At 44.9% G+C, this 114,732-nt stretch carries 120 protein-coding genes, 1 other RNA gene, 2 pseudogenes and 3 riboswitches (2 of these 126 only partly in view); of the genes and pseudogenes, 36 read left to right on the top strand and 87 right to left on the bottom strand.

What is annotated here, in order from left to right; translation table 11 throughout:
• From sufC to NZD81_RS15625, 15 genes are all read right to left on the bottom strand, one after another.
• Positions 1–659 carry the 5' portion of a Fe-S cluster assembly ATPase SufC gene (sufC, locus tag NZD81_RS15695; RefSeq protein WP_282373421.1) on the bottom strand. The gene continues 127 nt to the left of window position 1, outside the view, so 659 of the gene's 786 nt are visible here — the first part of the coding sequence; it begins with the start codon at positions 657–659; the stop codon falls past the left edge of the window.
• A 192-nt stretch (positions 660–851) separates the two neighbouring features.
• Positions 852–989, bottom strand: coding sequence for a YuzK family famiily protein (locus NZD81_RS15690; protein WP_014665305.1), 138 nt, complete (start codon positions 987–989; stop codon positions 852–854).
• Between the two features lie 193 nt (positions 990–1,182).
• Complete coding sequence (locus NZD81_RS15685) at positions 1,183–1,560, bottom strand: carboxymuconolactone decarboxylase family protein (protein ID WP_014477920.1); 378 nt, start codon at positions 1,558–1,560, stop codon at positions 1,183–1,185.
• An 84-nt stretch (positions 1,561–1,644) separates the two neighbouring features.
• Entirely contained in the window at positions 1,645–2,469 is an 825-nt protein-coding gene (gene metQ, locus NZD81_RS15680) for a methionine ABC transporter substrate-binding lipoprotein MetQ (RefSeq protein WP_014665307.1), read from the bottom strand.
• Positions 2,470–2,482: 13 nt separating this feature from the next.
• The gene (gene metP / locus NZD81_RS15675) at positions 2,483–3,151 is read right to left on the bottom strand and encodes a methionine ABC transporter permease MetP (protein ID WP_003228593.1); all 669 of its coding nucleotides are present in this window, start codon (positions 3,149–3,151) and stop codon (positions 2,483–2,485) included.
• A complete protein-coding gene (gene metN, locus NZD81_RS15670) occupies positions 3,144–4,169 on the bottom strand; it encodes a methionine ABC transporter ATP-binding protein MetN (protein WP_003242531.1) in 1,026 nt (341 codons plus the stop codon). Before metN ends, metP begins: the two co-directional genes overlap by 8 nt.
• Before the next feature lie 105 nt (positions 4,170–4,274).
• Positions 4,275–4,381: riboswitch (SAM riboswitch) on the bottom strand.
• Positions 4,382–4,495: 114 nt separating this feature from the next.
• Complete coding sequence (locus NZD81_RS15665) at positions 4,496–4,840, bottom strand: SCP2 sterol-binding domain-containing protein (RefSeq protein ID WP_014665309.1); 345 nt, start codon at positions 4,838–4,840, stop codon at positions 4,496–4,498.
• 106 nt (positions 4,841–4,946) lie between these two features.
• Positions 4,947–5,267 carry a thioredoxin family protein gene (locus NZD81_RS15660; protein ID WP_040081889.1) on the bottom strand — a complete coding sequence of 107 codons (321 nt, stop codon included), beginning with the start codon at positions 5,265–5,267 and terminating at the stop codon, positions 4,947–4,949.
• Position 5,268: 1 nt separating this feature from the next.
• Positions 5,269–5,631 (bottom strand): toprim domain-containing protein, encoded by a 363-nt coding sequence (locus NZD81_RS15655; protein ID WP_041521423.1) that lies wholly within the window; start codon positions 5,629–5,631, stop codon positions 5,269–5,271.
• A gap of 72 nt (positions 5,632–5,703) precedes the next feature.
• The gene (locus NZD81_RS15650; protein ID WP_003228581.1) at positions 5,704–5,940 is read right to left on the bottom strand and encodes a YusG family protein; all 237 of its coding nucleotides are present in this window, start codon (positions 5,938–5,940) and stop codon (positions 5,704–5,706) included.
• Between the two features lie 55 nt (positions 5,941–5,995).
• Positions 5,996–6,379, bottom strand: a complete 384-nt coding sequence (gcvH, locus tag NZD81_RS15645; RefSeq protein ID WP_282373432.1) for a glycine cleavage system protein GcvH — start codon at positions 6,377–6,379, stop codon at positions 5,996–5,998.
• 66 nt (positions 6,380–6,445) lie between these two features.
• The gene (locus tag NZD81_RS15640) at positions 6,446–6,802 is read right to left on the bottom strand and encodes an arsenate reductase family protein (RefSeq protein WP_003222779.1); all 357 of its coding nucleotides are present in this window, start codon (positions 6,800–6,802) and stop codon (positions 6,446–6,448) included.
• 110 nt (positions 6,803–6,912) lie between these two features.
• A complete protein-coding gene (gene fadE, locus NZD81_RS15635; protein ID WP_148343165.1) occupies positions 6,913–8,697 on the bottom strand; it encodes an acyl-CoA dehydrogenase FadE in 1,785 nt (594 codons plus the stop codon).
• Between the two features lie 14 nt (positions 8,698–8,711).
• The gene (locus NZD81_RS15630; RefSeq protein WP_014665314.1) at positions 8,712–9,887 is read right to left on the bottom strand and encodes an acetyl-CoA C-acetyltransferase; all 1,176 of its coding nucleotides are present in this window, start codon (positions 9,885–9,887) and stop codon (positions 8,712–8,714) included.
• A gap of 10 nt (positions 9,888–9,897) precedes the next feature.
• Positions 9,898–12,267, bottom strand: a complete 2,370-nt coding sequence (locus NZD81_RS15625; protein ID WP_289860957.1) for a 3-hydroxyacyl-CoA dehydrogenase/enoyl-CoA hydratase family protein — start codon at positions 12,265–12,267, stop codon at positions 9,898–9,900.
• Between the two features lie 174 nt (positions 12,268–12,441).
• On the opposite strand from NZD81_RS15625, the gene NZD81_RS15620 reads away from it, so the two are divergent.
• Positions 12,442–12,588 (top strand): YuzL family protein, encoded by a 147-nt coding sequence (locus tag NZD81_RS15620; protein ID WP_003240817.1) that lies wholly within the window; start codon positions 12,442–12,444, stop codon positions 12,586–12,588.
• A gap of 24 nt (positions 12,589–12,612) precedes the next feature.
• Here NZD81_RS15620 and NZD81_RS15615 read toward each other — a convergent pair whose 3' ends face one another.
• On the bottom strand, positions 12,613–13,521 hold the full coding sequence (locus NZD81_RS15615; protein ID WP_134975141.1) for a proline dehydrogenase family protein: 909 nt from the start codon (positions 13,519–13,521) through the stop codon (positions 12,613–12,615).
• Between the two features lie 94 nt (positions 13,522–13,615).
• Between NZD81_RS15615 and NZD81_RS15610 the strand changes: the two genes are divergently transcribed.
• The 4 genes from NZD81_RS15610 to mdtP all read left to right on the top strand — a co-directional run bounded on the left by NZD81_RS15610 (position 13,616) and on the right by mdtP (position 16,454).
• A complete protein-coding gene (locus tag NZD81_RS15610) occupies positions 13,616–13,861 on the top strand; it encodes a hypothetical protein (RefSeq protein ID WP_003228567.1) in 246 nt (81 codons plus the stop codon).
• Between the two features lie 12 nt (positions 13,862–13,873).
• Positions 13,874–14,206 (top strand): spore coat protein, encoded by a 333-nt coding sequence (locus NZD81_RS15605; protein ID WP_134975140.1) that lies wholly within the window; start codon positions 13,874–13,876, stop codon positions 14,204–14,206.
• Between the two features lie 158 nt (positions 14,207–14,364).
• Positions 14,365–14,835, top strand: a complete 471-nt coding sequence (mdtR, locus tag NZD81_RS15600; RefSeq protein ID WP_014665318.1) for a MarR family transcriptional regulator MdtR — start codon at positions 14,365–14,367, stop codon at positions 14,833–14,835.
• Positions 14,832–16,454 (top strand): multidrug efflux MFS transporter MdtP, encoded by a 1,623-nt coding sequence (mdtP, locus tag NZD81_RS15595; protein WP_282373438.1) that lies wholly within the window; start codon positions 14,832–14,834, stop codon positions 16,452–16,454. Before mdtR ends, mdtP begins: the two co-directional genes overlap by 4 nt.
• A gap of 36 nt (positions 16,455–16,490) precedes the next feature.
• Here the strand turns inward: mdtP and NZD81_RS15590 are convergent, their stop codons facing one another.
• Entirely contained in the window at positions 16,491–16,874 is a 384-nt protein-coding gene (locus NZD81_RS15590; protein ID WP_103030977.1) for a tautomerase family protein, read from the bottom strand.
• A gap of 18 nt (positions 16,875–16,892) precedes the next feature.
• Positions 16,893–17,633: an SDR family NAD(P)-dependent oxidoreductase gene (locus NZD81_RS15585; protein ID WP_040081880.1), complete on the bottom strand. Its 741-nt coding sequence runs from the start codon at positions 17,631–17,633 to the stop codon at positions 16,893–16,895.
• A 133-nt stretch (positions 17,634–17,766) separates the two neighbouring features.
• On the opposite strand from NZD81_RS15585, the gene NZD81_RS15580 reads away from it, so the two are divergent.
• Positions 17,767–18,654 carry a LysR family transcriptional regulator gene (locus tag NZD81_RS15580; protein WP_134975136.1) on the top strand — a complete coding sequence of 296 codons (888 nt, stop codon included), beginning with the start codon at positions 17,767–17,769 and terminating at the stop codon, positions 18,652–18,654.
• A gap of 19 nt (positions 18,655–18,673) precedes the next feature.
• On the opposite strand, the gene NZD81_RS15575 is transcribed toward NZD81_RS15580, so the two are convergent.
• From NZD81_RS15575 to NZD81_RS15560, 4 genes are all read right to left on the bottom strand, one after another.
• Positions 18,674–18,961, bottom strand: coding sequence for a YusU family protein (locus NZD81_RS15575; RefSeq protein ID WP_282373447.1), 288 nt, complete (start codon positions 18,959–18,961; stop codon positions 18,674–18,676).
• Between the two features lie 25 nt (positions 18,962–18,986).
• A complete protein-coding gene (locus NZD81_RS15570) occupies positions 18,987–19,814 on the bottom strand; it encodes an ABC transporter ATP-binding protein (protein WP_079288351.1) in 828 nt (275 codons plus the stop codon).
• A 217-nt stretch (positions 19,815–20,031) separates the two neighbouring features.
• A complete protein-coding gene (locus NZD81_RS15565; RefSeq protein WP_282373453.1) occupies positions 20,032–20,469 on the bottom strand; it encodes a YusW family protein in 438 nt (145 codons plus the stop codon).
• Between the two features lie 109 nt (positions 20,470–20,578).
• A complete protein-coding gene (locus NZD81_RS15560) occupies positions 20,579–22,375 on the bottom strand; it encodes a M3 family oligoendopeptidase (RefSeq protein WP_282373455.1) in 1,797 nt (598 codons plus the stop codon).
• 133 nt (positions 22,376–22,508) lie between these two features.
• On the opposite strand from NZD81_RS15560, the gene NZD81_RS15555 reads away from it, so the two are divergent.
• Both NZD81_RS15555 and mrgA read left to right on the top strand, forming a co-directional pair.
• Positions 22,509–23,351 (top strand): oxidoreductase, encoded by an 843-nt coding sequence (locus NZD81_RS15555; RefSeq protein ID WP_282373457.1) that lies wholly within the window; start codon positions 22,509–22,511, stop codon positions 23,349–23,351.
• An 89-nt stretch (positions 23,352–23,440) separates the two neighbouring features.
• Positions 23,441–23,902, top strand: coding sequence for a metalloregulation DNA-binding stress protein MgrA (mrgA, locus tag NZD81_RS15550; protein WP_014665328.1), 462 nt, complete (start codon positions 23,441–23,443; stop codon positions 23,900–23,902).
• A gap of 44 nt (positions 23,903–23,946) precedes the next feature.
• Here the strand turns inward: mrgA and htrB are convergent, their stop codons facing one another.
• Complete coding sequence (htrB, locus tag NZD81_RS15545) at positions 23,947–25,323, bottom strand: serine protease Do-like protein HtrB (RefSeq protein ID WP_040081867.1); 1,377 nt, start codon at positions 25,321–25,323, stop codon at positions 23,947–23,949.
• Between the two features lie 277 nt (positions 25,324–25,600).
• Between htrB and cssR the strand changes: the two genes are divergently transcribed.
• Positions 25,601–26,278 (top strand): two-component system response regulator CssR, encoded by a 678-nt coding sequence (gene cssR / locus NZD81_RS15540; protein ID WP_040081865.1) that lies wholly within the window; start codon positions 25,601–25,603, stop codon positions 26,276–26,278.
• On the top strand, positions 26,275–27,630 hold the full coding sequence (gene cssS, locus NZD81_RS15535) for a two-component system sensor histidine kinase CssS (RefSeq protein WP_069838758.1): 1,356 nt from the start codon (positions 26,275–26,277) through the stop codon (positions 27,628–27,630). The genes cssR and cssS overlap by 4 nt, the downstream gene beginning before the upstream one ends.
• 27 nt (positions 27,631–27,657) lie before the next feature.
• Here cssS and spxO read toward each other — a convergent pair whose 3' ends face one another.
• Positions 27,658–27,822 carry an anti-adapter protein SpxO gene (gene spxO / locus NZD81_RS15530; RefSeq protein ID WP_003221681.1) on the bottom strand — a complete coding sequence of 55 codons (165 nt, stop codon included), beginning with the start codon at positions 27,820–27,822 and terminating at the stop codon, positions 27,658–27,660.
• A 167-nt stretch (positions 27,823–27,989) separates the two neighbouring features.
• Between spxO and NZD81_RS15525 the strand changes: the two genes are divergently transcribed.
• Positions 27,990–28,865, top strand: coding sequence for a TetR/AcrR family transcriptional regulator (locus NZD81_RS15525; protein WP_227099374.1), 876 nt, complete (start codon positions 27,990–27,992; stop codon positions 28,863–28,865).
• A gap of 40 nt (positions 28,866–28,905) precedes the next feature.
• On the opposite strand, the gene fumC is transcribed toward NZD81_RS15525, so the two are convergent.
• Together fumC and NZD81_RS15515 are read right to left on the bottom strand one after the other, a co-directional pair.
• Positions 28,906–30,294 (bottom strand): class II fumarate hydratase, encoded by a 1,389-nt coding sequence (gene fumC, locus NZD81_RS15520; protein ID WP_014665333.1) that lies wholly within the window; start codon positions 30,292–30,294, stop codon positions 28,906–28,908.
• 66 nt (positions 30,295–30,360) lie between these two features.
• A complete protein-coding gene (locus NZD81_RS15515) occupies positions 30,361–30,546 on the bottom strand; it encodes a YvzF family protein (RefSeq protein ID WP_003244599.1) in 186 nt (61 codons plus the stop codon).
• Positions 30,547–30,663: 117 nt separating this feature from the next.
• Between NZD81_RS15515 and gerAA the strand changes: the two genes are divergently transcribed.
• From gerAA to gerAC, 3 genes are read left to right on the top strand one after another with little or no spacing between them, the layout of a single operon-like run.
• Positions 30,664–32,112 (top strand): spore germination receptor protein GerAA, encoded by a 1,449-nt coding sequence (gerAA, locus tag NZD81_RS15510; RefSeq protein ID WP_014665334.1) that lies wholly within the window; start codon positions 30,664–30,666, stop codon positions 32,110–32,112.
• Positions 32,081–33,178 carry a spore germination receptor protein GerAB gene (gene gerAB / locus NZD81_RS15505; RefSeq protein WP_282373465.1) on the top strand — a complete coding sequence of 366 codons (1,098 nt, stop codon included), beginning with the start codon at positions 32,081–32,083 and terminating at the stop codon, positions 33,176–33,178. Before gerAA ends, gerAB begins: the two co-directional genes overlap by 32 nt.
• Positions 33,175–34,296: a spore germination receptor protein GerAC gene (gene gerAC / locus NZD81_RS15500; protein WP_014665336.1), complete on the top strand. Its 1,122-nt coding sequence runs from the start codon at positions 33,175–33,177 to the stop codon at positions 34,294–34,296. The genes gerAB and gerAC overlap by 4 nt, the downstream gene beginning before the upstream one ends.
• A gap of 7 nt (positions 34,297–34,303) precedes the next feature.
• Here gerAC and liaR read toward each other — a convergent pair whose 3' ends face one another.
• The 11 genes from liaR to NZD81_RS15445 all read right to left on the bottom strand — a co-directional run bounded on the left by liaR (position 34,304) and on the right by NZD81_RS15445 (position 44,318).
• Entirely contained in the window at positions 34,304–34,939 is a 636-nt protein-coding gene (liaR, locus tag NZD81_RS15495) for a two-component system response regulator LiaR (RefSeq protein WP_282373466.1), read from the bottom strand.
• A complete protein-coding gene (gene liaS / locus NZD81_RS15490; RefSeq protein ID WP_282373468.1) occupies positions 34,917–35,999 on the bottom strand; it encodes a two-component system sensor histidine kinase LiaS in 1,083 nt (360 codons plus the stop codon). The genes liaR and liaS overlap by 23 nt, the downstream gene beginning before the upstream one ends.
• Positions 35,996–36,721: a LiaRS two-component regulatory system accessory protein LiaF gene (gene liaF, locus NZD81_RS15485; protein ID WP_134975130.1), complete on the bottom strand. Its 726-nt coding sequence runs from the start codon at positions 36,719–36,721 to the stop codon at positions 35,996–35,998. Before liaF ends, liaS begins: the two co-directional genes overlap by 4 nt.
• Positions 36,722–36,754: 33 nt before the next feature.
• Positions 36,755–37,627, bottom strand: a complete 873-nt coding sequence (liaG, locus tag NZD81_RS15480) for a LiaG family protein (protein WP_069150291.1) — start codon at positions 37,625–37,627, stop codon at positions 36,755–36,757.
• A 100-nt stretch (positions 37,628–37,727) separates the two neighbouring features.
• Entirely contained in the window at positions 37,728–38,405 is a 678-nt protein-coding gene (liaH, locus tag NZD81_RS15475) for a stress responsive protein LiaH (RefSeq protein ID WP_282373470.1), read from the bottom strand.
• A gap of 26 nt (positions 38,406–38,431) precedes the next feature.
• Positions 38,432–38,812, bottom strand: a complete 381-nt coding sequence (gene liaI / locus NZD81_RS15470; protein WP_227099366.1) for a cell envelope stress-induced membrane anchor protein LiaI — start codon at positions 38,810–38,812, stop codon at positions 38,432–38,434.
• A gap of 161 nt (positions 38,813–38,973) precedes the next feature.
• On the bottom strand, positions 38,974–40,242 hold the full coding sequence (locus NZD81_RS15465; RefSeq protein WP_014665343.1) for an MFS transporter: 1,269 nt from the start codon (positions 40,240–40,242) through the stop codon (positions 38,974–38,976).
• Between the two features lie 168 nt (positions 40,243–40,410).
• Positions 40,411–40,998, bottom strand: coding sequence for a cob(I)yrinic acid a,c-diamide adenosyltransferase (locus tag NZD81_RS15460; protein WP_282373474.1), 588 nt, complete (start codon positions 40,996–40,998; stop codon positions 40,411–40,413).
• A 23-nt stretch (positions 40,999–41,021) separates the two neighbouring features.
• Positions 41,022–42,350, bottom strand: a complete 1,329-nt coding sequence (locus tag NZD81_RS15455; protein WP_282374355.1) for an ABC transporter ATP-binding protein — start codon at positions 42,348–42,350, stop codon at positions 41,022–41,024.
• Positions 42,350–43,411 carry a FecCD family ABC transporter permease gene (locus NZD81_RS15450; RefSeq protein WP_148343172.1) on the bottom strand — a complete coding sequence of 354 codons (1,062 nt, stop codon included), beginning with the start codon at positions 43,409–43,411 and terminating at the stop codon, positions 42,350–42,352. Before NZD81_RS15450 ends, NZD81_RS15455 begins: the two co-directional genes overlap by 1 nt.
• On the bottom strand, positions 43,374–44,318 hold the full coding sequence (locus NZD81_RS15445) for an ABC transporter substrate-binding protein (protein WP_148343173.1): 945 nt from the start codon (positions 44,316–44,318) through the stop codon (positions 43,374–43,376). The genes NZD81_RS15450 and NZD81_RS15445 overlap by 38 nt, the downstream gene beginning before the upstream one ends.
• A gap of 106 nt (positions 44,319–44,424) precedes the next feature.
• Positions 44,425–44,564: riboswitch (cobalamin riboswitch) on the bottom strand.
• 152 nt (positions 44,565–44,716) lie between these two features.
• Between NZD81_RS15445 and NZD81_RS15440 the strand changes: the two genes are divergently transcribed.
• Positions 44,717–45,508: an SDR family NAD(P)-dependent oxidoreductase gene (locus NZD81_RS15440; protein ID WP_069150297.1), complete on the top strand. Its 792-nt coding sequence runs from the start codon at positions 44,717–44,719 to the stop codon at positions 45,506–45,508.
• Between the two features lie 37 nt (positions 45,509–45,545).
• On the opposite strand, the gene NZD81_RS15435 is transcribed toward NZD81_RS15440, so the two are convergent.
• The 5 genes from NZD81_RS15435 to sigO form a co-directional block, all read right to left on the bottom strand.
• Entirely contained in the window at positions 45,546–46,424 is an 879-nt protein-coding gene (locus NZD81_RS15435; protein ID WP_282373479.1) for an SMP-30/gluconolactonase/LRE family protein, read from the bottom strand.
• A 71-nt stretch (positions 46,425–46,495) separates the two neighbouring features.
• Positions 46,496–48,238, bottom strand: a complete 1,743-nt coding sequence (gene yvrG, locus NZD81_RS15430) for a two-component system sensor histidine kinase YvrG (protein ID WP_206869121.1) — start codon at positions 48,236–48,238, stop codon at positions 46,496–46,498.
• Complete coding sequence (gene yvrH, locus NZD81_RS15425; protein ID WP_003243545.1) at positions 48,235–48,948, bottom strand: two-component system response regulator YvrH; 714 nt, start codon at positions 48,946–48,948, stop codon at positions 48,235–48,237. Before yvrH ends, yvrG begins: the two co-directional genes overlap by 4 nt.
• A 151-nt stretch (positions 48,949–49,099) precedes the next feature.
• The gene (gene rsoA / locus NZD81_RS15420) at positions 49,100–49,339 is read right to left on the bottom strand and encodes a sigma-O factor regulator RsoA (protein WP_014665355.1); all 240 of its coding nucleotides are present in this window, start codon (positions 49,337–49,339) and stop codon (positions 49,100–49,102) included.
• Positions 49,340–49,342: 3 nt separating this feature from the next.
• Positions 49,343–49,873 (bottom strand): RNA polymerase sigma factor SigO, encoded by a 531-nt coding sequence (gene sigO / locus NZD81_RS15415; protein ID WP_003228469.1) that lies wholly within the window; start codon positions 49,871–49,873, stop codon positions 49,343–49,345.
• A 201-nt stretch (positions 49,874–50,074) separates the two neighbouring features.
• On the opposite strand from sigO, the gene NZD81_RS15410 reads away from it, so the two are divergent.
• The 3 genes from NZD81_RS15410 to NZD81_RS15400 all read left to right on the top strand — a co-directional run bounded on the left by NZD81_RS15410 (position 50,075) and on the right by NZD81_RS15400 (position 51,976).
• Complete coding sequence (locus NZD81_RS15410; protein WP_003244090.1) at positions 50,075–50,227, top strand: YvrJ family protein; 153 nt, start codon at positions 50,075–50,077, stop codon at positions 50,225–50,227.
• Positions 50,228–50,347: 120 nt separating this feature from the next.
• A complete protein-coding gene (gene oxdC / locus NZD81_RS15405) occupies positions 50,348–51,505 on the top strand; it encodes an oxalate decarboxylase (RefSeq protein ID WP_069150299.1) in 1,158 nt (385 codons plus the stop codon).
• Between the two features lie 60 nt (positions 51,506–51,565).
• Positions 51,566–51,976 carry a regulatory YrvL family protein gene (locus NZD81_RS15400; RefSeq protein WP_289860955.1) on the top strand — a complete coding sequence of 137 codons (411 nt, stop codon included), beginning with the start codon at positions 51,566–51,568 and terminating at the stop codon, positions 51,974–51,976.
• Between the two features lie 33 nt (positions 51,977–52,009).
• Here NZD81_RS15400 and NZD81_RS15395 read toward each other — a convergent pair whose 3' ends face one another.
• The 6 genes from NZD81_RS15395 to NZD81_RS15370 form a co-directional block, all read right to left on the bottom strand.
• Positions 52,010–53,236 (bottom strand): ABC transporter permease, encoded by a 1,227-nt coding sequence (locus NZD81_RS15395; protein WP_040081838.1) that lies wholly within the window; start codon positions 53,234–53,236, stop codon positions 52,010–52,012.
• A complete protein-coding gene (locus NZD81_RS15390; RefSeq protein WP_014480848.1) occupies positions 53,229–53,918 on the bottom strand; it encodes an ABC transporter ATP-binding protein in 690 nt (229 codons plus the stop codon). The genes NZD81_RS15395 and NZD81_RS15390 overlap by 8 nt, the downstream gene beginning before the upstream one ends.
• Positions 53,902–55,095 carry an efflux RND transporter periplasmic adaptor subunit gene (locus NZD81_RS15385; RefSeq protein ID WP_069150301.1) on the bottom strand — a complete coding sequence of 398 codons (1,194 nt, stop codon included), beginning with the start codon at positions 55,093–55,095 and terminating at the stop codon, positions 53,902–53,904. The genes NZD81_RS15390 and NZD81_RS15385 overlap by 17 nt, the downstream gene beginning before the upstream one ends.
• 170 nt (positions 55,096–55,265) lie before the next feature.
• Positions 55,266–56,075 carry an ABC transporter ATP-binding protein gene (locus NZD81_RS15380; protein WP_069150302.1) on the bottom strand — a complete coding sequence of 270 codons (810 nt, stop codon included), beginning with the start codon at positions 56,073–56,075 and terminating at the stop codon, positions 55,266–55,268.
• Positions 56,076–56,089: 14 nt separating this feature from the next.
• On the bottom strand, positions 56,090–57,100 hold the full coding sequence (locus NZD81_RS15375; protein WP_069150303.1) for a FecCD family ABC transporter permease: 1,011 nt from the start codon (positions 57,098–57,100) through the stop codon (positions 56,090–56,092).
• Complete coding sequence (locus tag NZD81_RS15370) at positions 57,100–58,146, bottom strand: FecCD family ABC transporter permease (protein WP_069150795.1); 1,047 nt, start codon at positions 58,144–58,146, stop codon at positions 57,100–57,102. The genes NZD81_RS15375 and NZD81_RS15370 overlap by 1 nt, the downstream gene beginning before the upstream one ends.
• 206 nt (positions 58,147–58,352) lie before the next feature.
• Here NZD81_RS15370 and NZD81_RS15365 point away from each other — a divergent pair, with 206 nt between their 5' ends.
• Together NZD81_RS15365 and NZD81_RS15360 are read left to right on the top strand one after the other, a co-directional pair.
• Complete coding sequence (locus tag NZD81_RS15365) at positions 58,353–59,300, top strand: iron-hydroxamate ABC transporter substrate-binding protein (protein WP_147772525.1); 948 nt, start codon at positions 58,353–58,355, stop codon at positions 59,298–59,300.
• A gap of 52 nt (positions 59,301–59,352) precedes the next feature.
• Positions 59,353–59,625 (top strand): hypothetical protein, encoded by a 273-nt coding sequence (locus NZD81_RS15360; protein ID WP_282373487.1) that lies wholly within the window; start codon positions 59,353–59,355, stop codon positions 59,623–59,625.
• 38 nt (positions 59,626–59,663) lie between these two features.
• Here the strand turns inward: NZD81_RS15360 and NZD81_RS15355 are convergent, their stop codons facing one another.
• Together NZD81_RS15355 and sspJ are read right to left on the bottom strand one after the other, a co-directional pair.
• Positions 59,664–61,073 (bottom strand): amino acid permease, encoded by a 1,410-nt coding sequence (locus tag NZD81_RS15355; protein WP_069150306.1) that lies wholly within the window; start codon positions 61,071–61,073, stop codon positions 59,664–59,666.
• 103 nt (positions 61,074–61,176) lie between these two features.
• Positions 61,177–61,356: riboswitch (Lysine riboswitch) on the bottom strand.
• A 116-nt stretch (positions 61,357–61,472) separates the two neighbouring features.
• Positions 61,473–61,613: a small acid-soluble spore protein SspJ gene (gene sspJ, locus NZD81_RS15350; RefSeq protein ID WP_014665368.1), complete on the bottom strand. Its 141-nt coding sequence runs from the start codon at positions 61,611–61,613 to the stop codon at positions 61,473–61,475.
• Between the two features lie 165 nt (positions 61,614–61,778).
• On the opposite strand from sspJ, the gene NZD81_RS15345 reads away from it, so the two are divergent.
• Entirely contained in the window at positions 61,779–62,261 is a 483-nt protein-coding gene (locus NZD81_RS15345) for a metal-dependent hydrolase (RefSeq protein WP_014665369.1), read from the top strand.
• A gap of 99 nt (positions 62,262–62,360) precedes the next feature.
• Entirely contained in the window at positions 62,361–64,214 is a 1,854-nt protein-coding gene (locus tag NZD81_RS15340) for an LTA synthase family protein (protein ID WP_282373493.1), read from the top strand.
• Positions 64,215–64,243: 29 nt separating this feature from the next.
• Here the strand turns inward: NZD81_RS15340 and NZD81_RS15335 are convergent, their stop codons facing one another.
• Entirely contained in the window at positions 64,244–65,170 is a 927-nt protein-coding gene (locus tag NZD81_RS15335) for a substrate-binding domain-containing protein (protein ID WP_282374356.1), read from the bottom strand.
• A gap of 110 nt (positions 65,171–65,280) precedes the next feature.
• On the opposite strand from NZD81_RS15335, the gene modA reads away from it, so the two are divergent.
• Positions 65,281–66,063 carry a molybdate ABC transporter substrate-binding protein gene (gene modA, locus NZD81_RS15330; protein ID WP_282373494.1) on the top strand — a complete coding sequence of 261 codons (783 nt, stop codon included), beginning with the start codon at positions 65,281–65,283 and terminating at the stop codon, positions 66,061–66,063.
• On the top strand, positions 66,035–66,727 hold the full coding sequence (gene modB / locus NZD81_RS15325; protein WP_134975116.1) for a molybdate ABC transporter permease subunit: 693 nt from the start codon (positions 66,035–66,037) through the stop codon (positions 66,725–66,727). Before modA ends, modB begins: the two co-directional genes overlap by 29 nt.
• A gap of 30 nt (positions 66,728–66,757) precedes the next feature.
• Here the strand turns inward: modB and pgoN are convergent, their stop codons facing one another.
• Complete coding sequence (gene pgoN / locus NZD81_RS15320) at positions 66,758–67,588, bottom strand: glyoxal/methylglyoxal reductase (RefSeq protein ID WP_040081825.1); 831 nt, start codon at positions 67,586–67,588, stop codon at positions 66,758–66,760.
• Between the two features lie 222 nt (positions 67,589–67,810).
• On the opposite strand from pgoN, the gene yvgO reads away from it, so the two are divergent.
• Positions 67,811–68,296 carry a stress response protein YvgO gene (yvgO, locus tag NZD81_RS15315; protein WP_014665375.1) on the top strand — a complete coding sequence of 162 codons (486 nt, stop codon included), beginning with the start codon at positions 67,811–67,813 and terminating at the stop codon, positions 68,294–68,296.
• A 46-nt stretch (positions 68,297–68,342) separates the two neighbouring features.
• On the opposite strand, the gene NZD81_RS15310 is transcribed toward yvgO, so the two are convergent.
• The 11 genes from NZD81_RS15310 to csoR all read right to left on the bottom strand — a co-directional run bounded on the left by NZD81_RS15310 (position 68,343) and on the right by csoR (position 84,194).
• On the bottom strand, positions 68,343–70,355 hold the full coding sequence (locus NZD81_RS15310) for a Na+/H+ antiporter (RefSeq protein ID WP_014665376.1): 2,013 nt from the start codon (positions 70,353–70,355) through the stop codon (positions 68,343–68,345).
• 243 nt (positions 70,356–70,598) lie between these two features.
• Positions 70,599–72,314 (bottom strand): assimilatory sulfite reductase (NADPH) hemoprotein subunit, encoded by a 1,716-nt coding sequence (gene cysI, locus NZD81_RS15305; protein ID WP_289860952.1) that lies wholly within the window; start codon positions 72,312–72,314, stop codon positions 70,599–70,601.
• A 25-nt stretch (positions 72,315–72,339) separates the two neighbouring features.
• Positions 72,340–74,157: an assimilatory sulfite reductase (NADPH) flavoprotein subunit gene (locus tag NZD81_RS15300; RefSeq protein WP_282373502.1), complete on the bottom strand. Its 1,818-nt coding sequence runs from the start codon at positions 74,155–74,157 to the stop codon at positions 72,340–72,342.
• Positions 74,158–74,327: 170 nt separating this feature from the next.
• Positions 74,328–76,652 carry a DNA helicase IV gene (gene helD / locus NZD81_RS15295; protein ID WP_172640878.1) on the bottom strand — a complete coding sequence of 775 codons (2,325 nt, stop codon included), beginning with the start codon at positions 76,650–76,652 and terminating at the stop codon, positions 74,328–74,330.
• A gap of 192 nt (positions 76,653–76,844) precedes the next feature.
• Positions 76,845–77,453, bottom strand: coding sequence for a trimeric intracellular cation channel family protein (locus NZD81_RS15290; protein WP_014665381.1), 609 nt, complete (start codon positions 77,451–77,453; stop codon positions 76,845–76,847).
• Positions 77,454–77,637: 184 nt separating this feature from the next.
• Positions 77,638–78,054 (bottom strand): disulfide oxidoreductase, encoded by a 417-nt coding sequence (locus NZD81_RS15285; protein WP_014665382.1) that lies wholly within the window; start codon positions 78,052–78,054, stop codon positions 77,638–77,640.
• 4 nt (positions 78,055–78,058) lie between these two features.
• A complete protein-coding gene (gene bdbD, locus NZD81_RS15280; RefSeq protein ID WP_282373505.1) occupies positions 78,059–78,727 on the bottom strand; it encodes a disulfide bond formation protein BdbD in 669 nt (222 codons plus the stop codon).
• Between the two features lie 119 nt (positions 78,728–78,846).
• Entirely contained in the window at positions 78,847–80,955 is a 2,109-nt protein-coding gene (locus tag NZD81_RS15275) for a heavy metal translocating P-type ATPase (RefSeq protein ID WP_282373506.1), read from the bottom strand.
• A 158-nt stretch (positions 80,956–81,113) separates the two neighbouring features.
• Positions 81,114–83,522, bottom strand: coding sequence for a copper-exporting P-type ATPase CopA (gene copA, locus NZD81_RS15270; RefSeq protein WP_282373508.1), 2,409 nt, complete (start codon positions 83,520–83,522; stop codon positions 81,114–81,116).
• A gap of 83 nt (positions 83,523–83,605) precedes the next feature.
• On the bottom strand, positions 83,606–83,815 hold the full coding sequence (gene copZ / locus NZD81_RS15265; RefSeq protein ID WP_040081817.1) for a copper chaperone CopZ: 210 nt from the start codon (positions 83,813–83,815) through the stop codon (positions 83,606–83,608).
• 73 nt (positions 83,816–83,888) lie between these two features.
• The gene (gene csoR / locus NZD81_RS15260; RefSeq protein WP_003228404.1) at positions 83,889–84,194 is read right to left on the bottom strand and encodes a copper-sensing transcriptional repressor CsoR; all 306 of its coding nucleotides are present in this window, start codon (positions 84,192–84,194) and stop codon (positions 83,889–83,891) included.
• Positions 84,195–84,321: 127 nt separating this feature from the next.
• Here csoR and NZD81_RS15255 point away from each other — a divergent pair.
• Positions 84,322–85,399: pseudogene (locus NZD81_RS15255) on the top strand (oxidoreductase).
• Positions 85,400–85,434: 35 nt separating this feature from the next.
• Here NZD81_RS15255 and azoRB read toward each other — a convergent pair.
• From azoRB to secG, 11 genes are all read right to left on the bottom strand, one after another.
• Positions 85,435–86,070, bottom strand: coding sequence for an FMN-dependent NADH-azoreductase AzoRB (azoRB, locus tag NZD81_RS15250; RefSeq protein ID WP_069838727.1), 636 nt, complete (start codon positions 86,068–86,070; stop codon positions 85,435–85,437).
• Between the two features lie 159 nt (positions 86,071–86,229).
• A complete protein-coding gene (locus NZD81_RS15245; RefSeq protein WP_289860951.1) occupies positions 86,230–88,125 on the bottom strand; it encodes an FUSC family protein in 1,896 nt (631 codons plus the stop codon).
• A 173-nt stretch (positions 88,126–88,298) separates the two neighbouring features.
• A complete protein-coding gene (locus tag NZD81_RS15240; RefSeq protein ID WP_040081811.1) occupies positions 88,299–88,700 on the bottom strand; it encodes a YvaD family protein in 402 nt (133 codons plus the stop codon).
• Positions 88,697–89,056, bottom strand: a complete 360-nt coding sequence (locus NZD81_RS15235; RefSeq protein ID WP_014665391.1) for a DMT family transporter — start codon at positions 89,054–89,056, stop codon at positions 88,697–88,699. Before NZD81_RS15235 ends, NZD81_RS15240 begins: the two co-directional genes overlap by 4 nt.
• Positions 89,053–89,625, bottom strand: coding sequence for a TetR/AcrR family transcriptional regulator (locus NZD81_RS15230; protein WP_069150321.1), 573 nt, complete (start codon positions 89,623–89,625; stop codon positions 89,053–89,055). The genes NZD81_RS15235 and NZD81_RS15230 overlap by 4 nt, the downstream gene beginning before the upstream one ends.
• A 110-nt stretch (positions 89,626–89,735) precedes the next feature.
• Positions 89,736–90,530 (bottom strand): SDR family NAD(P)-dependent oxidoreductase, encoded by a 795-nt coding sequence (locus NZD81_RS15225; RefSeq protein WP_014665393.1) that lies wholly within the window; start codon positions 90,528–90,530, stop codon positions 89,736–89,738.
• Positions 90,531–90,712: 182 nt separating this feature from the next.
• Positions 90,713–91,075, bottom strand: a transfer-messenger RNA (tmRNA) gene (gene ssrA / locus NZD81_RS15220).
• A 176-nt stretch (positions 91,076–91,251) separates the two neighbouring features.
• Positions 91,252–91,722 carry an SsrA-binding protein gene (gene smpB, locus NZD81_RS15215; protein ID WP_003220025.1) on the bottom strand — a complete coding sequence of 157 codons (471 nt, stop codon included), beginning with the start codon at positions 91,720–91,722 and terminating at the stop codon, positions 91,252–91,254.
• Positions 91,723–91,866: 144 nt separating this feature from the next.
• Positions 91,867–94,206, bottom strand: a complete 2,340-nt coding sequence (gene rnr, locus NZD81_RS15210; protein WP_014665394.1) for a ribonuclease R — start codon at positions 94,204–94,206, stop codon at positions 91,867–91,869.
• Between the two features lie 18 nt (positions 94,207–94,224).
• On the bottom strand, positions 94,225–94,965 hold the full coding sequence (locus NZD81_RS15205; protein WP_003242610.1) for an alpha/beta hydrolase: 741 nt from the start codon (positions 94,963–94,965) through the stop codon (positions 94,225–94,227).
• A 131-nt stretch (positions 94,966–95,096) separates the two neighbouring features.
• Positions 95,097–95,327, bottom strand: coding sequence for a preprotein translocase subunit SecG (gene secG, locus NZD81_RS15200; RefSeq protein WP_003220028.1), 231 nt, complete (start codon positions 95,325–95,327; stop codon positions 95,097–95,099).
• 148 nt (positions 95,328–95,475) lie between these two features.
• On the opposite strand from secG, the gene NZD81_RS15195 reads away from it, so the two are divergent.
• Entirely contained in the window at positions 95,476–96,249 is a 774-nt protein-coding gene (locus NZD81_RS15195; RefSeq protein WP_103031009.1) for an alpha/beta fold hydrolase, read from the top strand.
• Positions 96,250–96,282: 33 nt separating this feature from the next.
• On the opposite strand, the gene NZD81_RS15190 is transcribed toward NZD81_RS15195, so the two are convergent.
• The gene (locus NZD81_RS15190) at positions 96,283–96,516 is read right to left on the bottom strand and encodes a helix-turn-helix domain-containing protein (RefSeq protein WP_009968172.1); all 234 of its coding nucleotides are present in this window, start codon (positions 96,514–96,516) and stop codon (positions 96,283–96,285) included.
• Positions 96,517–96,668: 152 nt separating this feature from the next.
• On the opposite strand from NZD81_RS15190, the gene rghR reads away from it, so the two are divergent.
• The 4 genes from rghR to NZD81_RS15170 all read left to right on the top strand — a co-directional run bounded on the left by rghR (position 96,669) and on the right by NZD81_RS15170 (position 99,777).
• Positions 96,669–97,076, top strand: a complete 408-nt coding sequence (rghR, locus tag NZD81_RS15185; RefSeq protein ID WP_014665397.1) for a transcriptional repressor RghR — start codon at positions 96,669–96,671, stop codon at positions 97,074–97,076.
• 29 nt (positions 97,077–97,105) lie between these two features.
• A complete protein-coding gene (locus tag NZD81_RS15180; protein WP_282373521.1) occupies positions 97,106–97,525 on the top strand; it encodes a helix-turn-helix domain-containing protein in 420 nt (139 codons plus the stop codon).
• 91 nt (positions 97,526–97,616) lie between these two features.
• A complete protein-coding gene (gene catR / locus NZD81_RS15175; protein ID WP_003242888.1) occupies positions 97,617–97,943 on the top strand; it encodes a catDE operon transcriptional regulator CatR in 327 nt (108 codons plus the stop codon).
• A gap of 133 nt (positions 97,944–98,076) precedes the next feature.
• A complete protein-coding gene (locus NZD81_RS15170; RefSeq protein ID WP_282373532.1) occupies positions 98,077–99,777 on the top strand; it encodes a methyl-accepting chemotaxis protein in 1,701 nt (566 codons plus the stop codon).
• A 39-nt stretch (positions 99,778–99,816) separates the two neighbouring features.
• Here the strand turns inward: NZD81_RS15170 and opuBD are convergent, their stop codons facing one another.
• From opuBD to opuBA, 4 genes are read right to left on the bottom strand one after another with little or no spacing between them, the layout of a single operon-like run.
• Positions 99,817–100,497: a choline ABC transporter permease OpuBD gene (opuBD, locus tag NZD81_RS15165; protein WP_014665400.1), complete on the bottom strand. Its 681-nt coding sequence runs from the start codon at positions 100,495–100,497 to the stop codon at positions 99,817–99,819.
• Positions 100,498–100,513: 16 nt separating this feature from the next.
• Complete coding sequence (gene opuBC, locus NZD81_RS15160; protein ID WP_282373533.1) at positions 100,514–101,434, bottom strand: choline ABC transporter substrate-binding lipoprotein OpuBC; 921 nt, start codon at positions 101,432–101,434, stop codon at positions 100,514–100,516.
• 11 nt (positions 101,435–101,445) lie between these two features.
• Positions 101,446–102,099, bottom strand: a complete 654-nt coding sequence (gene opuBB, locus NZD81_RS15155) for a choline ABC transporter permease OpuBB (RefSeq protein ID WP_282373534.1) — start codon at positions 102,097–102,099, stop codon at positions 101,446–101,448.
• 14 nt (positions 102,100–102,113) lie between these two features.
• Positions 102,114–103,259 carry a choline ABC transporter ATP-binding protein OpuBA gene (opuBA, locus tag NZD81_RS15150; RefSeq protein ID WP_014665403.1) on the bottom strand — a complete coding sequence of 382 codons (1,146 nt, stop codon included), beginning with the start codon at positions 103,257–103,259 and terminating at the stop codon, positions 102,114–102,116.
• 283 nt (positions 103,260–103,542) lie between these two features.
• Here opuBA and NZD81_RS15145 point away from each other — a divergent pair, with 283 nt between their 5' ends.
• Positions 103,543–104,076 carry a GbsR/MarR family transcriptional regulator gene (locus NZD81_RS15145; protein ID WP_014665404.1) on the top strand — a complete coding sequence of 178 codons (534 nt, stop codon included), beginning with the start codon at positions 103,543–103,545 and terminating at the stop codon, positions 104,074–104,076.
• Positions 104,077–104,107: 31 nt separating this feature from the next.
• Here NZD81_RS15145 and opuCD read toward each other — a convergent pair whose 3' ends face one another.
• Genes opuCD through opuCA form a run of 4 tightly spaced genes read right to left on the bottom strand, consistent with a single transcriptional unit; the run spans position 104,108 to position 107,549 of the window.
• Positions 104,108–104,782 carry a glycine betaine/carnitine/choline/choline sulfate ABC transporter permease OpuCD gene (gene opuCD / locus NZD81_RS15140; protein ID WP_014665405.1) on the bottom strand — a complete coding sequence of 225 codons (675 nt, stop codon included), beginning with the start codon at positions 104,780–104,782 and terminating at the stop codon, positions 104,108–104,110.
• A 17-nt stretch (positions 104,783–104,799) separates the two neighbouring features.
• Positions 104,800–105,717, bottom strand: coding sequence for an osmoprotectant ABC transporter substrate-binding lipoprotein OpuCC (gene opuCC / locus NZD81_RS15135; protein WP_071582318.1), 918 nt, complete (start codon positions 105,715–105,717; stop codon positions 104,800–104,802).
• A 13-nt stretch (positions 105,718–105,730) separates the two neighbouring features.
• Positions 105,731–106,384, bottom strand: a complete 654-nt coding sequence (gene opuCB, locus NZD81_RS15130; protein ID WP_003228349.1) for a glycine betaine/carnitine/choline/choline sulfate ABC transporter permease OpuCB — start codon at positions 106,382–106,384, stop codon at positions 105,731–105,733.
• A 22-nt stretch (positions 106,385–106,406) separates the two neighbouring features.
• Positions 106,407–107,549, bottom strand: a complete 1,143-nt coding sequence (opuCA, locus tag NZD81_RS15125; protein WP_003243370.1) for an osmoprotectant ABC transporter ATP-binding protein OpuCA — start codon at positions 107,547–107,549, stop codon at positions 106,407–106,409.
• 263 nt (positions 107,550–107,812) lie between these two features.
• Between opuCA and opcR the strand changes: the two genes are divergently transcribed.
• Positions 107,813–108,370 (top strand): opuC operon transcriptional regulator OpcR, encoded by a 558-nt coding sequence (gene opcR / locus NZD81_RS15120; protein ID WP_014665408.1) that lies wholly within the window; start codon positions 107,813–107,815, stop codon positions 108,368–108,370.
• A gap of 18 nt (positions 108,371–108,388) precedes the next feature.
• On the opposite strand, the gene NZD81_RS15115 is transcribed toward opcR, so the two are convergent.
• A complete protein-coding gene (locus NZD81_RS15115; RefSeq protein WP_282373537.1) occupies positions 108,389–109,024 on the bottom strand; it encodes an NAAT family transporter in 636 nt (211 codons plus the stop codon).
• A 96-nt stretch (positions 109,025–109,120) separates the two neighbouring features.
• Here NZD81_RS15115 and NZD81_RS21220 point away from each other — a divergent pair.
• Positions 109,121–109,510 (top strand): annotated as a pseudogene (locus NZD81_RS21220) (YvbH-like oligomerization domain-containing protein); the annotation flags it as partial.
• A gap of 132 nt (positions 109,511–109,642) precedes the next feature.
• Positions 109,643–110,341: a zinc ribbon domain-containing protein gene (locus NZD81_RS15105; RefSeq protein ID WP_282373539.1), complete on the top strand. Its 699-nt coding sequence runs from the start codon at positions 109,643–109,645 to the stop codon at positions 110,339–110,341.
• A 35-nt stretch (positions 110,342–110,376) separates the two neighbouring features.
• Here NZD81_RS15105 and NZD81_RS15100 read toward each other — a convergent pair whose 3' ends face one another.
• The gene (locus NZD81_RS15100) at positions 110,377–112,194 is read right to left on the bottom strand and encodes a zinc ribbon domain-containing protein (RefSeq protein ID WP_282373541.1); all 1,818 of its coding nucleotides are present in this window, start codon (positions 112,192–112,194) and stop codon (positions 110,377–110,379) included.
• A gap of 126 nt (positions 112,195–112,320) precedes the next feature.
• On the opposite strand from NZD81_RS15100, the gene NZD81_RS15095 reads away from it, so the two are divergent.
• Complete coding sequence (locus NZD81_RS15095) at positions 112,321–112,785, top strand: GNAT family N-acetyltransferase (RefSeq protein WP_040081791.1); 465 nt, start codon at positions 112,321–112,323, stop codon at positions 112,783–112,785.
• Positions 112,786–113,112: 327 nt separating this feature from the next.
• Here the strand turns inward: NZD81_RS15095 and eno are convergent, their stop codons facing one another.
• Positions 113,113–114,405, bottom strand: coding sequence for a phosphopyruvate hydratase (eno, locus tag NZD81_RS15090; RefSeq protein WP_003151625.1), 1,293 nt, complete (start codon positions 114,403–114,405; stop codon positions 113,113–113,115).
• Positions 114,406–114,434: 29 nt separating this feature from the next.
• A protein-coding gene (gpmI, locus tag NZD81_RS15085; RefSeq protein ID WP_040081790.1) for a 2,3-bisphosphoglycerate-independent phosphoglycerate mutase crosses the window boundary here: on the bottom strand, positions 114,435–114,732 show its end. Its footprint extends 1,238 nt past the window's final position; the window shows 298 of its 1,536 coding nt (coding positions 1,239–1,536); the start codon falls outside the window, past its right edge — the gene reads right to left on this strand; it ends in the stop codon at positions 114,435–114,437.

Genomic DNA, 114,732 nt, shown 5'->3' with positions numbered 1-114,732 from the left:
ACGTGAACAACATCCGGAGTGATGTAGTTTAACAGGCGCTGATAGTGAGTGATCATCAGGCAGCCGAAGTTTTCGCTGCGCATTCTGTTGATCCCTTTAGATACAACTTTCAAAGCGTCAATATCAAGACCTGAGTCAATTTCATCAAGGATGGCGATTTTCGGTTCAATCATCATTAATTGAAGAATTTCGTTGCGTTTTTTCTCCCCGCCTGAGAAGCCTTCGTTAAGATAGCGCTGAGCCATTTCAGGGTCCATTTCAAGGAACTCCATGTTTTCGTCCATTTTGCGGATGAATTTCATAAGAGAAATTTCATCGCCTTCTTCTCTGCGCGCGTTGATTGCTGAGCGAAGGAAGTCGGCATTTGTCACACCGCTGATTTCACTTGGGTACTGCATCGCAAGGAATAAGCCTGCCTGCGCACGCTCGTCCACTTCCATCTCCAGTACATCTTTGCCGTCAAGCGTGATGCTGCCTTTTGTTACTTCATATTTAGGATGCCCCATAATAGCAGCTGATAAAGTGGATTTACCAGTTCCGTTCGGGCCCATTACTGCGTGGAATTCTCCACCTTTTATTTCAAGGTTTACACCCTTTAAGATCTCTTTCCCTTCGATTTCAACGTGAAGATCTTTGATCGTTAATGTTGAAGCAGCCATATCTATACCTCCAAAATATATAATCATTATTCTCATTTTATTCTCATTCTAATTTTATAACAAATGAAAAGTAAATACAACTTTTTATCGTGCCTCGCACATTCCTCAAGTTTAACAAAGATCAGCACTTTATTAAAGCGATTGAAAAAGAAAAAGAGTGGATTCCCACCCTTTTTTAAAAGATTGATTTTCTCAATAAGCTCCTGCAGAAATACGCTTGCTTTTTTGATAATCAAGCTCTCTCTGCCGCTCTACTTTCATTCTTGTTTCCAGCCGGCGTCCGTATTCCTCGTATCCAATTCCGTGTGACAGCTGCATCGCTTTTTCCATTTCTGACGTATAATCGAGGTTCAGTCTGTCCTGGCTGCTGCAAATAATGAATCAATCCCTTCATATATTTGCTTTCTATTGTATCAGTGCTGCGTTTGATGCCGCAAAAAGGATATGGCTTGAAATAGCGGCAGATGAGACGAAAGCATCCATTCAGAACAAATGAGAATGGTTTTTCGAAATATTCCTTCTCTTAATGCGTGGTGTTTCCGAATTCCTCAATGCACTGCTGGACAACTGTCACGCCTTGACTGAAGGCCGCGCCGCCTCCAAATGCCGCTGCCACACTGACGGCTTCGAGAATGTTTTCTTCTGTCGCTCCCTGATCAAGACAGCCTTTTGTATGATAGATCATGCAATATTCGTCCTGAGCATTGATGGCGATTCCGAGGGCGATCAGCTGTTTTTCTCTTTCAGTCAGAGAATTCCCGGCAAAGCACTGTTCAGTAAACTCGTTAAATTTCCTTCCCATCAGCGGCATCTTTTGTTCAAATGTGCCTAAACCATGTTTATATTGTTTTAGCGCGTCCTGCATGCTTCCTCTGTCTTGATTCAAAGAAAATCCCTCCATCTGTTTAACATTCCTTTTTATTATGAGCAGCTTTTAGGAAAATACGCGAAAAAACCCCGGATTTCTCATCCGGGGGTTTCAGACTTATTCAGATACAGGAAGCACAGCTCCGTCGTATTTTTTCTCGATGAAGTCTTTGATCTTTTTAGAGTGAAGAACTTCCATCAGCGCTTTGATTTTTGCAGAATCTTCTTCGCCTTTTCTCACTGCGACGATGTTAGCATATGGGTTGTTTTTCGTTGATTCTACTTCAATTGCATCTTTTTTAGGATTTAATTTATTTTGGATCGCATAGTTTACATTGATGAAGACCGCGTCTCCTTCTTTGTTTTCATATGCTTTTGCCGTTAATTCAGGCGCTACTTTTTTGAATTCAAGGTTTTTCGGGTTTTTCTTAATGTCTTTCAATGTTGCGTCAACGGTTTCCACTTTAGAATCAAGAGTGATTAATCCAGCGTTTTCAAGCATTGCAAGCATACGGCCTTGTTCAGCAACGTTGTTTGTCAGGATGATTGTCGCACCGTCTGGAAGGTCTTTCAGTGATTTGTATGTTTTAGAGTAAATACCAAATGGCTCTAAGTGAACAGCGCCGGCATTCACAAGTTTGTAATCTGTGTTTTCTTTCATTTCTTGCTCAAGGTAAGGAATGTGCTGGAAGTAGTTCGCGTCCACTTCTTTATCAGCTAAAGCTTTATTGTACATTTTGTAATCACTAAGCACTTTCACTTTCAGCGTATAGCCTTTTTCTTTCAGCAATGGTTCAGCTTCTTTTAAAATTTCCGCATGCGGTGTTTTCGTTGCCGCAACGACAATTTCTTTCTTGCCGGATTCAGCGCCGTTATTCGAACCGCAGGCAGCCATAACTCCTGCAAATACAAGCAGTAATGCACCTAAAAATAGCTTTTTCAATGTAAATCCTCCCTTATCGTTTGTCTATAATATTTGTTATTAAATCACCGATGATTTGAATAATAAATACGATGATTAAAATAAACACAGTAGCAACGAAGGTAACATCAGCGTTATTAGACTGATATCCTTCTACGTACGCAAGGTTTCCAAGGCCTCCTGAACCAATGGCTCCGGCAATTGCCGTTGAGCCGATCAAAGCGATGGCTGTAACCGTAATGCCAGAAATAAGAGCCGGCATTGATTCCGGAATCAGCACTTTGAAAATGATCGTAGACGTTTTCGCGCCCATTGATTTAGCGGCTTCAATCACACCTTTATCCACCTCACGCAGCGCGATTTCAACAAGGCGCGCGTAAAACGGTGCCGAGCCGATGACCAGCGCCGGCAATGCGGCGTTTGGCCCTAAGATCGTGCCGACTAAAAACTTCGTAAACCCTAATAGTAAAATAATTAAAATAAGGAACGGAATCGATCTGAATATGTTAACAACGGCAGCAATCACAGAGTTGACCGCTTTATTCTGCCAGAGGCTTCCTTTGCTCGTCAGAAAGAGCAGCAAGCCGAGGATGACCCCGATGACAAAAGCAAACAGTAAAGAAATCAGCGTCATATAAAGTGTTTCATATGTCGCGTTCCATAATTCAGTTAAATCGACGTTCGGGAAGTATTTTTCAAACATTCGTGATCACCTCTGCTTTCACCTGTTTGTCATTAATGAACCGGATCACGTTTTGCACTTCTTCCTCGTCTCCGTCAATGTGGATGAACAGTGAACCGTAAGCTCCATCCTTCGTCTGCGAAATTTTCCCTTGCAGAATATTGACGCTGACATTGAAGTTTCTGATCATCTCTGTAATCAGAGGCTGTTCAGCTGACTCACCGACAAATGTGAGCTGAACCATTTTTCCTGATGCTGTATCATCAAGAAGGTGCTGAAGCGTTTCTTTCGTTTCTTCTGGCTCTGTCACCTGTTGAACAAATCGTTTTGTCATTTGTTCCTTTGGATTTTTGAAGACGTCGAGAACCTCGCCTTCTTCGACCACCTTACCGTTTTCCATGACGGCGACTCTGTTGCAGATTTTGCGGATGACATGCATTTCGTGCGTAATCAGCACAATCGTCAAACCGAGTCTTTCATTAATATCGGACAATAGATCCAGAATTGAATCTGTCGTTTGCGGATCTAATGCTGATGTCGCTTCGTCACAAAGGAGAACCTTCGGATTGTTTGCAAGCGCTCTGGCAATTCCGACACGCTGCTTCTGACCGCCGCTCAGCTGGGACGGATATGATTTTTCTTTTCCTTCTAAACCTACCAGTTTAATCAGTTCATTGGCGCGCTTGATCCGCTCGCTCTTTTTCACCCCGGCAATTTCTAAAGGAAACATGATATTATCTCTGACAGTCCGCGACCAAAGCAAATTGAAATGCTGGAAAATCATACTGATCTCATGGCGTGCTTTTCTTAAACCGCGTCCATTTACTTCATTAATCTTTGTTCCCGCCACTTCCACGGTTCCTGAGGTTGGTTTCTCAAGGCCGTTCAGCAGACGGATTAAGGAACTCTTACCAGCTCCGCTATATCCTATAATTCCAAAAATCTCACCTTTTTTAATGGAAAGCGAGACATTTTGGACAGCATTGACATCTCCATGTTTCGACTTGTAAACTTTTGAAACATCCTGAAGATTGATCAAAGCAATCACCTGCCTTAACACTATTCTAAGAAATCTTCCGGTTTTTTCTGCAAAAGAAAAGCCTTTCTGCACACTTGAGCAGAAAGGCTTATATAAAATGCCTTTCTCTCATCTTTCAAAGCTGAACGCTTCGTGTGAATTGGCACCATTTCAACAGCGTTGATGGTTGCCGGGCTTCATAGGGCACTTCCCTCCACCTCTCTTGATAAGAGAAATATATAGTCTTTTTCGTCCGGAAATTCTTAATGTAGAATAGCACGGCGAATGATTAAATGTCAATAAAATAAATGATGACAACTTTTACTATTATAATAATTTATTATTTTTCAATTCTTTGAAATCCTCTGAAAAAATCCATTTGTCAGCCAGAGAATGGCTTCTAGCTTTAACAGGGCCCTGAATGACCCCTTTACTTTGAGGCTTCCGCTCTGAATCAGGTGCTGAAGGGAAATGTCTCCGTGCAATAAATCAATAATTTCCGTTTGGTTTCCGTAAAAGGTCAGGTTGGACGTTTGGGGCGGAGAAACTTTTTTCATTTCTCCCTGTTCGTTTATTGAGACGGTTAAGGCTTCTGCTTCTCCTTGAAAGGTAATGAGCAATGTTGAGGCATTCAAAAGGGGTTTTAAAAACAGATGCTGATACTCATCTTCTAAAACTTCCGCTTTCTCCATATGTACAACCTCCTATTTGTTGGTCATACATACACATTTCTCTCTCTGTCGCAAGAACCCCTTTATAAAACGAACGACAATTTCGTTGGATATGCTGAGAAATATGTCATAATTGGGATGCGGAAGATGATTTTTGTTTGATCAGCTCATATAAATAAGAAACGGAATGAAACGCATATCCTCTTTCGACCACCTTTCCGCCTTTAAACAGCAGAAAACAAGGGACACTTTCAATTTGATATGCTTTTGCAAATGTCGGAGAGTAATTGACATTGTTTTGATAGAAGGCGACATCAGGCAGCATTTCTTTCACCACTGTCAGCATTTTGCTTGCAAGCTGGCAGGTGCCGCAAAACGGAGTATATAAATATAGAAGGTACACATCATCTTCAATGTGATCAAGTTCGTGTTCTTGGAGTTCTTTCATGCTATACACCTCGGGACTTTCTTTCAAGAAAAATAGTATGGACATTCAGATTCGCACGCAGCAAGACAGAGGCGACATGGTGCCTGGGCGCAGCCGCTACTTCCTTATAGGCTCTGTCGATATGGAGATGGCAGGCTTCATTAAATTCACGCTTCAGCTGTTTTCTCAATTTCTCGCCTGATTCATCAGCATCAACTAATATATAGACGTCTTTATCATAAAGCTCGTCAGCCAATTCCTCAAGCTTCAGCTGGCTGATTGTTCCGTTTGTGCAGATAATGCGCACCGGTTCATTCAGGACGCTTTCGATTTTCTCTTTATCTGATTTCCCCTCGACAATCATAACCTTTTCCAGCTCATCCATCTTCTTCACCTGCCGCGTCAAATTTGAAACGTTCAGATTGTAAAAGAAGGCAGTGAAATTCACCGCCAACATTTAACACCAGCCGTTTTCGTAGTCACAATCTACATATTTTGCGTCGTCACCAGAGACCACATCGGCTGTCTTATAAAACTTCTCATTTTCAAAGGAATAACCGGACTTAAGCTCATATTCATTCATGCTTGTCATTTGGCCGATCATCTCATTATCATGATATAACGAGAGCCGGCCATTTTGAAAGCGGCCTGTCACGTCGTTGGTGACATCGAGCTTTTGTTTGTCGAAAGCCATATTGGACACCTCCCATAACGTTAGCGTGTCCAATTGCTTTTACGGCTATCCTGTTTTAGTCTTCTTGTGTCATCTCTTCGTATTGCTCTGCTGTCATCAGTTTTTCAATTTCAGAAGCGTCAGTCGGCTCAACGACGATCATCCATGCTTTTTCGTACGGAGATTCGTTGACGAATTCCGGACTGTCATCAAGACCTTCGTTTACTTCCACAACAGTTCCGTTAATCGGCGCATAAAGCTCAGATACCGTTTTAACGGATTCAACACTGCCGAATGGCTCGTCCGCTTTGATTTCAGCGCCCACTTCAGGAAGTTCGACAAACACGATGTCGCCTAGCTCGGACTGGGCAAAATGCGTAATTCCGATTCTGGCTTTTTCTCCTTCAACTTTTACCCATTCGTGTTCTCCTGAGTAACGCAAATCTTTTGGTATGCTCAATTGAATCCCTCCATTTTTTACAGCACTACAATAAGAAGATACCACACTTTTCAAAAAAAATTTACATTAAGCCCAGTTTTCTTCAAATTGGTCTTCTTTAAATCCGACAGTCACTTTTTCGCCGTCTGTTGTAAGCGGGCGTTTGATCAGCATTCCGTCTGAAGCCAGCAGTTCGAGCTGTTCGTCCTCTGACATGTGATACAGCTTTTCCTTGAGATTGAGCTCGCGGTATTTCATGCCGCTCGTGTTGAAAAATTTCTTGAGATCCAGCCCGCTTTTTTCATAAAGCGCTTTTAATTCTTCTTTGCTTGGCGGCTGCTCAGCAATATGTATTTCGTTTATTTCTTTCCCATGCTCTTCAAGCCACTTCTTTGCTTTGCGGCACGTTCCGCATTTAGGGTACCAGTAAAAAGTTAACGACATCTTCTTCCCCCTCAATAAAATAATCGAGGTTATTTTAACACAGTTTGTTTTAAAAACCTAAAACAGTGCTTCTTAAAAAAGAGCTCCGCGCATGCGGAGCTCATGGCCAATCAGACAATATATTTCTCAGCCTCAAAAATGCCTGCCGCCGCCTCGCGTTTTTTCTGAATCACGTTTTTAGGCGTTACGCGTGTCAGCTTGCGCAGAGCGGAAAGCATCATGCGGAGTGAGTCTCCTTCTTCCATTGCGATAAGGGATTCCTTCGCATGCGCTTCAATTTCGTTAAAGGCTTCTTGAACGAAAATTTCTGTGTACAGCAGCTTTTGCGCTGCTTTTTCAGCGCCTTGTGCTGCAATGGCCTTTTCCGTTCTGAGCACGGCCGATTCCATTGCGTATACATTGCTGACGATATCCGCGACGTTCACGAGAATTTCTTGCTCATGATCGATGGCTTTTCCGTATTTTTGCGCAGCTAGGCCGGCGGCAAACAACGCAATTTTTTTCGCTTGCTTGACAATATATTTCTCCTGCTCTAAAACGCCGCTTCCAGGCTCTTCAGGCATAAGCATCATGAGTTCTTCCTGCAGCGACTGCGCTTTTTCAAATAGAGGCAGCTCGCCTTTTAGCGCTTTTTTCAGGAAAGTGCTTGGCACGATTAATCGGTTGATTTCGTTTGTGCCTTCAAAAATTCGATTGATCCTTGAATCCCTATACGCTCTTTCTACTTCGTACTCCTGCATAAAGCCGTAGCCTCCATGAATCTGAACGCCTTCATCAACAATATAATCAAGCGTTTCAGAGCCAAACACCTTATTCAGAGAGCATTCGATGGCGTATTCCGCAATTGACTTGGCGATTTGCCGGCCGTCCTTGAGGTCTTCGGCCGTGAACTGGCTCATATTGTCTTCAAACAGTCCGACGGTTCTGTATACAGAGCTTTCCATCGCATACAGCCTTGAGGCCATTGTCCCGATTTTTTCCTGTGTCAATGAAAAGCCTGCAATCGGTGTTTTAAATTGGCGGCGCTGATTTGCGTATGCCGCAGACAGCTCGATGACCCGTTTAGATGCGCCGATTGTGCCAACCGCCAGTTTGTAGCGGCCAATGTTTAATATATTAAAGGCGATGACATGCCCTTTGCCGATTTCTCCGAGCAGGTTTTCCTTCGGCACTTCAGCTTGATCCAAAATGAGGGTCCTCGTCGATGATCCTTTGATCCCCATTTTCTTTTCTTCCGGTCCCGTGGAGACACCCGGGAACTCTTTTTCTACAATAAAGGCTGAAAACTTGTCGCCATCCACTTTAGCGTAAACCACAAAAACATCGGCAAAAGCAGAGTTGGTAATCCACTGTTTTTCCCCGGTTAATACATAATGCGTTCCTGCTTCGTTCAGCACGGCTGTTGTTTTTGCTCCAAGTGCATCAGACCCAGAGCCAGGCTCAGTCAGAGCATAAGCCGCGATCTTTTCGCCTGAAGCGAGGCCAGGCAAATATTTTTTCTTTTGTTCTTCTGATCCGAAAAAGACGATCGGCAAGGAACCGATGCCGACATGCGCGCCATAGGAAAGAGAAAAACTTCCCGCACGCGAAAATTTCTCAGTGATGAGCGCCGAACTGATCTTATCTAGGCCGAGCCCGCCGTATTCTTCCGGCACATCGGCGCCAAGCAGCCCTAGTTCGCCCGCTTTCTTCAACAGTCTGATAGAATGCTCAAATTGATGGTTTTCAATGTCATCTATATGAGGGAGAACATCTTGCTCGATATAATCCTCTGTTGTTTTCGCAATCATTTTATGCTCGTCAGTGAAATCCTCCGGTGTATACATTTGATCGTATGTGACATCCTCGATTAAAAATCCGCCGCCTTTTAGTACGTCAGCCGTTTTTTTTGCCATTTGTTTTTCCCCCTTTAGCATAATTCAAATACACCGGCCGCTCCCATCCCGCCGCCGATACACATGGTCACGACTCCAAATTGCTCGTTTCTCCGTTTCATTTCATGGATGAGTGAGAGTGTAAGCTTTGTGCCCGTACAGCCAAGCGGGTGCCCAAGCGCGATTGCGCCCCCGTTGACATTCACTTTTTCTTCATCAATTCCCAATTCTCTGATCACTTGAATGGCCTGTGAGGCAAAAGCTTCGTTCAATTCAAACAAGCCGATGTCCTGCAGCTGAAGGCCGGCAAGCTTCAAAGCGCGCGGAATCGCTTCCACCGGCCCGATTCCCATGACTTCCGGCGGCACGCCGCCTACTGCAAAGGAGCGGAATTTCACAAGCGGGGCCAGGCCAAGAGCATCGGCTTTTTCCCGGTCCATCAGCATGACAGCCGCCGCTCCGTCACTCGTCTGCGAGGAGTTGCCCGCGGTCACCGTTCCGTCAACGGAAAAAGCCGGGCGCAATGTCGCTAAGATGTCTGCAGTCGTTTGCGGGCGAACACCTTCATCCTGAGAAAACACGAATTGTTTTTCCTGCGGCTTATGGTTTTCTCCGATTTCTGTCACCGTCACTTCGACAGGTACAATCTCATCTTTAAATTTCCCTTCTGCAAGGGCTTTAGCGGCGTTTTGATGGCTGCGAACGGCAAACGCATCTTGATCCTCACGGGAGACGCCGTATTTTCTCGCAACCTGCTCGGCTGTATGGCCCATGCTCATATAATATTCCGGTGCCTGTTCTGCCAAAGCAAGGTTCGGCCGGGTGACATGCCCCATCATCGGCACCTGTGACATGGATTCTGCTCCGCCAGCAATCGCTGTATCGTAGGCGCCGAGCATAATTTTTTCTGCCGCATATGCAATAGACTGAAGGCCGGATGAGCAATACCGGTTGACTGTAATCGCCGGAACCGTGTATGGCAATCCCGCGAGCGCCCCGATATTTCTCGCCATATTAAGCCCCTGTTCCGCTTCAGGTGTTGCACAGCCGATAATCAAGTCATCAATATTGCCTTCGTAGCCGCCTGCCCGTTTCAGCGTTTCTTTTACGCAAATCGCTCCCAAATCATCCGGGCGAACGGTGGCCAACGATCCTTTTTTTGCTTTCCCAACCGGTGTTCTTGCACCTGATACAATGACTGCCTCTTTCATAAGCTCCCTCCTAATTCCGTAAAGGTTTACCTTTCACAAGCATATGCTGCATTCTCGCTTGAGATTTTGCCTCTCCCGCTAAACTCAAAAACGCTTCTCTTTCGATCTCCAATAAATACTCTTCATCAACCTCTGTACCGAACGGCACTTTTCCGCCCGCAATTACATAAGCGAGTTTTTTCGCAATCTTGAAATCATGCTCAGATATATAGCCAGACAGTTTCATCTGCTCAGCGCCAAGCAAGAGTGCTGCATAACCGGTTTCTCCCGGCACCTTGACCTTTTCTTTTACAGGAGGTCGCCAGCCGGTATCGTATAAGGATGCGGCCAGCTGCTTCGCATCATACAGCAGGTGGTCTTGATTCACGCTGATGTGGTCCGTTTCTTTTAAAATGTTCATCTCACGAGCCTCTTGGGCGGAAGCGGAAACCTTCGCCATCGCAATTGTTTCAAATGTTTTCATTGCCGCATTCATCGGATCATGGCCGCGGCGAAGATGATTGATGTACAGCTCTTTGTTTCCCCCTCCGCCAGGGATGAGGCCGACACCGGATTCTACAAGTCCCATATAGGCTTCGCTTGCCGCTTGAGTGCGAGCCGCAGGCAGGCATACTTCCGTTCCTCCGCCGAGCGTCATGCCAAATGGCGCGGCGACGACCGGTTTCGCACTGTATTTGATCTTCATCATCGTCTCCTGAAAACGGCGTATCACAAAATCAACTTCCAAAAAGTTGTCATCTTGGACTTCCATTAAGATCATGGCGAGATTTGCGCCGACGCAGAAATTTTTCCCTTGGTTGCCGATGACAAGGCCCTTGTAATTCCGTTCTGTTTCCTCTAATCCTTTGTGGATCATTTGAATGATATCGAGGCCGATCGCATTGCTTTTCGAATGAAATTCAAGAAGGGCCACATCATCTCCAAGGTCAATTAAGCTTGCTCCGCTGTTTTTCGCAATCACGCCTTTTGTTTCTTTAAGTGCTTGTAAATGAATTCGTTTTTTGTTTTCTTTCACGGCTCTGTATTCGCCGCGGTCATAATAAAATACCGTTCCGTTCTCTTTGATGTAGAAGGTTTCATTTCCTTTGTCCAACATCTCTTTTATCCAGCCAGGCATATCTGCTCCAAGCTGCTCAAGCTTTTCCGCTGACTGCCTGAAGCCGATGGCGTCCCACATTTCAAAAGGCCCCAGCTCCCAGCCGAATCCCCACTTCATGGCTTGGTCAATCGCATGAATATCATCGGCAATCTCACCGAGCAGCTCGGCTGAGTAAAGCAGGGTTTGAGAAGTGATATTCCACAGCAATCGGCCGGCCCTGTCATCCGAATAAATAAGCGCTTTCATTTTGGACTTTGTCCCTTTTGCCTGTTTTGCCGCTTCAAGTGCCGGTGTTTTCATTTTTGTCCGCTCGCCATAAGTAAGCGTCACTGGGTCAAGCTCATAAATAATTTTTCCTTCTTTTTTATAAAAGCCTTGGCCGGCCTTACTTCCGATCCACCCTTTTTCCAGCATATCGTTTATGAAGCTTGGAAGGCGAAACACTTCTTTCTCATCGCTATCGGCTTTGTCATACACATTTCGGGCAACGTGGGCGAATGTATCGAGGCCGACAACATCAAGCGTTCTGAAGGTGGCGCTTTTCGGCCTGCCGATCAGCGGACCTGTGATCGAATCAACCTCCCCGACCTGATAGCCGCCTTTCAGCATTTCTTGGACTGTCACGAGAAGCCCGTATGTTCCGATGCGGTTTGCGATAAAGTTCGGTGTGTCCTTTGCTGTAACAACACCTTTACCGAGGACATTTTCTCCGAAAGCTGTCATAAACTTTAAAATATCTGGATCCGTTTCATTAATCGGAATGATCTCCAGCAGCTTTAAATAGCGTGCGGGATTAAAAAAATGCGTTCCAAGAAAATGGGCTTTAAAATCATCCGATCGGCCTTCAGCCATTTCCTGCACTGATATGCCGGATGTGTTGCTTGAGACGATGCTTCCAGTCTTTCGATGTTCATCCACAAGAGCGAAAATTTTCTTTTTGACTTCAAGGTTTTCGACAACGACCTCAATAATCCAATCTGCTTCTTTCAGTTTTTCTGCATCATCCTCCAGATTGCCCGGTGTAATATAGGAGGTGTTTTTCGCTGATGTGAGGGGAGCGGGCTTTTGTTTCAGCAGTTTTTTCACCGCCTGCCGGCTAAGCCTGCTGCGCACCTCCGGACTGTCCTTCGTCAGCCCCTTTTTTTCCTCTTCCTTTGTCAAATCGTTCGGCACAATATCTAGCAGCAGGACAGGAATTCCAATGTTAGCCAAATGCGCCGCAATCCCGGAACCCATTACCCCCGATCCTAAAACGGCTGCCTTCCGAATGTGTTTGTGCATGAGATATCCCCCTTGAACATTGAATGAATAGTCATTCATTTTTTGACTAAAAAAAATGAAACCCGTTTCTTCTTTCATCTTAAAAGATTTCCGGTTCGACTTCAATAGCTAATTTGTTATTTTTTTGTATGAAGCCTATAAAAGACGGGTAACTTAAGCCCGGAGGTGAAGGGAATGGTGCGAGAGAAAAAAAATCCGTCTTCTGCGGCAGTCAGCGCGGCGAGCGTAAAGGGAGATGCCGGTCCGACTCAGCATTACGGCGGCGGAAAACGGACAAGTCAAAACCAGCAGTATAAAAAACATAACATGGAACAATCATAGTGCAGCTGCTTCCCGCGGCTGCTTTCACTTTTTCAGAATTCCTTTTAATACAAATGCTGCATTGGCGGGCCGTTCGGCAATTCTTCTCATAAAGTAGCTGAACCAGTCTGTTCCATATGGGACATACACACGCATTCTGTAGCCTTCTTTCGCGAGTTCCTTCTGACGCTCTGGCCTGATGCCGTATAGCATTTGAAACTCAAATTGCGATGCGGGGATTTGATGTTCGTCGACGAGCTTTTTCGTATATGCAATAATGTCATCGTCATGTGTGGCGACAGCCGTGTAGTTCCCGCTTAATAGCTGCAGCTTTATTAAGCTCTGAAAATGTAGGTCTGTTCCTTTTTTGTCAGGAAACGCTACAGCCGCAGATTCTTTATAAGCGCCTTTCACAAGTCTGAGATTCGGCTTTACGTCACGCATCTTTCTAATATCTTCTGCCGCTCTGTACAGATACGCCTGAATGACCGTGCCAAGCTTCTCAAATTCCTGTTTGCATTGCCTGTAAATAAAAAGTGTCTGTTCATAATGAGAATAGTCTTCCATATCAATGGTCACAGCAACATTATATTGCTTCGCAACGGAAAGAATGGCGCGCAAATGAGTAAGAGCAAGTTCTTCTGAAAGATCGAGCCCGATTGAGGTCAGTTTAAGTGAAAGCTCCGACTCCAATTGATGTTCGGCAATGGCTTGAATGGCTTTCTTGCATTCCTCTGCGACCTGGTTCGCTTCTTTTTCCGAAGCTGCATACTCGCCTAAATAATCAATTGTTGCACACAAACCGGATCTGTTTAGCCTTTTGACGGTCTTAACTGCCGATTCAATCGTATCCCCTGCGACAAATCTTCGTGCTCCAAGCCTCTTTCCATATGCTTTTGCGAACTTGGTAAGCGTTTTATTTTGAGATAAAAATAAAAACACATGTCTCAACATCCGACTCCCTCCCGCCATCATCTTCAAAACACCTGTATACAACTCCCAGTCTGAAGGAAACTATAAAATGAACTGAAATCAAAGGAGGATCACAATGGACAATCAGCAGCAATCTCAAATGCCGCCTTCCGTTATTTCAACAAAGGATCATTTGTATCTCAATGACATGCTGAACTGGAATTTGCTCGCGATGAAAAAAGCTCATTTCATGGCGCAGCAGTGCCAGGATCAAACGTTAAAGCAAGAACTCGATCGCGTCGGACACATGCATCATGATCACTATCAAAGAATATTAAAGCACCTGCAGCCAGGGCAGCAGCAGTCCGGCTACATTCAATAAGGAGGCGTCAGAATGAATCAACAAAATCAAAAAATCAGCAACCCTCAGACACCTGTACGGACAACATCGGAAATGAATGACAGAGATTTCGTCAACGAACTGCTGACAACCGAAAAATACATGACAACAGCTTATTGCACAGCCTTGCACGAATTCAGCCACGAGTCTCTTTATCAGGATATTCAATCCATTTTTGATGAGTCACAAAAAGCGCAAAGAAAACTGTATGATCTCATGTTCCAATATGGATGGTATTCTGTTGAAGCGGAGGATGCCCAAAAGCTGCAGCAATCCTATCAAAAATTCCAGCAGACCATTCAGCAGCAGTCTCCTTATCAGCAGTAACAATATTAGAAAAAGGATACGATGTTCTTTCGGACATCTATCCTTTTTTTTGTGTAAAATCAGTTGACTTTTCATTTACGCTTATTTATATTTAATAAGCATTAACTATTTTGTCATCAAAATATATATACAGTGTATGTAACAGAGGGGAATTGAATATGAAGAGTGCGGATCAGTTAATGTCCGATATCCAATTATCGCTTCAGGCGCTCTTTCAAAAGATACAGCCTGAAATGCTGGAAAGCATGGAGAAACAAGGTGTCACCCCAGCGCAGCTGTTTGTGCTGGCCAGCTTAAAGAAACACGGCAGCCTCAAAATTTCTGAAATTGCCGAGCGTATGGAGGTGAAGCCAAGCGCGGTGACGCTAATGGCAGATCGCCTTGAACAAAAAAATCTTATCGCCAGAACACACAATACAAAAGACAGGCGAGTGATTGATCTCAGTCTTACTGACGAAGGAGACAGAAAGTTCGAGGAGATTTTGGCAGGCAGAAAGGCCATTATGGCGCGCTATCTTTCCTTTTTGACGGAGGAGGAGATGCTTCAGGCGGCGCATATTACAGCAAAGCTCGCACAGGCAGCAGCAGAAACGGATGAAAAGCAAAACATGAAAAGAGGAAACGGATGAAAATGAGTAAAGAAGGCAAACAATCCAAACGGACGTTATTAATAACAGGCTTAATTATTGCCATGTTTTTTTCAGCCCTTGACGGTACCATTGTCGGAACGGCCATGCCGAAAATTGTCGGTGATCTGGGCGGTTTGAGCATGATGACCTGGCTGACAACTGCATATTTGTTAACATCAACAACCATTGTTCCAATTGCCGGCAAGCTGGCTGATTTATTGGGACGCCGCATTGTCTATGTATCAGGTTTGATTATTTTTATGGCCGCTTCTGCTTTATGCGGAATGGCCAACAACATGACAGAATTGATTATCTTCCGTGGACTGCAGGGAATTGGCGGAGGCATCATGATGCCGATGGCGATGATTGTTATCGGTGACTTGTTCACAGGAAAACAGCGTGCTAAATTCCAAGGGGTCTTTGGCGCGATTTACGGGCTTGCTTCAGTAATTGGGCCGCAAATCGGCGGCTGGATTGTAGACTCGTTAAACTGGAAATGGGTTTTCTATATTAACCTGCCAGTCGGAATTATTGCGGTTATTTTCATTGCAAGAGGATTACAGGGGCGACAGCAGACTGGTCCGATCAACTTCGACATCGCTGGTATTTTCACGATGATTGTCGGTGTTGTCAGCCTCTTGCTCGCCTTAAGCTTTGGCGGAAAAGATTACGCATGGGATTCATGGCAGATTCTTGGTTTGTTCGCTCTCGCACTGATCGGCATTGTCAGCTTTATTATCGTAGAATCAAAAGCAAAAGAGCCAATCCTGCCAATGTATTTATTTAAAAACAGAACATTTACCTTTCTAAACTTGATCGGCTTCTTTATGAGTATCGGTATGTTTGGCGCCATTACGTTTGTTCCTTTCTTTATGCAAGGAATTGTCGGTGTAAGTGCGTCTGAATCGGGTACAATTATGACACCGATGATGATCTCTATGATTATCACAAGTATTATCGGCGGCCAGCTTGTATACAAAATCGGAATTAAACCGCAAATCATTACAGGCATGCTGGTTATGGCCGGCGGATTCTTGCTGTTAACGACATTGGATCTTGACACGAGCAAGCTTGTCGCTACATCATATATGGCGATTATTGGCCTTGGAATGGGTCTTGTTATGCCGATTCTGACATTGGCTTTACAGGAAAGCTTTTCGAAAGAGGAGCTTGGCGTTGTCACCTCATCCAGCCAATTCTTCCGTTCTATCGGCGGCACATTCGGCATTACCATGCTGGGAGCCGTAATGAATGCGAGATCAGGGAATTTATTAACAGATAAATTGGTGCCGTATTTAGACTCTCTTCCGGCAGAGGCAAGCTCGTTTGCCGCCCAGCTAAAGGGTATGATTGATACAAATCCGCAAGGGCTGCTGCAATCACTGTTCAGTCCGGACGCAGTCAAACAAATCCCTGCGGCTTTCTCATCCCATATTGTGCCGATTTTAAAAACATCGTTGATGGATTCACTCCACAGCGTGTTTTATACAGGCCTGATCTTTATCGCAGTCGGAGCCGTATTTACATTGTTCTTAAAACCTATCAAACTATCAAATAAGAAAACGGGAGAACAAGTGAAAGAGAAAGCGGCAAAAGCCGTTGAATCACCTTCCCATTAATAGAGCACCCCGCGGGTATCAAACCGCGGGGTTTTTTTATTCAATCATCTGGGCCCTTCCATTTCCGAAAGACCAATCCTCATCCTGATTTCCGGCCAGCATGATAAACACATCTTCTTTTCTTACGCCAAGCTCGGAATGAATCCGGCTTGCGATTGAGCTGTAAAGCGCTTTTTTCTGTTCAGTTGTTCTTGAGTGTTTCAGTGTAAAATGAATATATATCAGTTCATCCGTACGCTCAACTTGGAGATAAAATGGATCATAGAAAAATTCGCCTTTTTCATATTGCTTGATGACTTGAAAATAGTCATCTTCCGGCACATTGATTTCTTCAATCATCGATTGGTGGATAGTCCTGCTCAGTTTTTGAAGCCACGCTTCGCTTCTTCCCGACCGTAAATGAATCTGTACAAATGGCATCTCCCTGCATCCCTCTCTTTACAGCGTCTGTCCGCTGTCAATTGTGATAATTTGGCCTGTGAGTGATTCCTGTTCAACTAGTGAACAAATCAATTTGGCAACATCATCTGGTTCAGCAATATACTGCAGCGGCAAAGAGCCGATCATGCTTTTCATTTTTTCTTCCCGGCCAGCCCACCATCTCGTTGCCACAGCTCCTGGTGCTACACCGCTCACTCTGATGTCAGGCGCTAAGGCGTGGGCCAATGATTTCGTTAAACCGTGCACCGCCGATTTTGATACTGCGTAAGGCATAGATGAGCCCGCACCGGTTAACCCTGCGATGCTGCCGACGTTTACGATCGCTCCAGCCTTGCTTTTCTTCATGAACGGAACCACTGCCCGCGCGCAGAAAAACATCCCTTTCACATTGACGGCATACAGCTCATCCCATATGTCTTCTGTCGCAGCCTCAAGATCATCCATTGGAATATGCCGTGTAATGCTGGCATTATTCACTAAAATATCAACCGTTCTGTGTGTGTTCACGATTGCTTGAATCATATCCTGCACTTCGCTGTTTCTGGATACATCTGCTTGGATGGCGAAGGCTTGCCCGCCAGCTTTTTGAATCATTTCCACTGTTTCCTCCGCTTCTGATTGAGAACGTGAATAATTCACCGCAACAATCGCCCCGCGCTTTGCCAATTCCATACTGGCTGCTTTTCCGATTCCTGTGCCGCCCCCCGTTACGAGAGCTATTTTGTTCAAGACATTCATTGCCGCCACTCCTTGCTGTTGACTAAAATATATTTCTGATTCCATTGTAATCCAGCTTTGATGTTACGTATAATGATTGTTAAAGATACTTGATATCATTCAGAATGATATCAAATAAACGGAGGAGTTCAAAATGGAGAGCGGAGATTTACGTGTGTTTCAAATGGTAGCCCGTGAAGGGACCATTACGAAAGCGGCCCTGCAGCTTGGCTATGTGCAATCGAATGTCACGGCCAGAATTCAACAATTGGAAGCTGAACTGGGTACGACGCTGTTTTTGCGCCATAATCGGGGCATGACACTTTCTGCAAGCGGAAAGCTGCTGCTGGACTACGCAAATAAAATTATCGGCCTTCTTGATGAAGCGTCTAAAGCGCTCTCATCCTCCGCAGAACCAAGCGGGCCGCTTATGATCGGCTCCACTCAGACAACTGCCGCGGTAAGGCTTCCAAAGCTTCTGGCATCTTATTATGAAGAACATCCAAACGTCCAGCTGTCTTTAACAACAGGACATACGCAATTTCTCCTTGATAAGGTTCTTCGTTATGAATTGGACGGCGCGTTTATCGGATGCGAGTGCAATCATCCTGAGCTCGAATCCTATCCGGCATTCGAGGAAGAACCAGTAGTTGTTTCGGCTGCCTCTGTGTCCGATGTTGAGGAAGCCATCACAAAGCCGATTCTCGTATACAGCACAGGCTGCTCGTATCGAGAAACACTTGAAAAATGGCTGCGCTCCGTCGGTATCACACAGCCGGTCATTATGGAATTTGGTACGCTTGAAGCAATTATCGGCGGGGTTACAGCAGGTCTTGGCATCTCGTTGCTGCCGAGAACGGTTGTACAGAAGCATGAGGCAGAAGGATCGATTCAATTGTACCCGCTGCCTGAAACACTCAGACAGATGAAAACAGAATTTATTGTTCGAAAAGATTCATTTATCAGCAGCGCGCTGCGGACCTTTATGGATTCCTTTGCACCAGGTAAAACGGATGAATCACAAAAAAGCAGCCTGCTATGATGAGCAGACTGCTTTTTGGCTATTGTTTGTTTCGATGCGCTTCATTTAATTCTTTAATATGCTGAATGACATCTTTAATGCCCTGCTTTGCGTCGGGATATGTCGCATTCCAATGCTTAGCGAGCGGAGGCATGCTCTTGGCTATATGCGTGTACAAAATCCATTGCTTCACTTCTTCTTTTAGCTCATCGTTTGTTTCACCAAGCAGAAGTTCCGTATACTTTTCCAGCAATCCATCCAGCTGTTCCTGAAGTTTTTGTTCCATTTTCCATCTTCCTTTCGAAAAAACAGCAAGGAGCTTTCTCAAATGAAAGCTCCTTCGCTGGCGTTATTTATCCATGTGATGTGAAAGCCGCTTCCTGGACAATGCATCTGCCCCTGCCATGAGGAATGCAAAGAGGCGTTCCGAACAGCGGGTCCTGTGTAACCTGACAGTTCATAGAAAACACATTTTGCACAAGGTCACAAGTGATAACCTCTTCCGGACGGCCTTCTGCATAAATCTGTTTATCTTTTATGGCCACAAGATGATGCGCATAGCGGCATGCCAGGTTTAAGTCATGGAGAACCATAACAATCGTCCGCTCTTCCTTTTCATTCAGCTCAAACAGCAAATCAAGAATTTCAATTTGATGCGTCATGTCTAAATACGTCGTCGGCTCGTCTAGAAGGATAATATCCGTTTCCTGGGCAAGCGTCATCGCGATCCAAGCCCGCTGGCGCTGCCCGCCAGACAAAGAATCAACGGCACGGTCAGCCATGTCCTCAAGCTTTGTTGCTTTAAGCGCTCTCTCAACTGCTTCCTCATCCTCTTTTGACCACTGCTTCAGCCAGTTTTGGTAAGGATATCTACCTTGTTTCACCAGCTGATGCACCGTCAGCCCCTCTGGAGCCGAAGGACCTTGAGGCAGGATGGCGAGCTCTTTTGCGACTTCCTTCGTCGGAAGCTTGGCAATCGCTCTTCCTTCCAGCAGCACTGAACCGCCTCTCGGCTTCATCAGGCGCGCTAATGAACGTAAAAGTGTCGATTTTCCGCAGCCATTGCTGCCAATAAATACGGTAATTTCACCTTTGGGAATTGTTAAATTCAACTCATCAATAATAACGGCATCCCCGTATCCTAAGCTCAGCGTTTCTGTAGAAATTGCACTCATACCCATAACCGCTCCTTTTTGCTGGCTTTTTAGCAGCACTATGTATTGCACGTTTTCTATATACATGCTTTTCAGTCAATTGTCATCAATGCAAGTGATTCCGATATTCAGCCATTTGATATGGTCATATATCCCTCATTGTAGCAGAAAACACTGACTTTGAAAATCATTTTCAATTAGTTTTTTGGACATAATTGGCGTTTATGGTTTATTTATCACATGATTATTTCTTGATTTCTCTGATGTAGCCGTCCTTCAGCTTTAGTTTTAAATCGATATGATCATAATGACTGTCCAGATTAAATGCTGCCAGCACACTGTGTATTACTTCTGTTTCAGCCATTTGATCTGTCACGGAAAGCTCGCTCAGAATCATTTTCATCTCATCCAATGCTTCTTCTCCCTCCTGATTGACACCGGAGAGCTTATCCTGTATTTCCGCTTTTTCCTGAGTCCCGTTCTTTGTATAAATTCCTTCATAACGATTATGCTCACCATCCCCGTAGCTTACACGAAGCGAAAAATTGCTGTAGGGAACGGACTTCAGCTGGGTGACGGCTGTATTTTCTCCTTCTGCCTGCTGCTGGTCTTCATTGAGACGACAGCCTGCAATCAGAACCACTGCGAGACATACAGCCCCGGCTGCTCTGATCAAATGCATATGTTTCCCCCCTGTAGGATTCCATTTGTTTTAGGTATATCCAGAGAATGAAATCCTCATTCAGAGAAGAATTGAAAAAGCCGTGGCATTTAACGTCACGGCTTTTTCTTTAAGATTCGGTCATTTGCAAAAAGGTTTCGGCGTCACGCACAGCCAGCTTGATGGCATTCTCCCAGAAATCGCGCTTCGTGATGTCAGCACCCAAATGCTTCATCGCCAAATCCTCCACTGTCATAGAAGCCGTATCACGCAATAGTGCCATATACTTCTCTTCGAATGTGTCTTTTTCTTCAAGCGCCAGCGCGTAAATACCAAGAGAAAACAGGTAGCCGAATGTATAAGGGAAATTGTAAAACGGCACCCTCGTGATGTGAAAGTGAAGCTTTGACGCCCAAAAAAGCGGATGATACTCTCCTAACGCATTGCAGTAAGCCTCTCTTTGCGCCTCTTCCATCAGTTCATTCAAGCGGCCGGCCGGTACCACTCCCCGCTTTCGTTCCTCGTAGAAACTCGTTTCGAATAGAAATCTCGCGTGAATGTTCATGAAGAACGCAACACTTCTTTGCACTTTATCCTCCAGAAGAACAAGCTTTTCTTCCTTTGTCTCGGCCTGCTGGACAGTCGCGTCCGCCACTATCATCTCTGCAAACGTTGAAGCCGTTTCCGCAACGTTCATAGCGTAGGAACGGTTTAACGGCCTGACGTCGAGCATTGCTTCCTGATGGAACGCGTGCCCGAGTTCATGCGCAAGAGTAGAGACATTTGAGGCGCTGCCCGAAAATGTCATGAAAATCCGGGATTCCCCGCTGTCAGGAAAACTGGTGCAAAAGCCGCCGACTCTTTTTCCACTCCTGTCTTCAGCCTCAATCCAGCCGTCCCGAAACGCTTTTTCAGTGAATGAGGACAGCTTTTTGCCAAAAGTTGAAAACTGGCTGGTAATAATATTCGCGGCTTCATCATATGAATAGGCCTTTCCGTCAGAACCGATCGGCGCCTCAACATCGTACCAGCTAAGCTTTTCAAGACCGAGCATGGATGCTTTCCGGTTCAAAAACTGAACGAACGGCTGCTTGTTTTCAGTGATGACCTGCCACATCGTATCAAGTGTTTCTTTTTTCATCCTGTTGATCTGCAGCGGTTCCTTCAGGACATTCTCCCAGCCGCGCGCCTTATAGGTTTCAAGCCGGAATCCCGCCAAATGATTCAGCGTGCTGCTGAAAAGATCCTGCTTGCTTTCCCATGCTTGATGGAAACGTTCAAAAACTGCTTTTCTGACAGCTCGGTCTTGATGGTCCATCATATTCTCCGCCTGACCGACAGACAATTGCTTGTTTTCACCGTTTTCCTCATACGGGATCGTCATTTTCCCGACTACCATATTGTATAAGTCACTCCAAGCGTGATATCCATCCACCGCAAGGTTTCCGATCAGTTTTTCTTTACCTGGGCTAAGCTTTTCGGCAACCCTCTGTCTTCTTTCATTTAATATGTAAGATATATCGCGTAATCCCGGTTTTGTTAGCAATTCATTCCACACGTCTTGATCTACGTCCACAAGTTTATGATCTAATGTAACGAGTGACGATTGAAAATCCGCGTAAAGCCGATTCATAAGCGACTGATGCTCTATAGCCTTTTGATCATTGATATTCTGGGCCTGAAGGCAAGCAACGAAAGCGCCCGCCTGCTGAAGCTTGACGGATGTCTGTTCGAATAAATCTAGCAACGCGGCCAGCTCATCAGCCTCTTCAGACGATGCAGGCACCTGAAACGCGTCAGTCATGTCTTGAAATGCACGCAGACTTTGTGACAGCTTCTCAACATACCCTTTGAATTCTTCTGATTGGCTCCCGCCCTTAAAAAATGAATCAAGATCCCATTTTTGGTCTACCCCTTGCAGCGCCATATCACAAAACCCCTTTCCTTCTTTCGTTCTATTATAGAACAATTCTGAATTATTGTATAAAAATTTCTATTACAGGCGTCATTTCGTGTTCAGGATAGTACAATAGCTGTAGCAGTTTAATAGGAGGGTTAGGATGAATAAAAAAATAGCAATCGTAACAGGAGCATCAAGCGGCTTTGGTTTGCTTGCAGCTGTAAGGCTCGCCCAATCGTTTTTCGTGATTGCCACATCAAGACAGCCTGAAAAAGCGGAGCAGCTTCGAGAATTGGCTGCAGCACACAATGTGTCTGATTCCATTCTCATTACGGCTCTTGATGTCACCGATGAACAATCTATAATCTCATTCGGAAAAGCCATTAGTGCTTACGCCCCGATCGACTTACTCGTCAACAATGCAGGAACGGCTTATGGAGGATTTATCGAGAATGTGCCGATGGAACATTTCAGACAACAATTTGAAACGAACGTCTTCGGAGTGATCCATGTGACAAAAACCGTGCTGCCTTACATAAGAAAGCATGGCGGCGCAAAGATTATAAACGTGAGCAGCATCAGCGGACTGACCGGGTTCCCTGCGCTCTCGCCCTATGTAGCTTCCAAGCATGCATTGGAAGGTTTTTCTGAAAGCCTGCGTATCGAGCTGCTTCCGTTCGGTATCGAAACCGCTTTGATCGAGCCAGGCTCATACAAGACATCGATCTGGTCAACCTCATTATCAAATTTTATGTCGGTGCCTGCTGACGATTCAGCCTATCATCAATACTATAAAAAGATCCTTTCATACGTTGAAAAAAACGGAGAAGAAAGCGGAGATCCCCAAGAGGTTGCCGACCTCATTTATCAATTGGCAACAACAAAGCATTTAAAAAAATTGCGATACCCGATTGGAAAAGGCATCAAGCTTACCCTGCTGTTCCGATCGCTTTTTCCTTGGTCTGCGTGGGAATCTATTCTGAAGAAAAAACTATTCAGCTGACTTAAATTATAATTATTATAATTTAGTATTGATTTTTATTTAGTATATGATATAATTAAGTCAACAGATCACAAGGAGGACGTTATCTTATGAAAACCGAAAACGCAAAAACAAATCAAACATTAGTTGAGAATTCAATGAACACACAATTATCAAACTGGTTTCTTTTATACTCTAAGCTCCACCGTTTCCATTGGTATGTGAAAGGACCTCATTTCTTTACATTGCACGAGAAATTTGAAGAACTTTATGACCATGCGGCGGAAACAGTCGATACCATCGCTGAGCGCCTGCTGGCGATCGGCGGGCAGCCTGTTGCCACAGTGAAAGAATACGCTGAGCATGCATCTATCACAGACGGCGGAAACGAAACATCAGCCTCAGAAATGGTACAAGCATTGGTTAACGACTACAAACAAATCAGCAGCGAATCTAAATTCGTGATCGGCCTGGCTGAAGAAAATCAAGACAATGCGACAGCGGACTTATTTGTCGGATTAATTGAAGAAGTTGAAAAACAAGTGTGGATGCTTTCCTCTTATTTAGGATAGCAAAAAAGCTGAACCTTAATTGGGTTCAGCTTTTTGTTTTCTTCTTAGCTTGAGCTGCTTTCTGTCTGCTTCGTCAGTGTCACGTTCAACGTTTTCGTTTTTCCATTTCGCAGCACTTGGATTGTTGTTTGATCTCCGACTTTTAAGTCTTTGTAAAGGATCTGGCGGATATCCGCGCTGCTTTCCACGTCTTTACCGTTTAGTTTGACAATAACATCCTCAGATTTTATGCCTGCTTTTGCCGCAGGTGAATTCGCTTGAACTTCTTTTACATAAACACCTTTACCTAATTGATCCCCAAACAAGCCGAGCGTATTTTCCTGATAGGTTTCAGGAACTTGCGCCATGTCAATCATTTGCACGCCCAAAAACGGACGATCCACTTTTCCATTTTTCAGCAGCTGGTCAACAATCGGCTCAACATCATTGCTTGGGATCGCAAATCCGAGTGATTCCACACCGCTTTCGCTCACCTTCAAGCTGTTGATGCCGATGACCTGGCCGCTTGCATTAATTAACGGACCACCGCTGTTCCCCGGATTGATCGCTGCATCAGTTTGCAGCACGTTCATTTCCACCGTGCCCTGTGTTGTATCCACATCAATTGTCCGGTTCAGCCCGCTAATGATGCCTTGTGTCACCGTACCGGAAAACTGCTGTCCGAGCGGGTTGCCGATAGCGATTACCTTTTCGCCCGTGCGCAGCTGTGAAGAATCACCAAAGCTCGCCACTTTTTTGACGTTCTTTCCGCTGATTTCCAAAACCGCCAAATCAGTAATGGCATCGCTGCCGACAAGCTTGGCAGTTTCCGTTTCTCCGTTGTATAACGTAACAGTCAGCTTGTTCGCGCCTTCAACGACATGGTTGTTTGTAATGATATACGCTTTATTGCTGTCTTTTTTGAAAATAACACCTGACCCGGTTCCGCTTTCACTTTCTGAGCTGGAGCCGCCGCCCGTGCCGAATGTGTTATTTTGAGAGGTTTGGATATTTGAAATTCCGACAATCGTCGGCTCTAAATCCTCTACCATATCAGCTACGTTTGAAGCGTTCGTTATCGGTGTCGAAGTAAAATTATCAGACTGCACCTGTTTATTTGCAGAAGCGGTCTCGGTCGCCTGATTTTGGTCTGACGGCAGATAAGGCGCGATGCCAAGCATAAGGCCCCCGCCGATAATACCGCCTAAAATCGGGCTTAGCCATGCGGCTCTCCGTTTCTTTTCTTTTTTCACAGCCGTTTCTTGCTTTTCCATTTCTAACGCAGAAGCTGTTTCCTGCCGTCCCGCATCATACGACACAGGCGCGTCAAGCAATTCTTGTTCAGAATGTCCTATCAGCTTCTGGTTTTCTGTATTAGACTGTTCTGTATGTGAAGGTTCTGTTTGATGTTGATCGTTTTGGTCATCACGTCGATAATCCATGTTCTTGCACTCCTTTAACGGTTATTCATTTATCGTTACATATTCATCGCATGTACAAGTTCAATTGTCCCAATAATGAGGAGAAAAGCAAAGCACCAAAATAGAATATGTTTGATCATCCTACATCTTCCTCGCTCTTTTTCTCTTCCTTTCTTCCCTTAACCATATCATAAACAAACATTGTGGGATAAAAATGAAAAGAATATGTGAAATTATGAAAATTGCCAGCCGTATGTTAAAACTAGTTTATAATGACGTTGAAAGGATGTGAAGAGCCTTGTCATACACCATTTATCTAGTTGAAGATGAGGATAACCTGAATGAACTGCTGACGAAGTATTTAGAGAATGAGGGCTGGAACATTACATCTTTTACGAAAGGTGAAGACGCCAGAAAGAAAATGACACCGTCTCCCCACCTGTGGATTCTCGATATCATGCTGCCGGATACCGACGGCTATACATTAATTAAAGAAATCAAGGCGAAAGATCCTGACGTGCCGGTCATTTTTATTTCTGCCCGTGATGCAGATATTGACAGAGTGCTTGGCTTAGAGCTTGGCAGCAATGACTACATTTCAAAACCGTTTCTGCCGCGGGAACTGATTATCCGTGTGCAAAAACTGCTGCAGCTCGTATATAAGGAAGCTCCTCCTGTACAAAAAAATGAAATTGCCGTCTCCTCGTATCGGGTCTCTGAAGACGCCCGCGAGGTCTATGATGAAAACGGAAATATCATCAATTTGACGTCGAAGGAATTTGATCTCCTGCTATTATTTATCCATCATAAAGGGCACCCATACTCTCGTGAGGATATCCTCTTAAAAGTATGGGGACATGACTACTTTGGAACAGACCGGGTCGTTGATGACCTCGTTCGGAGACTGCGCAGAAAGATGCCAGAATTGAAGGTGGAGACGATTTACGGTTTCGGCTACAGGATGATGTCATCATGAAAAACAAACCGCTCGCGTTTCAGATATGGGTTGTTATCTCCGGCATCCTGTTAGCGATATCGATTTTACTGCTTGTGTTATTTTCAAACACGCTGCGCGATTTCTTCACCAATGAAACGTATACGACGATTGAAAATGAGCAGCATGTTCTGACGGAGTACCGCCTGCCGGGTTCAATTGAAAGGCGCTATTACAGTGAGGAAGCGACGGCGCCGACAACCGTCCGCTCCGTACAGCACGTGCTCCTGCCTGAAAATGAAGATGCTTCTTCAGACAAGGATTTAAGCATTCTGTCGTCTTCGTTTATCCACAAGGTATACAAGCTGGCTGATAAGCAGGAGGAAAAAAAGAAACGGTACAGCGCCGACGTCAATGGAGAGAAAGTGTTTTTTGTCATTAAAAAGGGACTTTCCGTCAATGGCCAATCAGCGATGATGCTCTCTTATGCGCTTGATTCTTATCGGGACGATTTGGCCTACACCTTGTTCAAACAGCTTCTGTTTATTATAGCTGTCGTCATTTTATTAAGCTGGATTCCGGCCATTTGGCTTGCAAAGTATTTATCAAGGCCACTCGTATCATTTGAAAAACACGTCAAACGGATTTCAGAACAGGATTGGGATGACCCAGTAAAAGTAGATCGGAAAGATGAAATCGGCAAATTGGGCCATACCATCGAAGAGATGCGCCAAAAGCTTGTGCAAAAGGATGAAACAGAAAGAACTCTGTTGCAAAATATCTCTCATGATTTAAAAACGCCGGTCATGGTCATCAGAGGCTATACACAATCAATTAAAGACGGGATTTTCCCTAAAGGAGATCTTGAAAACACTGTAGATGTCATAGAATGCGAAGCGCTTAAGCTGGAGAAAAAAATAAAGGATTTATTATATTTAACGAAGCTGGATTATTTAGCGAAGCAAAAAGTGCAGCACGACATGTTCAGTATCGTGGAAGTGACGGAAGAAGTCATCGAACGATTGAAGTGGGCTCGGAAAGAATTATCGTGGGAAATTGATGTAGAAGAGGATATTTTGATGCCGGGTGATCCGGAGCAATGGAACAAACTCCTCGAAAACATTCTGGAAAATCAAATCCGCTATGCTGAGACAAAAATAGAAATCAGCATGAAACAAGATGATCGAAATATCGTGATCACCATTAAAAATGACGGTCCGCATATTGAAAATGAGATGCTCTCCAGCCTCTATGAGCCTTTTAATAAAGGGAAGAAAGGCGAATTCGGCATTGGTCTAAGCATCGTAAAACGAATTTTAACTCTTCATAAGGCGTCTATCTCAATTGAAAATGACAAAACGGGTGTAACATACCGCATAGCAGTGCCAAAATAGACTGTAGATGTTTTTGCAGCCTATTTTTTATGTGAAAGAATAGCCGTTAAAATCTCTGTAATTTGTTTTGAGCGGCTGTTTGCATTGATGAACCCATTTTTTCTCTGACAAGGTCTGCTTCGGATATTTGACTTTCTCCACTTTGATACCTCTGTTTCGCAAGCGGCTGATCATTTCGTCCAATTCTCTCATTCTAGATTCACCCTTTCGCTTGAGCTTTGACCATTCGGTCATCTCAATTTATAATATAAATAATACATGATAAAAAAACAAGTTACAATAAGGTTAATTTTATAACAGAAGGTGTGACTATATGGTCATATCCTAGCAGGCCTCAGGGCTCCGAAAGGGTGGAACCATTGAAGGAAAAAGAAAAGCTGATTATTGAAACAGCCTTAAAACTGTTTGCACAAAAAGGATACAACTCAACATCAGTCCAAGAAATCGCAAAAGAATGCAAAATATCTAAAGGCGCTTTTTATATTTATTTTCCTTCGAAAGAAGCGCTTCTTCTGTCTATGCTGAACTACTATTATGATAAAACGTTTACCCGAATTTTAAATATTAAAACGAAGGACGAAAGCCCCAGAACGGCTTACCGCAAACAGCTGACCGTACTCTATGAAAACATCCTTGAACACAAGGATTTTATCAGCATGCAAATGAAGGAAGGTTCTCTGCCTTACACAGAGGAAGTGGAGCAGTGCGCAAAAAAAATCCGCCAGTCCTCACTTCAATTTCATATCGACAGTCTGCTGAACATCTACGGAAAAAAAGCGGAACCGTACACTGCAGAGCTTTGTTTTTTAATAGAGGGCATCAGCCAGATTTACCTGGAATGCATAATTTTGCTCGGGTATACTGTGAAACCGTCTCAATTAGCTGACATCATTATGAATCGAATTGATGATATGGTAAAAGGCATGTCTGAACGGCACGAAAAGCCTTTCATCACATTGGAAGAGGCGAGCTCTTTATTTGGGCCTCTTACGCACGGCCGGCCTGACCCGCTGACTGAATCGATTGTGAAAAGCCTACGTGACAAAATTAACAGCTTACACACAAACTCCTCTCTTGAATTATCGGAGAGCTTGGACATACTTGAAGCAGAAATGAAGAAAAAAACACCGAAGCTGGCAATTATAAAAGGGATGATTCATAATCTGACGGAGTCTGAAGCGCTCGCTAAAGATGCGGAGCAGCTTAAATATTTATTAAAACAGCAACATATTTAGAAGAACGGCTGCTTAAAAAGCAGCCGTTTTTTTCTTTCTATTACGCCTTTGGTTTTACCATGTCTTCCGGCTTAACCATTTCGTTAAATTGCTCCTCTGTCAGCAATTCAAGCTTCAAAGCCGCTTCTTTGAGTGTCAATCCCTCTTTATGGGCAAGCTTGGCGATTTTCGCCGCGTTTTCATAACCGATATGCGGGTTCAGCGCCGTAACAAGCATTAATGAATTTGACAGGTTTTCCTGAATGGTTTCTTTATTAGGCTCAATACCGATCGCACATTTATCATGGAATGAATTCATGCCGTCACTGAGCAGCTGCACAGATTGCAGGAAGTTGTAAATAATAACAGGCTTAAACACGTTCAGTTCAAAGTTCCCCTGACTCGCCGCAAAGCCGATTGTCGCATCATTCCCCATGATTTGCGCTGCAATCATTGTTAACGCTTCGCTTTGTGTCGGGTTGACTTTACCAGGCATAATGGAGCTGCCCGGCTCATTTTCAGGGATGACGATCTCCCCGATGCCGCAGCGAGGTCCGCTTGCCAGCCATCTGACATCGTTCGCGATTTTCATTAAGTCAGCCGCAAGCGCTTTTAATGCGCCATGCGCATAAGTGATTTCGTCATGGCTTGTCAGCGCGTGGAATTTATTCGGCGAGCTGCTGAACGTTTGGCCAGTCAGTTTGGTGATCTCTTCTGAGACAAGCTCTCCAAACTCTGGATGAGCGTTGATACCCGTTCCGACAGCAGTTCCACCAATTGCAAGCGCACGCATTTTATCAGTCGCTTCCAAAATCATTTCCTTCGAACGGTCCAGCATGTAAACCCATCCGCTGATTTCCTGTCCGAGGGTCAGTGGCGTAGCATCCTGAAGATGCGTGCGTCCGATTTTGACAATATCATTGTATGCTTTCGCTTTCTCATCCAATGTATTGCGAAGCTGATCAAGCGCCGGCACAAGCTGCTCGTAAACAGCCAAAACAGCGGCAACATGCATCGCAGTCGGGAATGTGTCGTTTGAGCTTTGGCTGCGGTTCACGTCATCATTTGGATGAATCGTTAGATCAGAGTTCTTCTCTTTTAATAAAGCAGTCGCACGGTTGGCTACCACTTCGTTCATGTTCATATTGCTTTGTGTGCCGCTTCCGGTCTGCCATACAACAAGCGGGAAGTTGTCATCGTACTTGCCTTTGAGCACATCATCACAAACTGCTGCAATCGCTTCTGCTTTTTCAGCATCCAGATTGCCAAGGCGTTTATTAGCAAGAGCTGTGCTTCGTTTTAATATTGCAAACGCCTTCACAACACGCATCGGCATTTTTTCAGAACCGATCTTAAAGTTCTCCTTGCTTCGCTGTGTTTGGGCGCCCCAAAATTTATCAGCAGGAACTTTTACTTCTCCCATGGTGTCTCGTTCAATTCTGTATTCCATTTATGTATCCCTCCATAACGGTTGCTTCAATAGATCATAATTCGCCAATGACACAAAAAATCCTTTTTATTTTTCGATCTTGGCAGATTTTAATTTTAATTCAAGATATACGCGGGAATCCTTTGAATATTTGTATTTTGGATTCGTCCTGCCGTACTCCTTTGATGTATAAGAGACATCATAATGCTGTTCAAATGATCTGATGAGCTGTTCGATTTCTTCTTGTTTACCAGCAAGCCTTACCTGTGCCACTTCGTCTCCTCCGCTTTCATAAAAAAACTTACTCCATGAAATACTCTAACACAGTATATCATTTTTTTAACAGGAAAAGATAACCTCTACTAAGGTTTTGGATAAGAGGTGACCTCATTGGAACAAACAGAGTTTAAAGAATATATACACGATAATTTAGCATTGTTGCTTCCAAAATTAAAAGAAAACGATGATCTTGTGAAAAATAAAAAAATGCTTGCGAACGGATTGGTTTTTTACTATCTCTATTTCAGTGAACTGACAGATGAGAATAAGGTGTCAGAAGCCATTAAAACTTTGATCAAAGATGAAGAGACCTTAACGCTTGACCAGGTCAAAAAACGCCTTGACCAGCTTGACGCAAGACCTATTGAAACCGCCAAAAAAACAATTGAATCGATTCTCAACGGCAATTGTGCCGTGTTTATCAACGGATTAGACAAAGCCTATATTCTAAGCACAGGAAAGAAAAAAACAAGAAGCCTGACAGAGCCGACAACTGAAAAAGTAGTTCGCGGCCCAAAAGTTGCGTTTGTAGAGGATATCGATACAAATCTCGCTCTGATCAGACAAAGAACCTCTCATCCGAAATTAATCACCAAAAAAATCATGATCGGCGAAAACAAGCTGAAGCCTGCAGCCATTATGTATATTGAAGGCAAAGCAAAAAAGTCCGTCATAAAAGAAGTAAAAGCGCGGCTTAAAAATATCCAGCTGGAGGATATCCAGGACAGCGGAACACTCGAGGAGCTCATTGAAGATAATAAATATTCACCTTTTCCGCAGATTCAAAATACGGAAAGGCCTGACAAGGTTTCTTCAGCCCTGTTTAACGGCCGTGTGGCAATTTTGGTCGACAGTTCACCATTTGTGCTGCTGGTGCCGGTTTCTCTCGGCATCCTGATGCAGTCCCCGGATGACTACTATGAACGCTGGATTTCAGCATCTCTTATCCGGTCGCTGCGTTTTGCTTCTATCTTTATCACCTTGTTTTTGTCATCGATTTATATTGCACTTGTTTCCTTTCATCAGGGGCTTCTGCCGACCGCGCTCGCCGTCACGATTTCGGCAAACAGGGAAAACGTGCCGTTCCCTCCGATATTTGAAGCCTTGCTAATGGAAGTAACCATTGAGCTGCTGAGGGAAGCCGGACTGCGACTCCCCAATCCGCTCGGACAAACGATCGGCCTCGTCGGGGGCGTAGTAATCGGACAGGCGGCTGTAGAAGCGAATCTCGTCAGTTCGATTATGGTCATTGTCGTCAGTGTCATTGCCCTGGCATCCTTTACCGTTCCTCAGTACGGAATGGGGCTGTCTTTCCGGGTGCTGCGTTTTATTTCGATGTTTTCCGCCGCTATTTTAGGGCTGTACGGCATTATTTTATTTATGCTTGTCGTTTATACGCACTTAACGAGACAAACGAGCTTTGGGTCTCCGTATTTTTCGCCAAACGGATTCTTCAGCCTGAAAAATACGGATGACTCCATTATCCGTCTCCCAATTAAAAACAAACCAAAAGAGGCGAATAATCCAAATGAGCCAAAAACAGACTCCACTGAAACTTAATACCTTTCAAGGTATTTCGATTATTGCTAATACAATGCTTGGGGCCGGACTTTTAACCTTGCCTAGAGCGCTGACCACTAAAGCTAATACGCCTGATGGCTGGGTCACGCTGATATTAGAAGGTTTCATTTTTATTTTCTTCATTTATTTAAACACGCTTATTCAGAAAAAACATCAATACCCTTCACTCTTCGAGTATTTGCAGGAAGGGCTTGGGAAATGGATCGGCAGCATCATCGGCCTTTTGATCTGCGGCTATTTCCTAGGCGTGGCCAGCTTCGAGACCCGGGCCATGGCTGAAATGGTGAAGTTTTTCCTGCTTGAGAGAACACCCATTCAAGTCATTATTTTAACGTTTATTTGCTGCGGCATTTATTTAATAGTCGGGGGCTTAAGTGATGTGTCGCGGCTGTTTCCCTTTTATTTAACGATAACCATTATTATTTTGCTGGTTGTGTTTGGGATCAGTTTAAAAATTTTTGATATTAATAATTTGCGTCCTGTTTTAGGCGAAGGCCTTGGACCTGTTGCAAACTCCCTTACCGTCGTTTCCATCTCTTTTTTAGGAATGGAAGTTATGCTGTTTCTTCCTGAACATATGAAGAAAAAGAAATACACGTTCAGATATGCTTCTATAGGATTTTTGATTCCGATTATCTTATATATCGTTACGTATGTTATCGTTGTCGGGGCTTTGACCGCTCCCGAGGTGAAAACGCTGATTTGGCCGACTATTTCTCTCTTTCAGTCCTTTGAGCTTAAAGGCATATTTATTGAACGGTTTGAATCGTTTTTACTGGTGGTCTGGATCATCCAGTTTTTCACAACTTTTGTCATTTACGGATACTTTGCCGCTAATGGGTTAAAGAAGACATTCGGATTATCGACTAAAAAAAGTATGGTGATCATCGGCATAACGGTCTTTTATTTTTCTCTTTGGCCGGATGACGCCAATCAAGTCATAATGTACAGCGATTATCTTGGATATATTTTCATCTTCCTGTTTCTGCTTCCCTTCATTCTCTTTTTCATTGTAGCTCTCAAAAGGAGGATTACAGCAAAATGAAAACCCGGATTTTATGTATGTTTATCTGCACCCTATTGCTGTCCGGATGTTGGGACAGCGAAAATATCGAGGAATTAAGCTTGGTGATCGGAGTAGGCCTAGACAAGCCCAACGATAAAAATTTAGAGCTGACACAGCAGATTCTCGTGCCGAAAAAAATCAGCGCCAAGGAGGGCTCTTCATCTGACCCGACACAGCTGTCTATCACAAAGGGGGAAACTGTCCATCAAATGATGAGAACCTCTGCATTAAAGCATAATCCTACGTTTTCACAGCATTTGCGACTTATTCTGCTTTCCAAGAGCGTGATTGCGGATGAGATTGGAATGGACGCGATCATTAACCAGTTTGTCAGAGACAACGGAACAAGGAGGAGTTCCTACGTCTTTATCACTAACGGCCGAACTAAGGATATATTTAAAATGAATGATGAAGGCGAGCCCGCATCCAACGTGATATATGATCTGACAGAAAATAATAAGGTGACGATCAGAATGATGGAGCCAGTTACATTGGGGGAGATCTCAGAACACTTAACCTCTGACGATTCATTCCTCATCCCTCATGTCGGTAAGGAAAATGGCAAGCTCGCGATAAACGGAGCCTCTATCATCAAAAACAAATTATGGCACCGGGATCTCACCCCGATTGAGGTTCAAAATGTCAACTTATTTTCAGGCACTGTCGAAGGAGGCGTCATTGACTTGAAGCGCGATGGCCATCTCTTTTCTTATGAAGTATATTCGAGCAACCGGAAAATCAAGACGGACTACAAGGATGGAAAGTTCAAATTCACTGTCACCCGAACTATTGAAGGTCGTCTATCTGAGGACTGGAATCCAAATGAAGATTCGTTTAAGGATTCATATATTAAAAGTATTGAAAAGACAGTCGAAAAACAAGTACACAAAACAGTAACGACATTTATTACAGAGAAACTGCAGAAAGAGATCAAAGCGGACGTAACCGGATTGGGAAACCAAGTCAGAATTCATTATCCTCAAAAGTGGAAAAAGATCGCAAGAAAATGGGACGATGATTATTTCAGCAATGCGGAAATAGACTACCGGGTCAATGTGGTTGTCAGAGACTTCGGAACGAAAGGCGCAAACAAATAGCAGCCGCCTATTTTACGAGATGGTTTCGATGCGCGTACACCGCCGCCTGCGTCCGGTCACTGACATCCAGCTTTGATAAAATATTCGTAATATGCGTTTTGACTGTTTTAATCGTAATAAACAGTTCCTCGCCTATTTCTTTGTTTGTTTTTCCTTCTGCGATCAGGCAGAGTATTTCGAGTTCCCGTCTCGTAAGGGATTCATGCGGGAGCGCGTTTTCACCTGAGTGGCGCAGCCTGGACAATACTTTTCCCGCCACTTTTGATTCCAGCATTGGCTCTCCCTTGCTTGCGGCGCGGATGGCATCGGCGATTTCTGCCGCTTTTGAGGTTTTCAACAGATAGCTGAGCGCGCCAGCTTCAATAACCGGGTACACTTTGTCATCATCAATGAAGCTTGTGAGAACAATTATTTTCGGGTCGGAAAGCTCCCGGCAAATTTGCTTTGTAGCTTCGATGCCATCCATGCCCTCCATGACTAGATCCATTAAAATGACATCAGGCAATAGTTCCGCAGCAAGCCGAACACCTTCGCCGCCGTCAGATGCTTCGCCGATGACTTCAATATCGGGCTGCGCCTCCAAAAAAGCCGCGAGCCCCATTCTGACCATTTCATGATCATCAATCAATAATACTCGAATCACGTTCGTTCTCTCCTTTTTCTTCCGGGAAAATCGGGACCTTCACTTCGATTTGTGTGCCTTTTCCTTCTACTGAAATCACTTCGGCGACCCCGCCGATTTCACTTGCACGTTCCTTCATAGAATTTAAGCCGTATGAGGATGCTTTCACCTGGCCCATTTTAAAGCCTTTTCCATTATCAATCACCTTCAGACGGAGCTGACTGTTCTTTATGCCCAGAATCACGGTTACTTTAGACGCTTTTGAATGTCTAAATACGTTTGAAAGGGCCTCCTGCACGATTCTGAACAAGTGGTCTTCAACACCCTTGGATATCGCTGTGTCTTGTATATCCCACTCAATATCAAGCGGCTGCTTTTTTCGGAACTCGTCCAAAAGCTCCGTCAGGCCCTCCTTCAGCCCTTTTCCTTCAAGGGTGACAGGCCGTAAATGGAGCAGCAGCGCCCTCATCTCATTTTGGGCTTCGCCTGCCATATGCTCGACCATCTTGATCCGCTTGACTGTTTTATCATCAGCATCCTTCACATGTTCCAGCACGGCTGATGTCATCATCGATATGGCAAAGAGCTGCTGGCTGACAGCATCATGCAGGTCTCTGGCCAATCGCTGACGTTCTTCCGATATGACCGATTTCTTCATTTGCGCCTGCCATTCCGCACGTTCATTGGAAAGCTTCTGCAAGGATGCGACTTGAAGCTCCACGCGCTTCGCCATTTCGTTCAGCTGATCAGCGGCCAGGCCGATTTCATCATCTCCGAGCGGCGGTATCCGATAAGCGAAATTGCCGTTTTCAAAGGTTAAAATCGATTCAATTAATGTATCAACCCTTGTCTTCAATCGGTTGCCGTACATATACCCTGAGGCGAAACCAATCGTCACGCTGATCAGCAGCAAAATCAGGATAAACGGTATTCCGAACCAGCTTGATGACAGCAAAACACGCGGATCGAGCCGGTAGTAAAACATCATAAAGGTAATCAAGCAGGCAAAAAGCAGGAGGCTGATTCCCGTTGTCATGCGGATGGCGCGCCATTGAAGACTGGCAAGCAGTTTTTTTCTCATACGTACTTCACATCCACATCACCGATAAATAAGGAAACGGACACTTTGACCCGGCGCTTTGACTCGCTGTAATCAGTTGACGCGGCATATACCTTCGTGCTTAATCCGCTTTTCTTCGAGCCGATCAGATTGATGTCACCTATGAAAACAGCCGAGCTGACAGCCACTTCAAGGTCCGATGGCACATAAATATCAACGTTTCCAATGACTCCGCTAATGACGATCGTGCTTTCTCCTTCGGGAATCATCGCTTTAGATAAATCGATTTTGATATCACCGATAAAACCAGAGACATTTAAATCATTCAGGTCAAACGGCTGCTTCATCATTTGCAGCTCTCCGATAAAAAAACTGCGCATGTCAGGCTGTTTCACATCTTTCGGCGGCTCATGATGTTCTTTTTTATTGAGGTTGACCCGTTTCTCATTCGGTTCGAATATCGGCTTCCCTTTGACAAGCCTGTAGCCGGCGTAAATCAGAAATGCGGCAAACGCATAGCCGAATAAATTAAAGGTGATGCTGAAGAGGTTTCTCAAAAAAAGAAACGCAGCAAAGATATACATTACGGAGCCAAGCCAATCACGGGAATATTTTTTAAGGAAATAGCCGGCAATCAGAAAAAAGAGCGGCCAAAACAGCAGATCGCCTATTCCGATAATTTGCAAAAACATACTGATGCCGAATAAAGCAATGATAAATCCAAGAAGCTGTTTTTTTGTCATTCCTGGTGTCCGCCTCCTTTCTTCTGCCTGGTGCTACCGAATCGTTACATCCCCGCTGTCCGTTTTGATATCGATTGGATGCTGGCCGCTTCCTTGCGAGCCTGTGATGTGATGCTGTTCTTTATGTGCTGTATCAGCAAATGAATACGGCGAACTGACGTCACCGCTCGCTGATTTCGCTTTGACTGTAAAGCTGCCGTTTTTGGGAAGGCTTAGATTGGCATCACCGCTTGTCAGCTTGACAGATAAGGGCCCGGTTACCTTTTTCAATACAGCATTAAAATCTCCCGAAGTCATTTTTACATCGAGAGAGCCTGATACATCAGCCAGATTTGCGTCTCCTGAAGCTAAGTCAATGCCGGCTGTTTTGTAATCGGTATTTGAAATGGTGACATCTCCGGATGACCCCTTTACTTTCAGTTCTTGAAGACGGACGTCTGTCACTCTCGCATTTCCGCTCGCAGATACTGCGTTCAGCCTGGAAAGCGCAAGATGGCCATTCCCGGCCACAGAAACGTCCCCGCTTGAGGTTCGCACTGTCAGATCACCTTTGTAATCATACGGAAGCCGGACGATAAGAGTCGAACGATTAAACCCATTCAAAAATTGAAATTCTTTTTCCTTTACGGTCAGCACCAGTTTTCTTTTGTTTTCAGTCACAAATAACTTTCCCGAGTCTCCTGCAATGCCTGCTGATATGTCATTTCGTTCTTCCGCTATGACCCGGACATCCTTGCTATCGGACTCTATGACCATGCTGTCAATGTCCCGCGGCAACGCGCTGGCTGAATCGGCTTCTGTGCCATTTATGAAACCCAAGCCTGCGGCAAACACGTCTTTTACGACGACGGCGAAAAAGACAAGAATACCGGCAGTGATCAACAGTTTGCCAAGCATTTTTTTCATTCGGTTTCATCCTTCTCATTCATTCTATTATAAAGGAAAAGCTTGCGAATTGATACGTGCGGAAGGGAAGGACTTGACCGCAAATCCTTCCCCGTTCCGCTTATTCATTTGCCGCTTGTGTCTTGTCTAATTTTTGCAGTGAGAGCGCCCGCATTTTTTCAATCTCCGCTTCCACATCATCTGCGAATTCCTTGCGTGTTAGTTCTGTGCCGGCTTCCGCTGACTTTGAATAATCCGCGCGGATTTCCATTTCTTCAATACGATTTTCAATACGTAAAAATTCACGATACGCGCTTTCACTGTCAATTTTGTCAAATGTCGTATTCATATGCTCTTTAGCTTTCGCCGCATTTGCCCGCGCAATCAGCGCCTGTTTTTTATCCTTTACGTCTTGAAGCTTTGTTTCAAGTGCCGCCAGCTGTTCTTTCAGGTCAGCCAGCTGACTGTTAGCCTGTTCATAGGAAACTTTATGCTCTGCCGCCTTCCCTTCTAAATACTTCATTTCAGTCAGCGCTTTTTTCGCCAGTTCTTCTTCACCTGCGTCAAATGCGAGCTGTGCCTGTTTTTTCCGTTTGCCAGCCACTTCAGCGGCTTCTTCATATTTTTTCTTAAATTGATAGGCAATCGTGTGCTGTTTCACAATTGTTTGCTTTGCTTTTGCAATGTCACTTTCCATATCGCGTACATATTGATTCAGCATTACCTTTGGATTCTCCATTTTATCAAGTCCTTCATGAACTGACGCAACAAACATGTCTCTGATTCTTTTAAATACCATACCTAATTCCTCCTAATATATTGATATTATTTTTTCTTCAAAAATTCTTCCCATTCGTCATCAAAGTGAGATTGGTAGGCAGCTGAAGCCGGTTCAGGATCAAAAGATGATACACCGTTGTCAGCTGATCCGTTTTTCATCAGCTTCCAGCCGTAATACACCATAGCGGCTGCCAATGCGATTCCGACGACAAACGGAAGTGAGCAGATGAGCATAATGGCTCCGATACCGCCCACGATGATTCCCGTGATGGTTTTTCCTGCGGCAAACCTTTTGACTCCTGCGTATGTCATTAAGCTCCCGATGGCGAGCGGGATGATAAAGCCGAAGCTTCCTCCTCCAAAAAAGACGGAGATCCCAAATACAATTAATAAGAATCCGCCTACTGTTTTTTTGTTTATCTTCATGCAGATCCTCCTTTCGTTTTCCTTGTCTTCATCTTATACAAGTTGGCATTTATGCAAAACGAATCAGAGATTGATTTTTATATAAGACCCGAGTCGTATCTCGCACCGGACCCATCGGCACAAAAAAAAGCCATGCACGAGGCATGGCGTTTCAAAACCCTTTACAGATGAACACTTGCTTCCCTTTCTTTAATCAGGTCGGACCTTTCTGCTTTGGCCAGTTTTGTAAACAGCAAAATTCCGATACCCGCAATAATTTCGACAATCCCTCCGGCAGCGATCACTTTTCCTGAGCCGAAAGCATTTGCGGCATATCCGCAAATGACAGCTCCGGCAGGGATCGAAATATTTGAGATCATATGTATAACGGCGTAAACCTGCGGCTGATCCTCACTATCCACAGAGGTCTGGATTATCGTGTACTCAGGAACATTAACAGCACTGACTGCGGCGCCGAAGGTAAACGCGGCGAAAAACACGAGCGGCAAAAAGGTGTTCATCCCGGTAATAAAGAAAGCAAATCCTTCAATAATGCCGGCAGTGACGAAAAGCAGCCCGTACCTGTTTACTTTGACTTTCGCCAGCACAAATCCTAATAAAAATGCGCCTGCGGCGGTGGTGGCCTTTAAAAGCGAGTAAACGATCGGCTGGCCGTTTAAATCTTCCGCAACGTATACGGCTGAGAGCGCTTCCCAAGGGGCAGCCGCGAAATTCATAAAGATACAGTAAATAGCGAGCGGATATAAAATCTGATGCTTTCTGACGAGCCTAAAACCGCGTTTCAGTCTTCCGATATACGTGCCTCTCTGTGTCACAACAGCAGCCTCTGATTGAGACTCAACCGCAGTGTACTTAATAAAAAGGACGAGAAAACCTGACACCAAATAGAGCACAAGTGCGATAAGCATCGTATAAGAAGGGCTGATAAATGTAAGAAAAGCGCCGCATAATGTGACAGCCCCGAGCCGGACAATTTGAGCGGAGGATTGCAGCACAGCGTTTGCTTTTTGAATGCCCTGTTCATTTACGATTTGAGGAATCAAAGCGATTGAGGCGGGATTGTAGGCAGCTCCAGTAGCAGAATGCACAATCATAAGCGTCATGACAAACCACAGCGGAGAGAAGCCCGCAAAATGGCATAGAGGGATAATCAAAACAATTGCTGCCCTTGTCAGATCTGAAAAGTACATCCAAAATTTCAGCGTGCTCTGTTTCATAAATGGCCCTGTCACAGGCGCCAGCACGGCTTCCGGCAAAAAAGTGACAGCAATCAATAAAGCAGTGCCGATCGCACCTTTGCCATCATAAATTAAAAACCATAATATTGAATTAAATGCGAACATATCGCCGGATATCTTGACTATTCTTGAGAAAAACAGATAATTGAAATTTCTCTTCCAGATGCTATCACTTTCAATTAAATTCACCATCCATCAGAGCCCCCCACTGCCTATTTTTTACATCTATTTATTACAATATCTCATTTTTCCATTTTTCAGTCAATAATTCATAAGGTTCATTTTTTGTCGCAAAATGGGAAATTGACAGGGTGAAAAACAAAAAAGCCGGCATGTATATGAACACGCCGGCTCTCACTTTTACTTTTCCGATTCACTGCTGTTTCGGTCCCGAAACACAATAGCACTCCTTTCATATTCTACATCGCCAATACCGCTTCTTGCATTCACAACCCGTGCAGCGGCAAATAAATAGTCGGACAGTCGATTGAGATAACGCAGCACTGTTTCATGAATCTCCTCCGATTTCATCAGTGTCACCACTCTTCGTTCTGCCCGCCTTGTAATGGTACGCGCTACATGAAGAAGCGAAGCACCCTTCGATCCGCCTGGAAGAATAAATTTCTTCAGTTCCGGCGCTTCTGCAGTATAGGCATCAATGCGCGTTTCTAAAAAGGAAACAGATTCTTCCGTTAGCTTATAGTCTTTTCTTTCTGTGGCAATTGCCAGATCGCCTCCGCAGTCAAACAGCTCATGCTGGATGGTCAGCAGCTCTGCGGTCAGATCTTCAAAACCGGGCTGCCCGGAAAGCTCTGCCAAAGCAAGCCCGAGAAAGCTGTTAAGCTCGTCAACCGTGCCGTAGCTTTCGACGCGGGGACTGTCCTTGTCCGTTCTGCCCCCGATTAAGCCCGTTTGTCCCTTATCGCCTGTTTTTGTATATAGTTTCATACCTGAACCTCCTTTACACAGACTTATTCAAACAGCTCAGCAGCCTCTTTTACACATTCAGCTGTTCCGTTCTTTATCAATTGATTCAGCCGCTGTTCTGTGTTTTCGGATTGCTGAGTTTGGGTCGCGGCGACGAGAATATCACCTGTATCTCGTCTGTCTCCCAGCACTTTCGTCCGTTCTGCTTCGGCAGCCATAAGAGCTTTGATGAAGAATTGATCTGACGCATAGCCATTAATCAAAATCCAAATGGAAAAGCCGGTCAGAACGCATATGAAAATAGATAACTCTTCATCCTCAAACGTTCGATAAACGAAACGGTCAAGCCTTTCTGAAGATGCGGTCGCACACGTTTCCTCCAGTTGAAAACCGTTCTCTGAAAGATAGGCTGCAAGTCCTTTTATCCGATCTGACTGATCTGGCAGCCGTTTATGGATCAGCGTTCTGCTCCACGAAAACCCTGCACCGATAGGCGTCGAGGACAATGTTCGAAGGGGGATTTCCACTTTCAGAAGAATCTCATCACGCCCCGCTTGGAGCAATGCTTCAAATGGGATAAACTGCCGCTTTTCGCTGTCTTTTTCAGGCTGAATCACAATCATCGGTTTAGGTGAGCTTTGATGAACCAAGGCGGTGACATCTGTATCGTACACCGCCTTTATGCGATGTTCTGCAACAGCATATTCCGGTTTTTGTTTAGGCCCTGCGGTGCCGTTTTTCATAAACATGAGCCCATCACAGTACAGGCTTGCGGTGTTCAAATCATGAAAAACGCTGACAGCTGCCAATCCGCTTTCACTCGTCAGGCGTTTGATCAGATCAAGCAGGTCTTTTTGATAAGCCAGATCGAGAAAATTGGTCGGCTCGTCCAAAAACAAAATACGCGGCTGCTGCGCCAAAGCTTGGGCCAAATACACCCGCTGCTGTTCCCCTCCGCTTAGTTCGCGGACCGGCTTTTGCGCAAAAGCGGCCACTCCTGTTTGCTCCATTGCTTTCTGTACAATGGCTTTATCCTTTTCAGTCTGCTGTCTGAACAGCCCCGTTTGGAACGGATATCTGCCAAAGGCCACAGTTTCTTCGACGGTAAAAGTGAAGGCTTGATCCGTTTTTTGCGGCAGGACAGCCATGATTTGCGCCAGTTCCTTCGGTTTATAGTCCGCCAGCGGTTTTCCGGCCAGATAAACGCTGCCTTCTTTGGCCGGCAGCGTACCTGTCAGCAAGTGCAAAAGCGTGGTTTTCCCGCTTCCATTAGGGCCGAGAATTCCGAGGAATTCCCCCTTCTCCACTGTTAAGCTGACATTGTTGACCAGGCAGCTGTCGCCGTATCCTCCCGACAATCCTTCTGCCTTCATCATAAGCTTTTCCTCCCGCGGTGCTGCCGAATTAAAATTAGAGCGAACACAGGCGCTCCAGCCAAGGACGTAATGATCCCGATCGGCAGTTCAATTGGCTCAATGATCGTTCTGGAAAGCAGATCGGCTAAAACGAGAAACCCTGCCCCGAGCAAGGCGGACAGCGGCAGTAAATGCCGATGGTCTGTTCCCCACAAAAGCCTTGTGATATGCGGAATGACAAGGCCGACAAAGCCGATCGTTCCTGACACTGCCACAGCGCTTCCGGTCAAAAGAGAGCCGGCTATTAAAATCAGCATCTTCCTTTGCTGAACGCTGACTCCGAGAAGCTTTGCTTTGTCTTCTCCATATGTCATCACGTTCAGCTCCCTTCCGTTTATAATCAATAAAATGGTTCCCAAAAGAAAAAACGGAAGAAACAGAATAACATAACTCCAGCCTCTCATTGAAACGCTTCCAAGCAGCCAATGCACAATCGGAAGCAGGTTGTCTCCTGTCAAGGCGATGATAAGAGAAATAAATGCGCCAAAAAAAGAGTTGATGATAACACCAGTCAAAATGAGGGTGGAAACAGACATCGAAGTGTGAACGAGGCGGCTGAAGGAAAGGACCGCCGCGATCGTGGCAAGCGCCGCGGCTACACTCATAACCGGGAGTGTAAACCCTCCGATGCCAGGAAGCTGCAGGCTAAAGAATAGGGTCACAACCGCGCCAACTGAAGCACCGGATGAAACACCGAGCGTATAGGGATCAGCAAGCGGATTTTTCAGCAGCCCCTGAAAAGCGGCCCCTGCGATAGAAAGAGCCGCCCCCACAAGGGCGGCCAGCACAACTCTCGGCAGTCTGATATTCATCATAATATTAGTGTACATCGGATCATCAGAGCCGATAGAGCCGCCGAAGCCTTGATGCCAAAAGACACGAAAGACAGCGGGGATAGGAATATGCAGGCTGCCGCAAGAAATTCCTAAGATGATGCTCACGGCTAAAAATGAGAAACCAATGATATATGCGGTAAAACGATTATTCCTTAAACGTATCTGGGTAAATGCTTTCCGCAAGTTCTTCGACCCCTTCGATCAGACGGGGACCCGAACGTGTCACAAGATCAGGGTCCACATCATATACGCGATGATGTTTCACAGCATTGATTTCGCTCCACCCATTGCGTTTTTCCACAGCTTTCGCTTTCACACCGTCCGTTGTAACAATTGCATCAGGATTGAGTTTTACGATCGCCTCATCTGTCATTTGCACCCATCCAGTCTGATCCGCCGCTGCGTTTTTAGCATGGATGACATTCAGCATTTCATTCATAAACGTATCTTTTCCGGTTGTATAAATGTCCGGGTCAGGAGAAACCTCGATAAATACACTTTTCTCCTCGTCCTTTGAAATGGTTTTCGCTTTTTCTTTAATATCCTTTATATCTGATTTCATGCTTTTCACGAGCTGATCGGCTTGTTTCTCAGCCCCGGCAGCTTCTCCAATCATTTCGATTGATTTGTACACCTCGGAGAATGATTGTGCATCATTGACAGTCAGCACGGTAATGCCCGCAGCCTTCAGCTGTTTGATGGCATCCGCTGATGCTGACATGGAAGACTCGTGAGCCAGAACGAGATCCGGCTTTAGAGAAATGACTTTTTCAACGTTTACATTCATATCTCCGACTTTTTCAACCTTTTTGACTTCCTTTGGATAGGTATCGTTTGTGGTGACACCGACCACTTTGTCACCGAGGCCGAGAGCATATGTAATTTCTGTGTTGCTCGGCATTAATGAAACAATCTTTTTCGGCTCTTTTTTGATGGTTACATCCTGGTTTGACGCATCATCAATGGTGACAGGAAACGCTTCTGTCTTTTGTTTTGCCTTGGAATCCTTCTGATCCGCAGAATTGCCGCAGCCTGCCAGCATAACAGCGGCCAGCAGGAGCGCAGTCCATATCCCGGCTCGTTTTTTCATACACTTTTCCTCCTAAACGAACTAAAAAAAGCATCTCTACGACGGTAAAGATGCTGTAAACAACACAAAAAAGCCTATTGTTTACACATCATCTGTCCTCGCAGAATTCGTGCTGATCAAACAGGCAGGTATCCTGGCTCTTGGCGCTTTGGCCAATTACAGTGGCGGGACCGCACCGGCTTTTACCGGTTTCCCTATTAAGCCGGCTGTTGTCCACGGACCGGCACCTATTTGACATTCGTATCCTTTTTTCGGAGTAATTATACTATATGACTGACAGGCTTGTATATGCGTCCTGAATGACTTTTCCCGTATTGTGTATGGGAGCAAAATCCTCGTAAACTCTAAATTTGATCTTGTATACTTAATACCATCATCAATCAAAAGGAATGATTCTTATGGATTTACAGCTAAAAGACAAACTCGTCTTAATCACCGGCTCAACGTCCGGCATCGGGAAAGCCGCCGCAAAAAGCTTTCTGCAAGAGGGTGCGGCAGTCATTGTCAACGGACGCAAACAAGAGACTGTCGATCGCACGGTTGAAGAGCTTTCTGAATACGGAACAGTGCACGGTGCGGCTGCCGATTTGTCAAAGACAGATGAAGCAGCGGCTTTTATTGAAAAAGTAAATGAAATCGGTGATATCGATATCCTTGTCAACAACCTCGGTTTCTTCGAGGTAAAAGACTTTGCCGATGTGACAGATGAAGAGTGGAATCAATATTTCGAAGTGAACGTGATGAGCGCCGTTCGGACAAGCCGTCACTTCCTTCCAAAGATGCTTGCTAAAAACAGCGGCCGCATTTTAAATATTGCAAGTGAAGCAGGCATCAAACCGCTGCCAACGATGATTCCATACTCAATGACAAAAACGGCGCTGATCAGCCTGTCAAGGGGAATGGCTGAAATGACAAAAGGCACGAATGTGACGGTCAACTCAGTGCTTCCGGGGCCTACTTGGACAGAGGGCGTGGCATCCTATATGGAAGGCGCCGCACAAGCAGCCGGCCAGGATACAGATACATTTATCAAAGACTATTTCAAGGTCAATGAGCCAACTTCGCTTATTCAGCGATACGCGACAGCAGAAGAAGTCGCCAACACAATCGTATTCCTCGCGTCTGACGCCGCCTCCGCCATTAACGGCACGGCACAGCGTGTGGAAGGCGGCATTATCCGTTCTCTGTAACATGCAAAAACGCATCCGTCTATCGGATGCGTTTTTTTTATACGTCTCCAGCAAATGGTACCGGCTGATATCCGCCTGTTTCCAGTTGTGCTGAAAACAACCCTCCAGCGTGAGGCTGCTCGAATCTTTCTTTTTCTGTCATTTGTTCCGTTGCCGTTGTAATGTAAAGGGTTTTTAAGTCTCTGCCGCCAAACGCGCAGCACGTGACATACTTGGCTGGCACGCTGATTGAATTGATTTCTTTTTTCTCAAACGGGTCAATGTGAACAACGCGGCTGCCGCCAAACAGCGCCACCCACAGCATGCCATTTTGGTCGATTGTCATGCCGTCCGGCAATCCGTCTGATTGGTCAAAACGATAGACAGGTTCTGGATTTGAAACATCTCCGCTTTGAGGGTCATAGCTGTAGCGCACAATCTCCTGCGTCGGCGTGTCGATGTAATACATCAAATTCCGCTCGCGATCCCAATCCAAACCGTTTGAGGTAGAGACTCGATCTTTGATTTTGACAAGACTGCCGTCTAGATTCAAACGGTACAGCGACGCCTGTTTTTGCTCGCCTTCCATGCTCGTCGTCCCCGCCCACAGCCTTCCGTACGGGTCACATTTAGCATCATTAAATCTCAGGCTCTCATGCATGTCCTTTGGCTGTTTAATTTTCTCCAGGCTGTCATCCCGAAGATGATACAGGTAAAACCCGTCCTTCATCGTCATAATCAGTTCATCCTTGGAATATTTCGCAAGCGCCGTCACAAAGGATTTGAATTTGATCGATCGGTTGATTTTTTCTTCAGGGTCAAAAATGTGGAGCTCGCTCCCCAGGATATCAACCCAATATAAGCGGCCGTTTTCTTCATCCCATAACGGGCCTTCTCCAATCACTGCCCTAGTGTCTGCTTCCAATACTGCATCCATGTGTTACACCTCTTTAGCTTCAGTCTATATATTGTTATTCCCGGCAAAGAGGTGTCCAAACCACATGATGTTTATTGTTTTTTAAAAAGGATGGTAATGACCGTCCCAATGTCCATTCTGCTGTTTACATGGATCGTTCCGTTATGCAGATGGACAAGCTCCTTGGCAATCGCGAGCCCGAGACCCGTTCCGGCAGTTGAATCTTTTGTGTTCGTCCCTCTGTAGTAACGGTTAAACAAATGGGTAATCGTTTCTTCATCCATTCCTTTCCCATTGTCCTTCACCTTTAAAGAAATATGATTTTTTGTTTGTTCCAGAATGACTTGAATCTCTGTTCCTTTGCCGTTGTGCTTCACGGCATTCCCAAGGAGATTTTCTAATATGCGCCTGAACCACGCTTCATCAAGTGCAAATTCAATATGCTCTTCTTTGGATACAAACGAGATATCATACCCTTCAGAAAACGGATTTTTCTTAAAATCCTCAATGACATTTTTAAAAAACGGGATAAGGCTGGTAAGCCTTCTCTCAATAGGAAGAGCATCATTTTTCAGCCGATATGTTAAATTTAAATCTTCAATCAGCTTGGACATGTATTCAGATTTTTCTCTGACAACCTGCCCCATTTCTTTCACTTCTTCCGGCGACCAGTCATACTGCTTCGACTCGAGCATCATGCTGTAGCCGTAAATGCTGCTGAGCGGTGTTTTTAAGTCATGTGACAAACCGGCAATCCATTCTTCCCTTGTCGCCTGGATTTTTTCCCTGTTTCTTTTATCCCTTCTCAGCGTTTCAGTCAGCTGATCCATTGATTCAAATATCTCACCGAAGAAGCGGTACGGCTGTTTGATTTTCCCCTTTTTATTTTTGCTGACAGGATGGCCTTCCCGGTTTCTGGGTTCCTCAAGCTTCCCTTTTGACAGATTGACCAGCCATCGAATCGTGTGAAAAATCGGCAGCCCAAACCGGAACATATACCAAACGGTCATCCAAATGATATACATGAACAAAACGCCCATAACAAGAAACATCGCTTTTAATACAACCTTCAGGAATGATTTGTTAAACTCCTGATCGGTTACATAGACAGGGTTCGGCACCGTAGCGACCATCCATCTGTCTTTATTGAGAATCTTAACGGAAATTTCCCGCTTATAGTTCCAAGGTTTAGAGCTGTATTTCAACAGCTCCAGCTGGTTCATCGTTTTTCTTTCGCTTTTTGTGCTGTTGATGCTGTCGAGAATGTTTCCATTGCTGTCTAACAGGTAAATGGCGCCTTTTTTCTTTTTAATATAGTCGATGGTGCCAGACTTATAGTGCGCTAGGGCGTCTATCTTTTGTTCACGCTTTTCAACGGAAGTCAGGAGCTGTTCACTCTTTGATTTCCAGCCGAACAATAGAAGATACGACTTATCTTCAATATTGATGGCCCAATAATTCAGTTTATAGTTATGAAGCTTTTTGATTTTATAAATAGACAATAGCTCTTTCTTGGTATAGGTGCCCGGCACGTCTTTTGGCACGCCGTAGGAATAATCAGTGTTTCCTTCCGAATCAATGATTTGCATCCAGCCGTGCTGTTTATCGACAGATTTCTTCAGGAAATTATCCACTTCCCATGTCCCGTCTTCGTTTACATCGAGATATGCTTCAAGTGTGTCGGTCGTCGCCTTCGTCAGTCCCGAATTGGATTCCGCATCGCTAAAACGAGCGTCTAAATAGAAAAACGACGCAACAAGCATCACCGTAAGCAGCAGGATCACAATCAGCATCTGCCCGAAAAAGTGAAACAAAAACTTCCATCTTAACCTCATGACCGCTTGCCTTCAGGATTTGGGATAAAACGATAGCCGAGACCTCGAACGGTTACAATATACTCCGGATTGCTCGGATCGCGCTCAATCTTCTCCCTAAGCTTGCGAATATGAACCATGACGGTGTTGTTGTCACCATAGGAAGGATAGCCCCATACTTTTTCATATATTTGATCCTTGGAGAGCACCACGTTTGGGTGTTCACAAAAATACTGCAAAAGCTGCAGAAGCTGAGCTGAACAAGCAACAGCTTCCCCGCCTACGATCAGCTCGGCATTTTGCGGAGAAAAAGTAAAATAATCATATGTGTATGTTTGATTTGAACTCGTTTCTTTCGATTGATATGTACGCTTGAGATGCGCTCTGATCCGCGCCGCTAATTCCAGCGGATTAAATGGTTTTGTGATATAGTCATCAGCTCCGACCGCAAAGCCCGATAATTTGTCCGCGTCGGATGATCTTGCCGTCAGGAAAAAAATCGGAGCGTCTGAATACTCTCTGATCAGCGTGCAGGCTTCAAAACCGGACATTCCGCCCATCATGACATCCAGCACAATTAAGTCAACCTTATTGGCCTTCACAACAGGAATCGCTTCTTCTGCGCTTGCCGCATCCAGTATATTTCGATAACCTTCTTTTTCGAGAACGCGTTTGATCATGTCCACAATCGCTTTCTCATCGTCTACGATTAAAATTGACGCATTTTCCACTTTTATGTTCCTTTCTGTCACTGTTTTTTTCATCTTATCATTATATCGTTTATTTATGGTACATTTTTGAATACATTGGAGCTTGGCAAATCAAAACAGCAAAAAAGGAGCAAACAAGCGCTCCCTTTTGATGTTTTTTTATATGAAAATATTATGAGTTCTCATCTACCATGTACAAAATAAACTCCCAAAATCCCGGGACATCCTGACACAAAAGCATATCAGCCTTTTCAAACATTTTGATCTTCAGCTCTTGCTCTAAATCTTCTCTTTCTTGATAGGACGTATTGCTGAGTTTTTTTCTGATCATCGGTGAAAAGCATGCAATCAGGTGCTCAATGTCAAAAGTCTCGTCATTTTGTTTCTTTTTTTGTTCAAACTGGCCGTTCACAGCTTACTTTTCCCCCTTTTTTTGCGCCGCTAGCTGCTTTCTGATATTCTCCAGCCCCTTTTTATGAATGTTGGAAATGTTTTGCCGGGACTCCCCTAATGAATCTGCAATCTCCTGCATCGTGGCACCGTGAAGATACACTTTCGTCAGCACGCTTTTTTGTTTGTCAGTCAGATTCTGAATCGCTTGGTAGAGCTGATAATCCTGAACATGCTGACTCAAATCATCCTGCCGGTCTAAAAACTCTTCAAATGCATCGCTTCCTGTTTCGGAAGGAAGTCGATCTCCTGCCTCCGGATGATCAACCGTCAGCGGATACCGTTTTTGATTTTTGCGAACCCGCTTATCAAAATCAATAGAAAAGATGCGAATCATTGAATTCATATACTTGACGATGCGGATTTCTTTATAAAACTGCTTAAATAGCTCGTCCAATGATTTTGCATCTTTTTCGTTAGGGCTTTCCATTACGTTTTTGAACAAACGGTAATGCTGAGGATTGCTCAAAAAATGCTTCACGATGGGATGCTTCATTATCTCCTTACATTTTGACCGTAAAAGACTTTGATAGTCCATCAAACCGCCTCCCTACTAAATTAAATGAAGGAAAGCAAAAAAAAGTAAACTACTACTTTCCGACTAGTGTCTTCCAAAATACTTTGCAGCAGTTTACGTTTTATCGGATTTCCTTCACTTACATACATGACTGCAGAAAAAGAAGGGAGGTATTTTCCTATGGATCAGGTTTTTATAGAGGAAGTCGTAAAACAAATCGGCAATTTGGGGTTTCCCGCGCTGATTGCAATGTACCTGCTGACCCGGTTCGAAAAGAAGTTTGATCAACTCATTGAACTAATGACAGAACTGAAAGATCATGCAAAAAAATAATTTTTCAATCAAAGTTGACTTTTCACTGATTTTTTTCACTTAACAAAACAGAAGGGAAAACGAAAGGCCTTTCACCTTCTCTTTCTGCTATCACAATTAAATCTAAGGAGGAAACATTTCATGAAAAAACAAAATGACATTCCGCAGCCAATTAGAGGAGACAAAGGAGCAACGGTAAAAATCCCACGCAATATTGAAAGAGACCGGCAAAACCCTGATATGCTTGTTCCGCCTGAAACCGATCATGGCACCGTCAGCAATATGAAGTTTTCGTTCTCTGACACTCATAACCGATTAGAAAAAGGCGGATATGCCCGTGAAGTGACAGTACGTGAACTGCCGATTTCAGAAAACCTTGCATCTGTAAATATGCGGCTGAAACCAGGCGCCATTCGCGAGCTGCACTGGCATAAAGAAGCAGAATGGGCTTATATGATTTACGGAAGCGCAAGAGTCACAATTGTTGATGAAAAAGGACGCAGCTTTATTGATGATGTAAGTGAAGGTGACCTTTGGTACTTCCCGTCAGGCCTGCCGCACTCTATCCAAGCGCTGGATGAGGGGGCTGAATTCCTGCTTGTGTTTGACGATGGATCATTCTCAGAAAACAGCACGTTCCAGCTGACAGATTGGCTTGCCCACACTCCAAAAGAAGTGATTGCTGCGAACTTCGGCGTGACAAAAGAAGAGATTGCTAATTTGCCAGGCAAAGAAAAATATATATTTGAAAACCAACTCCCTGGCAGCTTAAAAGATGACATTGTGGAAGGGCCGAACGGCGAAGTGCCTTATCCATTTACTTACCGCCTTCTTGAACAAGAGCCGATTGAATCTGAGGGAGGGAACGTATACATTGCAGATTCGACAAACTTCAAAGTGTCTAAAACCATCGCATCAGCGCTTGTAACAGTAGAACCCGGCGCCATGAGAGAGCTGCACTGGCATCCGAATACACACGAATGGCAATACTACATCTCCGGTAAAGCAAGAATGACCGTCTTTGCATCTGACGGCCATGCCAGAACGTTTAACTACCAAGCCGGTGATGTCGGATATGTACCATTTGCAATGGGTCATTACGTTGAAAACATTGGGGATGAACCGCTTGTCTTTTTAGAAATCTTCAAAGACGACCATTATGCCGATGTATCTTTAAACCAATGGCTTGCCATGCTTCCTGAAACATTTGTTCAAGCGCACCTTGACTTAGGCAAAGATTTTACTGATGTGCTTTCAAAAGAAAAGCACCCAGTTGTAAAAAAGAAATGCAGTAAATAATAGACTTACAGCTTGCAGAGAGCACTCGTTCTCTGCAAGCCTTCATAAGGAGCTGAACCTGTGAAACATCAAACGTCTTCAAAACTTTTATTGCGGCTCTCCATCAAATACTTGCTGGCCGCAGCAGCAGTGGTGTTGACCTATTTTGCTGTCATCTATATATTATTTTCTTTAGCGGGAACGAGCTACCGCTCAGCAGCTCATGTCCTGCTTTTTGCTGTGTTATTTCTTATCCTTGGGCTATTCCTAGAACCATTTGAACGCCTGATGATACATAGTTTTACATTTTTCAAGACAGACAAACGCTTATTCATTCTCCTGGCAGGCATCGTCCAGCTTCTGTTTTTATGGATGACTGCTCATACAACAGACGAAATGATCAGCGACATCTGGCTGACTACCACTGAAGAAATGATCATCGCAGCCGTATTTTTGATTTTAGACAAATGCAACTCAGCACTTCCCAGCTAAAAAAAGAACGCATTCCAATTGGATGCGTTCTTTTTATTCATAGCGCAGCGCGTCTACAGGCTGAAGCTTCGATGCCTTGATGGACGGAAGCAAGCCGAAGATAATGCCGACTGCCATTGAAAAGATGAGTGCTCCAACAACAGCTGGAATGGAGACGATAAAAGGCATCGGAAAAATGACCGTCAGCAGCTTGGCGATGCCGAAGCCCGCCAGCACACCGAGTATTCCGCCAATGCTTGTCAGCACGACAGCCTCGGTTAAAAATTGAAATAAAATCACACGCCGCTTAGCACCGAGCGCTTTCTTAATTCCGATTTCTCTCGTGCGCTCCGTTACGGAAACGAGCATAATGTTCATGACGCCGATACCGCCCACCAAAAGTGAAATACTGGCGATTCCGCCAAGCAGCAATGCAAATGACTGATTAAAGGACTCCACTTCCTGCGCGATCTCCTGAAGATCCATTACACTGTACTCTGCTTTCTCCAACTCAGCTTCTGACAGTCCCTGATTTAAAAGATCCGCAGCCATTACACCCGCTTCTTGGATATGCTCAGAAGAGTCAGCCTGCACGGCAATCTGGGTTGGCGCGTCAAACCCTTCAATAAGCGGCCACACTTTTTTCGGCACGTACAAAACCGGATTTGCATAGTCGCCTTCAAACATGCTTTCCTGCTGATTTTTTTCTTTAAAAACACCGACGACCTTAAACGGCACACCATTCATTTCAATGCTTTTATGCAGAGCGTCTCCTTCTGGAAACAGTTCATCTCTGACAGCTTCATTGATCATCACCACCTGGTGTGTGGTGTTTAATTCGTTTTCCGCCAGCTTTCTCCCTTCGGTTATTCGGATTGGGAACATATCGAAGTAATCATCGTCCACTCCGTACACTTGGGGATACGAAACGTTTGTTAAATGAAAAACGCTCGCGCCTTCTGACATGTAATATAAGGATAATCCTTTGACAATAGGATCAGATTTGATCGCCTTTACTGTATCTTCCGCTACAGGCGGCGCGGATGTATACGATACCTGAGGGCCGCCCTCCTCTTCACCGCCAGACGGCTGGTAGACAACGTTGATCGCGTTGTTTCCCATGCCGATCATACTTTGCTTTAATTGCTCACTTTGGCCCTTCAGCATCGAGACAATCGCGATGATTGCCGCTATGCCGATAATCACGCCGAGCATTGTCAGAATGGATCTTAATTTATGAGAGAAAATAGATTGAAAGGAGATTCGAATATGTTCAAGCATGGCTGATATCCCCTCTCTCATCTAATACCAACTCTCCGTCTCTGATAAAAACGGTTCTGTCAGCTTTTTTGGCGACGTCCGGGTCGTGGGTTATCATAATAATGGTCTTGCCTTCCCGATGCAGTTCAGAAAACAGTGACAAAATTTGTTCACTTGATTTGGTATCAAGCGCCCCGGTCGGTTCATCAGCTAAAATAAACCTCGGCTGATTGACAAGGGCCCTCGCAATCGCCACCCGCTGCTTTTGACCGCCGGACAGCTTAGGCGGTTTGTAGGAGACCCTGTCTTTTAATCCGACCTTTTCCAGCGCTTCATATGCCCGTTGTCTTCTCTCTTTCTTCTTCACTTTATTGTAAATCATCGGCAGCTCGACATTTTGCAGCGCGGTGAGACGCGGCAGCAAATGAAAAGTTTGAAACACAAACCCAATTGATTCGTTGCGAATTTCGGCTAAAGCTCCGTCTTTCCCTTTCAATATATCGATCTGATCAAGCGTATAGGTTCCCGAGGTTGGCCTATCCAAACAGCCGATAATATTCATTAACGTTGACTTTCCAGAACCGGAAGGCCCCATAATAGCCAAAAACTCCCCTGCTTGGACGGTCAGATTGATATGTTTCAAGATTGGAACTTCTTCTTTTCCCAGCTTGTACGATTTCGAAATATTATTCAGTGTCAGCATTGACTGTAACCTGCTTTCCTTCCTTGACCGCGGGATCAGGGTAGATTACATAATCTTCCGGCGTCAGGCCGCTCTTAATTTCCACCATTTCATTTTCATCAGTATCGCCGATTTCAACAGGCTGCTTGACCGCTTTCTGCTTCTCATCAGCTTTCCACACATACGGTTCGCCGTCATCCTGAATGACCATGTCGGACGGCAGCTTGATCGTATCCGCATCAGCATCATCACTCACCACTTCGATGTTGACATGATAGCCGACTTCAAGACCTTTATGGCTGTCTAATAAAATGGTAAAAGGATAGTTAGAGGACTGAGGATTCATTTCTTCATCAGAAAAGCTTTCTGATTCTTCACCCTCGCCTGCTCCCGCTGGAAGCTTGCCGATCGAGGTGACCTTTCCTTTCCACTCGCCCTCACCGCCTGTTTTCAGTGTGACCTTGACTTTGCTGCCTTTTTTGATCGTGTCCATTAACAGCTCGTTGATTTGACTCTTGACTAGATATTTGCCTGTCGAAACAATCTGGATATACGGACCTGTTGCCTGATCGCCTGTTGCCCCGTCAGCGATATCCTGATTGACACTTTGGACGATTCCGTCATGTTTGCTTGTAATGACATTGGAACCTTTGTTTTTCGTCAGGCCAGCCAGTTCTTTTTGATGCTGTTTCAGTTCGAGCTGGCTTGTTTTCAAATCGAAATTGGCTTGGTCAATTTCATCTTGAAGCTGGGCTTTCTCTTCTTTCCCTGCCGCTTTCAGCTTCTTTTCCGTTTCTGTTATTGATTTTTGCAAACGGCTGATTTGCAAAGTTGTCATTTCGATTTGCAAGTTAGCCTGCTCAATTTCATCAGAGTGATCCTCACCCTCATACTCAAAAAGCTTATCACCCTTTTTAACCTGATCGCCTTCTTTGACGTATGTTTTTTTAATACTGCCTTTTTCTGAATCTATGTATACTTTCTGCTGTTTTTCAGGTTCAACCTTTCCAGAAAACGTTTGGCCTGATTCTGAATCTCCTCCCATGTATACCGCTACCGATTCAGCATAGGGCTCCGATGATACGGCAATTTGGTTCATGTGAGTAAAAAAGTAAAAACCGCCGGCGCCGATCCCAGCCAGTACAAGCACACCAGCACAAATCGCACCGCCAATAAGCCATTTTTTCTTCTTGGACACAACGATCTCCTCTTTCTGTAAACATTGTAATATTTTCGAAACATTCTATCCAATATTATCTATTAATTCAAAAAGACTTGCAATCTTTTTATTGAAATGACGGAATCAAATAGAAAAATTGTATTTTCGCGGCGAATAAAAAAAATCCCGGCTTCGAACCGGGATTTTTCTTACACAGAAACAAGCTCTTTTTCATTTTTAATCAGATCATAGGTCAAGCATACAGGTTTATTTGTACGGGGATCAGTCACGATTTCAGCATCAATCTGAAATACCCGCTGCAAAATATCCGGTGTCATGACCTCAAGTGCAGTACCTTCCTTGATGACAGTGCCTTTTTTGAGCGCGATCATATAATGGGAAAAACGAGCTGCGTGGTTAAGGTCATGAATGACCATTAAAATTGTCCGCCCCTGCTCTTTGTTGAGTCTGTCAAGCAGCTGCAGAATTTCAAGCTGGTGTGCAAGATCAAGATACGTCGTAGGTTCATCCAGCAGCAGCAGCTCCGTCCCTTGCGCAAGCGCCATGGCAATCCACACGCGTTGACGCTGTCCGCCTGACAATGCCTCAATCGGCCGTTCAGCAAATTCAGCCATGCCAGTTTCTTCAAGCGCCCATTTGATAATTCGGCGGTCTTCGTCATTTAATCTGCCGAATCCTGATTGATGCGGAAACCTGCCGTACGACACCAATTCGTGCACCGTTAGGCCGCTCGGCGCTTCAGGTGTCTGTGGCAGAATCGCCATATCTTTCGCAATGTCTTTTGTAGACATTTTATGAATCGCTTTGCCGTTTAAATAGACGGCTCCTGCATGCGAACGCATAATTCTGGACATTGTTTTTAAAATCGTTGATTTCCCGCAGCCGTTCGGGCCAATTAAGGTGGTAATTTTCCCTTTAGGAATCGATATATTTAAATCCTTTACAATCACCCTGTCGCCATAACCGATTCCAAGCTGTTCCGTTGATAATGAATTCATATTCGGCCCCTCCTCTAATTCGCTTTCATCAATAAATAAATAAAGTAAGGCGCACCTAGCACGGAAATGACAAGTCCGACTGGAATTTCTGATGGTGCCAATACATTTCTCGCCATTGTATCAGCGAGCAAAAACAAGAATGCGCCGATGAGGGCGGAGACCGGTATCAGCGTCTGGTGACGCGGACCGGTCAGCCTTCTAGCCACATGAGGCGCGATCAATCCGAGAAACGCGATGCCTCCCGCAGCTGCCACACATGAAGCGGCAAGAGTGACGGCTGCCAGAAGAAGAATCCGTCTCTCCCTTTCAACAGGAGTGCCCAGTCCGGTCGCTAGTTGGTCTCCTAGCTGCAATATGTTCAAATAGCGTGCCTTATATAAAGTAAATGGTAGCAAGATCACAATCCAAGGAAGGATCGCCCAGATCATATTCCAGTTCGCCCCCCATATTGAGCCGGATATCCAAACCGCGGCTTGCATAAAATCATGAGGGTCCATCTTGAGCTGAAAAATCAGCAACAGGGCGTTGAATCCGGCATTTACCCCGATGCCGACTAAAATCAGCCGAATCGGTGTGACGCCCTTTTTCCATGCCAGAAGATAAATGAGAAACGCAGCGAGGATTGCTCCTGCCAAAGCACTGAACGGCAGCATAAATGTTCCGAAAAAGCTGAGATCTGAAGCTGATCCTTGAAAAAAGTATATAAAAAGCACAACGGCAAGTGAGCCGCCGGCGTTAATTCCGAGAATACCAGGCTCAGCAAGATCATTTTGAGACACGCTTTGCAAAATGGCGCCAGCAACGGCGATCCCTGCTCCAACAAGCAAAGAAAGGATGATCCGGGGCAGCCTGAACTCAAATAAGACAAGTTCATCACGCGCTGTCCCTTGGCCGAAAAAGACCTGAAGCGTTTTAAGCGGTGCAATTTTGATAACACCCAAATTGAGACTGATAAAAAAGACCAACACGATGAGCATAAGGGTCACAGCCATTACGGCGAGCGATTTTCTTGTTGTTGTTTTCATTACAGCCCTCTCCTTTCACGACGTGCCAAATAAAAGAAAAAGGGAACGCCGATGAGAGAAGTCAGTGCGCCGACAGGCGTTTCAAAGGGTGCGTTTATGAGTCTCGCCGCTATGTCAGCAAAAACAAGCAAAACAGCACCGAGCACCGCCGAGCAGGGAATGATCCACCGATAATCTACACCGACCAAAAACCGGGTAATATGCGGAATGATCAGCCCGATAAATGCGATAGTGCCGGCTATGGAAACCGCAGCTCCGGTCAAAATCACTACGATAAGCATGCCAACCAGTTTCACCGCTGATGTATATTGTCCTAGCCCTTTTGCCAGATCGTCACCAAGACTTAACACTGTCACAGACCGGGCGATGAAAAACGCCAGCGTTAAACCGACAGCCCCTGCAATAAGCAAAAGCTGGACCCCTGACCATTTCACACCCGCTACCCCGCCTGCGTACCAAAAGCTGATATCCTGAGCCACATCAAATCGGATCGCAATGGCGGTTGAAATTCCGGTAAAGAAATAAGTAACTGCCGTACCCGCCAGAGCAAGCTTTACAGGCGTAAGCCCGCCCCTTGAAAACATGCCGATGCCCATTACCGTCGATGCACCCAGTCCCGCTCCCGCAAAGGACCATAGCACAAGCCCCATTGCAGAAAGTCCGGGAAAAAAGGCAAACGCAATCGAAACCGCAAACGCAGAGCCTGATGTCACACCCATAATCGAAGGTTCTGCCAAAGGGTTTCTCGTCATCCCCTGCATGATCGCTCCCGACACTGCCAACAATGCGCCTACAAGTGCGGCAGCAGCCGTTCTCGGCAGCCGAAGATCATGTATAATTTGGTGAGATGTCTTTGTCGGCTGATAATGAAAAATGGCGTTCCATACAGTGTGCAAATGAATATCCGCTGCACCGAGGGATATGGATAAAAGGGCGCCAAGGCAAAGCAGGCATAGACCTGCAATAAGGACGATAACCGCGCCATATGTCCTTGACGTCCATTGGATTTCTTCTGATGCAGTCTGTATATTTTTATGTTGACTCAACTGCCGTACTTCCTTTCTGATACTGATAATGATTATCAATTGCTGTTTCAGTATATCACTTTTTTCAACAGATTTAATAGCGTGTTTTGAACAAAAATGAAAATGCATTTGCAAAAATATCGTGTCAACCGGCACTTGCAGTGGTATAATCACAGTTGATAATGATTCTCTTTTTCATCTATTTTTTTAGAAAGAAGGTATGAGATATGACCCATATATACAAGAAACTCGGAGCCGCGTTTTTTGCCCTGTTATTGATTGCAGCGCTGGCAGCCTGCGGGAATAACTCAGAAAGCAAAGGCTCTGCCTCTGATTCAAAAGACGCAGAAACCTTTACATACAAGGCTGAAAACGGAAATGTAAAAATCCCCAAGCATCCTAAACGGGTGGTTGTCATGGCTGACGGCTACTACGGCTACTTCAAAACACTTGGCATCAACGTTGTCGGTGCACCTGAGAACGTATTTAAAAACCCTTACTACAAAGGAAAAACAGCCGGCGTCGAAAACATCGGAGACGGCACTTCGGTTGAAAAGGTCATTGATTTAAACCCTGACCTGATTATCGTCTGGACAACACAGGGTGCTGATATTAAAAAGCTTGAAAAAATCGCGCCGACTGTCGCAGTAAAATACGATAAGCTCGACAACATCGAACAGCTGAAAGAATTTGCAAAAATGACAGGAACTGAAGATAAAGCTGAAAAATGGCTGTCCGAGTGGGATAAAAAAGTTGCGGCGGCTAAAACAAAAATCAAAAAAGCGGTCGGTGACAAAACCATTTCCATTATGCAAACGAACGGAAAAGACATTTACGTATTCGGTAAAGACTTTGGAAGAGGCGGAAGCATTATTTACAAAGACCTCGGCCTGAAGGCGACAAAGCTGACAAAAGATAAAGCCATTGACCAGGGACCTGGTTATACAAGTATTTCATTAGAAAAGCTCCCTGACTTCGCCGGAGATTATATTTTCGCGGGCCCATGGCAATCAGGCGGTGATGATGGCGGCGTATTTGACAGCTCCATTTGGAAGAACCTGAACGCCGTTAAAAATGGCCATGTCTATAAGATTGATCCGATTGGCTTCTATTTCACCGATCCGATTTCATTAGAAGGCCAACTGAAGTTTATTACGGAAAGCTTGACTAAATAAACGAAAGAGCCGGACAGGCGGCTCTTTTTTCATGCAATAAAAGGAGCGGCTCATGTTAAACCACATCGGATATTTTTTTACTCAATTCATATTAAGCTGTATCATCATCGCAATCAGTTTTTTTAACGGGCTTTATATCGGAAAACCTTTTTCAGATGTGTTTCTTGTTTTTATCTTAGTGCTTATTCTGTTTGGTTTGCTGGAGAGGCTGAAAAACCGTTTTTTGCAAATACGATTATCCGTAAAGGTTTTTCTTTCTATTTCAGCTTTCCTGTCAGCTGTTTTAACAATCGGATTGCTAACAGGAGAAATTGTATTTCAATAAAAAAAGACACCTGACAAAACAAATCAGGTGTCTTTTCATTATGCTTGTTTTTCTCTCTGAAACTTTTTACTCACAAATGGATAAACAATCAAGCCGACAAAGAATAAACCGATGCCGAGAATAAATGTCGTTAAATCTGCTGTGCCTGTTACAATAACAAACACAGAATATGCACACGCCAGTATCGCGATCAATCCGTCTCTTACACGGGAGCCTTTCAGCTGATCATACGTTTCACCTTTGATGACTAGCTTCAAGCTGTAAATTGCAGATACCAGATACGGTATTAAATATGCGAGTGTCGCCGCTGTCGTTAAAAATGTAAATGCGTCACTTATTGTCCGGGAAATAACGGAGAAAATGAAGACCTGTGACATGACGTTTGTAATAATGAGTGCAATGACCGGACTTCCCTTTTTATTCGTTTTTGCAAAAACTGCCGGGAAATCTCCTGCTTTAGCGGCTTGGTATGGCACCTCAGAGCCAAGCAAAATCCAGCCGAGCATCGTTCCGAATAAACAAAGGATAGCCAAAAGCGCCATAATCACGCTTCCCGCGTTTCCAACAATCGCATAGAGTACATCAACAAATGGTTTTTCAGAGCCGACAAGCTTATCATGCGGCAGAACACCCATCGTAATTAAAGTCACTATAATATAAATGCTCAAAGCAATCAGCAAGCCGGTAATCGTCGCACGTTTCACATCACGCTGAGAACGCGCACGGCCGGACAGGATCACCGCGGATTCAATTCCGACAAACGCCCACAGTGTAGAAATCGCGGCGTTATGAACCTGGCCGCCAATTCCAATGCTTGTGCCGTTTTCTCCTTGAACCGGGAAATAAAAATGACCGAATAATGTCGTTTGAAACACAAATAAACCGGCAACGATAAAGAAGACAAAACCTAATACTTTAGAAAGCGTTGTGACAAAGTTCAATTTACTTGCACCGTTAATGCTGGCAACAAGAATCGTGTGCGTTCCCCATAACAAGATCGTACATACGGCAAACGTCAGCAATTGGCCGAGCGTCACCTCTTGCCCGCCGATCGAAAACATCTCACGTTTGTCAACCAGGATCGGGAAGAACGAAGTCAAGTAACCGGCGAGACTTGTGATGATCGCCACGTTGCTGATCCAGCTCGCCACCCAGTAGCCCCACACCATTGTGAAACCGGCAGCGTTGCCTTTCTTCGGATCGGAAAACAGCGCTCTGGCATAACTTTGAGGACCCGCTGTCAGTTCAGGCTTGCGAATGGACAAGTGCCCGAACACAAGCGCAATCATCAACACGCCGGCACCTGTCAAAAGCCAGGCGGACGTAGCGCCAAACGGACTTGCGATTGAAGCAAGCGAGCTCGGCAAGGAGAAAATTCCTGATCCAACCATATTTCCAACGACAAACGCCGTTAATAACCAAAAACCCCATTTTTTTGTCTGTTCCATTCCAGTACCTCCATGATTCTTTGTACGGACCAGACCCCGAGATCATATAAACGCAAAAAAAGCCTGAACAAAAGTCCATGCTTAAAGAAACACACACCCTTGATCTCCGGATAGCCCTCCGCGAAAAAGCACGCGGCAGTCCTGCACTTATTCAGATACAGTCCCAGCATAGAGAAGGATCGGCTTTCTCCACACTTCGGCGCTGATGCCTTTTACACATGTTTAACAGCTCCTGTCAGCCTGGCATGTGTGACTCATCATCCGCGCAACCTCTACCTCACTGAGAAAGAGTGAGGATTTAATTATTCAGTTACTCCCAGAAGGTTATCAAAGAAAGGATGATCTGTCAAAGGGAACAGATGGAAAATACGGATAGAGCCAAGCCCTATCCGCATGTGATTATCGATTATTTTTCTTTTTTTGCACAGCTTCTTGAAGCGGATCATCTTTTAGAGCTGAACCTGCATCTTCAAGAGCTCCTTGGATTACGCTTTTTTCTTTTTCGGAACGTTTTCCTTTATCTTTATTAAAGAAACCCATTCGTATCACCTCTTTTTAAAAATAGGTACATGTTTAATATGCCTTTTTCCTGAAAAATTATGCGGGAAATTTTTTATCGTCCAAAGTCCTGTTGATCAAACATACATTCTCTTGATATATTTGTAATTCAGAGATTTTTTGCAAAAGATAAAGGAGAAGCGGCAAATGACAGGAAAAACACACATCATGGGAGGCATCGCTTCTTGTACGGCAGCAGCTTATTATTATGGATTTGATCCAGTGCTTATGGCTGCGTCAGGCGCGGTTGGGGCATTGATTCCCGATATCTGCCACACGCAAAGCAAAATCGGGAGAAAATTTCCTATTTTATCGAAAGTGGTCAGCTCCGTTTTTGGCCACCGTACCTTTACACACAGCCTGCTGTTTATGCTCATCATGTTTTTTATCACTTCTACATATATTCCAGATAAAAACATCTCAGCCGGCTTAATGATCGGAATGGCGAGCCACTTGATTCTTGACGCTTGGACAGTGAACGGAATCAAATTACTATTCCCTTCAACGATCCGCGTGCGGCTTCCATTATATATGAAGACAGGCAGTTTTTCTGAGCAGCTCGTGCTAGCCGGCCTGACCCTTGCTTCATGTTACTACTTTTATATGCTGTTTCATGGACGCATGTTGTAAATGCGAGTGCTGAAACTTGTCTGAACCGGCGGTTTTTAGTAGGTTTTACTTAAGAAGCATTTCATGCAGATGATCAAGAAAACGTGAGGAGTCATATTGATGAAAGGAACCTTTTTTCACAATCAGCGGTTTTTATGTTTTTCGATCTTGTTTATGTGGATCAAAACGTATGTGATATATAAACTCGGCTTTGATTTGCAGATCGACACTCTGTTGGAAGAGCTGATTTTGCTGATCAATCCGCTCAGCTTTATCCTTCCTTTATTCGGGATCGGCCTGCTTCTGAAAGGAAACAAGCAGCGGGTCTTTTTGCTGATTGCCAATCTGGTTCTGACTGTCATCTTGATCTCCAATACGATTTTTTACGGATTTTATATCGATTTTATTACCATTCCGGTTTTATTTCAGGCCAGCAACATGAGCGATATGGGCAGCAGTGTAAAAGAACTGTTCCATCCTCTGTTTATTGCCCTGTTTGCGGATTTGGTTTGTCTGCTGCTGCTCGCCAGAAAAACGAAACAGCCGCAGACAAAAGCCGCTCCCCGCACGATCAAACGGTACTATGCAGCTTCCTGCGGCATGATTTTATGCACGCTGGCACTTGCAGAAGTACAGCAGCCGAAGCTTTTGGCACATTCCTTTGACCGGGAAATGCTCGTCAAAAGCATCGGTCTGTTTCAGTTCCATATATACGATACGATTTCTCAGACTGTTAATATAAGCGCGAAGGCATTTGCCGATGAAGACAGCATATCTGCCATTAAAAATTACACAGAGGCTGATTATAGCAAGCCTGATCAAAGCAAATTCGGACTGGCAAAGGGACGCAATGTCATCTTTGTAACACTTGAGTCGACCCAAAGCTTTGTGCTGAATGAAAAAGTCAATGGAAAAGAAATTACCCCTTTTATGAATGATCTCGTTAAAAAAAGCTATTCCTTTGATCATTTCTATCAGCAAACAGAACAAGGGAAAACATCTGATTCAGAATTCATCGTTGCTAACTCAATGTATCCTTCCCTTAGCGGCGCCGTCTTTTTCACGAATAGCGACCATCAATTTCATACGATGTACAAATCGCTGAAACAGCATGATTATTATTCAGCCGCCTTTCATGCCAACCATAAAACATTTTGGAACAGAGATGTCATGTACGATACATTTGGGATTGACCGCTTTTTTGATGTTGATGACTTCCATGTCACTCCCGGAACATCGACAAGCTGGGGCTTAAAGGATAAGGAATTTTTAGAGCAGTCCGCCGAAAAGCTGAAAAGTCTGCCGCAGCCATTCTTCAGCAGTTTCATCACGTTAACGAATCATTTTCCGTTTGAGATTGATAAAAAAGATCAGCTGATTGATGAATACGATTCGAGCAGCGCCCTGCTAAACCGTTATGTGACAACGGTGCGCTATGAGGATGAGGCATTAAAGCATTTTATCAAAAAGCTGAAGGACGAAGGCTTATACGAAAATTCGATGATTGTATTTATGGGGGATCATTACGGCATTTCAGAAGCCCATAACGAAGCGTTGGCAGAGTTTTTAGGAAAAGACGAAATCACTCCGTATGACAATGTTCAGCTCCAGCGGGTGCCGTTTATCATACATATCCCGGGAATCACCGATCAACAGCCGGAAACCATCTCTGATGTTGGCGGACAAGTCGACGTCAGACCGACACTGATGCATTTACTCGGCGTTGACACAAAAGGCGATATTCAATTCGGCAATGATTTGCTGTCGGGCGATCGCACACCATTCGCCGTGCTGCGAAACGGAAGCTTTATTACGAACGATTTTATATACACGAAAAACACGTGCTACAGCCAAAAAACAGGTGAAATACTGGAAGATCAGGATGCGTGCCTCCCTTATAAGGAGAAAGCAAACGAAGAGCTGTCTCTCTCTGATAAAATTTTAAATGGTGACCTGCTCAGGTTTTCCGAATGAAAAAATCCCTCTATATAAAGAGGGATTTTTTACGTTTCCAACATCACCTTGCCAGTCAGCTTTGTTTCATAGCCATTTAAATGAGACAAGTTCGCCTTGTAGTCCTCAGAATTCAAAATCTCCTTCACGGCTTTGAGCAGCTGCTCATTTTTTTTCAAAACGACGATATCATATTGTTCATCGATGAGCGGGATAAAATCAACACGTCCCATATGTGCCGCGTGCTGCGCCCCGATTCCCGCGTCAGCCTGTCCGCTTGAAACTTGTGAAGCGGCAGCGTAATGATCGGTCACGATATCGCCGTATCCCTTTACATCAACCGGCTTCACACCAAGCAAGCCAAGCTGTTCATCAAGGAGCACCCTTGCGCCAGAACCCTTTTCCCTGTTGATGATCCGGATATCAGCTCTTTTCAAGTCTTTCCAGCCTTGAATGTTTTTCGGATTCCCTTTTTGCACATACAGACCTGCTTTGCGGAGAACGACATTGATGAGACAAAACGGTTCACCTGACAAGATCCGTTTTACATAAGGGGCGTTATACTGGCCCGTTTCTGCATCGTACAAATGAAGGCTGACAATGTCACACTTGCCTTGATACATATCAATCAGGCTGTTTAAGCTTCCTTTGTATTTACGGAGCGGCGTCTCCTGAATGGCATTCTCCAAATGCTTGCTGAGAAGATCCATCGAAATGTCCTGTCCGCTGATCATGACATTCGGTCTGCCGTCCGGTTCAGCCTCCTGCATCTGTTTCTGCGCTTCTGTTGCAGCGATGGGCTGAGACATTCTCATATTCGTCTTATATTGCTTTAAATCTTCTTCATCCACACGCATCTGCCTTCCGACACGGTAAGCAGGCAGCACGCCTTTTTTAATCAAATCATAAACGGTCAGCTTTGATACCTTTAGCAGACCTGCAACTTCTTCTATCGTATAGGAAGAGGTTTCATTCATCATCATCACTCTCCTATTTTATTATACCTTTTCGCCGAATGTAAAAAAACCCACATAAACCAAACATAATCAGTTATAATTAGATATAACTAATCATAAGGGGTGCAATCATGTTTAAGAAGTATTCTATTTTAATCGCAGCCTTAACCGCTTTTCTGCTTGCAGCAGGCTGTTCTTCAAACCAGTCTTCAACAGACAGCGGGAAAAAAGTAACATTAACGATCTCAGCTGCCGCAAGCGCGCAGGATGCACTTGAGGAAATCCAAAAAAATTATGAAAAAGAACATCAAAATATTACCATCCAAGATAACTATGGCTCATCCGGCACCTTGCAAAAACAGATTTCTCAAGGAGCAGGAGCAGATCTGTTCTTCTCAGCTGCTGAGGATAAATTTAAAAAGCTGGTGGATGATGGGGATATCGCAAAAAAAGACAGCACTGATTTAGTCGGCAATGAAATTGTGCTGGTCGTACCGAAAAACGGAGATTCACCTGTGACAAGCTTCAGCAATCTGGCTGAATCAGAAAAAATCGCACTTGGCACTCCGGAATCCGTACCGGCAGGAGCTTATGGGAAAGAATCACTGACAAAACTGTCTTTATGGGACAAAGTGAAGGATAAAATTGTGTACGGAAAAGACGTTCGCCAAGTTCTTTCTTATGTGGAAACCGGCAATGTAGACGCAGGTATTGTTTATAAAACAGATGCCCTGGTCTCGAAAAAGGTCACCATTATTGACGAGGCAAAAGCAGATACACACAGCCCGATTGTCTATCCGTTAGGAATCGTAAAAGATACAAAACACCGTAAGGAAGCGAAGGAATTTTACGAATACCTGCAATCTGATGAAGCAATGAAAGTATTTGAGAAATATGGTTTTACTGCTGAGTAGCATAAACGCTTCAGAATTTTTAACACCTGTTATGCTTTCCTTTCAGGTGGCGGCAGTTGCCGGAATTGTTGTCATTATTCTCGGAACACTTGCTGGGGCTTGGATGTCACGGGCATCATTTTTTGGAAAAACGGCGCTCGAAACATGTTTTATGCTTCCGCTCGTTCTTCCGCCTACTGTTGTCGGTTTTATTTTGATCGTCATTTTCGGAAAGCATAGCTTCATCGGACAAGCCATCGAGTGGATCTTCCGGCAGCCTGTCATTTTCACCTGGTGGGCCGCTGTGATCGCCTCGGCTGTTGTAGCCTTTCCGCTCATGTATCAATCAGCCAAAACCGGATTTGCTGACATTGACCCCGATATACAGGGTGCGGCAATGGTAGACGGCGCAAGCAGATGGAAGGTCTTTATCCATATCTCCGTCCCGCTTGCCTATCCTTCTTTGCTGACCGGGAGCATCCTGAGCCTAGCGCGGGCGCTCGGAGAATTTGGCGCAACACTCATGTTTGCCGGGAACATCCCCGGTGTTACACAAACACTGCCGACGGCCATATATGTTGCATTGGATTCCGGAAACAATACCCTTGCCTGGGCGTGGGTCGTCTGTATTGTTGTCATTTCCTTTTTGATGCTGTTTTTCATTCAACAGAAAAAAACGCACTAAAAAAACTCCCCATAAAGGGGAGTTTTTTGATTAAAACAGAAGCTCATCAGGATTTGGGCCGACACGCTCATCTTTGTTTAACGCGTCAATTTTATCCATGTCTTCTTGAGACAATTCGAAATCAAAAATATCAGCGTTTTCGATGATACGGTGTTCTTTAATGGATTTTGGAATGGTTACAACTTCATGCTGCAGATCCCAGCGCAAAATCACTTGAGCTACAGATTTATTATGCTTTTCTGCAATCTGTGTCAGTACTTCGTTATCCAAAAGCTGTCCCTGCATGAGCGGAGACCATGCTTCCAGCTGAATGCCGTGTTTTTTACAATAGTCTCTTAATTCTTTTTGCGTCAAACGAGGGTGAAATTCAACTTGGTTCACCATCGGTTTGATTTCAGCATCTTTTAACAGCTCTTCTAAATGATGAACTTGGAAGTTGCTGACGCCGATCGCGCGGATTTTGCCGTCTTTGTACAGCTTTTCAAGCGCGCGCCATGTATCTTTAAATTTATCTTTTCCAGGCCAATGGATCAAATATAAATCTAAGTAATCAAGCTGCAGTCTTTCTAGGCTTTTTTCAAAGGCAGCAAGCGTTGTTTCATAGCCTTGATCTTCATTCCACACTTTTGATGTGATGAAGAGCTCTTCTCTTGCCACACCGGATTCTTTAATCCCGATGCCAACACCTTCTTCATTTTTGTAGATCGCTGCTGTATCAATGCTGCGGTAGCCGTTTTTAATTGCCGCTTTCACTGATTCAGTCGCTTCACTGCCATTTTCCACTTTAAAAACACCCAGACCGAACCAAGGCATTTCAACTCCGTTATGTAACTTTACCGTATCTTTTAAACTTGTTGGCACTTGAACATCCACCCTTTCACTGAAATGTAAGCGTCTATATTATCTCACATTCCTCTCAGCCGATACCAATAATACGCTTAAGGCCCTGTTTTTGCTTCTTTTTTCACAGCCAAGGTAAAACAGAGTACTATTTTTTTCCTATTTTAACAAAATTGAGATTACAAATACATGGAGCCGGGTATGCGTGTAGTGTAACCAAATGAAAACAAAGGAGGAAACAACTTGAAACGTATTCGTATCCCAATGACACTTGCTCTTGGTGCCGCTTTGACAATTGCCCCTTTGTCCTTTGCTTCCGCTGAAGAAAATCCTGCTCCGAAGATCTCGCAGACAACAACCGCCGGAACAACTGCCGCTGATGTAGGTTTAAACGTCAACCTGGATGTACTTGGAATTGCCAACCAGATCGCTGATGCCATCAAATCCGCACAGAATCGGGATGGATTTGTGAAGAATCTCATGGAGTCTTCCTTCTACGCGTCCGGCCAAAAATATAACGTCATGGTATTTAACTTAAGCCAGGAATATGAAGATCATTTGAACGGTGTGCAATTTTATGGCTCAGCCGTTTATGACGGCATTACGTATGGCATTTGGGTATTTGAAGACGGAACGTTTACAAACAAAGGGGATGGCGGCTGGATTAACTGGGCCTTCAGAGGCTGGTTCGACCGGGATGGCAGCACTGTCGAATTTCATCGCCCTTAATATAGAAAAAAGCTGGCGCTCTCACGCACCAGCTTTTTTGCTGCATTTATTCGCCGCCTTCAAGCATGGCGGCTTCGACATCATTAATGTATTGGCGAAGCTCATGGGAGATGTCCCGGGAAATTTCTCTTTCCTCGAACAGCGTTTGAATTTCATTTCTGATCGCCTGCACAGCCTTCAGCTTCACTTCCAGTTTTTGATTTTCAAAATGTGCGCTTGATTTTAACTCATGATGGCTGTTCTCCAGCCTGAAAATTAACTGTTTATAGAATGTAATGACAGATAAAAACACTTCCTTATGTTCTTCCGTCTTATGTTTTTCCAAATATTCTATTGCTGCTTTTGCCGTTTTTACTCTTGTTGCCCGTATCAATCCCGCTTCATTTAATATCGACATCTCCGGCTTTTTATGTTCACCGAAGAAAATCCAATACATCAGCCTCTTGAGCCTTGTTTTTGATAAGCCGACCTTAAACGGGTTGGCATACAAAATTTCCAACTCGTTAAATCGTTCTTGCAGCACATTTGCTGTTTCTTCCGGGATGTCTCCCCGCTCCAGCATTTTCATCAGTGCCTCTTGCTCAGCTTTAACCCCCTGCGCACGGACCTTTCGCTCATGCTTTTTGATACGATTAGATGACGTATACTGCTGAAAACGAAGGTTTTTCATTTTCTCATTGTACTCAGCTATCACCGCAAGAGAGGCCGTTTTGTTTGTATCGTTCATGTCCTCTTTTATCGTTTGAAGAGCTGTTTTGATCAATTTGCGTCTCGCTGTCAGCAGCTTCTTATTTCGTTCCTCGTCCTCTTCTTCTTTTTCAGTCAGAACCGGCAGCACTACGGTGGCAATGACAAGCGTGCATAAAATGACGCCGGCTGCTAAAAAGAGAATCAGATTTCTTTCCGGAAACGGCGTACCGTCCTCCAGAAAATACGGAATGGAGAAAGAACCCGCAAGCGTTACTGCTCCGCGCACACCGGAAATCGAAATTAACAGTGTCGAACGAAGACCCGGTTTATAGATGTTTTGATCTTTATTAAAGAACCATTTGCCGTTCCAAAAGAACAGCACCCACAGAAATCTGAGGAGCATTAACGTAAATGTGATGACTAGGATATAGCCAATCACCTTCATGTTGCTGATGGCGGTATCGTTAAAGATAACAGAAATCACATCAGGGATTTGCGTGCCGAGAATAACAAAGACCAGGCCGTTCAAAATAAATAAAATAATGTTCCACGTACTTGAGGAGACGATTTGCAGCTTGATCATCGTTGATTCCAGACGATCCTGTTCAACCGCATGAGTGATCCCTCCCGCCACAACAGCTAAAATGCCGGAAACGCCAATTTCTTCAGCGGCCAAATAAATCACAAACGGTGTCAAAATTTGAATCAGCATATGCATCGTGACATCCTGCATGCCAAGGCGGCGGAGAAATAGGCGAAAACGAATAATCAAAAATGAAATGACTACCCCGCACAGCAAGCCCCCAAGAGAAATGAAGACAAAGCTGACAGCCGCTTGCGCTAGTGAAAATGCACCCGTCACTGCCGCTGCAATCGCAAACTTAAAGGCTACAAGACCTGATGCATCATTCATCAGCCCCTCACCTTCAAGCAGGCGAAGAATCCCTTTTGGCATTTTCACTCTTCCTGATAATGCGCTGACAGCGACGACATCAGTCGGTGAAAGAATGGCCGCAAGTCCAAAGGCCGCTGCCAGCGGAATATCAGGAATCATCCAGTGAATCGTATAGCCGCCTACAATCACAGTCGCAAACACAAGGCCGAGGGCAAGCAATAAAATCGGAGCTCTTAAATTCCAAAGCTCCGCCCGCGGCGTCCTCTTTCCATCATTAAATAGCAGAGGCGCGATAAACAGAACAAAAAACAATTCGGTGTTTAATTCAAAATGAAGTCCCTGTGGAAATGAGGCGGCAAGAATCCCAAGGGCCACTTGAATCAGCGGCACCGGAATAAACGGAATAAATCGGTTCACGATATTAGAAATCGCAATAATCGTTAATAAAACAAGCACAACTAAAAATATGTCCAAATGCATGACCTCCTTCGTCTGTTGTCTTTCGTGCATGGTGAGTCTTGTCTAAAAGTCGCTGAGCCAGGCTGGCCTTGCATCCGATATGTGGTTTCGCAGGAGTTTCCTCCACACTTGTCTTCTTTTATAGTACCCTTTTTAGGGTATTTTTTCTCATGATATGCTCATAGTGAACTTTTTTGCATCAGAGCAAATTGCAAAAAAAGAGACAGGAAGCTATTCCCCGTCTCTCGTCTTTCTTTTTCAATCATGAAAATTCGTACCGTCAGTTGTTGCTTTAATAATGCCGGCGCGGATAACAAAGTCACCGAAATGCTCGCCTTCCTCACGTTCTTTCGCATAGCGGGAAAGAAGGACGCGAAGCTCGCTTAAAATGTCTGCTTCACCGATGTTTTCACGGTACATTTTGCTTAAACGGCTTCCGTCAAAGGCAGCGCCAAGATACATATTATATTTGCCCGGCGCCTTTCCGATAAATCCAATCTCACCGAGTGCGTGGCGTGCACAGCCGTTCGGGCATCCTGTCATGCGAATGGTGATTTCCTGATCACGAAGGCCGTTTTCGTCAATAATCTCTTCAACCTTATCTAAAAGGGTTGGCAAATATCGTTCTGCTTCCGCCATTGCCAATCCGCAGGTTGGAAGAGCGACGCAAGCCATCGAGCTGCGGCGGAGTGCTGAATGATGCTTGCCATCAGTTAGCCCGTATTGCTCGATTAACGCACTGATTTCATCTTTTTTCTCACTTGAAACGTTTGCGATAATCAGGTTTTGATTGGCTGTCAGACGGAACTCGCCTGTATGAACTTTGGCGATTTCCCGTAAGCCTGTCATCAGCTTATAATCATCGTAATCCGTTATACGGCCGCCTTCGACAAACAGCGTGAAATGCCATTTATCCTCGATGCCTTCCACCCAGCCGTAGCGGTCGCCGTTATGATCGAAATGATATGGCTTCGCTGCTTCCAGGCTCCAGCCGAGACGGTTTTCCAATTCTTCTTTTACGGTATCTAAACCGAGGCGGTCAACCGTGTATTTGAACCGCGCATTTTTGCGGACAGAACGGTTTCCGTAATCGCGCTGAATCGTAATCGTTTTTTCAGCAACGTCATACATTTGATCGGGCCGGCAGAATCCGATGACCTTGGCTAATTGCGGATATGTGGCTGTGTCGCCATGCGTCATTCCCATACCGCCGCCAATCGCCACGTTAAAACCGATCAGCTTGCCATCTTCGACAATCGCAATGAATCCAAGATCTTGTGAAAAGACGTCAATATCATTAGACGGCGGAACGGCAATACCGATTTTAAACTTCCGCGGCAGATAGAGCGGTCCGTACATTGGCTCGACTTCTTCCTCCGGCGTGCTGGCCACTCTTTCCTCATCGAGCCAAATTTCATGATAGGCTCTCGTCCGCGGCAGCAGATCATCACTTAATTTCTTCGACCACTCGTATACCTCTGAATGGATTTCAGACTGATAAGGGTTTGATGCACACATGACGTTACGGTTTACGTCTCCGCAGGCTGCGATCGTATCCAAAAGCGCTGAGTGGATCGTCTGGATGGTTTTCTTCATGTTCCATTTCAAAATCCCGTGCATTTGGAACGTTTCACGTGTCGTCAGCTTTAATGTGCCGTTCCCGTATTTCTGAGAAAGGTCATCCATGACAAGCCATTGCTCAGGCGTTGAAACGCCCCCTGGCATACGCACGCGCAGCATGAACTGATAGGCCGGTTCAAGCTTTTGCTTTTGGCGTTCATTGCGGAGATCGCGGTCATCCTGCAAATAACTGCCGTGGTGCTTCATCAGGCGGTTGTCATCATCAGGAATTCCTGCACTGATCCGATCGAGCATCACTTCTTTCAGTGTGCCGCGCAAATAGTCGCTTTCTCTTTTAATGCGTTCAACATCACTTGGAGAGCCGTCCGGTGCTTTTAAGATTTTGGTCACCATGTTGAAAAACTCCTTTCAAGTCAAATCAGTATACATCACGCTGATAGCGTTTTTGCTGCTGCATATCGGCAAGATAAGCTTCCGCTTCTTCGCGGCTCATTTTGCCTTCTTTTTCGATAATCTCAAGTAATGTGTTATGGACGTCATGCGCCATGTGCTTTTCATCTCCGCAAATGTAAACAGCCGCTCCTTCTTGAAGCCATTCGAACAACTCTGCGCTCTGTTCAAGCATGCGGTGCTGCACATATACTTTTTCTTCCGTATCACGCGAGAACGCCACATCCATTTTTGTCAGCACACCGTCTTTGAGCCAATTCTGCCACTCTGTCTGGTAAAGGAAATCCGTGACAAAGTGCTGATCGCCAAAGAACATCCATGCTTTTCCTTCCGCTCCCGTCTCCTCACGCTCCTGCATAAAGGAACGGAAAGGTGCGACGCCTGTCCCGGGGCCGACCATGATAATTGGTGTTTCAGGATCTTTCGGAAGCTTAAAGTTTTGGTTGTGCTGTACATAAACAGGCAGTGTGTCCCCCGGCTGCAGACGTTCCGCACATAAAATTGAGCAGACGCCTTTTCGTTCACGGCCGTGCGCATCGTAGCGGACTGCGCCGATTGTTAAATGCACTTCATCCGGATTTGCGGATAAACTGCTTGCAATCGAATAAAGGCGGGCAGGCATTTTTCTCAAAATCGAGACGAATTGCTGCGCAGATACACTGAATGGGCCATAATCACGGACGAGATCAAGCAAATCGCGTCCTTCAATATAAGCTTTTACATTCTCCTCATTTCCCGGGGCTAAAAGGTCTCTAAGCTCCTCACTTCCCGTCAATTGGGCTGCTTGTTCAAGAAGCGGTTTTGTGAGAACGGTAATCTCATAGTGAGAAATCAGCGCTTCTTTCAGCGGACGGACATCACCTTGCTTATTAAGCGTCACAATTTCTTCCGGGTCCCAATTCATTTCCTTAAGGAGCAGTTCGACAAGCTCTGGATCGTTTTCCGGATAGACGCCGAGGCTGTCACCAGGCTCGTAAGTCAGGCCAGATCCTTCAAGAGACAGCTCCACATGACGTGTTTCTTTATTTGATCCTCTGCCGTTTAAATTCAAATTTTCTAACACTTCAGCCCGAAACGGGTTTGTTCTGGAATACGAAGACTCACCGGTTTGAGCCGCAGCCGCCGGCGCAGGTGCGGCGCTTCCGCCCCCAGCTTCATTTAATCCCTTCAATACACCCTCAAGCCATTCGGCTGCCGGTTCATCATAGTCAAGATCGCAATCAACGCGCGGAGAAATCCGTTCTCCTCCGAGTTCTTCTAAGCGCTGATCAAATTCTTTCCCTGTCTGGCAGAAAAATTCGTACGAACTATCACCAAGCGCCAAAACGGAAAAACGCAGATTTTCAAGCTTAGGCGCCCGTCTTCCGTGCAGAAATTCGTGAAACGACAGCGCGTTATCAGGCGGATCGCCTTCACCGTGCGTACTAACCACGATTAAAAGATTGGTTACCTTCTTCAGCTGATTCGGCTTAAAATCGCTCATGGATGAGACGGTCACTTGAAAACCGCTCTGTTCAAGCTGCTTGCCGGCATTTTCTGCAAGCCCCTGTGCGTTTCCTGTTTGTGAACCATAAAGAACGGTCACTTCTTTTGAAACGGCCGGTGCTGGTGCCTCCACAGACACAGCTGCCGCCGGCGCACCCGCAGTTTCTTGGGCGGAAACAGATTGCGCGGATAAATATCCGCTCAGCCAGATTTTCTGGGATTCGGTCAAGGTCGGCAGAAGGCGGTTAAGGAGCTCTGCCTGCTCCTGATTAAACGGACTGTTCATTACCTGAAGTTGCAACGTATCCACCTCACAAAGTTATAAACTGATCGAAAATTGCATCTAATTGAACTTTACCGGAATACTAGGCTTAAGTAAAATATATTTACATGATGATAACTATTAAGAATCCTAATGATAAAACGGCTATGCTTCATGTAAATAGAAAAAAGAGAAGGACTCCCTTCTCTTCATTCAGCATTCTGATATAAGTGAGGCGGCACAGCGGTTACAAACGGACTGGCTTCACCTGTATAAAATACCGTCAGCATATGCATTGCACGGGTGCACGCAGTATATAAAAGCCTGCGGTCGTGCTCTGTATGATAGTGTTCTTCAGATGCATCATAGACAAGTACTGCATCAAATTCAATTCCCTTCGCTAAATACACGGGAATCACGCAAACACCCTTTTGGAATGGTTGATTTTCTTTATGAATCAGGCGAACATCTGCATATTCACTCATGTGGGCGTGCGCCTGTATGCATTGCTGAGCAGTCTTGCAAATGACGGCTATTGTTTCGTGCCCTTTTTTCTTGAGCAGTCCAATTTCTTGCGCGAGCTTTTGGCAAAGGCTCTCATGCCCTTCAGTTTTGACCACGATCGGCATTTCCCCGTTTCTGTTAAACGGCTCAATATCCGCCCCATCTTGAAGCATCGCTTTTGTAAACTCGACAATCTGCCTTGTCGATCTGTACGTTCTCTTTAAACGAACATACTCAGCAGGCTCATCTTCAAAGCACGCATCCATACGCTGATCCCCGTGTATGGCATGAGCGTAGATAGACTGATTGATATCACCAAGCACTGTCATGCTGGCAGCCGGAAAAATGCTTCTCATGTAAGCCATCTGCAGCGGTGAATAGTCCTGGGCTTCGTCAATAAATAGGTGTTTGATCTTCGTATTTTTCTTTCTGCCCTCAATCAGATCCTGCATATAAAGAAACGGTGCCGCGTCCTCATAGAGCAATTTATTTTCCGTAAATGCCGAACGGGTCAGCTCTCCTATCGCTGCCGTCTTCTCATGCTGGGATTTCCCTCCCCATCCGGAAAACAATTGCAGATACAGCTGGTTCACATCAAGAAATGCCAGGAGTCTGACCGCTTGTTTGAGCGGTTTGAAAGCTTTTTTCACAATGATGGCGGCAAGCAGCTGCTGCTCTCTTTGATAATCGTTAAACGTACTCTCGCTGAACCGTTTCCTTTCCTGCAGTTTCTTGTACACGTCCAAGTAGTCCTCTTTGTCGAGCAGCTCAGCTTCATGAACGACCCAATCCTTTCGACGCTCCTTTTTCTCAAGCTTGTTAAGCTCACTCAGCAGCCACTTCGCGGTTTGTTCCATCCGGTTCGGGATCGAGTGATTTTGATCCAATGAGTAAAAATAGGATTGAATCTGTTCCTTTGTAATCAGCTTTTGGCCGCGGAAAACAATATTTTTAAAAATCATCCCTTCAGAGGACAGCCTTGTGACGTATTCATCAATGAATTGCTGAAAAGATAAACCCGCCTTCCATGTGATACCCGCAAGCCTCGTTGGAAAATCGCCTTCCTTTTTTTCAGTGAGGCAATATTCCAGCTGGTCAAAGGGGCTTTCACATTGAAACCTGCGGCCAAGCCGATGCTCGATATATTCCTGAAACGTCGCCTGCTCCATATTCTCTTCTCCTAACTCAGGCAAAACAGAGGAGACATAGCTGTTAAATAAGAAGTTAGGAGAAAATAAAACGATTTGTCCGGCATCAATGACGCCGCGGTGCCTGTATAACAAATAAGCGACACGCTGAAGCGCTGCCGAGGTTTTTCCGCTCCCAGCCGCTCCCTGCACGATCAGGAATTTGCTTTTTTCATTACGGATAATCTGATTTTGTTCTTTCTGAATCGTAGACACGATGTTTTTCATTTGGGTATCGGAATGATGGCTTAATACCTCTTGCAGCATTTCATCGCCAATCGTCATATCGGTATTAAACATCGCCTTGAGATCGCCGTTTTTGATCATAAACTGTCGTTTCAGCACCATTTCCCCTTCTATCGTTTCACCGGACACCTCGTACTCCGCTTTTCCTGGGGAATAATTGTAGTACATACTTGATATCGGCGCCCTCCAGTCATAAATCAGAAAGTGTTCCTCCTTCTCATCCAAACAGGAAGCTAAACCGATATAAATTCGCTCTGCCTGCTCCTCGCCGTTTTCAATAAAATCAATCCGTCCGAAATAAGGCGATTTTTTTAATTGTTGAATTCGTTTGAGCTGCTGAGCCATGCGCCGATGATTCCGTTCCCGATCAGACAGCAGCTCTGCCTGCTGCTTAATGCTTGCCATCGTTTCAACCGCTTCATGGGCATCATCAAAATTAACCTTCACATCCTCCCAAAAGCTTTTTCTTAATCCGATGATATCATGCTTCAACCCGCCCGCAGACGTTTCCAGAAACCGCTCTTTTTTTCCGAGTTCCTGCAGCACCTCATCTATTCTTGACTGCTCTTCCTTCCATTCCTTATCCTTCTGATTCATGAACGGCACCTCCAGAAAATAGTTGACAAACATAGATGAAATACTGTAAAATATAATTGGATACATATATCAAATATATGATGAAAACTGGCAAATACAATTTATCTTATCACATTTACCCAAAATCAATCAAGGTTTGGGTTATTTATATGCAAAAAAACCGACTTCACATCGAAATCGGTTTTTTTGCTATTAATTATCTAAGCGAAAAGAACGGTTTGGCAGCTTCCAATTAAACATATAGGAACAAACCCGGCAGACAACGAGCACAAAAAACAGAACGTATAAGCCTACCGAGTTCCCCAGCCAGCCCAATCCGACGATTAATCCGCCGAGAGCCGCCCAGACCGCGTAAATTTCCGCCTTCAGCACAAGCGGTTTGCGCCCGGCAAGAAGGTCGCGGATGATTCCGCCCCCGCTTCCCGTCAGCACCGCAGCCACAATCACGGCACTAAGCGGATGGCCCATTTTGACGGCATACAGTGCGCCTTGGATAGCAAAGGCTGCGAGGCCGATCGCATCTGACAAATTGCCCCACTTATTCCAATGCTTCAGCAGCAGCTTCGGAAACAGAAACACAATTGTAATAGATAAAAGCGCGATTTGAAAGTACGCTCCCTGCTCCCATAGCGCTGACACCGGAACACCAATCAGCAAATTGCGGATCGCTCCTCCTCCAAAAGCTGTAACGATCCCTAATATATAAACTCCTAAAATATCGTATTCCTCTTCCATCGCAACAATTGCGCCGCTGACTGCAAACGCAATGATGCCAATCACACTGAGCAGCTCCCAAGCCATTCTGATGACTCCCTTTATGTTTGTTAAATTTTCTGACGACCTCTAGATTTTATAATCGCTCAAGCGTAAAAGCAATAACATTTTTATGAGAAAAAAAGATAAATTTAGAGGGAATACGGCTATTGCTAATGGACATGAGTTTTGCGAAATTAAAAAGCGCCCCGGCATACGAGGCGCTTTTGGGTTATTCAGATTTTTCGCCCTTCAGCAGGCACATAAAAACGATAATCAGGATAAAAGCAATCAAGGCCAGGAATGGAATTGTAATAAAACCAAACCAGTTAATATATTGGCCCGAGCACGGCACGCCGCTTACACACGGCTTAATGCCGCTAAAGCCGGGCACTTTTTGCTCTAAGTAATGCATGATCGAAATAAATGCCCCGATCATCGCCATCGGAAGCACATATTTTTTCACGCGTGTGTCCCCTTGAAAGGTGGCAATGCCTAAAATCAGGACGAGCGGATACATGAGGATACGCTGGTACCAGCACAGTTCACATGGAATGAACTTTCTGATTTCACTAAAATACAGGCTGCCCAGCATAGCGACAAGAGCCACAACCCAGGAAGCATATAAAAATACGATTCTATTTTTCATATCGTTACTTCCCTTTCAGCTCTTTTTCTATCGTTTCTTTGATTTCATCATAATTCGCAAAATTTTTGATCACTTTATCATTGACGTAAATCGTCGGTGTTGCATTTATGTTCATTTTTTGATTAAGGTCAGAATCCTTTTCCACTTGAGAAGCGAATGTTTCCTTATCAAGATTTTTCTTGAGCGTCTCAGGTTTTATCTTTGTGGTGCTTTTTGCAAGATCACCGAGAACGCCCGGGGTTACCCATTCCTGTTCTGTATCCGGCTGTTTTTCGAACAGCTTTTCATGGAAATCCCAGAAAGAGTCAGGGTCTTCCTTCCATACTTCTTCTGATGCAAGAGCCGCTAATGTTGAACCTTTTCCATGGAACATGACGTTCACGAAAGAAAATTTCACATCGCCCTTATCAATAAAGTCTTTTTGTATTTTTGGAAAGATGTCACTGTTAAACACCTTGCAAGACGGACATTTGTAATCTCCGAATTCTACTACAGTTACCGGTGCATCGTCCTTGCCAAGCACAGGCTGGCCTTTAATAGACGGCTGTCTGGAAACCGCTTCATCGCCTTGTTCCGTTTTGTTATTAATGATGACAATGGCTGCTAGCAATACAACGACCACAACCGTAAGGATGACCGCGAATTTCGCAGAAGACTGCTGTTTCTTTTTCACTCCGACACCTCATCGTTTTAAAATTAAAAAAGAAGCGGATCGCAATTGACCCACTTCTTTATTTTAACAAGACAAGCACAGATAAGAAAACCCCGAAAAAATGAATTCTCTCCGACAATTTATTTGTTTTTAAGACGCATGACACGCATGGCGTTTGCAACAGCCAGCAGCGTAACGCCGACATCAGAGAAAACCGCTTCCCACATAGTCGCAATTCCAAATGCACCAAAAATGAGGAAGATCGCTTTTACGCCTAAAGCAAAGCCGATGTTTTGCCACACGATACGCCGTGTCCGTTTCGCGATCCGAATCGCTTCCGCAATTTTTGACGGCTGATCTGTCATCAGCACGATGTCTGCGGCTTCTACCGCGGCGTCTGAGCCAAGGCCTCCCATCGCGGCCCCTATATCTGCGCGGGCAAGCACTGGTGTATCATTGATGCCGTCACCGACAAAAATGAGTTTTTCATTAGGCAAAAGCTTGGCTTCCAATGCTTCGACCTGCGCGACTTTATCCTGCGGGAGCAGCTCTGCATATACCTCATCGATGCCAAGCTGTTTTCCGACCGCTTCCCCCGTTTGTTTCGAATCACCCGTCAGCATAGCTGTCTGTTTGATCCCAAGCGACTTCAGATCAGCAACTGCTTGTGCTGCGTCTTCCTTTACTTCATCCGCTATGATGATTGCTCCGGCATATCGTTGACCAACGGCAACGTGTACGATTGTTCCGGCTTTTTCATCCGGGACATCCTCAATTTGTTCTCTTTCCATGAGCTTTTTATTCCCGGCTAGGATCTCAGTTCCATTTACCTTTGCAAAAATGCCGTGGCCGGATATTTCCTCATATGATTCTATGGCGTCAGGGGAAAGCATTTTTCCATAAGCTTTACGCACTGATTCGGCAATCGGATGCTGTGAATGAAGCTCAGCGTATGCCGCCGCTTCAAGTAAGCTGTCCTTTGTAAATCCTTCCGAAGGCTTGATTTCTGTCACTTCAAAGCTGCCTTTTGTTAATGTTCCCGTTTTATCAAACACCGCGTATTTGACTTGATTCAAGGCTTCTAAATAATTGCTTCCCTTTACAAGCACTCCAGCCTTCGAGGCCGCTCCGATTCCTCCGAAGAAACCGAGCGGAATAGAGACAACTAGCGCACAAGGACAAGAAATCACTAAAAAGATAAGCGCGCGGTACACCCAATCGGAAAGAGAGGCGCCAGAAACAACAAGCGGCGGAACAAAAGCCAGCAATACCGCGATAATGACAACAGCAGGTGTATAATACTTAGCAAACTTCGTGATAAAGTTTTCTGTCCGGGCCTTGCGGCTGCTCGCATTCTGAACCAGGTCTAATATTTTTGATACTGCTGAGTCCTGATAGCCCTTTGTGACTTCAATATGCAGAACGCCGTTTTGATTGATAAAGCCTGACATGACCTCTTGTCCTTCCGCAGCTTTTCTCGGAACGGACTCACCTGTCAACGCAGATGTATCAACCATCGCTGACCCTTGCACGACCTTACCGTCCAGGGGTATGCTTTCTCCCGGATTAACCACAATGATATCTCCTGTCTGAACATCCTCCGGAGAAACCTGTTCGATGCCGTTCTTTGTTTTCACATTGGCGTAATCAGGCCGTATATCCATTAAGGCACTAATTGATTTTCTGGACCGGCTGACTGCGGCTCCTTGAAAAAGCTCACCGATTTGATAAAACAGCATAACGGCGACTCCCTCAGGGTATTGCTGAATCAGAAAAGCACCAATTGTGGCAAGGGCCATCAAGAAATGTTCGTCAAACACTTGGCCGCGGATGATGTTTTTGACTGCGCGGATGACAATGTCACCGCCAATGATCAAATAAGCAGCGAGAAATAGGCAAAATTCAATGGTGCCTGAATGAACCAAATATGCCGCTGCGCCGAGAATGACAGCCGCCGCCATTCTGATCAGCATATTGACCATTCGATTACGATAGCCGTCATCCGCTGATTTCTTTTTATGCTTTTGGCGAACCGTTACATGCGGATCGATTGATTTCACTTTTTTCTCTATTTTATTTGTGACCCATTGCTCTTCTTTCCCATCGGCCGAGACAGTTAAGGTGCTTGCCGCAAAATTTACCGCGCATCCGTCAATTCCTTTTATGCCTTTGACTCCATTTTCGATTTTTTGGGCACAATTGCTGCAATCCAAACCGTCCAGAACGTATTCCTGTTTCACTAGTCTCACCTTACCTTCCGATTTAGGGTTCCCTCTTCAAAGCGTATCAATGAGCATTGATTTGTTATACATATATGAGCATATACTCATATAATAGTTACACCTATTATATGTTGTTTTCCAAGAAAGTGTCAATGAAAAACAAAAACCGGCATATCGCCGGTTTTTCATTTTACTTTCTGCAGACGAAGAGCGTTCAGAACTACGGAAACGGAGCTGAATGCCATTGCTGCTCCCGCTATCCATGGTGCTAAAAATCCTAGCGCTGCGATTGGGATGCCGAGGCTGTTATAGCCGAGCGCCCAGAATAAGTTTTGTTTAATGTTTTTCATTGTCAATCTGCTCATGCGAATGGCGTCGGCAATGCTGTTTAGATCGCCGCGAATCAGCGTAATGTCAGCTGTTTCCATGGCAATGTCAGTGCCTGTTCCAATCGCCATGCCGATATCGGCTGTGGCAAGCGCCGGCGCATCGTTAATTCCGTCGCCTACCATGGCTGTTTGGCGGCCTTCTTTTTGCAGGCGGGCAATTTCTGCCGCCTTTTGTTCAGGAAGGACTTCCGCAATGACACTCGTAATTCCCACTTCCTTCGCGATGGCTTCTGCGGTTCTGCGATTGTCTCCTGTCATCATGATGACATCAAGCCCCAACTCTTTCAGACGGGCAACAGCCTTCCGCGACGTGTCTTTTATCGTATCTGCAACCGCTACTAGCCCCGCTGCCTCCCCATCAATGGCTACAAGCATAGCTGTTTTCCCTTTGGCCTCAAGCTCTTCCATTTGGGCGAGAAGAGCCCCATGCTCAACCTGTTCGCTCTCCATTAGCTTTCTTGTGCCGACGAGAATGCTTTTTCCTCCGGCTTCAGCCAAAATGCCTGCGCCGACTTTCGCTTCAAAACGGGTTAGCTTCGGTATCTCTAGCCCTTTTTCTTTCACGCCAGCAACAATTGCTTCGCCAAGCGGATGCTCCGATCCCGTTTCCGCTGCCGCTGCAAATTGAAGCAAATCTGTTTCTTCAAAACGTCCGAATGGAATGGCATCCGTTAGACGCGGCTTCCCGTTTGTCACAGTTCCGGTTTTATCAAGAACAATGGTATCGAGACGATGTGTTTTTTCTAAATGCTCGCCGCCTTTAAATAAAATGCCGAATTCAGCAGCGCGTCCAGATCCAGCCATTATGCTCGTCGGAGTGGCAAGACCGAGGGCGCACGGACAAGCAATGACAAGAACCGCAATGAACTTGCTGATCGCTTCAGCAAAATCGCCAGGAGCCGCCCAAAGATACCAAATGAGAAAAGTGAGAACGGCAATCCCCAATACAATCGGCACAAAAATGCCTGAAATCTGGTCAGCGAGACGCTGGATCGGCGCTTTTGACCCTTGTGCTTCCTCAACAATTTTGATGATATGGGAAAGGGCAGTGTCCTTCCCGACGTTGACAGCTTTAATTTTCAGGAAGCCGTTTGCGTTAACGGTTGAACCTGTCACACTGTCGCCAGGATTTTTATCAACAGGAAGACTTTCTCCTGTAATCATCGATTCGTCAACCGCCGAGCGGCCTTCAATCACTTCTCCGTCGACAGGAATTCGTTCACCAGGTTTGACGTAAACAATGTCATGAACGAGCACTTCGGCGATCGGGACGATTTGCTCCTTTCCGTCTCTTACGACAGTCGCTGTTTTCGCTTGAAGCTTCATCAGCTTTTTAATCGCATCCGAGGAACGTCCCTTTGCTTTTGTTTCAAACAACTTGCCTAGTAAAATCAGCGTCAGCAAAATCGCGCTTGTTTCATAGTAAAGGCCGTCTGTATGTCCGTTGGAACCAAGGCTTTGAAAAGTAAGATATAGACTATAGGCGTAAGCAGCAGTCGTTCCGAGCGCGACCAATACATCCATATTGGCGCTTTTATTTCTGAGTGCCTTATATGCACCCGCATAAAACGGCCAGCCGATCAGAAACTGGACTGGTGTCGCCAGCGCAAACTGCATCCACGGATTGAGGAATATATCCGGCACCCAAATGAATGATGTAAATGTAAAATGGCTCACCATCGCCCAAAGCAATGGGAACGACAGAACCGCTGAAAAGATCAGTCTCGCCGTTTGCTTCCGTTCTTCTTTCTTTTTAGCAGCTGCTGCACCGTCCTGATCATCCTTCAGCTTTAGCTTATATCCAAGCTTATCTACCGCTGCTTTCAGATCGCTGACAGACGCTTCTTTTGGATTGTATTCGACTGTAACTGTTTCTAAAGCGAAGTTTACAGGGGCGTTTGCGACGCCTTCTATTTTGTTAAGCCGCTTTTCAATCCGATTGGCGCAGGCCGCACAGGTCATGCCTTCAATATCGAATTCAGCTTTTTCTGTAACGACATGATAGCCCAGCTTCTCTATTTTTTCCTGAATTGCTGCAGCCCCTGTTTCAGCAGGATCGTAGATTACATTTGAAGTTTCCGTTGCCAGATTGACATTGGCATCTGCGACACCGGGCATCCGCTTCAGGCCTTTTTCAATTCTGGAAGCACATGCCGCACAGGTCATACCAGAGACCTGCATTGCGACTTCCTTTTGTTCACTCAATAAACTCACTCCTTTATATACACCCGGGGGGTATATAAAAATGAAAGAAATATCGCACCTCTATAAAGGCGCGATATCTTGAATCAATCGGCTACATCATAGCCCTGATCTTCTATCGCATCCGCAATGTCTTTGACGGATACTTTGTCAGCATCAAACGAAACATCGACTTTACCCGCTTCCAGATTGACATGAACAGCACTGACGCCGTCCAGTTCTCCTACGCTCGTTTCTACTGCTTTGACACAGTGCTGACAAGACATTCCTTCGACTTGCAATGTTTTTTGTTCCATATGAATTCCTCCTGTTTATTCTTTCTGTTTTCATCCTACCATACCCCCGTAGGGTATTACAATAAAAAACGCTTTATGATTTTGTGAACTTTTTAAATACATCCAACAGCTCAGAAATGGCTTGTTCCCCGTCTCCGCTTTTGATGGCATCCGCTACACAATGATGGGCATGATCCTCAAGCAAATGAAGCGCCACATTTTTCATTGCCGCTTGAACAGCTGAAATCTGCACAAGAATATCTACACAATATCTATCGTTTTCCACCATGTTTTGAATGCCTCTGACCTGACCCTCAATCCGCTTAAGCCGGTTTGTAATCTGATCTTTTTCTTTCGAGCTTTTATGGTTTAATGTTTTATGTTCGTTATGCTTTTCCATGCGTACACCTCTGTTTAATGATATTAATTCCCATTATACTGATTGTCCAAACGGTTGTCTAAGCATGCCGACGCAAAAATTGAATCAGTTAGGTTTTACCATTTCATCAGGAGGGTATATACTTCTGTTGATAACGCTTTTAAAGGGGAGAAAAAAAAGTGGATACGATCAAGGTTGGAATATTAGGATACGGATTGTCCGGTTCTGTTTTTCACGGGCCGCTGCTGGCTGTTCTAAATGAGTATCACATCAGCAAAATCATGACATCACGGACGGAAGAAGTGAAACGGGATTTTCCTGATGCTGAAGTTGTGCATGAGCTTGAGGAAATCACAAATGACCCCTCCATTGAGCTCGTCATTGTCACCACACCGAGCGGCCTTCATTACGAGCATGCTATGGCGTGCATACAAGCGGGAAAACACGTCGTGTTGGAAAAACCGATGACAGCGACGGCCGCAGAAGGGGAGAAATTAAAGAAAGCCGCTGATGAAAAAGGCGTATTGTTAAGCGTATATCATAATCGGCGCTGGGATAACGACTTTTTAACGATTAAAAAGCTGATCTCTGAGGGATCTCTTGAAGATATCAATACATATCAAGTCTCCTATGACCGCTACAGACCTGAAGTTCAAGCGCGATGGCGGGAAAAAGAAGGCGTTGCCACTGGTACGCTGTATGATCTCGGCTCCCACATTATAGACCAAACCCTGCATTTGTTTGGGATGCCTAAAGCCGTGACTGCAAACGTAATGGCTCAGCGGGAAAATGCCGAAACGGTTGACTATTTTCATTTAATCCTGGATTACGGCAAGCTTCAAGCCATTCTATACGGAGGATCAATTGTTCCTGCAAACGGTCCCCGTTATCAAATTCATGGAAAAAGTTCCAGCTTTATCAAATACGGAATCGACGGGCAGGAAGACGCACTCAGAGCGGGAAGAAAACCAGAGGGTGACAGCTGGGGCGCGGATGATTCGGAGTTTTACGGACAGCTTACAACCGTTCATGGCTCCGATAAAAAAACAGAAACCGTTCCATCAGTAAATGGCTCCTATCTCACTTATTACCAAAAAATAGCGGAAAGCATACGAGAAGGTGCTGCGCTGCCAGTCACTGCTGAGGAAGGTATTGATGTCATCCGCATCATTGAAGCCGCGATGAAAAGCAGTAAAGAGAAACGAACCATTATGCTGGAGCAATAAACAAAAGCCTCCCCAAATAAGGGGAGGCTTTTTCATTAGAATGTTTTTCCTGCTTCTTTCGCACGCGCGATCGCGTCTTCTTTGATTTGCTGTGCTTTATTTGGCTCCGCATTATGTCCCTCTACGAAAATGCCATCGAATGATGGTACGCCGAAGAAGTTCATCATGATGCCGATGTAGCGGTGTCCCATTTCCATCTCAGCCGCAGGGCCTTCTGAATAATAGCCGCCTCGCGCTTGGATATGGATTGCTTTTTTATCAGTCAACAAGCCGACAGGACCTTGTTCTGTGTATTTGAATGACTTTCCTGCAACGGCAACAGAATCAAGATACGCTTTCATCACTGGCGGGAATGAGAAGTTCCATAAAGGAGTGACAAATACGTACTTATCAGCTGATGCAAATTGATCGCTAAGCTCTCCCAAACGGCCTACTTTCGCTTTTTCGTTTTCAGAAAGCTCTTCAAAGCCTGTACCTGACTGAAGCTTTCCCCATCCGCTGAATACATCTGCGTCAATGTGCGGGATGTTTTCTTTGTACAAATCGATATGTACAACTTCATCATTTGGATTCGCTTCTTTGTAAGATTCGATAAATGCTTTACCTGTTGCCATACTGTACGAAGTTGCTTCGTCATGCGGATGAGCAGTGATATATAATACTTTTGCCATTTTTACCAGTCCTTTCGTTTTTAAAAATCACACATCAATTATTATCATACAGATGCATAATGATTATTCTGTCTCTCTTAGACTTTATTATAGAGACAAAGAAATTTACTTTCAAGTAAAATATCTTGAATTAAAGATTATTTTCCTTTCCCAAACAGCTTACTTTTCAAAAGCTGTTCTCAAGCCGGAATACAGCGCGGATAATTCTTTACTGATCCGAGGATAATGAGCGGCATGCGGCACTTGAATATCCGCCGGCATTCTTTTCACGTTAAAGGATTGCTCAACCTGTTCAAAAAACGTCCGCAGCTGGTTGATCTCTTCATCAGAAAACGGAGAAGGCGGACGGCGGTGAGCTTGGGCTGAGAGCAAATAATACCCTAAGTGCTGAGCACCGGAAATAACAGGCCAGAGTTCATCCGCATTCGCATGAGGAAACTCCCCAAGCGCCTTGTCATACGCATCCCGAAGCCTGACGAGACTCACCCTTAATTTATGTTCGTCAGCTTTCTGCCCGGTTAACAGTTTCTCCATAAACTGCCCTTCCAGCCGGATGACGTTCCTCATCAGTTCAGGCAGCCGCTTCGTTGAAAACCGCCGCCACAAAAGCATTGTTCCCAATAGCCCGATCACGCTGCCGACAGCTACGTCCGTCAGCCTCGCTATCATAAAATAACCGGTGTCCGCGCCGCCATGCATACTTTCTGTGATAACAAGCGCATTTGCGGTTAAAAAGGGAACAGCCAGCGCATAATTGCGGACAATCAGCATCTCAAGAAGACATTGCAGCGCTGCAATACAAAACGCAATATAAACACCGCCCGGCTTAAAAAACAAGATTGCGCCTGCCAGCATAACACCGATCACCGTTCCGGCCGAACGCTGAATAGCCCTGTGAAGCGTAAAAACAACAGTAGTGCCAAGCATGACCGCTGCTGCCGAAAGCGGAATCCAATAGGAGCGTGCAAAGCCGAATACGAGGGCAAACATATCGGCGGCAAACAGAACAATTCCGTACTTTAACGCTCTAATCAAAACCGGAGACTTCCAGTCAAAGGCATTTCTCAAAAAGTAAAAAGAGGATGGCAGGCGGCTCGGTTCCCCATCAAGCTGCTTTTCCAAACGTCCTGAAGCGATATGCAAAACCTCGTTGATTTCTTCAAACAGCTTTCGCTTTGGCTCAGATTCATTTTCATTAATCTGAAACGTATTGAAAACCCGTGCATGTGCAAGCATATCTCCGGTTTGACGAAGTGCCTTTTCAATCTGCGCGGTCTCTCCATCCGGCGTTTCAGCTGAAAAATGAATAATGGCAAGGAATATGTCGTCAGCTTTTTCAAGCAGGCGGAAAAACCGTTCATCATGCCGCGATTTTTTCCGTCCGTTCCCTTTACCCAGAACGGTTTGGCGGGCTGTTCTGAGCATGAGCACCGTCTGATGCTGCGCATGATGAAAACCTGGCGTTCCGACGGCTGAAAGACATGCAGCCAGCTGATCATATGTTTTTTGCAGCACCGCTCCCTCCGGTCCATGCTTGTTCCATAACCAGCCGATTAGCGTGATGCCCATGGCGAAAATGCCTCCGAGAAACGTCAGTCCCGCTCTGAACAACGCTTGTGAAGGATCGGCCGGAAGACCGGAACTGACTAAAAAGGCAAGGACAAAAAACATCGGCGCAGGGCCTTGAATGCCGAGCGCGCTAAAAATAAACATTGCCGCTGCACCGACCATCCCCAAAACAGCCGCCATCATCCAAAGCGTCCCGGACAAAAGCGTCCCTAAACAAAATGAGAGGGCGATCCCAATAGAAACCAAGAGCAGCTTCAAGGCGCGCTTTTTGTAAGATTCACCGCCAGCATATAAATAAACAAAGCCTCCGATACTTGCAGTTAGTCCGTAATCCGTGTGACCCGCTAATGCGCCGACCAGCACAGGAAACCCTGAAGCGAAACCTGATCCGATAGCCTTTTTCCAAGGAAATGGATTCGCATGAATGCGAAAGGCATCCTTCATGATAGGCATGATTCTTTGATTGTTCTCACCAGTTTTGTTCATTTGACAAAATCCTTTTCAATGAATATATAGAGCTCTTCCCATTTCTTCGCTTTAGTATGCCCAAAAACGCGGTTAGCTCCTCAATTGGTGTGCCCGATAAAAAAAACAGAGACTTAAACCGTCTCTGCTTGCATGACATCAGTTTATTCGCAATATCATAAAAGCGGCACCTGTCAGGACTGCTTCGTCCTTCTGCTTTCCTTTAAGAGCAGGTGGATAAAAAATAAAGGGTAAATCAATAGATACCCATTAAACAGCCACCACACAAGATCAAAGTCCCTGCTGAATGTCCAGAATGATATCGCCTGCAGGCCTGAACAACAGGTCAGCACAAGAGAAATCAGCGCCATCAGCTTCCACTCAGCACGATTCACCCGCTGTAAGTACAAGCTGTACAACCCTGTCACAGAGATCAGGATATCCAGAGGAAAAAAAGACCAGTTCCAGGCGATCATAAACGGATGGTCATGATGTTTAAAGGCCCAGTTTTCCGGTATGAGCGAAAACCCGGCTGACAGCCAGTACAAGATAAAGCCAATATCAGTCACGAGAAAAAAGAGCTTCATATATCTCATTTGTACTGCCCGCTTTTATGTACCGGCTCAGACACCCCAGCCTGCTCGATCAGGTTTAAAGACACAACACCGGCAATAATCAATCCAATTGAAATGACTTTCATGACACTAACATGTTCTTGAAAAAACAAAAAACCAACCACTGTAATCAGGACGATTCCCATCCCTGACCATACAGCATATGCAACAGATACGTCTATTGATTTTAGCGTAAGCGTCAGAAAGAAAAGACTCCCTCCATAAAAGAAAATCAACAGCACACTGGGAATGAGTTTTGTAAAACCGGACGATAGCTTCATGCTGACCGTTCCCGCAACCTCAAACAAAATCGCCAAGCATAGAAACACCCAATTCACGTTGCATCAGCCTCCTCATCAGCTGTTATACCGTTAAACAAAACATCTACAATTGATTCAAGAACCTCTCCTGTCGTGAACTGATGTTTCAGCGGATATTCAGGGTCATACACTTGGTTGATGCTCCCTATATACATATGAACAAACAGGTCCGGATTGATGTTTCTGATTTTCTTTTGCTGTTTGCACTCGTTTAATAATGCTAGGACAATTGCCCATTCTTCCTTAATAAAGGTATCTAGTGTAAGCCACGCATCGTAATGGTATTTCTTCAGTTCGCTTAATAATCCCATGTTCAGCAGTTCCATCCCCTGCGGAAGGCTGATCAGCATTTTTTTCACCTTTTCAAGCACATTTAAACGTTCATTTTCATAGATGTCTCTTTCCATTTGCTTCATTTCAGCTATAAATTGTTCGACAACCGCCTCAACAAGCTGATCTTTAGATGAATAATATGCATAGAGCGTCCGCTTGCTTGTTCCCAGCGCTGCCGCCAAATCATTCATCGTAAATGAAAATCCTTTCTGTTTAATTAGCCGGATGGTTTCCGCCAGAATTCTTTTATCCATATCAATCCCCCGCTTTCGGTACTACAAAAACTGTTTCAGTACCAAAATTATATGACAGCAATTTATGGAAATCAACAATATATAAAAAAACCTCTCCAATTGGGAGAGGTTTAAAAGACACTGCGGACCAAACCGCCGTCCGCCCGAAGCGCTGCACCATTGATCGCAGAGGAAAGCGGGCTGCTTAAAAATGTAACAAAGTGGGCGATTTCTTCCGGACGGATCAGTCTTTGAATGATAGAGGTCGGCCGGTTTTCTTTCATAAAACGTGCCTCAGCTTCTTGAACAGTCAGGTTTTCATCAGGATACAGCGAGTTCAGCATGGTTTCCACACCCTCTGTTAAGGTAGAACCCGGCATGACGGTGTTGACTGTGACATTCGTGCCGGTTGCCAGCTCCGCCAAACTGCGGGAAATGGACAGCTGCATTGTTTTCGTCGCACTGTAATGGGCCATCTCCTGTGACGGCATAATCGCCGCTTCACTGGCAATGAAAATCACACGTCCTTCTTTTTTCTCGATCATGTTATGCAAATACTTGCGTGTCAGCCTTACACCGCTCATAATATTCACTTCAAAAAAACGAAACCATTCATCATCCGGAATATCAAAATACTCCGCCGGTTCGAAAATCCCTAAATTGTTGATCAAAATATCAACGTGCGGATATGCCTGAAACAGCTCATTGCAGCCTTCTTCTGTTCCCAAATCAAATGCAGCCGGATACAGGACCGCTTCAGCATGTTGTGTTTTCAATTCATCTATCGTCTGATTCACTTTCTCTTCCCGGCGTCCGTTAATAATCACTGCCGCCCCTTCTTCAGCTAACGAAGAGGCAATAGCTTTTCCGATCCCCGATGTCGAGCCGGTAACCAGTGCGGTTTTTCCTTGTAAATTCAGCTTCATTCTTCATCCCTCCGTTTTTGATTCCTCTTATTTATTGACAGAAATCTGATTGGTGAAACATCTGCTCTGCAACCAGTATGAAACAGCTGGGATTGAAATGGAAGTACGCACTTTTTGGTGCCTGTGATTTGGAGAAAAAATAAAGCAGAACCTCTTGAGAGGTTCTGCTTTATTGTCAGTATGTATGGAGACGGTGGGAGTCGAACCCACGTCCAGAAACATCGATTACTTAAGCGTCTACGAGCGTAGCCTGCATATTTATGGTTTCACTCATCTTCTTGCCTGCGGGCGGGCCTTCCGAGAGCTAGTCTGTTCATCTCTTCTTACGTTCTCAGACGGGAACGCAAGCGTAGCCTACTTAGATGTGCTCTTCACAGACACATAGGCAATGTCAGGAAGAGCTCGCTGCGCTTATTAGGCAGCTAATGCTACGTTTTGGTTAAAACTGTTAGTTTTGCCAGTTATATTTAAGTGCGTGTTTACGAGATCGCCTCTCGGCTCGCAGCTCAAGCTCGATCCATCCCTGTCGAATCCGTAACGTCCCCTTGGTATAAGGGAAATACGGGAGAAAATATCAAGCTCTCACTCAAACTGGCTATAGTCTTATTATAACATGATCACGGCTCTTTTCAATTGTCAAATCCTTCAAATGAATGTCGACGTGATCTGATCGTGAACACAGTATAGCACAGGCCTGATTTTCGAATCAAGCACTATGCCTTTAGAAGCCTTTTTGGCTGTCTCTGAACGCTCTTTCGATTTCCCGCTTCGCGTCCTTGCGCTTCAGGTCTTCCCGTTTGTCATAGTTCTTCTTCCCTTTTCCAAGGCCGAGAAGCACTTTGGCAAAGCCATTTTTCAAATACAGCTTTAGCGGAACGAGAGAATAGCCTTTTTCCTTTGTTAACCCGATCAGCTTGTTAATCTCCTTACGGTGCATTAACAGCTTTCTTGTACGGAGCGGATCGTGGTTATAGCGGTTTCCCTGCTCATATGGGCTGACGTGCATATTGTGGAGAAACACTTCTCCCCGTTCGATTTTGGCGAAGGAATCCTTAAGGTTTACGCGGCCGGCGCGAATCGATTTGATTTCGGTTCCTTGCAGAACGATGCCTGTTTCATAGGTTTCTTCTATAAAATAATCATGGTTGGCTTTCTTATTTTGAGATAATACTTTTCCTGACCCTTTTGGCATGCCAGAACCTCCTCTCTCTAAGGAAAAACTGTCCACCTTTTGCGATACGCTCTATTTTACCAAATGTCACGTACCGCTACAATGAAAAGCTGTTTCCGAAAGAAAGCAAATAGAGCGCTGCGGCCCTATTTGCTGGTTGAGCTGTTATTTCTTCTTTTTCCGTTTCTGTTTCGGCGCATTTTGGAAGCCGCGTTTTTTCTTTTTCTTCTTCGGCTTAGTGAACCATTCTCCTTTTTCCTCAGACGGCGCTGGAGAAACAGGTGTATTGGTGCTTTGAACGCGTTTTCTGGCAGGCTTTCCGCGTTTTCTGCTCCGGCTGCTGTCCAATTCTCTCGGACGGCGTGGAGAGCCCTTCATGCCGACGATTTCAAAGTCGATATTGCGCTCATCCTTATTGACATCGACAACCTTGACTGTGATTTCATCCCCGATGCGGAAGACGTTTCCTGTCCGCTCGCCGATCATTGCGAAATGCTGTTCGTCAAAACGGTAGTAGTCATCTGTCATAAAGCTGACGTGTACGAGTCCTTCGATTGTATTCGGCAGCTCGACGAACATGCCGAAGTTTGTCACAGAGCTGATCATGCCGTCAAACTCTTCACCGATTTTATCAAGCATGTATTCCGCTTTTTTCAGATCATCCGTCTCACGCTCGGCGTCAACTGCACGGCGCTCCATAGATGATGTATGTTCAGCGATATCCGGCAGGCGTTCAGCCCACTTTTCCTGTGTCGCTTCATCGACTTTGCCGTTGATCAAATACGTACGGATTAGACGGTGAACGATTAAGTCCGGGTAACGGCGGATCGGCGATGTGAAATGCGTATAGAATTCCGTTGACAGACCGAAGTGCCCCAAGCTTTGCGGGTCGTATTTCGCCTGTTTCATCGAACGGAGCATAACAGTAGATATAACCGTTTCCTCAGGTCTGTCACGCACAGCGTCCAGAATGCTTTGCAGGGCGCGCGGGTGAATATTTCCCGCCGTTCCTTTCACCACATAGCCAAATGTCGTCACAAACTCTAAAAACTTTTGCAGCTTTTCAGCATTCGGCTCTTCGTGAATCCGGTATATAAACGGGACGTTCATCCAATGGAAATGCTCCGCTACTGTTTCATTTGCCACAAGCATAAATTCTTCAATGAGCTTCTCGGCGACAGAGCGTTCTCTGATCACAACGTCTTTAACCGCTCCTTCGTCATCGACAAGCACCTTTGCTTCTTTGAAATCAAAGTCAACGGCGCCGCGGTCCATCCGCTTATCGCGAAGAATTTGAGCCAGGCGCTCCATGTCTTTGAACATCGGAACAAGAGGCTCGTATTTTTGTTTCAGCTCTTCATCATCGTCAACAAGAATTTTATTCACATCTGAATATGTCATTCTTTCCGTTGTTTTGATGACACTTTGGAAGATCTCGTGCTCTGTCACCTGTCCCTGACTGTTAATGGTCATTTCACAAGAAAGCGTCAGGCGGTCAACCTTTGGATTTAAGGAGCAGATGCCGTTTGACAATCTGTGCGGAATCATCGGGATGACACGGTCAACCAAATACACACTTGTCCCTCTTTCAAGCGCTTCTTTGTCAATCGGTGAGTTTTCGGTTACATAATGGCTGACATCAGCAATATGAACGCCAAGCTTGTAGCTTCCATCGTCCAGCTTCGTCACGGTAACTGCATCATCCAAATCCTTCGCGTCCGCCCCATCAATGGTGACAATCACCTGGTCACGGAGATCACGGCGGTCTTTCAGATCTTTTTCATCAATTGTGTCAGGCGTACTTGATGCCTGCTCCATCGCGTCGGCTGGAAATTCTCCCGGCAGGCCGTGCTTATGAATGACCGATAAAATATCAATGCCCGGATCATTTTTGTGGCCGAGAATGGTTTCAATCTCACCCTCAGCGTTCATGCGGCCTTCAGGATAGCTCGTCAGCTTGACAACAACTTTATGCCCTTCCGCAGCTCCATTTTTCCCGTTTTTCGGAATGAAGATGTCACTCGTGATTTTTTTGTCGTCCGGAATGACAAAGCCGAAGTTTCTCGTTTCTGTATACGTGCCGACAACCCGCTGAATCGCTCTTTCTAAAATCCGTATAACGGTTCCTTCCTGCCTAGAGCCGCTTGACTGTGAATTCAGGCGAACCATGACGATATCGCCGTTCATTGCCGTATTCAGCTCATTAGGCGGAATAAACACATCGCTTAACGACGTATCCTCAGGCAGCAAAAAGGCGAATCCTTTCGCATGCGCTGAAATCTTTCCTTTTATTAAATTCATCTTCTCCGGAATGCCGTAGCGGTCGCTTCTCGTCCGTACGATAAGCCCTTTTTCTTCCAAGGCGACTAACGCTTTGACGAGCTCTTTAAACTCCTCGGCTTCCGTAATTTTTAACATCTCCTCTAGTTCCTGAACAGTCAAAGGCTTATATGCCTCTTCCTTCATAAACGAGAGAAGCTTTTCCATAAATGCTTCTTTTTCCATTATCCGACCTCCTGTTGATTACCAATCGAGCTTCTCTAAAAATTCATACACATCCTGATGGACGAGGTCACGTTCTTTGTCGAGTGTAATGACATGGCCTGATTCCTCGTACCATTTCAGCTGTTTATCATCAGTTTCCACTTCGTTGTAAATAATATTGGCGCTTTCGGTATTAATCATGTGATCATGACGGGCCTGCACCACAAATGTCGGTGAATAAATCATATCGACATTGTTCCGCACATCAGCAATTAAGTCTTGCAGCGCCTTGAGGGTATTCATCGGCGTTTTTTCAAATTCTTTCATTTCCTCTTCAATTTGCTCAGGGCTTTTCCCCTCAAACTTTTTGTAATTGCGAGCGTATGAAAGAACACCCTGATACATGACCTCTTCACTCTTAATATGCATCGGTGCGCACATTGGGACAATTCCCTTTATGGGTACAGTGTAACCCAATTTCAGCGAAAAAACCCCGCCAAGCGACAGTCCGCAGGCAGCAATGCTCTCATAGCCTTCAGATTTTAAGTATTCATAGCCATCCATTACGTTTTTCCACCAGTCTTCAGGCCCCGTATGTACAAGTTCTTCAGGCGGGACGCCATGTCCTTCATATTGAGGCGCGTGGCACGTATAGCCCCGTTCATTCAAATATCTTCCCAGCATCCTTACATCCGCTGTATTTCCTGTAAAGCCATGCAGCAAAAGCACCGCTTTGTCTCCGCCTTTAAATGTAAATGGTTTTGGTGTCACAACTTTCATGCTCATGTCTCCCTTTCTATCTGCACGATCATTATAGTTTTCCACAGTTTAATCAGAAAAAAACGTTATGAATATCAGCCAGAAACGTGAAAAAGGCCTGACTTCACATCAGACCTTATACAAACATTGCCCTATAGGATATAAGCAAGCGCAATCGTTAACACGAAAAACAAGACTGCCAGCACTACCGTAATGCGGTGCAAAATTAAATCAAGACCTCTTGCTTTTTGTTTCCCGAAGAGCTGCTCCGCTCCGCCTGAAATCGCACCAGATAATCCGGCGCTTTTACTGGATTGAAGCAAAACGACAATAATAAGTGCAATGCTGACGATAACCAATAAGGTAATCAAAACTGCGTGCATCCCTTACACCTCCAGACTCACTGGCTACATTACTTCTATTTTACATGAAAAGGGTTGGCATGTCACGCTGTATCAGACGCCAAAAGGCCGGATAAGACGTTTTGTCTTGGTTACCCTATTCATATGAAAAGGTCAAAGGAGAAAAGCGATGCCGCTTATCAGCATAGCCAGCAGGAAACATCTTTTTTATGAAGAATATGGACAGGGAATCCCTATCATTTTTATCCACCCGCCGGGCATGGGACGCAAGGTTTTTTATTATCAACGCCTTCTTTCAGAGCATTTCAGGGTGATTTTTCCTGATTTAAGCGGGCACGGTGACAGTGAACACACGGGTGACACCGCTTCTATTTCCTATTATGCGAACGAAATCATACAATTCATGGACGCTTTGTACATTGATAAAGCTGTGTTTTTCGGGTATTCCGCCGGGGGCTTAATCGCGCAGCACATCGGCTTCATCCGCCCGGACAAAGTGTCACACCTGATTCTGTCCGGCGCCTACCCCGCTGTTCATAATGTAATTGGCCAGAAGCTGCACAAACTGGGAATGTATCTGCTTGAAAAAAACCCCGGTTTGCTCATGAGAATCCTCGCTGGGAGCCACACAAAAGACAGACAGCTTCGCAGCATATTAACAGGCCATATGAAAAAAGCAGACCAGGATCAGTGGCATCAGTATTATCTGGATTCGCTAGCCTACAACTGCATTGAACAGCTGCCCCGGCTAAACATGCCAATGCTTTTTATGTATGGCGGCCTGCGGGACTGGACCTTTACAAACGCAGGCTATTACCGAAGGGCTTGCAGCCATGCCGAATTTTTCAGATTGGAATATCAGGGACATCAGTTGCCGACAAAACAATGGAAAACATGCAATGAACTGGTGACAGGGTTTGTGCTGACACATCATTCAAGATAGAAAACGCTTGGATCTTCTTGCGTTTTTTCTCTTTTATTGACTTTTGTCAACAAAATCATAGTAAAAAAGATCCTCAAATTTCAAATTAAAGTAGTGAAGCATTTTACCGATCACAAGCTGCCCCGGCCTCCTTTCACCATTCAGCACACGGCTCAGTGTGGCGGGTGAGACTCCGATTTCCAGCGCAAGCTGATTAAGGGAATAATCGTTATTAACCATATACTGCAAGACATAATCACGTCTAATCTGTATCTTTTCTACTGGCACTTTCCTCACCTTCCATTCCTGAAAAAACTTTTTTCTATAGTTTTACATTACGGCTTATGTTAACTTTTGTCAATACATTTCCAGTCTACCTATTCCCTTTAGTCAATAAACATACTAAAATATGAGTAACAGTGAGGGACGGGGTGAGACATATGGAAAGCTTTGGCGAACAATTGCGGGCATTGCGCGAGGAGAGAAAGTTAACGGTCAACCAGCTGGCGACTTATTCAGGCGTAAGCGCGGCCGGCATCTCCAGAATCGAAAACGGAAAACGGGGCGTTCCCAAACCCGCCACCATCAAAAAACTGGCGGAGGCCTTAAAAATTCCTTATGAGGGGCTTATGTACAAGGCTGGTTACATCGAAGAAGTTCATGAAGCCAAGGCTCCTTATGAAACGAAGTGCAAGCTGCTCGAAAAAGCGGAGGCCTATGACCTGAAAAACCTTGCGCTTCTTGAGAACGAAAAATGGCAATATCTCAATAAAGAAGATTTGCTCATGCTCGATCATTATTTTTCGTTTATTTCAGACGAAGCCAAAAAACGGTCTGCTGATGACTGACTATTGATAGAAATGAGAGGCGATAGACCATGTCACCGTTCGGACAGCAATTACGGGAGCTGCGCCGCGCCCGCAAACTGACAGTGAATCAGCTTGCGGTGTACTCAGGCATCAGCTCGGCCACCATTTCAAAAATTGAAAACGGCAAGCGCGGGACGCCAAAACCCGCCACGATCAAAAAACTGGCGTCCGTCCTGAAGGTGCCGTACGAAGACCTAATGGCCGCCGCAGGCCATATTCAGGCCTTTCCTAAAGAAATCCGCGAAGCATCTGAAAGCTATCAGTCCGTTTATGACATTTACCAGACGGCTGTCACGCGCGGAGCGAAGCACCTCCCGATTTTCAATAGCCGAAAATGGGAACATCTTTCAAAGCAGGATATTGAAAATCTCAGCAAATACTTCGATTTTTTATCTTCGGAAGCAAAAAAACGCGCTTCTTCCTCATAATCCCTTGTTCCTCTTTCTGCATTTCATCAATCACGCTTGCATACCTTCCCTCGTTATTTGCGTTATAATAGTGACAGACGAGGTGAAAAGTATGAACCAATCAGAAATGTGTCCTAGATTTGAAAAAGCAGTCGACATCTTAAGTAAACGCTGGGTCGCTTTAATCGTATTTCAGCTCTTGAACGGGTCGCAGCGATTTAGCGAAATTGAAGCAGCACTTCCAAATCTAAGCGGCAGAGTTCTGTCAGAACGGCTGAAAGAACTTGAGCTTGAAGGAGTAGTAAAACGGGATGTCATCCCTGAAACTCCGGTTCGCATCGAATATTCATTGACCGATAAAGGAAAGGCGCTTGCCCCCATTTTAGGTGAGATTTCTAAATGGGCGACTGAATGGATTGACCCTTCCTTTCTTGACTAATTGCTAAAACGGTTCTGATCTCAAAGACGAGAAAAAGAACCGTTTTTTATTTTTTTATTTTCCAGGTGAAAAAAAGATATCTCAGCCGATATATAGTACATCCACACATTACGATTTTAAAGGAGACCACTATATGCGACTGACGATTTCCCGCAAATTCAGCCTGGTATTTTTGACACTGATCCTGATCAATTTACTTGTAGGCGGAATAGGCGTTCTTAATATGCAGCATATCATTCAAAAAACAGATGAAATCAACACAAAATGGATTGACGGCATCAAAGACATTACCTCGATTAATTATGTAACCGAGCACCTGTCTTCTAAAGAAAAGGACTTTCTGATTTATACAGACAAAAGTAAAATGGATACACTTGATCAAGAAATGAATCAAATCATGGAAGACATTAACCAAAAGCTTGATAGCTATAAAAAAACGATCTCCACTGATAAAGAGCAGAAACTGTTCGAGCAGCTTCAAACTGAAGTGAACACCTATATCGATATTCATGCGCAAATAATCGAGAGCGGCCGCACAAATGACATGGACAAAGCAAGAGGTTTATTGGTCCAAACTGAGGCCAGTTTTGAGGATATGAAAAAAACAATCACTCAGCTTGTTGACTACAATAAAGAAGGCAGCAACACAGCAGTAAAAGAAACGAAGGCCGTCTATCAAAAAGGGCTCATTTATACTGCCCTGCTTGTGGCGGCTTCGATCATCGTCAGCATTTTCATCTGGCTTTATATCGCGCGAAACATTGTAAAGCCTATCATTCGCATGAAGGAGTCTGCCAATCATATTGCCGAGGGAGATTTGTCGAACGACATGGAGCCGCTCAACTCAAAAGACGAACTGGGCGACCTGAATGAAGCGCTGCAAAAAATGGTAGGGAATCTGAGAGATATTGTCGGATATTCTAAAGACATCTCAAGCCGGGTTCTTTCTTCTTCACAGGTGCTTGCTACCGCAACGAATGAAACAAGATCCGGCAGCAAACATATTACTGAAACGATGAACGAAATGGCTGAGGGCTCTGAACAGCAAGCCCAAGACGCTGTGACGATTGCCGAATCGATGAATGAGTTTACCGAAAGCATTGATAAAGCCTATAATCACGGCATTACAATCAGCGATACGTCTCAAAACGTTCTCGAACTCGCGGTAAGCGGAAACGAAAATATGCATACGTCATTACAGCAAATGAAAACCATCCACCATATCGTTCAAGAAGCCGTGCATAAAGTGAGATCACTTGAACAGCATTCTCAGGATATCAACAAGCTCGTTCAGGTCATCAACGGGATTGCCGAGCAAACGAATTTGCTGTCCCTTAACGCCGCGATTGAAGCTGCCCGCGCAGGAGAAAGCGGCAAAGGCTTCGCCGTTGTGGCCGATGAAGTCAGAAAGCTGGCTGACGGCGTTTCTGATTCCGTGCAGGACATTACCCGGATTGTAAACGGGACACAGCAGGAAATCCACTCCGTTATTAAGTACTTGGAAAGCAGCTTTACAGAAGTCGAAAAAGGAACGGAAAACCTGACAGACACCGGACAGGCTATGCAGCATATCAAACAATCTGTCACTCATGTTGCAGACAGCATTAAGGAAGTTACGGATGGCCTGAAGCAGTTAACAAACCAATCGATTACCATCAATCAATCGATTGAAAATATCGCTTCTGTATCCGAAGAGTCGGCCGCCGGCATTGAAGAAACATTTTCAATTACCGAGCAATCCGCCCATTCGATGGATCAAGTGCTTCAAAATGCTGAGGAGTTGGAGCGGCTGGCGAAGGAGCTTAATGCAAAGATGGATCAGTTTACAATTTAAATAGAAAAAAGAGGCTGGACTCCAGCCTCTTTTTTTATTCTATGCAGCTGATTGAACATGATTGGCTCTTGTTCTTTTTTTCTTCACCGGACTTAATGCCCGCTCCAGCCAGGCCATGAGCAAATCGGCTGCCACCGCCATCACCGCAGTCGGTATCGCCCCGGCTAGAATAATCGCAGTTCCGTTTGTCGCGTTTGATCCGCGGACGATCATGTCCCCAAGGCCTCCGGCGCCGACAAATGTGCCGATTGCTGTAATCCCAATGGCAATGACGAGAGCCGTGCGAAGGCCCGCCATGATGACAGAAAGTGCGAGCGGGAGCTCAACCATTCTGAGCACTTGGAATTTCGTCATGCCCATTGCTTTTCCCGATTCTAGGTAGGCATGCTCAATGCTGACAATCCCTGTGTACGTGTTTCGGATAATCGGGAGCAGGGAATACAGAAATAATGATACAATTACGGTATTTGCGCCGAGCCCCATAACAAGCATCAAGACGGCCAGCATGGCGAGCGCGGGGATTGTTTGAATAACGTTTGTTACGGCGAACACCCAAGCTGACAAACGGCGAAAATGCGCGATGAGGATTCCCGCCGGAACCCCGACGACAGCGGCAAACAAAACACCGTAAGCCGACATAAGAAAGTGGCGGCCGAATTCATCCATGACATAACTGCCATTCTGCGCGTAATACGTCATTAACTGTTCAAGCACGTTCATTGACCCCTTCCCCCTTTCATGATTCGAAGTAGTGATGTTTTTCTAAATATTCCTTGGCAACGACAGACGGTTCCTTTAGATTGCCGTCGACTTCATAGTTAAGCGCCTGCATCGTGGCTGTGTCGATTTTTCCGATCATTTTCTTGATGATGCCTTCAAGCTCAGGATGTTCTTTGAGCACCTTTTCCGGAACAACCGGAGAGCAATCGTACGGCGGGAAAAATTGTTTATCGTCCTTCAGCATTTTGAGACCATAGGACTTGATTCTTCCATCGGTTGAATACGCAAGCACAATGTCCATTTTTCCGCTTTTCACCGCATCGTACACAAGGCCGATCTGCATTGGATACGTGCCGCCGAATGTCATGCCGTAGGTTTTCGTAAAATCCTGATAGCCGTTTCCTTTGAGCTTCATCCAATAGTTATCGACGCCAAGCTTTAATTGCGGCGCCTGTTTTTTTACGTCTGATACGGTTTCTAAATGATATTGATCTGCCAGCTTTTTGCTGACCGTAAAGACGTACGTATTATCAAACCCGTAGGAGTCATACCATTTTAAATCGTATCTTTTTTTAAACTCCCGCTGAGTAAGCGCCAGCGCTTTGTCCGGGTCTTTTTCCGGTTGCATTCTCAACGTTCCTGTCAGCGCGTCTCCCGTATATCTTGTGGCTGCAATGTCGATTTCCCCGTTCATTAAAGCCTGCTGCTGCACCGCGTTGGAGCCAAGATTTTTAATTGTTGTTGTTTTGAGATCAGTATGGTGTTCGATCAACTGGCCAAGCATGCTGGCGATGATTTCTGATTCGCTCATGCTTTGCGCGCCGATTTTAATAGTCTGGTCTGGGGCGGCGCTGAGACCAGGAAGCGAACAGCCGCTCAACGCCAATGTTGCCGCAAGTGCTAAACCGATCATTAATGTAAGATATTTTCTTTTCATAAGCCGCCTCCTTATGACACTTCCTTCAACCTCTGCATGCCGGCAGGTGTCAGTTTTCGTTCAGACACTGCCAGCACATGATCAATCACAATCGCCAATATTGTGACGGGAACCGCGCCCCCGATGATATATTCCGGCTGATATAAATTTAGTCCGATAAAAATGTAATCACCCAATCCGCCGCCTCCAATAAAAGAAGCAAGCGTGGCCCAGCCGATTAAGTAAATCGTCGATGTTCTAATTCCCGCCATGATCACTGGCGCGGCAAGCGGCAGCTCCACCAAGCGGACTTGTTCAGCCGGCGTCATTCCGATGCCTTTGCCAGACTCGAGCAAATTTTTGTTGACGCCGCGAATGCCGGTATACGTGTTGCGAAGTATCGGCAATACGGAATAGAAAAACAAAGCCACAATGGCTGGAACCTTCCCTACACCAAGGAGCGGGATAAAAAAGGCAAGGATAGCCAGACTCGGCAGCGTCTGAATGATATTCACAATGCCGATAATGGTGCCGGCTCCTTTTTTCATTCTGGTCAGCACAATGCCTAGGGGGACGGCAACCAGCACGCCCAGGATCACAGCAATGAGCGATATCGTAATATGCTCGTATGTTTTATAAAGAAGCTCGCCTCCGTTGGTTTGCAAAAATTGAACAATATGATGCATGACTTATCCCCTCCCTATGACAATACCGCGAGCTGCTTTTCTTCTCCCCAGAGGGAGTCATACACGATATCGACCAGACTTGCTCTCGTCACAATTCCGATTAAACGTCGGTTTTCATCCACAACAGGGACATATTTGACACCCCGTTTTAAAATTTTGCGGACCGTGTCGCGCAGCAATGTGCCTCCCAATACTGTGTATAGATCTTCATGTAAAACCTCTCCTACGAGATTGGCCTTTTTCCGGCATTGATCAATGATTTCAACATCGACATAACCTTGCAGAACGTGGTCGTCATCGACGACAAGCAATGAATCGACCCGTTCCTGCCTCATCAGCTGAATGGCCTCAGAAAGCGTTTTATCCGCGGTGATCATTACAGGCTGAGTATTCATAATCTGGTCAACCCGTTCAACATCCGGGCTGGATGACTGAATCAGCCGCTCCTTGCCGATAAATTCCTCAACAAATTCGTCTGCCGGATTTCTCAAAATGTCATCGGGCGTTCCAATTTGAACGATTTCTCCCGCTTTTAAAATCACAATCCGATCTGCCAGCTTAATTGCTTCGTCCATATCGTGGGTAACAAATACGATGGTTTTATGTAAGGTTTTTTGCAGTTTTTTAAATTCTTCCTGAAGGGAATCCCTCGTAATCGGGTCGAGTGCCCCGAACGGTTCATCCATTAAGATAAGCGGCGGCTCCGCGGCAAGTGCCCGTAATACACCAATTCGCTGCTGCTGCCCCCCGCTTAATTCATGAGGGTAACGGTCTAAATATTCTGGCCCCATATCGACCAATTTTAAAAGCTCACGCGCCCGCTCTTTCCGCTGCTGCTCCGGCCATTTCAGCAGTTTTGGGACGAGTGAGATATTCTGCTGAATGGTCATATGGGGAAACAGGCCGATTTGCTGAATCACATAGCCAATTTTGCGCCTGAGCTCTACAGGATCCTGTTCCATAATGTTTTCGCCGTCAATGAAAATCTTCCCGGCGGAAGGCTCAATTAATCGGTTAATCATTTTCATCGTTGTCGTTTTTCCGCAGCCGCTCGGCCCGATAAAACAGATAAATTCACCTTTTGCAATCTTAAGATTCACGTTGTTCACGGCTTTTTTGCCGCCCTTATATGTTTTCGAGACATTTTCTAATGTCAGCAAACATCGCACCTCCAAAATTAAATTTATTCAATTTGTTCAGTTTAAATTTAATTTTTCAGACAATTGAATGCTTTCCATTATAGATTAAAGTTTATAAAATAAAAAGTTTACAATTTGTTCATATTATTTATAAAGTATGTGTAAACGCTGATTTACCCGCATTGACGTGTGTTGATCTCCTTATTGCTCCAATTTCCTGCCAAATTCTCTTTTGACAGCATTTTCGCCGTATCAAAAATGTGGTATATTGACATCGGAATTGTTAGCTGAAAGGATGAAACCGTTGGAGAAAGATCCGTTAACGATCATTGAACAAGCCGAGGACCATTTTATAGAAAGAATTGCGGAAAACATGCATGCATTTGGAATGCCCTCTACCGTCGGACGTGTGCTGGGCATTATTTATATGAATCGAAAACCGATGACGCTTATGGAATTATCTGAGGCCACCGGCATGAGCAAAACACGCATGAGCCAGGTAGTGCGGGAAATGCTTGATGCCAATATCGCCGAGAAGGTGTTCGAAAAGGGCGTCCGAAAAGATTTATATGAGGTTGAACAGGATTACTATCAAACGTTTATCACGCTGTTTTCAGCCACTTGGAGCAAAGTCGTCAGCAAAAACAAAATGATGCATAAAAAACTCAATCGGGAGCTGCTTAGCGTGTTGGATGAAGAGCTTACTCCTGAAGCGGAAGAAAAAGTGAATGAACTGCTGAAGGAATTAAAGGAATGGCTCGATTATTATAATTGGCTCAGCCGTTTGATTGAGTTTTTTGAGAGCGAAGACATTTTTAAATATGTGCCGAAGCCGTAAAAAACGCCCTGTTATTACAAGGCGTTTTTTCTTATGCAGCACTGGCCAGGTTTTTCTTCTTTTTCTTTTTAATCGGGCTTAACGCTCGTTCAAGCCAGCCCATGACCAAATCGGCAATCACCGCCATCAAAGCTGTGGGGATTGCGCCCGCTAATATAATCGCGGTTCCGTTTGTGGCGTTTGATCCCCTGACGATGATGTCCCCGAGACCGCCTGCACCGACAAATGTCCCGATGGCCGTAATGCCGATGGCAATGACAAGCGCAGTGCGCAGGCCGGCCATTATGACCGAAAGCGCAAGCGGAAGCTCGACCATCCGCAGCACTTGAAATTTTGTCATCCCCATTGCTTTTCCGGATTCAAGATAAGCATGTTCAATGCTGATAATCCCTGTATACGTATTTCTGATAATCGGCAGAAGAGAATACAGAAATAATGACAATATCACCGTATTAGCGCCCAGCCCCATGACAAGCATCAGCACGGCGAGCATGGCGAGAGCCGGGATCGTCTGAATGACGTTCGTGACCGCAAAAACCCATCCGCTTAATTTTCTGTATCTGGCTACCAGGATGCCGAGCGGAATTCCAACAATGGCAGCAAATAAAACGCCGTACACCGACATCAGAAAATGGCGGTAAAACTCCTGCAGCACGTAACCGCCGTTTTGCGAATAGTAAGTGCCAAGCTGCTGTAGTACTTCCATATGATCCGCCTCTTTCCTTAGTCAAAATAATGATGTTTCTCTAAAAATTCCTTTGCTACGACAGACGGCTCCTTCAGCTTGCCATCCACCTCATAGTTCAGCTCCTGCATCGTTTCCGTATCGATTTGCCCAATCAGCTTATTGATCACACCCTCAAGCTCGGGATGCGCCTTAAGCACCTTTTCCGGAATCACTGGTGAACAGTCATACGGCGGGAAGAAACGCTTATCATCTTTTAAGATTTTCAAGTCATAGGCTTTAATCCGTCCATCCGTTGAATAAGCCAGAACGGCGTCCATTTTCCCGTTTTTGACTGCGTCATAGACTAGCCCGATCTGCATTGGATACGTTGTGCCGAACTCAAAGCCATATGTGCTGACAAAGCCTTTATACCCATCGCCTTTTCGTTTCAGCCAAGCATTGTCGACGCCTAATTTATATTGGGAGGCATTTTTCTTCAGGTCAGACACGGTGTTAATATGCTCCTTCTCCGCAAACTTTTTTGTTACGGTGAAGGCATATGTGTTATCAAAGCCGTAGGAATCAAACCATTTATAAGAAAAGCGCTTTTGAAACTCGTTCTGCACAATGTTCAGCGCTTTTTTCGGATCTTTCTCCGCTTCCTTGCCGAGGGTGCTTGTTAAATCAGTTCCGGAATAGCGCGTGGCAGAAATATCAATGTCACCGCCCAGCATCGCTTGGTGCTGCACATAGTTTGACCCGAGGTTTTTCACTAAAGCGGTATTCAAATCTGTATCATGTTCAATAAGCTGCGCGATCATATTCGCTACAATTTCTGATTCAGTCATGCTTTGCGCCCCGATTTTGATCGTGTCGTCTGAAGCGCCGCCGAGTCCCGGCAGAGAACAGCCGCTTAGCAGTATGACCAAACCTAGAGCGCACGCGCCAAGCCATTTGATTTTTTTCGTTTTCAACAGAGCCAACTCCTTACGAAACTTCCTTCATCCCTTGCAAGCCTTTCGGCGTCACCTTTCGTTCTGTCACAGCCAGCACATAATCAATGATAATGGCCAGAATTGTGACAGGCACGGCACCGCCAATGATATATTCAGGCTGATATAGGTTCAGGCCGATAAAAATATAGTCCCCGAGGCCGCCTCCCCCGATAAACGACGCAAGTGTCGCCCAGCCGATTAGGTAGATCGTTGATGTGCGGATACCCGCCATGATGATGGGAATCGCCAGCGGGATTTCGACGAGCCGAATCTGCTCCCAGCCGGTCATGCCAATCCCTTTTCCCGATTCCAGCAGGTTTTTATTTACACCTTTAATGCCGGTATACGTATTGCGCAGGATCGGCAGCACCGAATAGAAAAATAAAGCGACAATCGCCGGCACCTTTCCTACGCCGAGAAGCGGAATAAAAAAGGCTAAAATCGCAAGACTCGGCAGGGTTTGCACAATGTTTACGAAACCGATAACCGCACCTGCGCCTTTTTTCATTCTGGTAAGAGCAACACCGAGCGGCACCGCAACGATAATGCCCAATACAACGGCTATGAGTGAAATATATAAATGCTCTCCTGTTTTATACAGCAGCTCTCCGCCGTTCGTTTGCAAAAAAGTCATCATTTGATTCATCTTAAAAGAGCTCCTCCCCTGGTCAGATCGTCATGAGCTGGTTTTCCTCGTCGCCCCATATGGAATCGTACACGATATCAACAAGACTCGCTCTTGTCACAATCCCTGCTAAATGATTCTGTTCATCGACGACCGGAACATACTTGATCCCCTGCTTCAAAATTTTTCGGACTGTATCGCGAAGTAGCGCCCCTTTTTGAACGGTATATATATCTGAGCGGTATACATCGCCAACGATGCTCGCTTTTTTGCGGTTTTGATCAATCATTTCCACATCAACATAGCCCTTCAGCACGTTTTGCCGGTCCACAACTAGCAGCGAGTCAACACGTTTTTCTCTCATCAGCTGAATCGCCTGAGAAAGCGTTTTGTCCGCAGATACCGTCACCGGCGTTCTGTTCATCATTTGCTCTACCCGCTCAATATCCGGTCTTGACTGAATCAGGCGTTCTTTTCCGATAAATTCTTCAACAAATTCATTTGCCGGGTTCCGGAGAATCTCATCAGGTGTGCCGACTTGAACGATTTCTCCCGCTTTTAAAATCACGATTCTGTCAGCAAGCTTAATCGCTTCATCCATATCGTGGGTAACAAACACAATCGTTTTGTTTAGTGTTCTCTGCAGTTTTTTGAATTCTTCCTGAAGGGAATCACGCGTAATTGGATCAAGCGCTCCGAACGGTTCATCCATTAAAATGAGAGGGGGTTCCGCGGCAAGCGCGCGCAGCACGCCGATTCTTTGCTGCTGTCCGCCGCTGAGCTCATGGGGATAACGGTCTAAATACTCCGGACCCATATCCACAAGCTTTAACAGCTCTCGCGCCCGTTCTTTCCGTTTTTCCTCAGGCCATTTCAGCAGCTTTGGTACGAGTGAGATGTTCTGCTGGATGGTCATATGGGGGAACAAACCAATCTGCTGAATCACATAGCCGATTTTTCTCCTCAGCTCAACAGGGTCCTGTTCCATAATATTTTCTCCGTCGATAAAGATCCTTCCAGACGATGGTTCTATCAGCCTGTTGATCATCTTCATCGTTGTCGTTTTTCCGCAGCCGCTCGGGCCGATAAAACAGATAAACTCACCTTTGGCAATATCTAAATCAATGCTGTTCACAGCTTTTTTGCCGCCTTTATATACTTTTGACACTTGTTCCAATTTCAGCAATCCGTGCACCTCCGCAGGTTTCCATTAAATTTTCTGAAAAGTATAATCCTTATTATAATTTGAACTTTGTAAAATAAAAAGTTTACAATGTGTTGAAATTATATGTTATTTATAGATTATTTATTGTTATGACCGAGACGGAAAGGGTGTTCTTACAATTACGCCGGATACCTCCCACTTCCTCTGCATTCAGCTATTTTCAACATCAGGAAGAAATATGATATATTGACACCATCAATTGCCATTTGAAGGGATGATCAGCTGTGAAAAAAACCGCTCTCGACATCATTGAACATGCTGAAGAGCATCTCATTGAGAAGATTGCCGAAAATATGCATACGTTTGGAATGCCTTCAACTGTCGGACGTGTGCTCGGAATTATTTATATGAATCGAAAACCGATGACCTTAAGCGAGCTCTCTGAGGCTACGGGCATGAGCAAAACACGGATGAGCCAGGTTGTCCGTGAAATGATCGATGCCAATATCGCCGAAAAGGTGTTTGAAAAAGGCGTACGAAAAGACCTTTATGACGTCGAGCAGGATTATTATCAAACCTTCATTTCTTTATTCGCGGCCAATTGGACAAAGGTCGTGAGCAAAAACAAAGTGCTTTATAAAAAATTAAACCGGGAGCTGACTGATCTTTTACAAAGGGACGGGCTCACCCCGGAAGCGGAAGAGAAGGTCAATCAGCTGCTGAATGAATTAAAAGAATGGCTTCATTACTATGACTGGCTGAGCAGATTGATTGAATTTTTTGAGAGTGAGGAAATCTTTCAATATGTGCCGAAAACAAAAGAAAGCAGCTCTCTAAAATAAGGGAGCTGCTTTTTTGCATCATGAGGTTAAGACCGGAAACATGCCTTTCAGCCCGGCACCGATCATCCCGACCGCAACCACGGCTAAAATTAATCCCATCAGTCTGGTAATCACATTCATCTCGGTTTTTCCGAGTTTGCTGCTAATGAAAGCAGAATAGTGGAAAAAGAGAAAGGTCAGGGCAACCACTGCGGCTATGCCAATCATGACAGCGACATAATGACCAATGCCGCTATGACCGGCGGAAAGGCTCATCACTGTTGCAATCGTTCCGGGCCCCGCAATGATCGGAATGGATAAAGGCGTGACGGATATATCGGCTTTTTCTTTGCTTTCCTTATGTTCATCATGATGAAGAGACTGCACGTGTGATTCTTTCGCATTCAATAGATTATAGGCAATGCCGAAAATGAATATGCCGCCCGCCACTCGGAGCGCATGAATGTTGATATCAAACAATTTAAAGATAAGATGGCCGAAAACCAAAAAAGCCGCCAAAATAAAAAAGGATAAAAGAGCCGCCTTCCGGGCAATCGCTTTTCTTTCCGCTGAAGTATAGCCTTCTGTCAGCGTCAGAAATATCGGTACGTTTCCGATCGGATTTGATACTGCGAATAAAGAAATGAAGACGTGAACGATGAATGAGAACATCATATACCTCCTTGTTGGTATTGTCTGCACAGAAAATAGAATTATTCTTCCCCCTTTTACCCGGAGGTGATTTCCCGGTAAACCTTTATAGCCTGTTAGAAACGCTACTCTTATTCGCAATATAAAATCTCTGACGTTTTTCTTGAAACTGCTGAAAAGTCGATTTGGATGTTGAAATTAAGTTTAAGCTGGGCGGTGAACAATTCGACATTGATGTCCACAAAGACCAGATTAAAAATGAAAAGACCTTTATAAAGCTCTTCTCCGCATCGCTGAAACAACCTATGAAAATGACATTTTAATCAATCAAGCGGAGCAAAGCTTAGATAAAGCAGTGACGATATTCTTCACCATACCCGCCCTGAGCACGTCAATTGAAACGCAATATAAAGACTGACCGAATTCGGATTCACTTGGCTGACATCCGTTCGCTCGCAGTATCATATCAAGGATTTTGGAGATGTATTTGAGAAATATATGAATAACTAGCATAAAAAAAGACACAGCTGCTATAAGGCTCGTGTCTTTTTTTGTATGAATATTGATTACTTTACAACTTTTTTCTTTTATAATAAAACTATTAGTCTATTTTCCCTATATTACAGGTAAAGGAGTTATTTTATGTATTGTCCTCAATGCGGCCATCAAACTGATGGCGGAAAGTTTTGTGAGAAATGCGGTTCGCCGCTCCCTGGTCAATCAGGCCAACAGCAGACAGCTCAGACTGGAGCCGCTGCAAAACAAGCAGCAAAACAGTTCGGTTCATTTGTCCTGGCCGTCCTGAAACGCCCTTATCAGGAATGTAAAGCAACAGGCGGAGAGCAGTTGATCAGCGCAATCATTACGATGGTTCTTTTCAGTTTGCTGACCCCTTTGATGTTTTATATTCTTTTTTCAGACGGTACCGGAAGCGTAAGCTTTACAGCAATCTTCTTAGAGCCAACCATTTATTTTATTTTATTTCTATTTGGCCTGCATGCATGCATCTTTTTCGCCCTGAAAATCGCGGGGAACCAAGTGTCTTTTAAAGATTCATTCTCAAGATTCGGAGCGTTTCTCATTCCGTTTACGGCTATTTTGATTCTTGCCCTTTTCTTCTTTTTATTACATACAGACATTTGCTTTACTATATTAGCCGTTGGTTTAATCGGTGCATTCTTCGCCATTCCTCCTGCGATGCTGAGCAGTTACCAGCATTCATATAAAGGGAAGGTTGATGTCATTTACTCAACGATTGTGATTTATCTGATCATCTGCGTCACATTTCAGCTTATTATCGAACACTATGTCAAAGAGATTTTCCGTTACATGCTCTTTTAAAAAGAACCCCATCACCTGCTGGCGATGGGGTTCTTTTATTGAATAGACGTTAAGTAAATTCTTCCGTTCTTTACTACGCCGGTATAAGTCCAGTTATATGTTCTGAGCTTTGGACTGCCGCCTGATTTTGTGATATAGAATTCCTCATACGTCTTAATCGTGATAGCTGAACCATTTTGGCTCCAGCTTTTCACTTCATAGTTATTAAAGTCTTCTGTTGTCCCCTCTTTATTTAATTTCGCCACAAGATGCTGCTGGTCGGAATAAAGGGAGCTGCCTTTCTCAAGGCTGTCTTCCATTAGTGAGAAATTATTTTGATTGACGGCATCTGCCTGACTTTGCAGATAACTGCCCATAAATAATGTCACTTGTTCATCTGTAACATCGCCGCTTGCAGAGTTTCCACTGTCTTTGTTTTTCGAACCAGCCCAAGCCGATGTGTATGTCTCTGGTTTATCATTTTTGATTTTCTTTATATTTGTGCCTGCAGATTCGAATGTTGATTCTGCATCTTCAAAAATCCACTTTTTCTGTTTTTTATCATATGAAAGAAGATATTCATAACTCGGACTGTCATCAGTCATTTCAGATTTTGAATAGTCGCTATACGAAGAAGACTGGTGGAGTTCTTTTCCTGTTACCGATACCTGCCACGTCCCGTCGTTATTCTGAGAGAGGGCAAATGTGTCCAGGTCAAAATCAGTTTCCAAGTATCTATCTTTTAAGTATGAGTCCGTATTTTTCATAGAATCAACGGTATCCTTCGTCTCTGCCTTCCATTTGGCACTCGCCTCTGTCATCTGGGCTGTATTCCCATCGGATAGCGCTTTGGAGTATTGTTTTGTTGTTTTGACAATTGTGTTCATAATCTGTTCCTGTGTATTTTGATCAGGAATTAATGTTAACTCCATTTCTTTATGTTCGATGGGAACGCCGGCTGTTTTTGTTTTTCCCCACGGAAATTCTGCCTCGACTGAAGCTGTCATTGATCCATCTGTCAGCAGCGGGCCGTATGTTACGGATTTGAATGGGTCTTTATGAATCGACTTGCCGTTAATCAGTAAATCTCCCTTCCCGCTCTTAATGTCATCCGCTAAGCTGAATGTCACATCGTCTGCTTCCAATGAGAGATCTACACGAAAGCTGTTATCGCCAACCGCCTGAATGTCTTCTTTTTTCACAAGATCGATGACATCGTTTTTCAGTTTGGCTGAGACTGTATATTCACCGGGAATGTACGGACCAAGGGTTTGTGCTTGATCGGCTTTCTTTACAGATCCGGCTTCCTCTTTATTGACATATAAATCGGTTTTTTTATAATTGCTGGCCACTTCAAAATAAACAGGTGCTATCACTAAGTCGTAATGATCGAATACCAGCAGGCTTTTCCCGTCTTTTTCCGCATATACGATGTCCTTCTGGGCTGTTTCATCACGCAGCGATGCAAAAAGTTCATCCTTTTTGTCTGGATGGTCCTTCAAATATGTAAGAAACGGTTTTACATTGTTTTTAGTGAGCTTCAGCTTGTCATTTACCGGTGTGAGAAGAGACGCGATTTGGTCCTTGTCCTCATCATTTACGGCCTGCTCAAACTTGTCAATTAACCTATCCTTTGAAGTAAAGTACGCTCCGGTTTTATATGCGGCGAATAATATAACGCACGCTGCTGCAATGCTGCTCCATAAAATGATGGTTTTCTTAGGGATCGGTTTTCGCGGAGCCTGCCTCGTTTCGGCGGTGCTTGCTGTTTCTGGATCGGCCTGTTTACTGCTCCCTCCGATCAGGGTGCCGCATTCTTTACAAAACTTGGCCCCTTCATTATTCTTGGTACCGCAATTCTTGCAAAAAAACATGACTTTCCTCCTATTCTACTGAATTGATAACATTTACTACTTTTCATATTTTATAATAAAACAGAATGAAATTGGGAACGAATGAAAAAATTAAATGTCTATCAGACTAAAAAAGGTGGTAAGAATATGCAAAAGCTCAGGATCGAATTAAGAGAAGATACAAATGACGAATTATATGATCTATTGCTGCTCGCCGATCCGTCCAAAGACATTGTAGATGAATACCTTGAGAGGGGAGAATGTTACACGGCTTGGGCCGATGATGAGCTTGCAGGTGTTTATGTGTTGCTAAAAACAAGGCCGCAAACGGTTGAAATTGTAAATATTGCCGTAAAAGAATCTCTTCAGAAGAAGGGCTTTGGCAAACAGCTTGTACTTGACGCCATCGAAAAGGCGAAGGAGCTGGGGGCGGACACAATTGAAATCGGTACGGGGAATTCAAGCATTCATCAGCTTTCTCTCTATCAAAAATGCGGATTCCGCCTTCAGGCAATCGACCATGATTTCTTTATCAGACACTATGATGAAGAGATTTTTGAAAACGGGATTCAATGCCGCGATATGGTGAGGCTTTATTTAGATCTTTCATAAAAGAGCTGATGGCTTTTTTCCCGGTACCCCGCTGCATTCCCTGTCTCACTGATATGATAAAAAAGCCAGCATGAGAGTCAGACCGACAGACAGATATAATCAGCATCCATAAACACTAGAAGGCCTGTGTAAACAGCTGCTGAAAGAGGTTCTACAATCAGAAAAAATAAGTGACAAAATTCTTCCGAAGTATTCAGTCGGGACGTCTTTAAAAAACTCAAAACTGTTTGTACATCAATATAGGAAATAGACAGGAGGAGAATAAAAGCTGGAGCTAGGAAAGTTTGCATAAAAAAACCGCCGAGACTTAACTCGGCGGTCTTTTTATTACTTGTTTAAGTTGTAGAAAGAGTTGATACCGTGGTATTGAGCAGTTTCAGCCAACTGATCTTCGATGCGAAGAAGCTGGTTGTATTTCGCAACACGGTCCGTACGAGACGGAGCACCTGTTTTGATTTGTCCTGCGTTTGTTGCCACAGCGATGTCAGCGATTGTGCTGTCTTCAGTTTCACCAGAACGGTGAGAGATAACAGCTGTGTAGCCTGCGCGTTTCGCCATTTCGATTGCATCGAATGTTTCAGTCAATGTACCGATTTGGTTTACTTTGATCAGGATAGAGTTGCCTACGCCGTTTTTAATACCTTCAGCAAGTTTTTTCGTGTTTGTAACGAAGAGGTCGTCACCAACAAGCTGAACTTTTTTGCCAAGACGCTCAGTAAGAAGTTTGTGGCCTTCCCAGTCGTTTTCGTCAAGTCCGTCTTCGATAGAGATGATTGGGTATTTAGAAACCATTTCTTCGTACCAGTCAACCATTTCAGCAGATGTTTTCACAACGCCTTCGCCAGACAGATGGTATTTGCCGTCTTCTTTGTTGTAGAACTCAGAAGATGCAGCATCCATTGCAAGTTTCACTTCTTCGCCAGGTTTGAAGCCGGCTTTTTCGATTGCTTCAACGATTGTTTGAAGCGCTTCTTCGTTAGAACCAAGGTTTGGAGCGAATCCGCCTTCATCACCTACAGCTGTGTTCATTCCTTTAGCAGAAAGAACTGATTTCAGGCTGTGGAAGATTTGAGCGCCCATGCGAAGTGCTTCACGGAAGTTAGGAGCACCTACAGGCATGATCATGAATTCTTGAATATCCACGTTGTTATCAGCATGCTCTCCGCCGTTTACGATGTTCATCATCGGTACAGGAAGAGTTTTTGAGTTGAATCCTCCAAGGTATTGGTAAAGAGGAATCTGTAAGAAATCAGCAGCAGCGCGCGCACAAGCCATAGATACGCCAAGGATTGCGTTCGCACCAAGTTTGCCTTTGTTTTCAGTGCCGTCAAGCTCGATTAAAAGCTGATCGATTGCGTTTTGTTCAGTTACATCAAAGCCAAGAAGCTCTGGAGCAATGATTTCGTTTACGTTGTTAACAGCTGTTAACACGCCTTTTCCAAGGTAACGGTCTTTGTCGCCGTCACGAAGCTCAACCGCTTCGTATTCACCTGTAGAAGCTCCGCTTGGCACTAATGCGCGGCCGAAAGCTCCTGTTTCTGTATATACTTCAACTTCAACTGTTGGGTTGCCGCGGGAGTCTAATACTTCGCGTGCATAAACATCAACAATGTATGGCATGAGTTTTGTCTCTCCTTTTGATTTTCAAATTATTTTTGAATTAAAGATGTTCCTGTCATTTCTTTCGGTTTTTCAACACCGAGAAGGTCTAATAACGTTGGTGCAAGGTCTCCTAGGATTCCGCCTTCACGCAGCGTAACGCCTTCTTTCGTTACAATCACAGGGACTGGGTTTGTTGTATGCGCAGTGTGCGGTTCGCCTGATTCTGTAATCAGAATGTCAGCATTACCGTGATCAGCGGTAATGATGGCGTGTCCGCCTTTAGCGAGAATCGCGTCAACGACTTCGCCTAAGCATTCGTCCACTGCTTCAATTGCTTTAATTGTT

The organism is Bacillus sp. B.PNR1, from assembly GCF_030386235.1.
GTDB classification, from domain to species: domain Bacteria; phylum Bacillota; class Bacilli; order Bacillales; family Bacillaceae; genus Bacillus; species Bacillus stercoris.
Note: the sequence above shows the minus strand (reverse complement) of the source record. Positions and strands in the feature narration are given on the sequence as shown.

What these genes read in the sequence shown, in the direction of transcription:
- NZD81_RS15690 (WP_014665305.1), bottom strand. Translation starts at nt 989, where the DNA reads ATGGAAAAAGCGATGCAGCTGTCACACGGAATTGGATACGAGGAATAC.
- NZD81_RS15685 (WP_014477920.1), bottom strand. Translation starts at nt 1,560, where the DNA reads ATGGAGGGATTTTCTTTGAATCAAGACAGAGGAAGCATGCAGGACGCG.
- metP (WP_003228593.1), bottom strand. Translation starts at nt 3,151, where the DNA reads ATGTTTGAAAAATACTTCCCGAACGTCGATTTAACTGAATTATGGAAC.
- NZD81_RS15665 (WP_014665309.1), bottom strand. Translation starts at nt 4,840, where the DNA reads ATGGAGAAAGCGGAAGTTTTAGAAGATGAGTATCAGCATCTGTTTTTA.
- NZD81_RS15660 (WP_040081889.1), bottom strand. Translation starts at nt 5,267, where the DNA reads ATGAAAGAACTCCAAGAACACGAACTTGATCACATTGAAGATGATGTG.
- NZD81_RS15655 (WP_041521423.1), bottom strand. Translation starts at nt 5,631, where the DNA reads ATGGATGAGCTGGAAAAGGTTATGATTGTCGAGGGGAAATCAGATAAA.
- NZD81_RS15650 (WP_003228581.1), bottom strand. Translation starts at nt 5,940, where the DNA reads ATGGCTTTCGACAAACAAAAGCTCGATGTCACCAACGACGTGACAGGC.
- NZD81_RS15640 (WP_003222779.1), bottom strand. Translation starts at nt 6,802, where the DNA reads ATGTCGTTAACTTTTTACTGGTACCCTAAATGCGGAACGTGCCGCAAA.
- fadE (WP_148343165.1), bottom strand. Translation starts at nt 8,697, where the DNA reads ATGGCAAAAAAAACGGCTGACGTACTAAAAGGCGGCGGATTTTTAATC.
- NZD81_RS15630 (WP_014665314.1), bottom strand. Translation starts at nt 9,887, where the DNA reads ATGAAAGAGGCAGTCATTGTATCAGGTGCAAGAACACCGGTTGGGAAA.
- NZD81_RS15625 (WP_289860957.1), bottom strand. Translation starts at nt 12,267, where the DNA reads ATGCACAAACACATTCGGAAGGCAGCCGTTTTAGGATCGGGGGTAATG.
- NZD81_RS15620 (WP_003240817.1), top strand. Translation starts at nt 12,442, where the DNA reads ATGGTGCGAGAGAAAAAAAATCCGTCTTCTGCGGCAGTCAGCGCGGCG.
- NZD81_RS15615 (WP_134975141.1), bottom strand. Translation starts at nt 13,521, where the DNA reads ATGTTGAGACATGTGTTTTTATTTTTATCTCAAAATAAAACGCTTACC.
- NZD81_RS15610 (WP_003228567.1), top strand. Translation starts at nt 13,616, where the DNA reads ATGGACAATCAGCAGCAATCTCAAATGCCGCCTTCCGTTATTTCAACA.
- NZD81_RS15605 (WP_134975140.1), top strand. Translation starts at nt 13,874, where the DNA reads ATGAATCAACAAAATCAAAAAATCAGCAACCCTCAGACACCTGTACGG.
- mdtR (WP_014665318.1), top strand. Translation starts at nt 14,365, where the DNA reads ATGAAGAGTGCGGATCAGTTAATGTCCGATATCCAATTATCGCTTCAG.
- mdtP (WP_282373438.1), top strand. Translation starts at nt 14,832, where the DNA reads ATGAAAATGAGTAAAGAAGGCAAACAATCCAAACGGACGTTATTAATA.
- NZD81_RS15590 (WP_103030977.1), bottom strand. Translation starts at nt 16,874, where the DNA reads ATGCCATTTGTACAGATTCATTTACGGTCGGGAAGAAGCGAAGCGTGG.
- NZD81_RS15585 (WP_040081880.1), bottom strand. Translation starts at nt 17,633, where the DNA reads ATGAATGTCTTGAACAAAATAGCTCTCGTAACGGGGGGCGGCACAGGA.
- NZD81_RS15580 (WP_134975136.1), top strand. Translation starts at nt 17,767, where the DNA reads ATGGAGAGCGGAGATTTACGTGTGTTTCAAATGGTAGCCCGTGAAGGG.
- NZD81_RS15570 (WP_079288351.1), bottom strand. Translation starts at nt 19,814, where the DNA reads ATGGGTATGAGTGCAATTTCTACAGAAACGCTGAGCTTAGGATACGGG.
- NZD81_RS15565 (WP_282373453.1), bottom strand. Translation starts at nt 20,469, where the DNA reads ATGCATTTGATCAGAGCAGCCGGGGCTGTATGTCTCGCAGTGGTTCTG.
- NZD81_RS15560 (WP_282373455.1), bottom strand. Translation starts at nt 22,375, where the DNA reads ATGGCGCTGCAAGGGGTAGACCAAAAATGGGATCTTGATTCATTTTTT.
- NZD81_RS15555 (WP_282373457.1), top strand. Translation starts at nt 22,509, where the DNA reads ATGAATAAAAAAATAGCAATCGTAACAGGAGCATCAAGCGGCTTTGGT.
- mrgA (WP_014665328.1), top strand. Translation starts at nt 23,441, where the DNA reads ATGAAAACCGAAAACGCAAAAACAAATCAAACATTAGTTGAGAATTCA.
- htrB (WP_040081867.1), bottom strand. Translation starts at nt 25,323, where the DNA reads ATGGATTATCGACGTGATGACCAAAACGATCAACATCAAACAGAACCT.
- cssS (WP_069838758.1), top strand. Translation starts at nt 26,275, where the DNA reads ATGAAAAACAAACCGCTCGCGTTTCAGATATGGGTTGTTATCTCCGGC.
- spxO (WP_003221681.1), bottom strand. Translation starts at nt 27,822, where the DNA reads ATGAGAGAATTGGACGAAATGATCAGCCGCTTGCGAAACAGAGGTATC.
- fumC (WP_014665333.1), bottom strand. Translation starts at nt 30,294, where the DNA reads ATGGAATACAGAATTGAACGAGACACCATGGGAGAAGTAAAAGTTCCT.
- gerAB (WP_282373465.1), top strand. Translation starts at nt 32,081, where the DNA reads ATGAGCCAAAAACAGACTCCACTGAAACTTAATACCTTTCAAGGTATT.
- gerAC (WP_014665336.1), top strand. Translation starts at nt 33,175, where the DNA reads ATGAAAACCCGGATTTTATGTATGTTTATCTGCACCCTATTGCTGTCC.
- liaS (WP_282373468.1), bottom strand. Translation starts at nt 35,999, where the DNA reads ATGAGAAAAAAACTGCTTGCCAGTCTTCAATGGCGCGCCATCCGCATG.
- liaF (WP_134975130.1), bottom strand. Translation starts at nt 36,721, where the DNA reads ATGACAAAAAAACAGCTTCTTGGATTTATCATTGCTTTATTCGGCATC.
- liaG (WP_069150291.1), bottom strand. Translation starts at nt 37,627, where the DNA reads ATGAAAAAAATGCTTGGCAAACTGTTGATCACTGCCGGTATTCTTGTC.
- liaH (WP_282373470.1), bottom strand. Translation starts at nt 38,405, where the DNA reads ATGGTATTTAAAAGAATCAGAGACATGTTTGTTGCGTCAGTTCATGAA.
- liaI (WP_227099366.1), bottom strand. Translation starts at nt 38,812, where the DNA reads ATGAAGATAAACAAAAAAACAGTAGGCGGATTCTTATTAATTGTATTT.
- NZD81_RS15465 (WP_014665343.1), bottom strand. Translation starts at nt 40,242, where the DNA reads ATGGTGAATTTAATTGAAAGTGATAGCATCTGGAAGAGAAATTTCAAT.
- NZD81_RS15460 (WP_282373474.1), bottom strand. Translation starts at nt 40,998, where the DNA reads ATGAAACTATATACAAAAACAGGCGATAAGGGACAAACGGGCTTAATC.
- NZD81_RS15455 (WP_282374355.1), bottom strand. Translation starts at nt 42,350, where the DNA reads ATGAAGGCAGAAGGATTGTCGGGAGGATACGGCGACAGCTGCCTGGTC.
- NZD81_RS15445 (WP_148343173.1), bottom strand. Translation starts at nt 44,318, where the DNA reads ATGAAAAAACGAGCCGGGATATGGACTGCGCTCCTGCTGGCCGCTGTT.
- NZD81_RS15440 (WP_069150297.1), top strand. Translation starts at nt 44,717, where the DNA reads ATGGATTTACAGCTAAAAGACAAACTCGTCTTAATCACCGGCTCAACG.
- NZD81_RS15435 (WP_282373479.1), bottom strand. Translation starts at nt 46,424, where the DNA reads ATGGATGCAGTATTGGAAGCAGACACTAGGGCAGTGATTGGAGAAGGC.
- yvrG (WP_206869121.1), bottom strand. Translation starts at nt 48,238, where the DNA reads ATGAGGTTAAGATGGAAGTTTTTGTTTCACTTTTTCGGGCAGATGCTG.
- sigO (WP_003228469.1), bottom strand. Translation starts at nt 49,873, where the DNA reads ATGAAGCATCCCATCGTGAAGCATTTTTTGAGCAATCCTCAGCATTAC.
- NZD81_RS15410 (WP_003244090.1), top strand. Translation starts at nt 50,075, where the DNA reads ATGGATCAGGTTTTTATAGAGGAAGTCGTAAAACAAATCGGCAATTTG.
- oxdC (WP_069150299.1), top strand. Translation starts at nt 50,348, where the DNA reads ATGAAAAAACAAAATGACATTCCGCAGCCAATTAGAGGAGACAAAGGA.
- NZD81_RS15395 (WP_040081838.1), bottom strand. Translation starts at nt 53,236, where the DNA reads ATGCTTGAACATATTCGAATCTCCTTTCAATCTATTTTCTCTCATAAA.
- NZD81_RS15390 (WP_014480848.1), bottom strand. Translation starts at nt 53,918, where the DNA reads ATGCTGACACTGAATAATATTTCGAAATCGTACAAGCTGGGAAAAGAA.
- NZD81_RS15380 (WP_069150302.1), bottom strand. Translation starts at nt 56,075, where the DNA reads ATGAATTCATTATCAACGGAACAGCTTGGAATCGGTTATGGCGACAGG.
- NZD81_RS15375 (WP_069150303.1), bottom strand. Translation starts at nt 57,100, where the DNA reads ATGAAAACAACAACAAGAAAATCGCTCGCCGTAATGGCTGTGACCCTT.
- NZD81_RS15365 (WP_147772525.1), top strand. Translation starts at nt 58,353, where the DNA reads ATGACCCATATATACAAGAAACTCGGAGCCGCGTTTTTTGCCCTGTTA.
- NZD81_RS15360 (WP_282373487.1), top strand. Translation starts at nt 59,353, where the DNA reads ATGTTAAACCACATCGGATATTTTTTTACTCAATTCATATTAAGCTGT.
- NZD81_RS15355 (WP_069150306.1), bottom strand. Translation starts at nt 61,073, where the DNA reads ATGGAACAGACAAAAAAATGGGGTTTTTGGTTATTAACGGCGTTTGTC.
- sspJ (WP_014665368.1), bottom strand. Translation starts at nt 61,613, where the DNA reads ATGGGTTTCTTTAATAAAGATAAAGGAAAACGTTCCGAAAAAGAAAAA.
- NZD81_RS15345 (WP_014665369.1), top strand. Translation starts at nt 61,779, where the DNA reads ATGACAGGAAAAACACACATCATGGGAGGCATCGCTTCTTGTACGGCA.
- NZD81_RS15340 (WP_282373493.1), top strand. Translation starts at nt 62,361, where the DNA reads ATGAAAGGAACCTTTTTTCACAATCAGCGGTTTTTATGTTTTTCGATC.
- NZD81_RS15335 (WP_282374356.1), bottom strand. Translation starts at nt 65,170, where the DNA reads ATGAATGAAACCTCTTCCTATACGATAGAAGAAGTTGCAGGTCTGCTA.
- modA (WP_282373494.1), top strand. Translation starts at nt 65,281, where the DNA reads ATGTTTAAGAAGTATTCTATTTTAATCGCAGCCTTAACCGCTTTTCTG.
- cysI (WP_289860952.1), bottom strand. Translation starts at nt 72,314, where the DNA reads ATGGTGACCAAAATCTTAAAAGCACCGGACGGCTCTCCAAGTGATGTT.
- helD (WP_172640878.1), bottom strand. Translation starts at nt 76,652, where the DNA reads ATGAATCAGAAGGATAAGGAATGGAAGGAAGAGCAGTCAAGAATAGAT.
- NZD81_RS15290 (WP_014665381.1), bottom strand. Translation starts at nt 77,453, where the DNA reads ATGGCTTGGGAGCTGCTCAGTGTGATTGGCATCATTGCGTTTGCAGTC.
- NZD81_RS15285 (WP_014665382.1), bottom strand. Translation starts at nt 78,054, where the DNA reads ATGAAAAATAGAATCGTATTTTTATATGCTTCCTGGGTTGTGGCTCTT.
- copZ (WP_040081817.1), bottom strand. Translation starts at nt 83,815, where the DNA reads ATGGAACAAAAAACATTGCAAGTCGAAGGAATGTCTTGTCAGCACTGT.
- csoR (WP_003228404.1), bottom strand. Translation starts at nt 84,194, where the DNA reads ATGGAAAAGCATAACGAACATAAAACATTAAACCATAAAAGCTCGAAA.
- azoRB (WP_069838727.1), bottom strand. Translation starts at nt 86,070, where the DNA reads ATGGCAAAAGTATTATATATCACTGCTCATCCGCATGACGAAGCAACT.
- NZD81_RS15245 (WP_289860951.1), bottom strand. Translation starts at nt 88,125, where the DNA reads ATGAACAAAACTGGTGAGAACAATCAAAGAATCATGCCTATCATGAAG.
- NZD81_RS15240 (WP_040081811.1), bottom strand. Translation starts at nt 88,700, where the DNA reads ATGAGATATATGAAGCTCTTTTTTCTCGTGACTGATATTGGCTTTATC.
- NZD81_RS15230 (WP_069150321.1), bottom strand. Translation starts at nt 89,625, where the DNA reads ATGGATAAAAGAATTCTGGCGGAAACCATCCGGCTAATTAAACAGAAA.
- NZD81_RS15225 (WP_014665393.1), bottom strand. Translation starts at nt 90,530, where the DNA reads ATGAAGCTGAATTTACAAGGAAAAACCGCACTGGTTACCGGCTCGACA.
- smpB (WP_003220025.1), bottom strand. Translation starts at nt 91,722, where the DNA reads ATGCCAAAAGGGTCAGGAAAAGTATTATCTCAAAATAAGAAAGCCAAC.
- rnr (WP_014665394.1), bottom strand. Translation starts at nt 94,206, where the DNA reads ATGGAAAAAGAAGCATTTATGGAAAAGCTTCTCTCGTTTATGAAGGAA.
- NZD81_RS15205 (WP_003242610.1), bottom strand. Translation starts at nt 94,965, where the DNA reads ATGAAAGTTGTGACACCAAAACCATTTACATTTAAAGGCGGAGACAAA.
- secG (WP_003220028.1), bottom strand. Translation starts at nt 95,327, where the DNA reads ATGCACGCAGTTTTGATTACCTTATTGGTTATCGTCAGCATTGCACTT.
- NZD81_RS15195 (WP_103031009.1), top strand. Translation starts at nt 95,476, where the DNA reads ATGCCGCTTATCAGCATAGCCAGCAGGAAACATCTTTTTTATGAAGAA.
- rghR (WP_014665397.1), top strand. Translation starts at nt 96,669, where the DNA reads ATGGAAAGCTTTGGCGAACAATTGCGGGCATTGCGCGAGGAGAGAAAG.
- NZD81_RS15180 (WP_282373521.1), top strand. Translation starts at nt 97,106, where the DNA reads ATGTCACCGTTCGGACAGCAATTACGGGAGCTGCGCCGCGCCCGCAAA.
- catR (WP_003242888.1), top strand. Translation starts at nt 97,617, where the DNA reads ATGAACCAATCAGAAATGTGTCCTAGATTTGAAAAAGCAGTCGACATC.
- NZD81_RS15170 (WP_282373532.1), top strand. Translation starts at nt 98,077, where the DNA reads ATGCGACTGACGATTTCCCGCAAATTCAGCCTGGTATTTTTGACACTG.
- opuBD (WP_014665400.1), bottom strand. Translation starts at nt 100,497, where the DNA reads ATGAACGTGCTTGAACAGTTAATGACGTATTACGCGCAGAATGGCAGT.
- opuBC (WP_282373533.1), bottom strand. Translation starts at nt 101,434, where the DNA reads ATGAAAAGAAAATATCTTACATTAATGATCGGTTTAGCACTTGCGGCA.
- opuBB (WP_282373534.1), bottom strand. Translation starts at nt 102,099, where the DNA reads ATGCATCATATTGTTCAATTTTTGCAAACCAACGGAGGCGAGCTTCTT.
- opuCD (WP_014665405.1), bottom strand. Translation starts at nt 104,782, where the DNA reads ATGGAAGTACTACAGCAGCTTGGCACTTACTATTCGCAAAACGGCGGT.
- opuCB (WP_003228349.1), bottom strand. Translation starts at nt 106,384, where the DNA reads ATGAATCAAATGATGACTTTTTTGCAAACGAACGGCGGAGAGCTGCTG.
- NZD81_RS15115 (WP_282373537.1), bottom strand. Translation starts at nt 109,024, where the DNA reads ATGATGTTCTCATTCATCGTTCACGTCTTCATTTCTTTATTCGCAGTA.
- NZD81_RS15105 (WP_282373539.1), top strand. Translation starts at nt 109,643, where the DNA reads ATGTATTGTCCTCAATGCGGCCATCAAACTGATGGCGGAAAGTTTTGT.
- NZD81_RS15100 (WP_282373541.1), bottom strand. Translation starts at nt 112,194, where the DNA reads ATGTTTTTTTGCAAGAATTGCGGTACCAAGAATAATGAAGGGGCCAAG.
- NZD81_RS15095 (WP_040081791.1), top strand. Translation starts at nt 112,321, where the DNA reads ATGCAAAAGCTCAGGATCGAATTAAGAGAAGATACAAATGACGAATTA.
- eno (WP_003151625.1), bottom strand. Translation starts at nt 114,405, where the DNA reads ATGCCATACATTGTTGATGTTTATGCACGCGAAGTATTAGACTCCCGC.